The 115,343-nt window shown below is 43.9% G+C and carries 101 protein-coding genes and 2 tRNA genes (2 of these 103 only partly in view); 42 read left to right on the top strand and 61 right to left on the bottom strand.

The genetic code is table 11. The annotated features are described in order from the left end of the window. A protein-coding gene (gene clcA / locus ATB74_RS04395) for a H(+)/Cl(-) exchange transporter ClcA (RefSeq protein ID WP_060981214.1) crosses the window boundary here: on the top strand, positions 1–757 show its 3' portion. 650 nt of this gene lie to the left of the window's left edge; 757 of the gene's 1,407 nt are visible here — the last part of the coding sequence; its start codon lies beyond the left edge, outside the window; its stop codon occupies positions 755–757. A gap of 239 nt (positions 758–996) precedes the next feature. Then, complete coding sequence (locus tag ATB74_RS04390) at positions 997–1,944, top strand: TDT family transporter (protein WP_061017733.1); 948 nt, start codon at positions 997–999, stop codon at positions 1,942–1,944. A 154-nt stretch (positions 1,945–2,098) separates the two neighbouring features. On the opposite strand, the gene ATB74_RS04385 is transcribed toward ATB74_RS04390, so the two are convergent. From ATB74_RS04385 to hmpA, 7 genes are all read right to left on the bottom strand, one after another. Next, positions 2,099–2,914, bottom strand: coding sequence for a phosphodiesterase (locus tag ATB74_RS04385; RefSeq protein WP_061016801.1), 816 nt, complete (start codon positions 2,912–2,914; stop codon positions 2,099–2,101). Between the two features lie 4 nt (positions 2,915–2,918). After that, on the bottom strand, positions 2,919–4,001 hold the full coding sequence (locus tag ATB74_RS04380) for an ABC transporter ATP-binding protein (RefSeq protein ID WP_061016799.1): 1,083 nt from the start codon (positions 3,999–4,001) through the stop codon (positions 2,919–2,921). Positions 4,002–4,014: 13 nt separating this feature from the next. Beyond that, the gene (locus ATB74_RS04375; protein ID WP_061016797.1) at positions 4,015–4,803 is read right to left on the bottom strand and encodes an ABC transporter permease; all 789 of its coding nucleotides are present in this window, start codon (positions 4,801–4,803) and stop codon (positions 4,015–4,017) included. A 2-nt stretch (positions 4,804–4,805) separates the two neighbouring features. Further along, positions 4,806–5,618 (bottom strand): ABC transporter permease, encoded by an 813-nt coding sequence (locus ATB74_RS04370; RefSeq protein WP_061017731.1) that lies wholly within the window; start codon positions 5,616–5,618, stop codon positions 4,806–4,808. 48 nt (positions 5,619–5,666) lie between these two features. Then, entirely contained in the window at positions 5,667–6,704 is a 1,038-nt protein-coding gene (locus tag ATB74_RS04365) for an ABC transporter substrate-binding protein (protein ID WP_061016795.1), read from the bottom strand. 23 nt (positions 6,705–6,727) lie between these two features. Next, positions 6,728–7,741, bottom strand: coding sequence for a substrate-binding domain-containing protein (locus ATB74_RS04360; RefSeq protein ID WP_061016794.1), 1,014 nt, complete (start codon positions 7,739–7,741; stop codon positions 6,728–6,730). Positions 7,742–8,164: 423 nt separating this feature from the next. Further along, entirely contained in the window at positions 8,165–9,361 is a 1,197-nt protein-coding gene (gene hmpA / locus ATB74_RS04355) for an NO-inducible flavohemoprotein (protein ID WP_061016793.1), read from the bottom strand. Positions 9,362–9,709: 348 nt separating this feature from the next. Between hmpA and norR the strand changes: the two genes are divergently transcribed. Both norR and ATB74_RS04345 read left to right on the top strand, forming a co-directional pair. Then, complete coding sequence (gene norR, locus ATB74_RS04350) at positions 9,710–11,302, top strand: nitric oxide reductase transcriptional regulator NorR (protein WP_060981212.1); 1,593 nt, start codon at positions 9,710–9,712, stop codon at positions 11,300–11,302. 89 nt (positions 11,303–11,391) lie between these two features. After that, on the top strand, positions 11,392–11,751 hold the full coding sequence (locus ATB74_RS04345; protein WP_060981211.1) for a glutaredoxin family protein: 360 nt from the start codon (positions 11,392–11,394) through the stop codon (positions 11,749–11,751). A 110-nt stretch (positions 11,752–11,861) separates the two neighbouring features. Here ATB74_RS04345 and ATB74_RS04340 read toward each other — a convergent pair whose 3' ends face one another. Beyond that, positions 11,862–12,497, bottom strand: coding sequence for an OmpA family protein (locus ATB74_RS04340; protein WP_061016791.1), 636 nt, complete (start codon positions 12,495–12,497; stop codon positions 11,862–11,864). A 271-nt stretch (positions 12,498–12,768) separates the two neighbouring features. On the opposite strand from ATB74_RS04340, the gene ATB74_RS04335 reads away from it, so the two are divergent. From ATB74_RS04335 to ATB74_RS04310, 6 genes are all read left to right on the top strand, one after another. Beyond that, complete coding sequence (locus tag ATB74_RS04335) at positions 12,769–13,395, top strand: thioredoxin domain-containing protein (protein ID WP_004731367.1); 627 nt, start codon at positions 12,769–12,771, stop codon at positions 13,393–13,395. Positions 13,396–13,470: 75 nt separating this feature from the next. After that, on the top strand, positions 13,471–13,944 hold the full coding sequence (locus ATB74_RS04330; protein ID WP_060981209.1) for an FKBP-type peptidyl-prolyl cis-trans isomerase: 474 nt from the start codon (positions 13,471–13,473) through the stop codon (positions 13,942–13,944). A gap of 157 nt (positions 13,945–14,101) precedes the next feature. Then, on the top strand, positions 14,102–14,695 hold the full coding sequence (locus ATB74_RS04325) for a TetR/AcrR family transcriptional regulator (protein WP_061016789.1): 594 nt from the start codon (positions 14,102–14,104) through the stop codon (positions 14,693–14,695). A 140-nt stretch (positions 14,696–14,835) separates the two neighbouring features. Further along, the gene (locus tag ATB74_RS04320) at positions 14,836–15,867 is read left to right on the top strand and encodes an NADP-dependent oxidoreductase (protein WP_061016787.1); all 1,032 of its coding nucleotides are present in this window, start codon (positions 14,836–14,838) and stop codon (positions 15,865–15,867) included. A gap of 35 nt (positions 15,868–15,902) precedes the next feature. Further along, complete coding sequence (locus tag ATB74_RS04315; RefSeq protein ID WP_061016785.1) at positions 15,903–16,523, top strand: glutathione S-transferase family protein; 621 nt, start codon at positions 15,903–15,905, stop codon at positions 16,521–16,523. A 149-nt stretch (positions 16,524–16,672) separates the two neighbouring features. After that, entirely contained in the window at positions 16,673–18,349 is a 1,677-nt protein-coding gene (locus ATB74_RS04310; RefSeq protein ID WP_061016783.1) for an RluA family pseudouridine synthase, read from the top strand. Between the two features lie 79 nt (positions 18,350–18,428). On the opposite strand, the gene ATB74_RS04305 is transcribed toward ATB74_RS04310, so the two are convergent. Further along, positions 18,429–18,809: a DoxX family protein gene (locus ATB74_RS04305; protein ID WP_061017729.1), complete on the bottom strand. Its 381-nt coding sequence runs from the start codon at positions 18,807–18,809 to the stop codon at positions 18,429–18,431. Between the two features lie 117 nt (positions 18,810–18,926). On the opposite strand from ATB74_RS04305, the gene ATB74_RS04300 reads away from it, so the two are divergent. After that, positions 18,927–19,823 (top strand): LysR family transcriptional regulator, encoded by an 897-nt coding sequence (locus ATB74_RS04300; RefSeq protein WP_061016781.1) that lies wholly within the window; start codon positions 18,927–18,929, stop codon positions 19,821–19,823. A 57-nt stretch (positions 19,824–19,880) separates the two neighbouring features. Here ATB74_RS04300 and ATB74_RS04295 read toward each other — a convergent pair whose 3' ends face one another. From ATB74_RS04295 to ATB74_RS04285, 3 genes are all read right to left on the bottom strand, one after another. After that, entirely contained in the window at positions 19,881–20,174 is a 294-nt protein-coding gene (locus tag ATB74_RS04295) for a YkgJ family cysteine cluster protein (RefSeq protein ID WP_081090056.1), read from the bottom strand. Positions 20,175–20,348: 174 nt separating this feature from the next. Next, entirely contained in the window at positions 20,349–21,533 is a 1,185-nt protein-coding gene (locus tag ATB74_RS04290) for a D-alanyl-D-alanine carboxypeptidase family protein (RefSeq protein ID WP_061016779.1), read from the bottom strand. A 178-nt stretch (positions 21,534–21,711) separates the two neighbouring features. Continuing rightward, a complete protein-coding gene (locus tag ATB74_RS04285; protein ID WP_061016776.1) occupies positions 21,712–22,299 on the bottom strand; it encodes a DUF4136 domain-containing protein in 588 nt (195 codons plus the stop codon). A gap of 268 nt (positions 22,300–22,567) precedes the next feature. Here ATB74_RS04285 and ATB74_RS04280 point away from each other — a divergent pair, with 268 nt between their 5' ends. Beyond that, on the top strand, positions 22,568–22,822 hold the full coding sequence (locus ATB74_RS04280) for a YgjV family protein (RefSeq protein WP_019821983.1): 255 nt from the start codon (positions 22,568–22,570) through the stop codon (positions 22,820–22,822). 118 nt (positions 22,823–22,940) lie between these two features. On the opposite strand, the gene ATB74_RS04275 is transcribed toward ATB74_RS04280, so the two are convergent. Further along, a complete protein-coding gene (locus ATB74_RS04275) occupies positions 22,941–24,404 on the bottom strand; it encodes a sensor domain-containing diguanylate cyclase (protein ID WP_060981721.1) in 1,464 nt (487 codons plus the stop codon). A 294-nt stretch (positions 24,405–24,698) separates the two neighbouring features. Then, positions 24,699–27,866, bottom strand: coding sequence for a chitinase C-terminal domain-containing protein (locus ATB74_RS04270; RefSeq protein ID WP_061016774.1), 3,168 nt, complete (start codon positions 27,864–27,866; stop codon positions 24,699–24,701). 450 nt (positions 27,867–28,316) lie between these two features. On the opposite strand from ATB74_RS04270, the gene ATB74_RS04265 reads away from it, so the two are divergent. After that, positions 28,317–29,903, top strand: coding sequence for a BCCT family transporter (locus ATB74_RS04265; protein WP_060981199.1), 1,587 nt, complete (start codon positions 28,317–28,319; stop codon positions 29,901–29,903). 128 nt (positions 29,904–30,031) lie between these two features. Here ATB74_RS04265 and ATB74_RS04260 read toward each other — a convergent pair whose 3' ends face one another. Next, positions 30,032–30,394: a RidA family protein gene (locus tag ATB74_RS04260; protein ID WP_060981198.1), complete on the bottom strand. Its 363-nt coding sequence runs from the start codon at positions 30,392–30,394 to the stop codon at positions 30,032–30,034. A gap of 281 nt (positions 30,395–30,675) precedes the next feature. Here ATB74_RS04260 and ATB74_RS04255 point away from each other — a divergent pair, with 281 nt between their 5' ends. Then, positions 30,676–31,122 (top strand): DUF417 family protein, encoded by a 447-nt coding sequence (locus ATB74_RS04255; protein WP_060981197.1) that lies wholly within the window; start codon positions 30,676–30,678, stop codon positions 31,120–31,122. Positions 31,123–31,197: 75 nt separating this feature from the next. Here ATB74_RS04255 and ATB74_RS04250 read toward each other — a convergent pair whose 3' ends face one another. The 5 genes from ATB74_RS04250 to ATB74_RS04235 all read right to left on the bottom strand — a co-directional run bounded on the left by ATB74_RS04250 (position 31,198) and on the right by ATB74_RS04235 (position 34,405). After that, on the bottom strand, positions 31,198–31,674 hold the full coding sequence (locus tag ATB74_RS04250; RefSeq protein WP_052878581.1) for a GNAT family N-acetyltransferase: 477 nt from the start codon (positions 31,672–31,674) through the stop codon (positions 31,198–31,200). A 76-nt stretch (positions 31,675–31,750) separates the two neighbouring features. Continuing rightward, entirely contained in the window at positions 31,751–32,215 is a 465-nt protein-coding gene (locus ATB74_RS04245; protein ID WP_061016772.1) for an acyltransferase, read from the bottom strand. 114 nt (positions 32,216–32,329) lie between these two features. Next, positions 32,330–32,479: a hypothetical protein gene (locus tag ATB74_RS24230; protein ID WP_172378923.1), complete on the bottom strand. Its 150-nt coding sequence runs from the start codon at positions 32,477–32,479 to the stop codon at positions 32,330–32,332. A gap of 94 nt (positions 32,480–32,573) precedes the next feature. Next, on the bottom strand, positions 32,574–32,930 hold the full coding sequence (locus ATB74_RS04240) for a hypothetical protein (RefSeq protein ID WP_060981194.1): 357 nt from the start codon (positions 32,928–32,930) through the stop codon (positions 32,574–32,576). Positions 32,931–33,157: 227 nt separating this feature from the next. Further along, positions 33,158–34,405, bottom strand: a complete 1,248-nt coding sequence (locus ATB74_RS04235) for a RidA family protein (RefSeq protein WP_060981193.1) — start codon at positions 34,403–34,405, stop codon at positions 33,158–33,160. A 782-nt stretch (positions 34,406–35,187) separates the two neighbouring features. Here ATB74_RS04235 and ATB74_RS04230 point away from each other — a divergent pair. After that, the gene (locus ATB74_RS04230; protein ID WP_061016770.1) at positions 35,188–35,622 is read left to right on the top strand and encodes a glycine zipper family protein; all 435 of its coding nucleotides are present in this window, start codon (positions 35,188–35,190) and stop codon (positions 35,620–35,622) included. Between the two features lie 12 nt (positions 35,623–35,634). Continuing rightward, a complete protein-coding gene (locus ATB74_RS04225) occupies positions 35,635–36,159 on the top strand; it encodes a hypothetical protein (protein WP_061016769.1) in 525 nt (174 codons plus the stop codon). A 148-nt stretch (positions 36,160–36,307) separates the two neighbouring features. Here ATB74_RS04225 and ATB74_RS04220 read toward each other — a convergent pair whose 3' ends face one another. Then, positions 36,308–37,192, bottom strand: a complete 885-nt coding sequence (locus ATB74_RS04220) for an AraC family transcriptional regulator (RefSeq protein WP_061016767.1) — start codon at positions 37,190–37,192, stop codon at positions 36,308–36,310. 194 nt (positions 37,193–37,386) lie between these two features. Here ATB74_RS04220 and ATB74_RS04215 point away from each other — a divergent pair, with 194 nt between their 5' ends. From ATB74_RS04215 to ATB74_RS04190, 6 genes are all read left to right on the top strand, one after another. Next, positions 37,387–38,535, top strand: a complete 1,149-nt coding sequence (locus ATB74_RS04215; protein ID WP_061016764.1) for an iron-containing alcohol dehydrogenase — start codon at positions 37,387–37,389, stop codon at positions 38,533–38,535. A 235-nt stretch (positions 38,536–38,770) separates the two neighbouring features. Then, complete coding sequence (locus ATB74_RS04210) at positions 38,771–39,517, top strand: amino acid ABC transporter ATP-binding protein (RefSeq protein WP_061016762.1); 747 nt, start codon at positions 38,771–38,773, stop codon at positions 39,515–39,517. Next, positions 39,517–40,314, top strand: coding sequence for an amino acid ABC transporter permease (locus ATB74_RS04205; RefSeq protein WP_029223351.1), 798 nt, complete (start codon positions 39,517–39,519; stop codon positions 40,312–40,314). The genes ATB74_RS04210 and ATB74_RS04205 overlap by 1 nt, the downstream gene beginning before the upstream one ends. A gap of 12 nt (positions 40,315–40,326) precedes the next feature. Beyond that, positions 40,327–41,136, top strand: a complete 810-nt coding sequence (locus ATB74_RS04200; protein ID WP_017093706.1) for a transporter substrate-binding domain-containing protein — start codon at positions 40,327–40,329, stop codon at positions 41,134–41,136. A 177-nt stretch (positions 41,137–41,313) separates the two neighbouring features. Further along, positions 41,314–42,240, top strand: coding sequence for an amino acid ABC transporter permease (locus ATB74_RS04195; protein WP_061016760.1), 927 nt, complete (start codon positions 41,314–41,316; stop codon positions 42,238–42,240). A gap of 192 nt (positions 42,241–42,432) precedes the next feature. Then, a complete protein-coding gene (locus tag ATB74_RS04190; protein WP_060981184.1) occupies positions 42,433–43,377 on the top strand; it encodes an ADP-ribosylglycohydrolase family protein in 945 nt (314 codons plus the stop codon). A 63-nt stretch (positions 43,378–43,440) separates the two neighbouring features. Here the strand turns inward: ATB74_RS04190 and ATB74_RS04185 are convergent, their stop codons facing one another. Further along, entirely contained in the window at positions 43,441–44,325 is an 885-nt protein-coding gene (locus ATB74_RS04185; protein WP_061016758.1) for a LysR family transcriptional regulator, read from the bottom strand. Between the two features lie 102 nt (positions 44,326–44,427). On the opposite strand from ATB74_RS04185, the gene ATB74_RS04180 reads away from it, so the two are divergent. Next, complete coding sequence (locus tag ATB74_RS04180) at positions 44,428–45,039, top strand: LysE family translocator (RefSeq protein ID WP_061016756.1); 612 nt, start codon at positions 44,428–44,430, stop codon at positions 45,037–45,039. A gap of 65 nt (positions 45,040–45,104) precedes the next feature. Here ATB74_RS04180 and ATB74_RS04175 read toward each other — a convergent pair whose 3' ends face one another. From ATB74_RS04175 to ATB74_RS04155, 5 genes are all read right to left on the bottom strand, one after another. Continuing rightward, positions 45,105–45,656 (bottom strand): hypothetical protein, encoded by a 552-nt coding sequence (locus ATB74_RS04175; protein ID WP_061016754.1) that lies wholly within the window; start codon positions 45,654–45,656, stop codon positions 45,105–45,107. Positions 45,657–45,871: 215 nt separating this feature from the next. Beyond that, positions 45,872–46,303: a GNAT family N-acetyltransferase gene (locus ATB74_RS04170; RefSeq protein WP_061017728.1), complete on the bottom strand. Its 432-nt coding sequence runs from the start codon at positions 46,301–46,303 to the stop codon at positions 45,872–45,874. A 121-nt stretch (positions 46,304–46,424) separates the two neighbouring features. Beyond that, entirely contained in the window at positions 46,425–46,919 is a 495-nt protein-coding gene (locus ATB74_RS04165; protein ID WP_061016752.1) for a GNAT family N-acetyltransferase, read from the bottom strand. 18 nt (positions 46,920–46,937) lie between these two features. Beyond that, positions 46,938–47,276, bottom strand: a complete 339-nt coding sequence (locus ATB74_RS04160) for a zinc ribbon domain-containing protein YjdM (RefSeq protein WP_061016750.1) — start codon at positions 47,274–47,276, stop codon at positions 46,938–46,940. A gap of 175 nt (positions 47,277–47,451) precedes the next feature. Then, complete coding sequence (locus ATB74_RS04155; protein WP_017081497.1) at positions 47,452–48,615, bottom strand: threonine/serine exporter family protein; 1,164 nt, start codon at positions 48,613–48,615, stop codon at positions 47,452–47,454. Positions 48,616–49,140: 525 nt separating this feature from the next. Here ATB74_RS04155 and ATB74_RS04150 point away from each other — a divergent pair. From ATB74_RS04150 to ATB74_RS04140, 3 genes are all read left to right on the top strand, one after another. Beyond that, positions 49,141–49,215, top strand: a tRNA-Gly gene (locus ATB74_RS04150). 37 nt (positions 49,216–49,252) lie between these two features. Then, positions 49,253–49,327: transfer RNA gene (locus tag ATB74_RS04145), tRNA-Gly, on the top strand. Positions 49,328–49,652: 325 nt separating this feature from the next. Beyond that, complete coding sequence (locus ATB74_RS04140; RefSeq protein ID WP_061016748.1) at positions 49,653–49,910, top strand: hypothetical protein; 258 nt, start codon at positions 49,653–49,655, stop codon at positions 49,908–49,910. 108 nt (positions 49,911–50,018) lie between these two features. On the opposite strand, the gene copI is transcribed toward ATB74_RS04140, so the two are convergent. The 5 genes from copI to ATB74_RS04115 all read right to left on the bottom strand — a co-directional run bounded on the left by copI (position 50,019) and on the right by ATB74_RS04115 (position 57,554). After that, positions 50,019–50,573 (bottom strand): copper-resistant cuproprotein CopI, encoded by a 555-nt coding sequence (gene copI, locus ATB74_RS04135; protein WP_061016746.1) that lies wholly within the window; start codon positions 50,571–50,573, stop codon positions 50,019–50,021. A gap of 111 nt (positions 50,574–50,684) precedes the next feature. Next, a complete protein-coding gene (locus tag ATB74_RS04130; protein ID WP_061016744.1) occupies positions 50,685–53,828 on the bottom strand; it encodes an efflux RND transporter permease subunit in 3,144 nt (1,047 codons plus the stop codon). After that, positions 53,825–55,552 carry an efflux RND transporter periplasmic adaptor subunit gene (locus ATB74_RS04125; protein ID WP_061016742.1) on the bottom strand — a complete coding sequence of 576 codons (1,728 nt, stop codon included), beginning with the start codon at positions 55,550–55,552 and terminating at the stop codon, positions 53,825–53,827. Before ATB74_RS04125 ends, ATB74_RS04130 begins: the two co-directional genes overlap by 4 nt. 10 nt (positions 55,553–55,562) lie before the next feature. Beyond that, positions 55,563–56,990, bottom strand: a complete 1,428-nt coding sequence (locus tag ATB74_RS04120) for a TolC family protein (RefSeq protein ID WP_061016739.1) — start codon at positions 56,988–56,990, stop codon at positions 55,563–55,565. 99 nt (positions 56,991–57,089) lie between these two features. Beyond that, a complete protein-coding gene (locus ATB74_RS04115; RefSeq protein ID WP_061016738.1) occupies positions 57,090–57,554 on the bottom strand; it encodes a hypothetical protein in 465 nt (154 codons plus the stop codon). A 253-nt stretch (positions 57,555–57,807) separates the two neighbouring features. Between ATB74_RS04115 and ATB74_RS04110 the strand changes: the two genes are divergently transcribed. Further along, positions 57,808–66,642: a VCBS domain-containing protein gene (locus ATB74_RS04110; protein ID WP_061016736.1), complete on the top strand. Its 8,835-nt coding sequence runs from the start codon at positions 57,808–57,810 to the stop codon at positions 66,640–66,642. A gap of 96 nt (positions 66,643–66,738) precedes the next feature. Here the strand turns inward: ATB74_RS04110 and ATB74_RS04105 are convergent, their stop codons facing one another. From ATB74_RS04105 to ATB74_RS04050, 12 genes are all read right to left on the bottom strand, one after another. Next, positions 66,739–68,052, bottom strand: a complete 1,314-nt coding sequence (locus tag ATB74_RS04105) for an HlyD family type I secretion periplasmic adaptor subunit (RefSeq protein WP_061016734.1) — start codon at positions 68,050–68,052, stop codon at positions 66,739–66,741. Next, entirely contained in the window at positions 68,045–70,249 is a 2,205-nt protein-coding gene (locus ATB74_RS04100) for an ABC transporter transmembrane domain-containing protein (RefSeq protein ID WP_061016732.1), read from the bottom strand. The genes ATB74_RS04105 and ATB74_RS04100 overlap by 8 nt, the downstream gene beginning before the upstream one ends. Next, positions 70,246–71,892 carry an ABC transporter transmembrane domain-containing protein gene (locus ATB74_RS04095; RefSeq protein ID WP_061016730.1) on the bottom strand — a complete coding sequence of 549 codons (1,647 nt, stop codon included), beginning with the start codon at positions 71,890–71,892 and terminating at the stop codon, positions 70,246–70,248. Before ATB74_RS04095 ends, ATB74_RS04100 begins: the two co-directional genes overlap by 4 nt. A 152-nt stretch (positions 71,893–72,044) precedes the next feature. After that, positions 72,045–72,680, bottom strand: coding sequence for a CatB-related O-acetyltransferase (locus ATB74_RS04090; protein ID WP_061016728.1), 636 nt, complete (start codon positions 72,678–72,680; stop codon positions 72,045–72,047). Positions 72,681–73,100: 420 nt separating this feature from the next. Beyond that, on the bottom strand, positions 73,101–74,213 hold the full coding sequence (locus tag ATB74_RS04085; protein WP_061016726.1) for an NADH:flavin oxidoreductase: 1,113 nt from the start codon (positions 74,211–74,213) through the stop codon (positions 73,101–73,103). Between the two features lie 239 nt (positions 74,214–74,452). Further along, on the bottom strand, positions 74,453–75,142 hold the full coding sequence (locus ATB74_RS04080) for a hypothetical protein (RefSeq protein WP_061016722.1): 690 nt from the start codon (positions 75,140–75,142) through the stop codon (positions 74,453–74,455). Beyond that, positions 75,142–76,323 (bottom strand): OmpP1/FadL family transporter, encoded by a 1,182-nt coding sequence (locus ATB74_RS04075; protein WP_061016720.1) that lies wholly within the window; start codon positions 76,321–76,323, stop codon positions 75,142–75,144. Before ATB74_RS04075 ends, ATB74_RS04080 begins: the two co-directional genes overlap by 1 nt. Before the next feature lie 93 nt (positions 76,324–76,416). Continuing rightward, positions 76,417–77,229, bottom strand: a complete 813-nt coding sequence (locus ATB74_RS04070) for a crotonase/enoyl-CoA hydratase family protein (protein ID WP_061016719.1) — start codon at positions 77,227–77,229, stop codon at positions 76,417–76,419. Positions 77,230–77,451: 222 nt separating this feature from the next. Continuing rightward, positions 77,452–79,446, bottom strand: a complete 1,995-nt coding sequence (gene fhuB, locus ATB74_RS04065; protein ID WP_061016716.1) for a Fe(3+)-hydroxamate ABC transporter permease FhuB — start codon at positions 79,444–79,446, stop codon at positions 77,452–77,454. Beyond that, the gene (locus ATB74_RS04060) at positions 79,446–80,384 is read right to left on the bottom strand and encodes an iron-siderophore ABC transporter substrate-binding protein (protein ID WP_061017725.1); all 939 of its coding nucleotides are present in this window, start codon (positions 80,382–80,384) and stop codon (positions 79,446–79,448) included. The genes fhuB and ATB74_RS04060 overlap by 1 nt, the downstream gene beginning before the upstream one ends. An 81-nt stretch (positions 80,385–80,465) precedes the next feature. After that, the gene (locus ATB74_RS04055; protein ID WP_061016714.1) at positions 80,466–82,613 is read right to left on the bottom strand and encodes a TonB-dependent siderophore receptor; all 2,148 of its coding nucleotides are present in this window, start codon (positions 82,611–82,613) and stop codon (positions 80,466–80,468) included. Positions 82,614–82,819: 206 nt separating this feature from the next. Continuing rightward, positions 82,820–83,728, bottom strand: a complete 909-nt coding sequence (locus tag ATB74_RS04050) for an AraC family transcriptional regulator (RefSeq protein ID WP_048662568.1) — start codon at positions 83,726–83,728, stop codon at positions 82,820–82,822. 219 nt (positions 83,729–83,947) lie between these two features. Between ATB74_RS04050 and ATB74_RS04045 the strand changes: the two genes are divergently transcribed. The 6 genes from ATB74_RS04045 (at position 83,948) to ATB74_RS04020 (ending at position 88,768) form a co-directional block, all read left to right on the top strand. After that, positions 83,948–84,709 (top strand): siderophore ferric iron reductase, encoded by a 762-nt coding sequence (locus tag ATB74_RS04045; RefSeq protein WP_055320167.1) that lies wholly within the window; start codon positions 83,948–83,950, stop codon positions 84,707–84,709. 76 nt (positions 84,710–84,785) lie between these two features. Further along, positions 84,786–85,571 carry an ABC transporter ATP-binding protein gene (locus ATB74_RS04040; RefSeq protein WP_055320168.1) on the top strand — a complete coding sequence of 262 codons (786 nt, stop codon included), beginning with the start codon at positions 84,786–84,788 and terminating at the stop codon, positions 85,569–85,571. Positions 85,572–85,715: 144 nt separating this feature from the next. Then, positions 85,716–86,807, top strand: a complete 1,092-nt coding sequence (locus ATB74_RS04035; RefSeq protein ID WP_061016713.1) for a PQQ-dependent sugar dehydrogenase — start codon at positions 85,716–85,718, stop codon at positions 86,805–86,807. 448 nt (positions 86,808–87,255) lie between these two features. Further along, positions 87,256–87,465, top strand: coding sequence for a cold-shock protein (locus ATB74_RS04030; protein ID WP_004737278.1), 210 nt, complete (start codon positions 87,256–87,258; stop codon positions 87,463–87,465). 117 nt (positions 87,466–87,582) lie between these two features. Next, positions 87,583–88,122, top strand: coding sequence for a YaeQ family protein (locus tag ATB74_RS04025; RefSeq protein WP_017631131.1), 540 nt, complete (start codon positions 87,583–87,585; stop codon positions 88,120–88,122). Then, positions 88,115–88,768, top strand: coding sequence for a hypothetical protein (locus ATB74_RS04020; protein WP_244267527.1), 654 nt, complete (start codon positions 88,115–88,117; stop codon positions 88,766–88,768). The genes ATB74_RS04025 and ATB74_RS04020 overlap by 8 nt, the downstream gene beginning before the upstream one ends. 441 nt (positions 88,769–89,209) lie before the next feature. Here the strand turns inward: ATB74_RS04020 and folE are convergent, their stop codons facing one another. Next, a complete protein-coding gene (gene folE, locus ATB74_RS04015; protein ID WP_017061725.1) occupies positions 89,210–89,863 on the bottom strand; it encodes a GTP cyclohydrolase I FolE in 654 nt (217 codons plus the stop codon). A gap of 216 nt (positions 89,864–90,079) precedes the next feature. Between folE and moeA the strand changes: the two genes are divergently transcribed. From moeA to ATB74_RS03980, 7 genes are all read left to right on the top strand, one after another. After that, positions 90,080–91,315, top strand: a complete 1,236-nt coding sequence (gene moeA / locus ATB74_RS04010) for a molybdopterin molybdotransferase MoeA (protein WP_061016711.1) — start codon at positions 90,080–90,082, stop codon at positions 91,313–91,315. A gap of 12 nt (positions 91,316–91,327) precedes the next feature. Continuing rightward, positions 91,328–92,077, top strand: coding sequence for a molybdopterin-synthase adenylyltransferase MoeB (gene moeB, locus ATB74_RS04005; RefSeq protein WP_061017724.1), 750 nt, complete (start codon positions 91,328–91,330; stop codon positions 92,075–92,077). A gap of 255 nt (positions 92,078–92,332) precedes the next feature. Further along, positions 92,333–94,468, top strand: coding sequence for an LruC domain-containing protein (locus tag ATB74_RS04000; RefSeq protein WP_061016709.1), 2,136 nt, complete (start codon positions 92,333–92,335; stop codon positions 94,466–94,468). Between the two features lie 11 nt (positions 94,469–94,479). Continuing rightward, on the top strand, positions 94,480–95,073 hold the full coding sequence (locus ATB74_RS03995) for a hypothetical protein (protein ID WP_060980403.1): 594 nt from the start codon (positions 94,480–94,482) through the stop codon (positions 95,071–95,073). A 231-nt stretch (positions 95,074–95,304) separates the two neighbouring features. Next, the gene (locus tag ATB74_RS03990) at positions 95,305–95,619 is read left to right on the top strand and encodes a hypothetical protein (RefSeq protein WP_060980404.1); all 315 of its coding nucleotides are present in this window, start codon (positions 95,305–95,307) and stop codon (positions 95,617–95,619) included. 53 nt (positions 95,620–95,672) lie between these two features. After that, positions 95,673–96,521 (top strand): sulfurtransferase, encoded by an 849-nt coding sequence (locus ATB74_RS03985; RefSeq protein ID WP_060980405.1) that lies wholly within the window; start codon positions 95,673–95,675, stop codon positions 96,519–96,521. 386 nt (positions 96,522–96,907) lie between these two features. Continuing rightward, on the top strand, positions 96,908–99,211 hold the full coding sequence (locus tag ATB74_RS03980) for a putative bifunctional diguanylate cyclase/phosphodiesterase (protein ID WP_061016707.1): 2,304 nt from the start codon (positions 96,908–96,910) through the stop codon (positions 99,209–99,211). A 62-nt stretch (positions 99,212–99,273) separates the two neighbouring features. Here the strand turns inward: ATB74_RS03980 and ATB74_RS03975 are convergent, their stop codons facing one another. Genes ATB74_RS03975 through ATB74_RS03965 form a run of 3 tightly spaced genes read right to left on the bottom strand, consistent with a single transcriptional unit; the run spans position 99,274 to position 102,518 of the window. Next, on the bottom strand, positions 99,274–100,434 hold the full coding sequence (locus ATB74_RS03975) for a patatin-like phospholipase family protein (RefSeq protein ID WP_060980407.1): 1,161 nt from the start codon (positions 100,432–100,434) through the stop codon (positions 99,274–99,276). Beyond that, on the bottom strand, positions 100,434–101,444 hold the full coding sequence (locus ATB74_RS03970; RefSeq protein WP_061016705.1) for a DUF2955 domain-containing protein: 1,011 nt from the start codon (positions 101,442–101,444) through the stop codon (positions 100,434–100,436). The genes ATB74_RS03975 and ATB74_RS03970 overlap by 1 nt, the downstream gene beginning before the upstream one ends. Before the next feature lie 9 nt (positions 101,445–101,453). Next, positions 101,454–102,518, bottom strand: a complete 1,065-nt coding sequence (locus tag ATB74_RS03965; RefSeq protein WP_060980409.1) for an HlyD family secretion protein — start codon at positions 102,516–102,518, stop codon at positions 101,454–101,456. A gap of 99 nt (positions 102,519–102,617) precedes the next feature. Between ATB74_RS03965 and ATB74_RS03960 the strand changes: the two genes are divergently transcribed. Next, a complete protein-coding gene (locus tag ATB74_RS03960) occupies positions 102,618–103,496 on the top strand; it encodes a LysR family transcriptional regulator (RefSeq protein ID WP_060980410.1) in 879 nt (292 codons plus the stop codon). A gap of 180 nt (positions 103,497–103,676) precedes the next feature. Here the strand turns inward: ATB74_RS03960 and ATB74_RS03955 are convergent, their stop codons facing one another. The 13 genes from ATB74_RS03955 to ATB74_RS03895 are packed head-to-tail and all read right to left on the bottom strand — an operon-like array spanning position 103,677 to position 114,863. Further along, positions 103,677–104,243, bottom strand: a complete 567-nt coding sequence (locus ATB74_RS03955) for an OmpA family protein (protein WP_061016703.1) — start codon at positions 104,241–104,243, stop codon at positions 103,677–103,679. Position 104,244: 1 nt separating this feature from the next. Beyond that, on the bottom strand, positions 104,245–105,561 hold the full coding sequence (locus ATB74_RS03950; RefSeq protein ID WP_155645051.1) for a TadE/TadG family type IV pilus assembly protein: 1,317 nt from the start codon (positions 105,559–105,561) through the stop codon (positions 104,245–104,247). Position 105,562: 1 nt separating this feature from the next. Then, on the bottom strand, positions 105,563–106,147 hold the full coding sequence (gene tadF, locus ATB74_RS03945; protein WP_061016701.1) for a tight adherence pilus pseudopilin TadF: 585 nt from the start codon (positions 106,145–106,147) through the stop codon (positions 105,563–105,565). Further along, positions 106,137–106,673, bottom strand: a complete 537-nt coding sequence (locus ATB74_RS03940; protein ID WP_061016700.1) for a TadE/TadG family type IV pilus assembly protein — start codon at positions 106,671–106,673, stop codon at positions 106,137–106,139. Before ATB74_RS03940 ends, tadF begins: the two co-directional genes overlap by 11 nt. Continuing rightward, complete coding sequence (locus ATB74_RS03935; protein ID WP_061017722.1) at positions 106,670–107,797, bottom strand: CDC27 family protein; 1,128 nt, start codon at positions 107,795–107,797, stop codon at positions 106,670–106,672. Before ATB74_RS03935 ends, ATB74_RS03940 begins: the two co-directional genes overlap by 4 nt. Further along, positions 107,797–108,663: a type II secretion system F family protein gene (locus ATB74_RS03930; protein ID WP_061016697.1), complete on the bottom strand. Its 867-nt coding sequence runs from the start codon at positions 108,661–108,663 to the stop codon at positions 107,797–107,799. Before ATB74_RS03930 ends, ATB74_RS03935 begins: the two co-directional genes overlap by 1 nt. Further along, the gene (locus ATB74_RS03925) at positions 108,663–109,577 is read right to left on the bottom strand and encodes a type II secretion system F family protein (RefSeq protein ID WP_061016695.1); all 915 of its coding nucleotides are present in this window, start codon (positions 109,575–109,577) and stop codon (positions 108,663–108,665) included. The genes ATB74_RS03930 and ATB74_RS03925 overlap by 1 nt, the downstream gene beginning before the upstream one ends. Further along, on the bottom strand, positions 109,574–110,839 hold the full coding sequence (locus ATB74_RS03920; RefSeq protein ID WP_061016693.1) for a CpaF family protein: 1,266 nt from the start codon (positions 110,837–110,839) through the stop codon (positions 109,574–109,576). Before ATB74_RS03920 ends, ATB74_RS03925 begins: the two co-directional genes overlap by 4 nt. Beyond that, positions 110,836–112,029 (bottom strand): AAA family ATPase, encoded by a 1,194-nt coding sequence (locus tag ATB74_RS03915; protein WP_060980417.1) that lies wholly within the window; start codon positions 112,027–112,029, stop codon positions 110,836–110,838. The genes ATB74_RS03920 and ATB74_RS03915 overlap by 4 nt, the downstream gene beginning before the upstream one ends. 2 nt (positions 112,030–112,031) lie before the next feature. Beyond that, positions 112,032–112,493 carry a hypothetical protein gene (locus ATB74_RS03910; RefSeq protein WP_061016691.1) on the bottom strand — a complete coding sequence of 154 codons (462 nt, stop codon included), beginning with the start codon at positions 112,491–112,493 and terminating at the stop codon, positions 112,032–112,034. Further along, on the bottom strand, positions 112,493–113,818 hold the full coding sequence (locus ATB74_RS03905; RefSeq protein WP_060980419.1) for a type II and III secretion system protein family protein: 1,326 nt from the start codon (positions 113,816–113,818) through the stop codon (positions 112,493–112,495). The genes ATB74_RS03910 and ATB74_RS03905 overlap by 1 nt, the downstream gene beginning before the upstream one ends. 1 nt (position 113,819) lies before the next feature. Next, the gene (locus tag ATB74_RS03900; protein ID WP_061016689.1) at positions 113,820–114,596 is read right to left on the bottom strand and encodes a hypothetical protein; all 777 of its coding nucleotides are present in this window, start codon (positions 114,594–114,596) and stop codon (positions 113,820–113,822) included. 54 nt (positions 114,597–114,650) lie between these two features. Then, positions 114,651–114,863 carry a Flp family type IVb pilin gene (locus ATB74_RS03895; RefSeq protein WP_048659963.1) on the bottom strand — a complete coding sequence of 71 codons (213 nt, stop codon included), beginning with the start codon at positions 114,861–114,863 and terminating at the stop codon, positions 114,651–114,653. 211 nt (positions 114,864–115,074) lie between these two features. Here ATB74_RS03895 and ATB74_RS03890 point away from each other — a divergent pair, with 211 nt between their 5' ends. Next, positions 115,075–115,343, top strand: the 5' portion of a protein-coding gene (locus ATB74_RS03890; RefSeq protein WP_060980421.1) for an A24 family peptidase. 190 nt of this gene lie beyond the right edge of the window; only the first 269 of its 459 coding nucleotides appear in the window; it begins with the start codon at positions 115,075–115,077; its stop codon lies beyond the right edge, outside the window.

The raw sequence follows: 115,343 nt of genomic DNA, 5'->3' as shown, positions 1-115,343 counted from the left end.
CATCTCAGCGATTTCAGCCAACATTGTGTTTCGTTCTATCAATGGCCAATCTGCCGTTATCACAATGCCTCAATACCAACCGCCTGAACTGGATGCATTGTGGTTGTTCTTGTTGTTAGGTGTTTTGTTCGGCCTATTTGGTGTGATTTTCAATAAACTGATTACGCTTTCACAAGACCTGTTTGTAGCGATACACAAGAATGACCGTAAACGCTACTTGATGACAGGTACCCTACTTGGCGGTTGCTTTGGCTTGTTGCTGCTCTATATACCCGAATTAACTGGTGGTGGTATTGGTATCATCCCGAATATCACTAATGGCAGCTACAGTACCAACGTATTGCTATTAATCTTCTTAGGCCGAGTGATCACTACCCTGCTTTGTTTTGGCTCAGGTGCACCAGGCGGTATCTTTGCACCAATGCTTGCGCTAGGAACACTCTTTGGTTATGCATTTGGGCTTATCGCTGCGGCATTCTTTCCTGAACTGAATATTGAGCCGGGCATGTTTGCGATTGCTGGTATGGGCGCGTTATTTGCCGCCACCGTGCGAGCACCTATCACTGGTATTCTGTTGGTTATTGAAATGACCAATAACTACTACCTCATCCTGCCGTTGATCATCACCTGCTTAGGTGCTGTAATCATTGCTCAAATGTTTGGTGGGCAGCCAATTTACAGCCAATTACTCAACCGTACGCTGAAAAATGAGAAGCTAAGACAACAAGACCTCCCTCAGCAAGAGGAAGTGCGTTAATTACAAATGACTCATGAAACAAAAGCACACATTCAACGTGCTTAATCTCCCGATTCTGTATCAAAATCAAAAAAGCAAACGTTAAACTTGGTATCATCCACTCAAAATTAGTTGAGTGCCCTCAAAATCTATTGATGGGTGACCTACACACTCTAACTAAAACAAAAAATGCAATATTCTGTAATTAACTAAGTCGGAGTAAGTCGTTGAACTGGAGAAGATTGACCCAAGTAAAAAATGTGCCGCCATCTCAGGCGTCTTTAGCACTTGGCGTTATTGGGTTAGGACAAGCTTGGGCATTATATATCCCGGGTATTGGTGAGATCATTCGCCCCTACCTCGCTTCATTCGGCGCGCTATTATTGCTGCCTGTTTTACTCCGTTATCTAACGAGCTTTAATACCTTCCTTAATGACATTCGCCACCCATTAGTGGGTAGCTTAATGGCACCAATGAGCATGGCACTTCTGATTCTGTGCGACTACTTAGCCGAGATATCGCCAGTCATCGCCTACCCAGTTTGGTTCTGTGCGCTATTACTGCACTTTACCATGATGGTGTTGTTCTTTAGCTTTCAGATCATCAACTTCAAAATGTCGAACATTGTACCGAGTTGGTTTCTGTATCCAGTGGGTTTGATCAGCAGTTCTTTAGCAGGTACACAGTTCGGGCACACCGTCTTTTCAGAAACACTTGCGGCCACTTGTATTGGTATCTATTTCCTTATGCTGCCAGTAGTGTTGTACCGCTTGGTGTTCGAAGGTAATCTTCCTCGCAGAGCAAGACCAACACTCGCTATAATGGCGGCTCCGGTTAACTTATCTTTAGCCGCTTACTTGGTTAACTTCGACAACCCAGACCCGATTCTGACAGGCGCATTGGCTGGCATTGCTATCACCATGACACTGCTAATCTACTTGTGTTATATCCGTCTAATGCGTCTGAAGTTCCAACCTTCAATTGCTGCCGTCACCTTCCCATCCGTGATCAGCGCTATTGCCATGCATCGATTAACCACGTTTTTCGGCGCGGAATACCCACAATGGTATTGGCTGCACAAGTTCGGGTTCTTTGAGCTAACCATCGCCACCATCCTAGTAATTTGGGTTGCAGGTGGTTACGTGAAAATGTACTGGCCTGAGTTTTTTGATTCCGACTACATGTCCAAGAAGGTGAAACGTTCTTAGCGTTTACTTAATAAAACGCTGTTGTTTATCTGTGCAAGCAAGACTTATCTTCTAACTCCAAGCTCCAAGCTCCAAGCTCCAAAAATAACGCCATTTGTTACTTGTAACAAATGGCGTTATTAGTTCTCGCTAAATCAACTTTCGACCGTAATGTTTAATCGATCAAAGCACCGTATTCGTCAAAGAATGGATAAGGGCCATCACTATCTTCTATATAGCTGATATGAGAAACCACGGAACTCTCAGCTATTCTCAGAAGCTGTATCGCTTTAGGTTCTAATGAAAAAGACGAATTTGCCTTTGGGTTTAGATCTAATGTGACTGAATGACTATGAGAAGGCCCTACCCAAACTGGAATTGAATTCCAAACTGCCGTAATTGGTCGATGTAGGTGGCCAGCACAAATACCCAGAATATTGCTAAAAGGCTTAATGACTTCGTAAAATTCATCAGAATTCTGCAAGTTCTGCACATCCATATGATTCAAGCCTACGGCCATCGGAGGGTGATGGATGAACAACATTATTGGCCTATCTCGATATTGCTTTAAGACCAAACTAAGCCATTCCAAAGTATCCGCAGTTAAATATCCATAGGGTTTACCAAGAACTGAAGAATCTAATCCAACAAGTACCTTGTCATGGCTATCTTCGACAAAATTACAATATTCATCATGATCAAACGAAACAAGATTCGACAACCCTTGACGCAGATTATGCCTATCATCATGGTTACCAGGAATGACATATAACGGCATTTCGAATTTCTCTAGAGCTTCGTTAATCAGTCGATACTCTTCGAGCAAACCAAAGTCACCTAAATCACCAGTAACCACGACACAATCAGGTCTCGGGCTTAAGTCGTTAATATGATTTACAGCATCATATAAACATTTTAACGTATCAACTTTCTTATAGGCCGGCTTGCCCCCCTGCTTGATGTGCAGGTCTGTCAGCTGTGCAATTAACATAGTATTACTTCTTTAAAGGAATTAGCCGCTCGGGGGCGAACGAGATAGCGACAACTTGACCAATTTGATAATCAACTCGAGCAAAACAATCAACCATCAGAGTTCTGTTTTTCTGTAAGCCCGACAACGTTACGCGCGTACGGTCGCCAAGAAATACAGTGCTAATAACGGTTGCAGATAGTGCGCTGTTTTCATTAGTTACTTGCGTTAACACAATATCTTCAGGTCTTAGCATTACACTGATATCTTTATTAGTAGATACCTGTGAGAGAACTTGATCAGACAAAGTAATCTGTTTGCCTGTATCCAACATCAGTTGTCCGTCATCCACACTCCCTTCAAGTCGGTTCATTTGACCAATGAAATCGGCAACAAAGTTGTTAACTGGCTTTAAATAGATATCTTTTGCTGAACCAATTTGCGCAATTTCTCCATGGTCTAAAACCGCAATGCGATCCCCCATAGCCATTGCCTCTTCTTGATCATGAGTGACATATACCGCTGTAATGCCGAGTTTTTTTAAGAGATTTCGGATATCACCACGTAACCTTTGTTTCAACAGAGCATCTAATGCAGATAACGGTTCATCAAGTAAAAGAACATCGGGTTCAGTGATTATTGCTCGTGCTAAAGCAACACGCTGACGCTGTCCTCCAGAAAGTTGATGGATATTTCGACTCGCATATTTTTCTAAGTCGAACATGCTAAGCATCTCTTTTAGCTTTCTGGTTATCTCAGACGGAGCGACTCCACGAACCTTAAGCCCATAAGCAATGTTTTCGCTAACATTCATATTAGGGAATAGAGCATAAGACTGAAACACCATCCCAACTTTACGCTGTTCGATAGGCAAGCAAGTAACATCATGCTCACCAAACACAATCGTGCCGCCATTTTCATCAGCAAACTCTAGGCCTGCAATCATACGCAATGTAGTTGTTTTGCCGCACCCTGACGGACCAAGCAAAACTAAGATTTCACCCGCCTCAATTTTGAGATTTGTCGGCTTTAACGCCAAAGTTCCATCTGGGAATGTCTTCGTAATATTATTTAGCGAAATTTCCACGCCATTTTGTTGTTCTAACATATTGATTTTGATCTTAATTATTTGTCACTGGTTTCTTGTTCAACGCTTGAGCCAAGACCAATAGAGGGAGAATTAAACAAAGGAAAATAAGTGTGTACGCTGAACTTATTTCAAGTCGCATAGAAGCATATGAATCAGCAAGTCCAACGGGCAGCGTTTTCGTCAATGGCGTGTGTAGCATCCATGTCAGGTTAAACTCGCCAATAGACAAAGTGAGTGTCATCAACATGCCTGCAACAATGCCAGCCTTGCAGTTGGGAACAATCACATCAAAAAATCGCTGCCAAAAAGTTGCTCCAAGACTTGCAGCGCCTTCCTCAAGAACGCGGAAGTTAATACTCTGCAAAATTGACAGGACAGACTTAACCATGAAAGGCAGTGTGAAAATCACATGACCAACGAGGATAAACATCCAACTTGAACGGAAGTCAGTGAATCCTCCATACGCCAGAATCAAACCTAGCGAAATTGCCATCCCCGGAATTGCAATGGGCAGTGTAAGCAGCTCATCAAAAATAGAAGCCCATCGACTTTTACTCTTCGCAAGTACGTAAGCACAAGGTACGCCTATGACAACGTTGATTAACGTGGTTGCAATGGCTATTTGTAGGGTTAACCAAATCGTATCTGAATACAGTGCCCATACTTGTTCAACCCAACGAAATGTAAACCCACTTTTAACACCGACAAAATAGTTATTTGTAAGACCAGCGACTACCGACATAAACACCGGCACAATCAAGAATGCACATACCGTCAATGTGAAAAACAGCTGCATGTAAAAGTATTTGTCTTTTTTCATTATTATCCCCCCATCGCTGCAGATGCGTTGCCATGACGCTTAGCCAACGCCAAACAAAACCACGTCACTAGGCCGAGAATCAAACTCAGTGCAGCTGCCATTGCGAAATTAGCGTTGAGCGTAAATTCGGTATATATCGTCATAGGAAGAACGTTGATATTGGTCGCCAACGTAAACGCGGTACCAAATGCGCCCATAGATGTAGCAAAACAAATCGAACCCGAAGAAATTAGGCCCGGGGTTAACGCCGGAAGTGTCACATCTTTAAAGATCTGCCAACGATTTGCACCCAGGGATCGACCGGCTTCAAGTAAATTATGATCAAGCTTTTCCGCCGTTCCCATTACGGTCAATACAACCCGTGGAATAGAAAAATATAGATAACCCAAAAACAGCCCAGCCATCGTATAAGCAAACATCCAACGCTCGCCCGTCAACATCAATCCAAGCTGAGCGAAAAGCCCCTGCCGCCCTGAAAGCATGATGACAAAAAAACCAATAACAACACCTGGAAAAGCCAGTGGGAAGCTCAGCATAGCGACCAAGACCTGCTTACCTTTAAAGTCATAACGAGTCAAAAACAACCCTGAGATAGTCGCTATCGCTAAACTAACCAGTGTTACTAAAACAGACAGTCCAACTGTCGAAATCAAACTTTTTAAATAGATAGGTCTAGTTAAAATATGCCAGTAACTTATAGCGCCGCCATCCATTAGCGAAACCTTGATTAACTGCACGACTGGCAATAGAAAAAATGCACAGCTCACGGTGATGGCTGGCAAAATCAGAAATAAGGAAATACGATCATTTTTCATAGAGATATTGGCGGGTGTAACCCCGCCATCCAACATTTTGATAGGCTATTAGTTCACTTCTCGAATATACATATCCGCAAATGTAGATTGATTTTCAGACATTCTTGCGAAATCAACAGAACCTACTCGTTCGTACTCTGAAGCTGGGAGGAACTTACTTTGCGCCTCTTCGCTCATCACACCATCAATTACCGGGCGTAAGTAGGCTTCTGCCCATAACTGCTGGCCTTTTTCAGACAATACAAAGTCTAAAATCTTCTGAGCATTCTCTGAATTCGGAGCATTCTTCACTTTACTCATTACATAAGGAACAGCGATCGAGCCTTCCTTAGGAATAACAAAGGCTGCATTAGTAAAGTCGTTGTATTTTGCGCGATACGCATTGAAGTCATAATCGATTAAAATAGGGATCTCTCCAGAAATCACACGGGCATAAGAAGTTTGTCGAGGTACTATTGGACGATTCTTCGCTAACTGCTGAAAATACTTAATAGCTGGTTTGAAATTATCAATATCGCCCCCCATAGCTTCATTAACCGCTACAGCACTTGCGTAACCAACAAAAGCACTCGTTGGATCTAAATACCCAACCATGCCTCTATAATCAGGCTTTAACAGATCTTCCCAACTCGTCGGCACCTCTGCGCCATCAAGAGCATCAACATTCACAAAAAAGCCAATCGTTCCTGAGTGAATAGCAAACCAGTTCCCGTCAGGATCTTTCATACCTTCTGGAATCTGGTCCCAATTTTTAGGCTTATATGTATCAACAACGCCTTGTTCTGTTGCGTTAATACCAAAAGAAACACCGTAATAGACCACATCTGCAACTGGGCTATTCTTCTCTGCAACCAACTGAGATAAAGACTGGCCTGAGTTCTTATTATCCATAGGAACTCGGATACCCAACTCTTTATTAATTAACTGAAGTTGGCCTCCCCAGTTAGCCCATTCCGGTGGACAGTTGTAACAAATCGCATCCGACGCCTGCGCTTGAAAAGTGATGCCAACAAAACCAAGAATTAAGCTCGCTAATTTTCTAGTTTTTGATGACTTTTTAACTCGTAGTAATTGATGTGGTGCCATTATGTTCTCCAACGAATTTTCCATTAATTAAATTGGGTTATAACGGGAACCGCACCAAGCGATCCCTTCATTTGTAATTCATACTTCAACGCAAATTCGAACCGCTCGATTGAGCCTGCTTTTGCGTTAAACAAAATATCGACGGCCATTTTCCCCATATCGATATGAGGAACAGCCACAGTAGCCAAATTCGGACTCACTAATTGCCCAAGCCCCATACCATCAAAACCCACAACTGAAACGTCTTGTGGGATTCGTCTACCTGTACCCTTCAACGCATTTATTGTTTTCAGCGCGAGCAAATCATTGCTGCAAAACCAAACCGTAGGACCACACTCACCACTTAGTAACCTCATCTCAGAGTCAGTGAACGGGACAAGCTTGTTTTGGTCGACTTCAAGAAGCTGGCTTAATTCAACACCTTTCTCGTAGAGACCTTGTTTGAACCCTTCATAACGTTTTTTTGCACGGTCGGATGAGGCAAAGTGCCCTGTAATCATTCCTATTTTGATATGGCCATATTCTAGAATTTTTTGCGCAACATCCTTACCGGCCTGATAGTTATCAACGTAGACACAAGGTTCGTTTTCAACAGATTGGTTGTGAAGCAAACAGTAAGGAAACTTAAAACTGCGGAGTAATTCGAGTGCAGCATTATCAGACACATCGGCTATCGTTAGGATCACACCTTCCACTCTTTGACGGATCAGATCGATAGCGGCTTGTTGTTCTTGTTCACTGTTATATTGAGTGTCCAACACTATAGTCGAGTAGCCAAAATGCCGTGCGCGCTGCTGAATACCTGCAACAACTTCTGAAAATACGGGATTCAATAAACTCGGAATCAATACGCCAATCGTTGGGTTTTTATTTAACTCAAGAGCATGCGACTTCCTATCTATTCGATAACCTGTCGTATCGATGACGCGCTCGATCTTTTGAGCTGTAGCTGAAGCCACAGATCCGGGAGTGTTAACGAATCGAGAGACTGTCGCAGGGGAGACTCCCGCGAGAACTGCCACATCCTTGATATTCACTCGTTATCCCTACTTATCCCGTTAATTGATGAACGCAAGACTAGATGACGGGTATGACAGTTTTATTAATGAAACCAGGCAATATCTACACTTTTAGCCAATGTTAAAAGCACTTTCAAAACAAATAGCGACACTTTGATTCATGAAACAAATTTGTTTCACTCAATAACAAGGATTTTCTAATGATTTGTTTCTAGTGAAAAAAGTCATTTATAAAAGATGTAGGTCAATAAGATCAGCGTAAGACGATTCGACTAAATAGAATTGGGGATTTCGACGACTCAATCTAAATCGCATATTGCACAGCCATGACGAATACTATTTGAAGGGACGAAAACCAAAAAAGGCCTCACAATGTGAGACCTTTTGAGTAGGCAAGGTTTTTAATAGATCAGGCGAGTGTAATAGAACTCTCGAGAACTATTAGAAGTTAGCGTGAGGGCCGAATACTTCGTAGTGAACGCGTGAACGGTCAACTTTCAATGCATCTAGCTGCTCTACGATGTTCTTCATGAAACCAACAGGACCACAGATGTAGAAATCGCTCTCTTCAAAGCCTTTAGTAGCAGAGATAGACGCTAGATCCATTTGGCCTTGATGCGTGTTTTCACATGCAGATTCGTCTTTGTTCATGTACCACGTTTTCGCTTCCCAACCTTTGTCGGCAACAATATCTTTAACACGAGTCGTGAAAGAGTGTTGGCCTACGTTCTCACAAGCGTGAAGGTAAAGTACTGGCTCGTTTTTATCTTCCGTGTTTAGGAACTCAAGCATAGACTGCATTGGCGTGACACCAACACCTGCAGAGATAAGCGTTACTGGCTTGCTGCGCTCTTGATACATGAAGTCACCTGCTGGTGCGTATAGGCTAACTTCATCACCAATAGCAACCGTATCGTGTAGGTGGTTAGATACAACGCCTTGTGTCTCTTGGCCTTGTCCTTCACGTTTAACAGAAATACGGTATTGCTTGCCGTTTGGCTTATCAGACAGTGAGTATTGACGAATCTCACTGTATTGAGAGCCTTCCGGTTTTACTTCAATGCCGATGTATTGACCTGGTGTGTAATCCAGAACTTCACCGCCGTCTTTTGGCTGTAAGATGAAGCTTGTTACTAGCGCTGACTCTTCGATTTTGTCTGCAATCACAAACGCACGCGCTGCTTCCCAACCACCAACAGCTTGCTTACGCTGTAGGTAAAGTTCAGCTTCACGATCGATGAATACTTGAGCTAAGAATAGGTAAGCGGCTGTCCATGCTTCTTCCACTTCTGGAGTAAACGCGTCAGCAGCTAGTTCACGTAATGTTTCAATCAGGTGTAAACCAACAATTTGGTAGTGCTCTGGTTGAATGTTAAAGCTTGTGTGTTTCTGAGCAATACGTTCAACGGCTGTTGTTAACGCTGCTAGATTTTCAATGTTCTTTGCATATGCCGCGATAGCTTCAAACAGTGCTACGCCTTGGCGACCTGTTCTTTGGTGAGTCATATTGAAGATATCTTTCAACTCAGGGTTATGCGTGAACATACGTTGATAAAAATGCTGAGTTAAAGCTGGGCCTGCGCTTTCTAAAAGAGGAATCGTCGATTTGATGATGTTGATATGTAGATTGTTTAGCATTGATTTACTCCGAACACATAGCCTTTTGACCTTTCGTGTCAAATTGACTAGTTTATTTAAAGATGACTTTATACCAATTCTTTCTCAGTGAGCTCTTTGGCTACTATTTTTATGAGAATTACGTGGACTGATAAATTCGCATTAATTGATTCAAATCAATGATAGGTCAGTTATTCAGTCATATAGACAACACGTAATGGACACACTGCACAAACGGTGCCAACATGCGAAAGCTAGCTGTGTCTAGCATCCTTTCAAAAATCCACTTCAAAATTTAGTCAAAAAGACCTTTTTTTTGTGTCATAAAGACTCTACCATGTATAAAAATACAAACAGTATGAGCCTTTTATGCAAGATATTTCAGCATCCACTCTCATGGAAATGACCATTGGTTTAGCCAGCGGTGTAAACGATCAAGACCGTTTTAATCGCCTAATCGATGCCATTCGTAAAACCATAACGTGTGATTGCGTTGCGCTTTTAAGCCTTCAAGGCGACACGCTAGTACCCATCGCAATGCAAGGGCTCAGTCGAGATACATTCGGGCGCCGCTTTATCATTTCGGAACACCCGCGCTTTGATGAGATTTGCGCATCGCGCTCTCCTGTTCGTTTTGATGCTGATAGCCCATTGCCAGATCCTTTCGATGGCTTACTGATCGACCACGACGGCGATTTACCGATGCACGCCTGCATGGGTTTACCTCTGCTGTTTGGTGACAAATTGTTAGGAGTGCTAACCCTAGACAGCCTAAAACCTGATGTCTTTGCGAATATTCCAGCGCGTAACCTTGAGGTGCTGGCAGCTATTGCAGCGTCAACCATGCAGATGGCACTGACCTTCTCGCAACTTGAACATCAAGCAAAACAGTCAAAGCAATTACTGGAAGAATTGAACGTAGAAGCGTGGGAACGTGACGGCGGCGAGTTGATTGGTAACAGTGATACCATGGTCGCACTCAAGAACGACATCGCGGTTGTCGCACCGTCTGAGTTTAATATCCTGATTCATGGGGATACTGGTGTTGGTAAAGAGCTCGTGGCTCGTACCCTGCATCATCAATCTCAACGGAAGCGCAATCCGCTGGTCTACGTTAACTGTGCTGCTATTCCTGAGAACTTGGTAGAGAGTGAACTGTTTGGTCACGTTCGTGGTGCGTTTACTGGCGCAGACAAAAACCGCTTAGGTAAGTTTGCTCTAGCCGATGGTGGCACACTGTTCTTAGATGAAATTGGCGAATTACCCTTAGCTGCGCAAAGTAAGTTACTGCGTGCGCTGCAAAACAACGAAATCCAACCTGTTGGCCAAGACAATATCCAAACCATTGATGTTCGTGTTCTGGCTGCAACCAACCGAGACTTAAAGCAAGAAGTTGAAGACGGTCGATTCAGAGCCGATTTATACCATCGACTGAGTGTGTACCCTATCGCGGTGCCTGCACTGAAAGATCGTGGTGACGACATCAGCCTATTAGCTGGTTTCTTCTTAGAACAAGCGCGTCGTAAGCTTGGTATCAACCAAGTTAAGTTCCGCTCTGACGTTCTTTCTTTCCTAAACCGTTATGGTTGGCCAGGCAACGTTCGTGAACTTGAGCACGTGATCAGTCGTTCAGCATTGAAAGCATTGGCGCGTAGCACCAATAAAAACCTCGTGACAATCACTAAAGAAGATTGTGGTCCACTCGACCAAGATCAGCCGATTGCAACTACACAGGTGAAGAACACGCCATTATCAACACCAACGATTGACCTTTCTGCAGGGTTACGTGGTGCAACGGACGATTTTCAGCGCAGTATCATTACTGAGGTATTGGAAGATGCCAACTTTAACTGGGCACAAGCAGGACGAGTTCTGAAAACAGACCGAGCAAACCTGACTCGACTTTCTAAGCGTTTAGGGCTAAATGTGGCTAAGTCTCACACGATCGAACGGACAAAATAGATATTAGCGGTTTGTTGCGAGCATCTGACAAAACTTGTGTATATAATGCTGCAAATTGTAACGCTAATTTTAAATATGTAGAGAGAGTTATGAAGTTTATCCGTTGGTTCTTAGGTCGTGTCATCTTGTTATTGAACTTTGTTTTCAGCCCACGTGGTGTGAAGCGTTCTCAAGAAGAGCAAAGCAAAGTGAATGAGCAAGCAAAAACGCACACGTTATACCAATTCGAAGCATGCCCATTTTGTGTGAAAGTGCGCCGCGCGATGAAACGTCAGTCGGTTCAATTTGAACTTCGTGATGCAAAAAACAACGAGCAACACCGTGCAGAACTTGAAGTTGGCGGCGGTCGTGTGAAAGTGCCTTGTCTACGTATCGAAAAAGACGGCAAAACTGAGTGGATGTACGAATCTTCAGATATCGTGACTTACTTAGAAAAGCAGTTTGCATAAGCAATAAAACTACAAAAGCCAGATACAAAAAATCCCTCGAATGTGAGGGATTTTTTATGTCTGTTATCTAGCGCTAGTCGTTTTCAAATTAGGAGTGAAAGCTCAAATGACTACTTCGCGACAATCAGCATCAGCTCCACACGGCGGTTACACGCCTTGCCTTGCGCAGAGGTGTTTGTACAAGCTGGTACATACTCGCCAAAGCCTCGTGTATAAATGGAGCGGCTTGATACGTAGTTGCTCTCTAATCGAGCCTTCACTTCTTTTGCACGCTGCTCTGATAGCGGATCGTTGATACGATCTGTGCCCGTATTATCGGTGTGACCTTCAATCACCACATCAATATCTTGGCGCTGAGCAAGGTAGCTGCCTAACGTATCTAGCCATTGGTTATAAGCTGGTTCAGGGAATGCTGAACCTGTTTTAAAGTTCACTTGCTGCTCAAGCTTTACCATCACATGGTTACCCGGCAACACTTCAAAATCGATACGGTTTTGTCTTAGAAAGACTTCCAGTGGATCGTTAGTCGATACGCCACGTCCGTAGTTGGTAGTGATGGTGCTTTGTTGATGGGTGCTGCTCTGAATCGAGTATCCACGATTACTTGCTACATGAGTCGTTTGAACCACACCCCATTCAGGATGCATCAAGTCGTAATCGGTTTGCGGTGCAGTTTCTAGCATATCATCGCCCAACATGCCCGTTGGTAATGTCGTTTCACACCCTGCCAAAGCTATGCTTAACATTATCGCTAAATATCTCATTACTTCACCAACCACTCATGCAGATAAACCATTCACTAATGTCTATATCGGCACCGAGGGAAAAACTTTAGACGAAAACTTTATATCAAAAGAAAACAGATCCAAAAAAAGTGCTGTTGATCACAGTTAACCGTCAACTAGCCTGTCTTCATCCGCTAGTTCCAACTGTTTGCATTTATTTACCTTATAATTGTTTTCCAATTCGTACTAAATAGTTAGAATCTCAGGACTTCTCAACGCTAGAGCAAACATTATGTTTAAACCTTTTACTAAATTCATCACAGCACTCGCTGCCGTACTTATTATCGCGGGTTGTAGCGAAACAGACGAGCCGCAAAAAGGCGTTCAATACGAAGCGCTTCCAACTGCTCTAACAGAATTTAACTTGTCCCCGATCACTGAAATCTTCTCTCTTAACTGTGGTCACTGCCGTCAAATGGAAAGTGCAATTCCAGAGATTGAGTCTCTAACAGACCAAACTATTGGCAAGATGCACGTGACGTTCAACGAAAGCGCTCAAATCAGCGCAATGATCTACTACACAGCAGTGATGCAGCTTGATGCTACACCTGACCACGCGTTCATGGACGACTTATTTGGTGCAGTTCAAATGGGTGCAGATGCAACACCAGAGCAACGTCAACAAGCACTAGAGACAGCGTTTACTTCTCGTGGTTTGGTTAGCCCATACCAGTTGAACAAAGAACAGCAAGTTGCTCTTTTCGACTACGTTAAAAAAGCAGAAGAGATCTCAGTAAAAGGTCAGATCAACTCAGTACCAACCTTTATCATCAACGGTAAATACCAAGTACTAACAGCTGGTCACCAAGACGTTGCTGGTATCGCAAAAACGATCAACTACCTTTTGACTCAACCATAATCGCGGCTTTGCCGGCGGATTAACACATTCTGCATTAACTACGAAATTCAGCACTCAATATAAATAGGTTTTACTATGTCTAAATTTGTCATCCCGGTCATTGTCTTTCTTTTGGCGGGTTTCATGATTTACCGTACTTGGACGAATCATAAGTCTGGCGGAGAAAACTTCGAGCAAGGCCAGCAGTTCTTACTCGAGAACGGCACTAAAGAAGGCGTGATTACGACTGAAAGCGGCCTTCAATACCTTGTTCTTGAGGAAGGTACAGGCACAGAGCACCCAACTAAGAACAGCAAAGTAACGGTTCACTACCACGGTACGCTGATCGATGGCACTGTTTTCGACAGCTCTGTTGAGCGTGGCGAGCCAATCTCATTCGCTCTTAAGCAAGTAATCAAAGGCTGGCAAGAAGGTTTGACTTACATGGTTGAAGGCCAAAAAGTTCGTCTATTCATTCCAAGCACTCTAGCTTACGGTAAAGGCGGTTCAGGCCCTATCCCACCATCATCGACTCTGATTTTTGATGTAGAGCTCATCTCTATCAAATAATCGAAGGCGACCGATTTAAGCCCCAACATACGCGCTATGTTGGGGCTTTTTTATATTTGAACATTTGAAGCCACTTTAGCTACTTTAGCTACGGCCGAATATACCCTTGAAAACCGACCACTAGACGACTGGTCTAATTTAACTTATAGTACCGACCATGAACGAAAAAACGAATGACACACGCCTACATGTTTTAGATGTTGGCTATCAACTAATAGTAAACAATGGCTTTAACGGCGTTGGACTATCGCAATTGCTTAAAGAAGCGGACGTGCCGAAAGGATCGTTTTACCACTACTTTAAATCTAAAGAGCAATTTGGCGAGGCGTTGATTCAACACTATTTTGAAAACTACATCACTAAGATTGAAGCAATTTTAGTACACGGTGAAGGCAATCATTATCAGCGAATCTTGAGCTATTTCTCGCTATGGGCGAAGACCGAAAACGGTACCTGTAATGCTCATAAATGCTTGGTCGTTAAACTCAGCGCGGAAGTTTCTGATCTCTCTGATCCTATGCGCCAAGCGCTATTAAAAGGTGCTGAGAAAGTGACGAATACCATCGAACAGTGCATTGTCGGCGGTATTGCAGATGGCTCTATAAAGGTTGAAGACAGCCAAGAAGCAGCTCAGAACCTATACTCTATGTGGTTAGGTGCAAGCTTATTAAGCAAACTGAGCCAGAGCTCCCATAGCTTACAGTCGGCTTTGAGCCTTACTGAACGAATTTTAAAAGGTGAAAGCCAATAACGCGCAGCGCGTTTGATTGGCTTTAACTTAAAAGAAATCACCCGCCCTCTTATCAATTTGATGACGGCGGGATTTTTAGACAACAAGACTAGACGACTGGTCTAATTCTAAATATATAAAACATAAATTAAGGATATCCAATGACTCAACAAGACAATCGCCGCATCGTATTGGCATCTCGCCCAGTTGGCGCACCGACTCAAGACAACTTCCGTTTAGAGACAGTAGCTGCGCCAAGTATCAAAGACGGCGAGATGTTACTTCGCTCAGTTTACCTTTCACTAGACCCATACATGCGTGGTCGTATGAGCGATGCTAAATCTTACGCAGACCCCGTTGCGATTGATGAAGTGATGGTTGGCGCAACCGTATGTCAGGTTGAAGAATCAAACCACGCTGATTACGAAATTGGCGAATGGGTTTTGGCTTACACAGGTTGGCAAGATCTTGGTGTGTCTAACGGTGAAGGCCTAATCAAACTCGGCAAAGAACCAACGCACCCTTCTTACGCGCTTGGCATCATGGGTATGCCTGGTTTTACCGCTTACATGGGCTTGCTTGATATCGGCCAACCTAAAGAAGGCGACACGCTAGTCGTTGCGGCAGCAACAGGTGCTGTAGGCGCAACCGTTGGACAAATCGGCAAACTAAAAGGCTGTCGTGTTATCGGCGTTGCAGGCGGTCAAGAGAAGTGCCAATACGCGAAAGATGTACTTGGCTTTGATGAATGTATCGACCACAAAGCTGACGACTTCGCGGAGCAGTTGGCTAAAGCGTGTGACAACGGCATCGACGTTTACTTTGAAAACGTTGGTGGCAAGGTATTCGATGCAGTAATGCCTCTGCTTAACACAGGTGCTCGTATTCCTGTGTGTGGTCTTATCTCTCAATACAATGCGACTTCACTGCCTGAAGGCCCAGATCGTATGTCTAGCCTGATGGGTATGCTGCTGGTTAAACGAATTAAGATGCAAGGTTTCATCATCTTTGATGACTATGCACACCGCTACAACGAGTTTGCTGTTCAAATGACAGAATGGCTATCTCAAGGCAAGATGCACTATCGTGAGCACCTGGTTGAAGGTTTAGAGAATGCGCCGCAAGCATTCATGGGCCTATTAGAAGGTCAGAACTTCGGTAAGCTCGTTATCAAAACGAACGAAGCTAAATAAATTCAATAAATTGAACCCGTTAACTAGGTAGAATCATGATTACATTGCATCACCTGAATAAATCACGCTCAAAGCGTATCATCTGGCTGTTGGAAGAGCTTGGGGTAGATTACCAAATCAAACCATACCAAAGAGACAGTGTCACTTTTCTTGCGCCACCAGAACTTAAATCCATTCACCCATTGGGTAAATCTCCTGTCATTGAAGACGATGGCGTCGTGATCACTGAATCTGGTGCGATCACGGAATACCTAATCGACAAATACGGTCAGGGTAAGTTCGCACCTACACGCGGCACCACAGACTACGTGGAATATTCGCAATGGCTTCACTTCGCTGAGAGTTCAGGTATTTTACCAATGTTGCTTAAGATCTTTGTGATGAAAGACGGCTGTGAAACTAACTTCCTAGGCGGTTATGCAGACGATGAAAACCAAAAGATCTTAACTTACGTGAATAGTGCACTTGAAGGTAAAACCTACTTGGTTGCAGACACACTAACAGGTGCAGACTTTATGATGTCGTTCATCGTAGAAATCGTTGGTAACTTTGGTGCAACTGCGCTTTACCCGAACATTGCTAAATACGGTGAGCTTTTAACGAGCCACCCTGCTTACCAAAAAGCAGAGCAAGTAGAGCTAGAACACTCGAACTGATCGAGTTTCACTCAAACGCGTGCTTTCTAGGGTAATACAAGAAACTAAATGAAGCCAAAGCCGATTTATCTTCTGCTGTGGCTTCTCATTTGTCTTCATTTCGACAACAATACCGAACTCTAACTGAACAGCCATAGAGTTTGATCTTAATGCCAGCAAACCTCGCTCAATACACACCTCTGCACCTAGCAAACACGAATGTAGATTTAGCGCTACCGACTCGCTTTACGTTCCCGTATTACTATACGCCGCACCCTGTGTGTGAATTAGCTATGCTGCAACTTCAGCAGTCACTTGTCGAATATGGTATTAATGAAACCTCGCAAGGTAATCTCTACGCAGTGCTTCTTGTTCAGAACCCAACTACACAAGAATTAGGCTACCTTTCTGCATTTTCAGGCTTGCAGTTAGATCCGGCTTTGGTCTCTCAGTTAAACAACATTCACTTTGTTCCACCAGCCTTCGATTCAAAACAGTTTCAATCTCAAAATAGTGCGAACCTTGCTCGCCAAATGCAACTAGCGAATGACATAAAGAAGCTACAACAGTCGCACAACCTAGATGCATTATTGGCTGAGCTTGAAGAGTTAAAAATCAAATCAGCTCAAGCTATCGATACCTTTCAGTTAGCAATGGCCGCGAACAAAGCTCAGCGTAACGAACTCAGAGAGCAAGCAAACCAAGAAAAAGCATTAGGGAATCAAGAGTCAGCGACGAATTTGCTCAAACAACTGGGCAATCAAAGTAGCCAAGAGAAACGTGACCTAAAAGCACTCCGTATTGAGTGGAAACAGAAGATCGCAGAGCGACAATCACAAGTTGATTTGATTGAAAGTGAACTGAAAAACCGTAAGCAAGATCACCAAGCAATTTCAGAACAGTTGGAAACGCAACGTCTCTCTCACTATCGCTTTATCAATCAAGCCAAGCAATCTAAGAATTTACTCGAGTTGCTCGATGGCAAAGACGCACTTGAAGGCTCTGGTGACTGCTGCCTACCTAAGTTGCTTAACTTTGCGTTTGAACACGGGTTTAAGCCGTTAGCATTATCTGAGTTTTGGTGGGGATTACCGCCTACAGATATCATTCGACAACACGCAAACCTCTACCCTGTTTGCCAGAGTAAAAGCTTTGAGATCCTCGAGCTTCAGCTGAGTGGTATTGAATTAGAAGATAACCCACTTATCGTGAACCCTGCTGTAGGTAAGTCTTTTAATATTGTTTATGAAGACGATGAGATCGTCGTCGTCAATAAACCTGAGGAGTTTCTCTCAGTTCCCGGCAAGTTTATCGAAGACTCGGTTTATACACGCATTAAAGCGCTTTACCCGAATGCGACAGGGCCTTTGATTATCCATAGATTGGACATGTCGACGTCAGGCTTATTGATCTTGGCGCTGACGGCGGAGTCAAACAAGCACATCCAAAAGCAGTTCATCGATAGAACGGTCGAAAAGCGTTACACCGCACTACTTGATGGTGAAATAAATGGCGAATCTGGTGACATCAGCCTTCCTTTGCGCGGCGACATAACAGACCGACCAAGACAACTGGTTTGCCATCAACACGGCCGAAATGCAGAGACCCATTGGCAAGCGGTGAGCACTCATAATGGCAAAACCAAAGTTCACTTGTACCCTAAAACCGGGCGAACCCACCAGCTGCGAGTGCACTGTGCTTCTCCACTAGGGCTTGGTGTACCTATTCGTGGTGACGACTTATACGGATACAAACGCGAACGGTTACACCTGCACGCTGGCTACCTAAAGTTGATTCACCCGACAACAGGTGAATGGATGGAGTTCGAAGTGCCTTCTGAGTTCTAAATGGTTTCGGTTTAGTAGGGCTTCGTGCCCTACTCTTATTTTCTTTAGCTCTCATCTCTATCGCTGCAGACAAATAAACTTAGTACGATGCAATGACCAAGAAGCCAGAACCCAACAGTGTCACCATCGCGGGAATACCATCCTTCCACGTATCGAATCTCAAATGAAAGTAAATCGCCCCTAGTGAAGTACTTGCTAATATCAAACCTCCCATCAGTCGCGTATGTTCAGGTACTAAACCAACCAAAGCACAGAGCAACAATACAGCTCCAGTAAACTCAACCATGCCAACTAGAAACATGATCACTCGGTTTAATCCATAGCTTTTAAAAAAGCCAAGTTGGATTTCAAACACTTTACGCTGCCAAGCAAGTGTCTTGATTGAGCTTGCCAATAAAAAGAACACCACCAGTAATACACTCACCACTGTAATCATATTGTCACCTTTCTTAAGAGTTATTAACGTCAATGGGATTATTTAATCATTCATAAATCGAACGATAAATGCTAACTTTATGATAGTTAAGATTCCAATTTGGAATGATTAGGTTTAGATAGCAGACATAAGGCAAGTAGAATGGATAAAATTGAGTGTATTCGTATCTTCGTGGAAACTGCGCAGCTGAACAGTTTTACTGCTACTGCCAATAAACTCGACATGACACAAAGTGCCATCAGTAAAAAGATTGCGTGGTTAGAAAGTGATTTGGGAATGACGTTGTTTCAGCGAAACAGTCGCAAAATATCCCTAACCCATGCTGGCAAAGACTACCTGACTTATTGTGTCCGCTTCCTAGAAGAAATGTCCGCAATAGAAAGTCAGCTCAAGCGAGAAACCGAGTCCGTAGAAGGTGAATTGAAAATATCTGCTCCAAGTGCCTTTTCAACCATGTTACTCAGTGAACCGCTTCAAGCATTCATTGAACAACATCCGGGGATACGGATTAATCTCAGCGTTGACGGCCACATCGTTAATCTCAATGAACACAATATTGATGTCGCCATCCGCGCATCACAGCTTAAAGACTCAGGGCTAAAAGCACGCTTGTTGTTTAATAACAAAGTTCACTACTTCGCATCACCTGAATACCTAGAGAAACACGGAGCACCGCAACAGCCACAAGAACTGAGCAAACACCAATGCTTAACCTACTCACTGATGACGCCTGCGAATGAATGGCGTTTTACCGACCAGAGCCACAAAGCCAGCAGTATTAAAGTAAATCAAATATTCACTTCAGACAGCCCAGAGATGCTGCTTAAAATGGCTCATCAAGGTTTAGGTATTGTCGCTTTGCCGAATTGGATGGGTAAAGAGTTTGTAGAGAAAGGGGAATTAATACGGTTGTTGGAAGATTGGAGTAATGACCAGTTACCAATGTACGCGGTGTATCATGCGAGCGACTATTTGCCCCAAAGAATCCGAGTGTTTATCGATTTTCTTGCAGAGCATTTGAGCTCAAGGAATAGTTAAAGCTCTACGAACAGCTAGAGCTCAACTGATATCAATATCGATAGCTAAAATAAAGTCTTAGCCCATTACATCCTTGCGCTGATCAACGCATTCATAAGAGCCCATTTCGAACTCACGACAGATCCATGGTCGGTTTTCGTAGATAGTACACATCAGTGTTTCTCTATCTACCGCAGAACACCAGCCGTCATCTAAGCGCTTCATAGTTTCACCGCCCCATTCGTCGTAAGCGATGTGCTCTTCAGGTACGCCCGTATCTGTGATGATCATAACCTCTAAACGACAACAGCATGCCTGACAATTGGCACAGGTTACTTCGGGTTCGGTTACGTTCTTTATCTCTATCGTCATAAGTGACTACACTGCTAAATTTGGCGTATAGTAATCGAAACCGCCCGCTACGGCTAATAAAGATGGTACGAAGCGGTGTTTTCATTGATGTAAAAATAACAATGGGCGCTGCGATTCACTCACAACGCCCATATATTTCTACTTTTCATTGCGACTTATCGCCACAAGCTCTATTTAGAATAGGCTCGCGAAGAACAACTTAACATAGTCCATTAAACGTTTGAACAAACCGCCCTGTTCAACCGCTTCCAGCGCAATTAACGGCTGGGTTTGTACATCTTCACCATCAACGGTGTAATGAACCACCCCTAAAGTTTGACCTTCTGCAATTGGCGCTTTCAGTTCAGAGTTAAGCTCGATAGATGCAGTCAGCTTTTTACTGTCTGACTTAGGCAGCGTAATAAACGTGTCTTCTGCAACACCTAACTTCAATGTGTCTTGATCACCAAACCACACCTTCTCTTCAGCCACTTGATCGCCGCCTTGGTGCGGGTTTAGTGTATCGAAGAACCGGAAACCATAGCTCAACAACTGCTTGCTGTCTGACTCACGGCTCTTAACACTTGATGCGCCCATCACAACTGCGATAAGTCTCATCTCACCTTGTGTCGCTGAACTCGCTAAACTGTAGCCTGCGCCAGATGTGTAGCCCGTTTTCATACCATCAACCGTTAAGCTTCTATCACGCAACAAGCCATTACGGTTGTGTTGTGTAATGCCGTTGTAACTGAAAGAGCGTTCGCTGTATAAACCATACACATCCGGTAAATCACGAATAATGGCACGACCGAGTAGCGCAATATCATAAGGAGTCGAATAGAGATCATCAGCGTCTAAACCATGTGCATTGGCAAAATGGGTATTTTCTAGCTTCAGAGATGTAGCCCAAGAGTTCATAAGATCGACGAATGCATCTTGTGAACCTGCCACGTGTTCTGCGATCGCAACGCTTGCATCGTTACCTGATTGAATAATCAAACCTCGATAAAGGTCCATCATGGCTACATCAGTGTTTACTTCGATAAACATTTTTGAAGAGTCAGGGAAGTTCTTCGCCCATGCGTTTTCGCTGATTCGTACTTGATCGTCAGCAGAGATGTTGCCTCGCTTCATCTCTTGTCCAGCCACATAGCTGGTCATCAACTTGGTCAGACTCGCTGGGTTTAACTTAGTGTGTGCGTTTTTTTCTACCAGCACATCACCAGAATTAAAATCAATTAACACATAGCCTTTTGCGCCTAGGCTAGGCGGGCTTGGTACAATAGAAGGTGCTGCGATAGCTGCATTACTGACCATCGCTGCGTTACTTACAATGAATAAACTTAATAGAGGGAGAGAGTATTTGGAGAACAGTTTCATTGAATCAAACCTAAGTTAACGTTTTGTGCAGTATAGACAAATGCTAGCAAAAGAAGCGCGAACTTTACGTTGCTTTACGTATTTGTACCGTTCGTTACAAATAAAAAAGCAGAATCTGCGATCTGACCATTTTTCCAACAGATAATATTGACTCAATGAATGTATATATCACTTAATTCTAGCGTTCGGGCATACGTCTAAATAGCATATCTATAAAGCCAGTAATTCGCTGTTTGCTTTCGCTTGGCTCTAAGTCAGGCTGGATACCAGACTGAGCTAGAGCTTGCCACAATACGACTTCAGATTCAGGAACGAAAAAGGCAATGTACAAAGAGCCTTTCTCGGCTACCTTCCCTTCACCATCATAAAATGGTACACCAGTAGATAACTTAATCGCATCGAAGATCGATTCATCGTTTAATTCAGACTCTTCCGCCAACCCAAAGCCGACAACAACATCACCGACACCATCCTGTTTTAACTGATAGCCTTTACTAGAGAGTTGTTCTTGAATCGCGTCACGCACCAGATCAGTAACCACGGTTTCATCGTATTTTCGTGAAAGGTAAACCTGTTCTGACTCAGGGTGCCATGAATACGTCAGTACTCCGTGTTTCATGAACTCAAAATCACCGCTCGTGACCACGCCGTAATTGTGTGTTGGAGGTACTTCTTGCGTGGTACACGCGGTCAGTCCAATCGCTATTAAAGCCAACAACGCTACTTTTCTTATGCCTTTTGTTGTACAAATGGATCGCTTTATCATTCGTGACTCCCTTACCCATATAATAATAACTATCAATTCAACCTCCAACATAAATAGTAATTATGTTAATAGAAAGGTCATTAAACGTTTGCGTAATCGCTAACCTTCACTTCTGTCCATTTTGGGGGTTTTATCACAAAAACAGAGTTGGTATAGTTTACCCCGTTAAACAAAACCAGACCATTCGAGGCACGGAGCTTCCTCAATCATCTCATGAAGAGAAGAATTGGTACCGACAAAGTATCGGCAAATTTAAGAGGGTCAAACAATGGAATTCAATATGGTTGAAATTTTAGGTTACGCTGCGTCTATTATGGTCGCAATTTCATTAACAATGAAAGATATCGTTCGTCTGCGTGTCCTTAACTTTGTTGGCTGTACACTCTTTACAGCATACGGCGTTATGATTGACGCATGGCCAGTTGTCGCGACCAACGGTTTCATCGCTTGTGTAAACATCTACTTCCTTGCAAAAATGCAAAAGGAAAAAAAAACGGAAGCGATGAAAGCAGCGAAAGCTTAAATTAGCGATTAGCATTTCAAATAATTCTGAAAAAGCCCAAATAGAGCGATCTATTTGGGCTTTTTTGTGGCTGTCGTTCTTCATAGGCTTCCTTCTGCACATCAATTCTTTTGACACATTAAGTGTAAGCAACGCGATATTCGTTCTCTCGATATAACTGAGTGTTATTACGCCCACTTTCCTTTGCTTGGTAAAGCGCTTTATCGGCTTTATCGATAGCCATTTCAATATCAGTTAGCGCTTGAGCATGGCAACAGCCAGCACTGACTGTCACAGGAGACACCAAACCTTGAAGCTGCTCGATACACAGTCTTAATGCCTCAGCCAATTCGAATAGTTCACGTTCTTCACAATCAAAGGTCATCAGAATAAACTCTTCACCGCCATAGCGTGCTATCAAACGACGACGATTAATAAATCTCTTGAGTGATTTCGCTACCGCACAGATAACCCTGTCGCCTTGAGCATGACCAAATTGATCATTAACCAATTTAAAATTGTCGATATCAAGCAAAATAACGCCAACATTTGTTAACGGATAAGGCGAGCAGTCCGATATTTTGAGCTTTATCTGCTCAATGAAGCTTCGTCGACTAGGCAGCCCAGTTAGATAATCGAGACTAGCAACATCCAAGATTTTGAGGTGACGATGCCGCAAGTAAAGCACTAACACGACAATAATGCTTAGCAAACTCACGACCAAAGCCATCAAGCTCACAAAAAGCAAGCTGTGATTCCTATTGAGCTCTTGTTCCAAGATACCTGCAGAAATGACCCAATTCAGATAGGGGTAAAACTTATAGAAGACGTTTTTATTAGTCGTGCCGTTATCACTGGAAATCGAGTAGCTAAAGTGACCTTCAGGCTTGGTTGTGATTCGATCAATAAGAAGTTCAGAAGAGTATCCGATTATGGCTTTCCATGATTTGCGCTGAGAATCAGGATGAAGCACCAAGTTGCCCTGAAGATCAATAATGTACACATACCCACTATCACCAAACGCGTACTTTCTCAGTTTGTCTTTTAGGCCTTCAATATCGACCAAATACATCAGCTCTTCTTTATAGGTCGTAGCAACCAAAGTATTGCCACTTGGTAGCCTCATCGAATAGGCGACTTTTGCACGCCGACTTATTTCATGAGGATTGGCGTGAAAGTATTCGATCATACCAAAGTCAATACTAAGCTGCTTTTGGATATGGGTAAGATGCCCACGCTCCTTACCTTGCAAGAAAGGATGATATAGGTGAATGCCTTGAGGTGACATCAAATAGATGTAGCCCGATTGCCCAATGAGCAATTCACTGGCAATTTGGCTTACTTGTTCAATTTCTTGTTCTGGCGTGACATGCAATACACGGGAAGCAATAGTATCGGTAATTCCTTTGAGATATGTCTTTATCGCCTCATTGACTGTGGTGTCGACAATATCGTAACTCGCATTCACAATCGTACGAAAAAAAAGCTGGTTGGATTCGAGTAATGACTTTTCAGTTCGATTGAATTGAATGGCAGAAAGAATCATCGACACAATGGCGAGCGCAACGGAAAAGCGAAGAATATATTTACGTCTGACTTTCAAGATCACCCCGTGGATTTATAATTTTAGGTAACACTACGATCTTTTTATATACAGCTTGTTTTATATCATAGATTTATATTTTACTGAACGAGCGTCGATATTTCGAACGGTTTATATGTGCAATCTGTGACTTATAGCAAAAACGCCGAACTAGATTCAGTTCGGCGTTTTAATTCTACGTTTAAGCTGTTTATTCAATTCATACTAAAAGTCTGATAAATAGACCTAAAAGCATTCACATTTATTGCCTATCAATTCAATCTATTGTCTATAAATAAATTGTTGAGCATTAAATTAAGAACAAACTTGAGTCCAACTACCATCGCTACCCGGTTCAGAACTTGTCCACCAGTTTGCTTGGTAAATACTACCGTTATGAACCACTTGATCGCCTGTGTTTGCATGGCTTGGATTACCCGCCCAATCTTTCTGAGGTAAATCAGGGTAAACCGCTAAGCCCGCAGTATCACAAGTACCAGGATTTGTACCGCCATCACCAGGGTTGCCACCACCAGTGCTGATATCACCTAATGGTAGATCCGGTTGCTCGAAGCTAAACGCGTAATCAACACCACCGACGTTCACTGCGTAGTTAGCAGGACCTGAGATTGGCAAGTAATACACCATATCTAACTCATACACGCCACCAGCAGGAAGCTCTTCCCATGTCGGCAAAGTAAACGCCACTCGGTGCATGGTTCCATCTAACCCACCGATGTTATCCGCACGAGTATGACCCGAAGCAATCACCGTTAAACCGCCACCCGATTGATCTTTCGCGTTATCAGGTGCAGATACTGGAATATCGAATTGGAACTCAGTTCCACCTGGAAGTGCTTGCCCTGTATTGTTCGTGAACGTGATCTTAGGGTTGATTGGGTAGTTTTGGTCCCCGACCTTGAAGCCACCCACCGATACCGCGATATCTAGCGCTTCTGTTGGGATAGCGCCAGTCGCAACCTTGTTCCCGTATGGCGTCGCTGACTTAAACTTATCGTAGATAGCTTTCGTCATTGTGTTACCCATGTGGAACTCACCGTTACCGCTATTACACGCTTGTTCGGTTGTATCGATTGAAGTTCGGTTGCCATTTGCATCGAGTACATAACAGTTGTAATCCCCTGCTAGTTCCCAGAACATGATGCCACCGATCTCTTTGTCGATAACGTAGTCAGCTTTTACGTCGATAGACTGTTTATCTTCCGTTGAAAGGAATACGCCCTTCTCTGCATTCCACAGCCAAGGGGCAACTGCCACACTGTCGTAGTTACGCGTGTAAGTTCCCGTTAGAACATCTGAAGGATCATTCACAGGATCAAGCTTGTAAGCTTCTGCATATGAGCCCCAAATGCCTTTTTCTAGGTTCTTCGCGTGCCACATTGGGTTTGAACCCGCGCCCATCTCGTTGCCTTTCGGATCGGTATCGTGCCACATGTTGTCGATACCAATAGCGCCATGACCACAGTTGTTCTTCTCGCCTTCGCCTGTGCCCGCCGCACATTCAGATTGATTTGGTAGCGCAGCTCGACCCCAAAGACCATTTTCGCCACCAGTTACACCTTGCCAACCACGCGTGTAGTAAGGCACACCGATGTTAATACGACCTGCTGGCATTGAACCACGGAAGTAATGGTAAGCCCAATCCGTGTTCAAATAACCGATACCGCCGTAAGCCGCAGTGCCGTAAACATTCCACTGTGCTAACTCAGAATCTTTACCTGTATCAAACAAGGCAGCGTTATGACCGACGTGATCGTTCCACGCACCGTGAAGATCGTAAGACATGATGTTCACGTAATCGAGGTACTTGGTTACATCGAATGTTTCCATACCGCGCAATAGGTAACCAGAAGAAGGAGCCGCGATAGTTAACATGTAGTGATTGCCATCTTGCGCAGAGGCAGCATCAAGCTTCTCACGCAACACTTTCATCAACACTTGGTACGAAGCCCATAGGTACTGACGACGTGGTTCCATAAAGTCTTTATCATATGGATTACCTGCGCCCGCCATTGACGTTGGGTATTCGTAATCGATATCTAGACCATCGAACTGGTATTTACGAAGCATTTCAACCGCTGAAGTTGCGAATGTTTCGATGCCTTGATGGTTGATAGAGCCATCAGCATTGGTCGTCATAGTGTAGAAACCACCGTCAGCAACTCGGCTGCCATCGGTCGCGAAGTGACCACCAGTTTCCGCCCAACCACCGATTGAGATTAGCGTTTTCACGCCATGTTTTTTCTTCGCTGTCGCTAACGCACCAAAGTGACCTTTAAAGCCCAATGCAGGATCAACTTCAACGCCTGGCCACTCTTTGCCAACCGCTGCGTTTTCAGGATCATTCACATCACCAACATTTACTTTGCCATCTGAGCCGATGCTCACAAAAGCGTAGTTAATGTGTGTCAGTTGTTCCCAAGGGATGTCATTTACTAAGTAAGCGGCTTGTGGGTCATCCCCTGCACGCCAACTTGTGAAGTAACCAATGACACGACGTGGGTGATCCGCACCCATTTTCTCACGACCTTCATCATCGTAAATCGTACAGTAAGGAACATCGACACCTTGAGTTTGATACAAGCCATCAGGACGACATGTGCTCACTGTTGGAGCGCCGTTCACAGTCAACGATGCCAACGCAGAATCTGCAGTCGCACCTTGGTCGTCTGTTGCTTTCGCGTAAACCGCTAAAGAACCCGCTTGAGTCGTTGTGTAATCTAACGTGTAAGGGCTCGTTGCTGCTGTACCCACAAGAGCTCCCGCTACGTAGAAATCAACCTTATCGACTGTGCCATCGTTGTCTGCTGCCGTTGCTGTAAAGGTCACAACACTACCAACATCCACAGACGTCGCTGAAAGTGCTACTGATACTGTCGGCGCTTCATTACCTGGTTGTGCTGAATCAACAGAAACGGAAACCGCGCTTGCAACACTTGCGGCACCTTCATTGTCTGTTGCAACAACAGAAACCTGATGGTTGCCAGACGTTGCAGCCCAAGCTGCTTCAAATGGTGCCGCTGTCACAACCGCGACCGAAGAACCATCAACAAAGAATTCTACTGAAGTAACACTACCATCAGCATCCAGTGCTGTTGCGCTTAAGACAACATTGTCGCCTTCAACAATCACATCTGATGCAGTTGGCGCTGTTAACGAAGTCGTTGGTGCTTCATTTGGTGTACCACCGCCTCCATTGCCACTACACACATCTAGCTTTTTCCACTGTGCATAGTCACCTTCAAATTGGCTCGGATTGTTGTTTTGATTCCAGTAATTTGCTGAGTACGCGCTGCCGTCATGTGAAACCTGATCACCACCGGTGTACACCGTGGCAGAGTCCCACGTTTCTAACGTTGAACAATCAACAGCCGCATAACTGTTGAACGCCATTAAGCATGACGCGGTGAGTGTACTGAGTGTAAAAACCTTCTTGGCCACTCTTCCTTGATTTAGGTGCATGTTAGCTATCCCTTAAGTTGTTGTTTCAAGATGTTTAATTTAAATGGGACTTTCCTCGCCACTTAAATCTCTTCGCAAAACAACTGTAGGTAACAGCGCCAATTTAACACCTAAAATATTCAGTATTTATAAAATGACTCGCATTAATTTGTTTATAGCATGCAATGAGTCGACACTTATTTTGCACCAACAACTAATATTAATTTATTTCGGAAAGCTAAAAAATAATGTCTCAAAAGTCAGAAATGTGACTCAGCGTTGAGAAAAAATTCGCATTAAAACTAACCAAAAAGTAGAGATTTATAGATGATTTGGGTTTCTTTTGGGAATTCGCCCACTTTTTGGTAACAAATGTGTTAGTATCTGCGGCTTTTTTGACGAACCTCACATTTCCATGCAAATGTGGGAGAAATACATAGGCTTGAAAGAGCCAAATATAGCGAAGAAATAATGTCCAACTTGACGCAAGTCGCCAACGAAAACATCAACGCAGAATCTACTTCTATCGATTTCAACAAAGCTCAATCTTTGGGTGAAAAACTGGAACTCGGAAACCCAGTATTTTGGCTTAGTGGCAGTTTTTTAACCCTCTTTGTCATCCTCGCTTTCACCAACACCTCCGTGTTGTCCGAACTTGTTAACATCGGCTTTAGTTACTCAACTAAATGGTTCGGTGCTTTCTGGCAAGTCCTACTACTTCTCAACTTCATTATCGGCTTAGTGCTTGCACTAGGGCGCACAGGTCACGTTCGTTTAGGAACGCTTGCCCTCCCTGAAATGACCACCTTTAAATGGATGTCTATCGTCCTATGTACGCTGCTAGCCGGCGGTGGTGTGTTCTGGGCAGCGGCAGAACCTATTGCTCACTTTGTTTCGGCTCCGCCACTGTATGGCAACGCTGATCCACAAGCGATGGCGTTTAACGCCCTATCACAATCTTTCATGCACTGGGGTTTCCTTGCATGGGCAATCTTAGGTGGTTTGTCTTCTATCGTGTTAATGCACCTGCATTACGACAAAGGCCTTCCTCTTAAGCCTCGTACTCTGCTTTACCCAGTACTAGGCGACAAAGCAATTAATAGCTGGATTGGTAACGTAGTCGACGCATGCAGCATCGTCGCTGTAGCCGCGGGTACTATCGGCCCTATTGGTTTCCTTGGCCTACAAATCAGCTACGCTCTGAGCGAACTGTTTGGTATTTCAGACAGCTTTGCGACTCAAAGTGTTGTTATTATCTTTGCCATCGCTATGTACACGCTTTCTGCTTTGAGTGGCGTGAATAAAGGTATCCAACTGGTCAGCCGTTACAACATCATCTTGTCTGTGTGTCTAATCGGCTACATCCTCCTTGTTGGCCCAACGAGCTTCATCGTTGATGGCTACCTGCAGGGTATGGGCGAAATGGTTGATAACTTCATCCCAATGGCGCTATACCGCCAAGATACAGCGTGGCTAGGTGGCTGGACGGTGTTCTTCTGGGGTTGGTTCTTAGGTTATGGCCCAATGATGGCTATCTTCATTGCTCGTATCTCACGTGGCCGTACTATTCGCCAAATGATCGTTTCTATTAGCATCGTTGCACCGCTTGTAACGTGTTTCTGGTTCAGCATCGTTGGTGGTAGTGGTTTAGCGTTTGAATTAGAGAACCCAGGTGTGATTTCTAGTGCGTTCGAAGGCTTCAACCTTCCTGCTGTGCTACTGGCAATTACCGCTCAACTGCCGTTCCCGACTCTGATTGCGATTCTGTTCCTGATTCTGACGACCACGTTCATCGTGACGACAGGTGACTCAATGACTTACACCATCAGTGTGGTAATGACAGGCACAACAGAACCAAACGCAGCAGTACGTACCTTCTGGGGGATCATCATGGGTGCGGTAGCTATCGCGCTTATCTCAATGGGCTCTGGTGGTATTTCTGCACTGCAGTCGTTTATTGTGATTACTGCGGTTCCGGTATCATTTATCTTGCTGCCATGCTTATGGCACGCACCGAAGATCGCGAAGCAGATGGCAAGAGATCAAGGTCTCGCTTAATACCTAATCCGATTTAGTTTCGGATAGCGTAGAACACTAAAAAGCCACTCAAGTGATTCACCTGAGTGGCTTTGTTTTATCTGTTCGTTACTTGTATCGACAAAGCTTATTTCTACCGATAGTTCGGCTTATTGAAACTTTTCACCCGCAGCAACCATGAATGACATTTCAACCAATAGCTCAGGATTAGCAAGTTCTGCTTTCACGCATGCTCGGCTTGGCGCGCAACCTTCAGGGAACCACGCTTCCCAAACTTCATTCAGTGCATCAAAGTTAGCGAAATCCGTTAGGTAAATAGTCACTGACAATACGCGAGATTTATCACTGTCTACCAAACTCATCATTTCTTCAGCTTGATCAAAAATTTGCTGAACCTGACTCTTAATTCCTGCCGTTGTATCCGTCTCTGGTACTTCAACAAAGCTTGCAATACCGTTAAACACCGTCACATCAGACCAACGTTTGGTCGGGTTAATTCTATGAATTTTCACTGGTTATACTCTTCTTATAATTAGGGTGAACATCAGCGTAATCTAATCCAAAACATGAATATTGAAAACAAAAATTGGAAAGCTCGCTGTACCTTTTGAACAGCACTATCGCCTGCCCACTCCTTAGGTTCTCAACATCACTAGCCTTTAAGTTCCTATCAAGACAATAAGTCGTCACCTGTAAAATCTCTAGATAAATCTATTAAGTATTATTCACAACACGAAATTTAATCTGAACTCTTGCGGTCATATTCAGGGATTTTATTAAATGGAGTACTTTTATGCATGTTCAAACCTATGATTTAAAGCAAAGCAACATCGGATACAACCTAGGCGTGATTGGCGTAGCATTAGTGTTAGCTTGGATTGGAATTTACAAGTTTACGCCTACTGAAGCGATGCTTATAGAACCGCTAATCGCAAATCATCCTGCAATGAACTGGCTTTACAGTCTGTTCTCGGTACAAGCTGTGTCTAACATGGTGGGTGGCGCGGAGATCATTGTCGCGATTGGACTGATCGTTGGCTTTAAGAAACCGACAGTTGCCTTCTACTCAGGCATTGCAGCAGCGGCTATCTTTGTTGTGACACTCAGTTTCCTTATTACAACGCCAAACGCTTGGAAAATATCAGATGGTATCTTAGTCACTAACTTCTTCCTCGTGAAAGACATCCTGTTTTTGGCTATCGCGATTAGCGTAATCGAACGTAATAAACCTCAGAAGTAACCGTAACGTAAACCTTTAAATAAAAAGGCTCGAAGCTGGCTAGAAGGACGCTGCCAGCTTCTGATGTATAAGGTTTTACTTGGTAATACCATCGTGATTAAAGCACTGTCTCGTTACTAAGCCCCATTTTTCGTCCTGATACTGGTCTTCAACGTAGTTGCCTGAAGTGTAGTCATTGACCACCTCTCTCCAGAATTTAACTGCATGCTCTGCACCTAGTACTTGCTTGATCTCCCAACTGCCCTTTAGATGTTCAAACAGTTCAGAAATAAACTGTTTTCCTACTTTATTTTTTCGAAAATAAGGCACTACATAGAAGTCGCAAATCTCAAACTCGTTTGGCGCTTTGGTTTCAATGGCGGTTAACGCGGCAGGAACTCCATCAATGTAGAGTAAGTAACCCGTAACGGTATCACCAAGCGTCGGGTAAATCTCAAACAAGCCGTACTCGTCTGGTTTATCTCCAATGATCTTTGAAAACTCGGCCGCATACCCCTGATACAAATTCGCGTATACCTGTTGATTACCGCTATAGACGGTCACAATGTTCATAAGCAACTCTCTTTCTAACAATCACTATTGATGCCATATATTATGAATCATCAACAGCTAGTTTGTCTCTTTCAACCTATGATAAGTCCCTTAACTTCTTAGCCGGATTACCTGCGTAAATACCTTTTTCGGTGATGTCTTTCGTCACTACACTTCCCGCGCCAATCACCGCCCCTTCACAAATGCTGATAGACAACACTGTCGCATTGGAACCAATGGTAACGTTATTTGCGATAACAGTGCGTCCCCAATTGTCTGGGTTTGGATCTGGTTTGCCCTCTTTGAACAAGTCATTCGCAAACATCACGCCGTGGCCAACAAAGCAGTCACTGCCAATAGTCACATACTCGCAAATAAAAGTATGAGATTGAATCTTAGTTCTTGCGCCTATCACGGTGTGCTCTTGAACCTCAACAAAGGGGCCAACGAATACATCATCTTTAAGCTCACAGCCATAAACGTTACTTGGCTCGATGATAGTGACATTCTCGCCACAGGTAATATCAGTAATCTGTGCCTTTAACACTCTTGGACTTGCCATATTTCCTCTCAACATTAGCGTCATAACTCAACCTAAGCGATTGTGTCGTAAGTATTTAAGTACAAGCAAGTCGGAATAGAGAGAGTCGGCTATGGATCAAAGATTCTGCATAAATTAAAACAGTGCTACCAACACAACTGACAACAACACCCCGCCAATAAAACTCGGGGCGTGGAAAGGCCGAGATCGAGATTTAACGTACTCTTTCTGAAGGTCTTCTTGGTAAGTTTTAACGGCAAGTTCTTTTACGTAGTTATTTTGCATAATAAGCTCCTTCTCATTGGGTCAGAGAAGCTTAAGACTTGAAGTTATGTTGAGGTAAAGCAAAAAATCAGATTAATTGAACACTTTATTTTTGTTACTCAAGAATCACCCTAAAAATATCGTTGTTCACGCCACCCACATCCACTAACTCTCCAGTTTTCATATGAAGTGACGTGGTTAGTTGTCGAGTCGAGCGTGGTTCTTTCGTTTCTCGAATCACTAACATATCGACAAGATAGCCTGAGTCTTGCTTTGATATTGAGCCTGAAAACGTAACGCTTTCAACCCTATCGGCTAGGACTGAATTGAATGTTTTATCCTCTAAAACACCCGCGGAGATGGATGTATCACCATAAAATAGCGTGATGGTTGTTGGATCAGGTACCAATTCTTGATTGGACGAACACCCTATTAGGATAAGGCACAGCAGTAAAATGGCTCGAAATTGCATAAACTGGTTTTCTTTTTTACGTTAAGCGTCTGTTTTTCATATTAAAACACTTCGAACCAATAAACGCCATAAGTTGGCAGAAGCCTGTTTTGAGTGATTTGTGGAGAGAAGCTTAATGGAAGGGCTACGTATTGAGATGGGTTCATTAATCAGAGAATCGGCTCTAGCTCCTTGTTCAGAAGCTAAAGCCGACATTAGATCGAGATCATCGAATTGGATTCAGTGAATTAAGCAACAACGTCTTGGGGAGGCGTCCCTTCACAATTAGAAACGACAGCATCAATTTGTACTAAAGCATTCATTGGGATTTCTGAAACCCCTACTACAGTTCTTGCAGGTAGCTCAGCATTAAAGAATGTTGTGTAAATTTCGTTTACCGCATCAATATCTGAAATATCCTTAAGTTGAATATTAATTTTCACCGTATCGTCCATGCTATGGTCAACACTTTCAATTATCGCCTTAATATTATTTAAACATTGTTCAGCTTGTTCTTTTACCCCACCAGCAACAATTTCATTTGTTTTCGGGTCTAAAGGTAATTGTCCTGAAATATGATTGTAGTGAGAGAAAGCCACAGTGTGCGAATAAGGCATAAATGGTGCAGTATCGGTATTATTGGCTTCTATTACCAGTAAACGAGTGTCTTCAGGTAATTGTGGTGGTGTTCCGTCCCCATGTGAAATTGACGTATCGATTTGAACTAAAGCACCCATTGGTAATTCAGCTGCGTTAACAACGGTACGAGCAGGAACGTAGCTTGGGAAGAATTTAGCACATACTTCATTTACCGCTTCCGCGTCTGCTATATTTTTTAGGTAGATAGTCGTTTTAACGACATCATTCATTACATGGCCGATGCTTTCTAGAATAGCTTTAATGTTTGATAAACATTGCGCTGTTTGCTGTTCGATACCACCTTCAACCAATTCACCTGTGGTTACATCTATAGGTAACTGAGCTGAAAGGTTATTGTAGTGAGAAAAAGCCGCTGTTTGTGTCGATACAGAACTTTGAGGCGCATTGTCCGTATTTCTAGATACCTTAATTAACGCACAAGGTGCTTGTGGTTTGGTACCTTCACCGTTAGAAATGAGAGCATCCATTTGAATTAACGCATCACTGTGTGGCAGTGCAGCTACACCCACAACAGTACGTGTAGGCAGGCTGTTGTGGAAAAAGCTTTTGTAAACTTCATCAATAGTATCGATATCAGAAATATTCTTAACGAAAACATTAATCTTCACGACATCATCCATAACATGATCGATACTTTCAACAATCGATTTAATATTATTCAAGCATTGTGTTGCTTGGTCTTTAATATCACCAATTACTATTTCACCCGTTTTAGGGTCAACCGGAAGTTGAGCAGAAAAGTTATTATAATGAGAAAAAGCGACCGTTTGTGTAGATACAGAATTAATTGGTGCATTTTCAGTGTTTCTTGAAATTTTAATGATATCGCTACTCATCGGTATTATCCTTTTAATAAAATAGGTATACGTATTTATATTTAACAATCGTATTGGAAAGAATGATTAAAGTAGCGCCATGTTAAGTGAATTATTTTAAGGTGAACGTGATATCCATCAGACTCTTACCTGACTATAAATCAGTGAGTTATAGAATAATTAGTCATCAAACGACTAATTATCCGCAAATAAGATGGCGAACCGAGTAATAAATCCCCTTTATCTTTTGATATATTCAACAATCATGAATACTCACTCAGATAAAGATATAGATAACTTTTAAAATTTAGAAAACATTTGATAGGTTGTTCACATTAAAGCCCTGAAAAATCACTTACTAGATGAATTGTGAAGAACACACTCTTAAATTTGTGCATAAACTATTAGCCCAGATAAGTAATTATTTTAGAGCCATTTTATTATATAAATACATTAATAATATATTCTACAATCGAATACCAGAACACTAATATCACCCATCATTAGATACATTTACTCATCTTGCTTAACAAGGGGTTGTGATCGTTCAAACTCTCTCTTTTTACATTAAACCTCTCTCATAACCACTCAAAACGGCCAATCCATAAATGAACCATGATATGCATAAGACAAATAACTCTTATGTTTCAAGGTCATTATCCAACATGTGCCAGCCAAGATAGTATGCCCCCAACATGAAGACCACCTATAGCTTCATTAAGTCTAAATCTATTTGTCGACCTAGAAGAGAGTTCAATATCAATGATTAAACTAATTAGTTTAATCAACTTGAGGATTAGAAAGTGAACAAAAGAACGAAACTGTTAGGCCTGTGCTTAGCTATAACCTCCCTCTCAGCCCTTGCTGGTGGTGGCTACATCACAGACCCAACAACTCACATTTCATTCAATTACGACAACGTGACTCTTGAGGTTGCTCAGAAAGAACTCGCAACGTGTCAAGGTGTTGCTGAATCAACACTGACAGCCCCCACAGAAACCAAGAAAGGAAGCGGCGTAAAAGGCGCTGCTAAAGGGGCGACCGCTGGCGCTGCTGTTGGCGCTATTTCTGGTGGCTCAGGCTCTGACGCTGCCAAGACTGGCGCGGCGATTGGTGTGGTCTCCGGTAGAGTTAGCGGCCGAAGAGCCGGGGCTCAGGCTGAAGAAGATAACAAAGCCATGTATGCGACAGTGTTAAGAAACTGCATGATTGATAAGAAATACAACGCCCTGAACTAAGGAGATTCGGCAATGACAAAGTTCATTAAAACAAGAATGTTAGCTGCTCTATTAGCGGGATTTTCCGCTCCCTCTATGGCTGATATTGCGTTCGGCTTGGGGTATCAGGAGGGAGATAAACTCTCCTCTCAGTACATTGACCTAATGTTTCGCGGTGACATATTGGAGATTGGCGGTGAGTACCAGCACAGAAAGCGTGATGACAAGCTAGAAGACTACGACCAAGACGCGATCAGTGACGGCATGGCATTTTTAAAGGTCGGCGCTGGTTACAGCTTCCCGCTAAAACGCATCACAGTTCGCCCTTATTATAATTTTGGCATAGGTGGCGCTCAGGTCAGCGACGAAGTTGATGACGCGGCCAACCCTGACGCAACCTATTTCAACGCCCTCGGTGTATCTACTAAATGGAAATTTGCAGAGCTAAAAATGGAGTGGAGAAACTACCAAGTGGACAGCGGCGAGTCAGAGGGTGAGGAGCTGCCTTATGACATTGATGAGGACACGTTTAACGTGTCTATTGGTATGGCTTTCTAGCGATTGATTTTTATAGGGCTAAACTAAACAAACTCGTTGTAGCGGTGAGGTCTTTGGCTTCAATGTTTACTATCAGGAAATGATATTAACTCGTATCCAAGTGCAGTGAAGCCTTCTACTTCCTCTCGTCAGCCTACAATATAAAGAACTAAACCGCTCTTGGGGTTGTGTTGAAATGACGCTTAAATTCGCGACTGAATTGGGATGGGCTGGAGTAACCAACTCGACGAGCAGCGTCACTAATACGGAGGCCTTCTAGCTGAATCAGCTCTTTGGCTTTATTAAGTCTAACCTTCTTCAAATATTGCAGCGGAGACTCAAACGTCACATTACGGAATGCATTGTGAAAAGCAGACACACTCATGTTGGCTTCGTCAGCAAGCGACTGAACAGTAATGGTTTGATCATATTCTTCATGCACTTTGGACAGCGCTTTAGCGACACGTGCGTAATGACCATCATGATGAGCCAAATCAAACAGTACGCGACCTTCAGAGCCTGTTAATGCTCGGTAAACTATTTCCGTCACCATCGCATCACCCAGTATGTTAGCTTCAATATCACAATGTAATGTCTTCGCTAACCTAGTGAAACTCTCTAGCATTGCCGTTTCCATTGGCGTCGATTCTAAGCCGCTCGAATTCTGTTTGTGCTTGTTGCAGTAGCTCTCTAGAAAGCCTTGGTCTTCGAGCTTTTTGACTAAGCTATGCAAGCGTTGAGAATCGATGCTAATCGACAAACCAAGCAATGGTTCACCATTAACAGGCAAGGCTTCGCACTCTAACGGCATTGGTACGCCTACCACAAGATAATCACCCGCAGCGTAAGTTACTGGCCTTTCGCCAATGTAGATGTTCTTTTTGCCCTGCCCTAGCATGATAATACCCGACTGGTAAGTGAATGGCTGACGCTGATTCCCACCACTGCTTCTATACAACCACACGCCTTCAATCTCTGTTTCTCTGATCCCTTCAAGATCATCCCAACCTTTGTGTTCTACATAAGACTGTAATAACTGCGCGAGTGTTTTCATAAGTGGCGACTTTCCATTCCTAGTGCTAAGAGTAAGTAAGCTAAAGCAGAGAAAGAATATCAACTTTGTAGAAATAGGCAATTTATTTGGAGGATCAGCTCTTCATCACCCTAGATTACTGTACTAATATGCAAGATATAGAAATTGAGCAATCAACTAAAATAACAAATTGAGCTTTACACAAGGAATCTATAATGCAATTCACTTATGTTAACCCTACAGTTATCCACTTCGGACAAGGCCAAATCAGCGCTATCAGCCAAGCGGTTGATACTTCAAAGAAAGTACTGGTCATCTACGGTGGCGGTTCAATCAAGAGCAACGGTGTTTACGACCAAGTTGTAGAGTCTTTAAAAAATCACTCTTGGATTGAGTTCTCTGGCGTTGAAGCAAACCCAACCAAAGAGACGCTAGACAAAGCCGCCGCGCTTGTTAAAGAAGAAAACGTAGAGTTCATTATCGCTGTTGGCGGTGGTTCGGTAATCGACGGTTCTAAGTACGTTGCTGCAGCGGCTAAATACGACGGTGACGGTTGGGATATCCTAGCGGGCAAACATCAAGTAACTGAAGCAACTCCTATTGGTGCAGTACTGACGCTTCCTGCAACAGGTTCTGAATCTAACATGGGCGCAGTAATCACTCGTACAGCGACTCAAGAAAAACTGGCATTCATGAACCCTGCAGTACAGCCTAAGTTTGCAGTTATGGACCCAGACGTAATGAAATCGCTACCTGAGCGCCAACTGATCAACGGTTTAGTTGATGCTTGGGTACACGTGTGTGAGCAATACATCACAATGCCAACAGACGCAATGGTTCAAGACGGTTACGCTGAAACACTGCTTAAGAACCTACTTGTACTGGGTAAGCAATACGACGAGCGTGACAACGACGCATGGCGTGCAAACCTAATGTGGACAGCAAACCAAGCGCTTAACGGCCTGATTGGTACAGGTGTTCCTCAAGATTGGGCAACACACATGATTGGCCACGAGTTCACAGCACTATGGCACGTAGACCACGCACGCTCACTTGCGATTGTTCAACCTTCACTACTTCGCAACCAAATCGAAGCGAAGCGTGGCAAACTAGAGCAAATGGGTCGTAACGTGTTTGGCCTAGAAGCGGGTGCTGACTTAGCTGAGCGCACTATCGATGCAATCGAAGCCTTCTACCACAGCCTAGACGTTGCAACTATATTCGATGGCTTCGAATCAACAAAAACGGCTGCCATCGACAATGTCGTTTCTCAACTAGAGTCACACGGCTACCTACAACTCGGTGAAAACCAAGCTATTACGCTGGAAAAAACACGCGAGATTCTAGAGTCTGCGATTCAATAACGGTCAAAGTTACAGCAAGGAAATCAGGTTTTTCATGAAAATCGCCATAACCTAAAATTTATGCCGCGAAAACTGAACCAAATTCTTTGCCCTAGCGTATATCCACAAGCAGCGTCCAAATCAGGCGCTGCTTTTTAATTTGCCCTACAAGATGCTATTAAATTCTCATAAGTCCTTAATTTTATGTGCATTCAGATTTCTATATTGGTAAGGTAAACCTGTCTCTTTACTAGGTATGAACAACGATTTGAACAATCTCAAGGAAATGGTTAAGTTTAAGTCACTTAACAAGCGGTATGGTGATTTTCATGCCCTAAAGGATATCGATTTAAATATTGAACAAGGAGAAATCGTGGTGATTTGCGGGCCATCAGGTTCGGGTAAATCAACTTTAATCCGTTGTATCAATCAGCTAGAACCGTTCGAAAGTGGAGAGCTTTCCGTACTAGAACAAGTACTACCGAGTAAGTTCAACACACCAGGTCAAGTCGGAATGGTGTTTCAGCACTTTCATTTATTCCCCCATCTTACCGTGCTTGAGAACTTAACTCTGTCTCCAATACGTACGCTGAAAAAAAACAAACAAGAAGCCGAGAAGATAGCAATGCACTATCTCGAGCGTGTGCACATTGCAGAACAAGCCAACAAATACCCAGTGCAACTTTCTGGCGGTCAGCAACAACGCGTGGCTATCGCCCGCTCTCTTTGCATGAAGCCCGAACTGCTGTTGTTTGATGAGCCAACATCTGCGCTTGATCCGGAGATGATCAACGAAGTGCTCGACGTGATGGTTGAACTGGCGAGCGAAGGTATCACCATGGTGTGTGTGACCCACGAGATGGGCTTTGCGAAACAAGTGGCCGACCGCGTTATCTTCATGGATGAAGGGCAAATTGTGGAATCCAATACGCCTCAAGCGCTTTTTGAAAACCCACAACATGAACGTACTCAAGCGTTCCTAAATCAGATCCTGACTTATTGATGTTGATTCGAATTATTAAACCCGCCCTATCCGCTTTGGTACAAATTATTGTGCTCGTGGCTGCGGTTGTCTGGATCCTCGATTCTGGCGCACAAACCATGGGATACAGCTGGCAATGGGAGCGCGTGCCGGACTATATTGCTTTCTATGAAGATGGTGAATGGTGGCCAGCAGAGCTGGTTGAAGGGCTACTGGTTACCATCAATATCTCTTTGATTTCGTTGGTCGCTACGTTGATCATCGGTTTGACGACAGCGCTATTGAGAAACTCAAACTCTGTAGTTGGACGCACCTTAGCCACCAGCTATGTTGAACTGATTCGTAACACGCCGTTATTGGTACAGATTTATTTACTCTATTTTGTATTTGGCCCCGTATTAGGGCTGGATCGATTTAGCACTGCCGTTTTAGCCTTGGCACTTTTCCAAGGTGCTTACACCGCCGAGATATTTCGTGCCGGTTTAAATGGCATTGCGAGAGGACAATTTGAAGCAGCTCAATCCCTGGGCTTATCAAAGACCTATACTTACTGGGATGTGATTCTTCCTCAGGTGGTGCAACGCACCTTGCCACCTTTGACCAATGAAGTGATCTCTCTAATTAAAAACTCTTCGATTGTGAGTGTCATGGCTATTTTCGACCTGACAACCGAAGCCAGAAACATTGTTTCTGAAACCGCGATGCCATTTGAGATTTGGTTCTCTGTGGCGATCATTTATCTTGCTCTTACACTTTCACTTTCTGCCGTTGCTGCTTGGCTTGAGCATAAGCTCGGAGCTAACTGGCGAACACAATAAGGATTTATCAGCATGAAGCTATTTAAAACCGCGATTACAGCCCTACTTGCGCTTGCCGTAAGTTTGCCTGCACTTGCTTCTGAAACGCCTAACCTCGATAAAATCAACGAACGTGGCTCACTGCGCGTTGGTATGTCGACATTTGTTCCTTGGGCGATGCGTAACAAACAAGGCGATCTCGTTGGCTTCGAAATCGACGTGGCGAAACGCCTTGCCGAAGATTCTGGTTGGAAAGTCGAATTTGTACCAACGGCATGGGACGGTATTATCCCTTCTCTATTGTCGAAGAAGTTTGATGTGATCATCGGCGGTATGTCTATTACTGAAGCGCGAGCTAAAAGCGTGCTGTTCACTGAACCATACTCGCACTCTGGTGTTCAATTGGCTGCTAACAAAGAGCTAGCGGAAGGTTTTACTCAAATCTCTGATTTTGATTCTCGCCGAGTGAAAATTGCTGCTCGTCGTGGTGCGTTCACAGTTCAAGTGGCTCGTGAAACCTTCCCTAAAGCGAAAGTTCTACAGTTCGATGACGATGCTCAAGCATTCCAAGAAGTGTTAAACGGCAACGCGCACGCAGTTATCGCGTCTAGCCCGAAACCAGAACACGAAGCGATTAAAAACGCAGATACGCTATTTATTCCATTTGAAGAGCGTCTATCCAAAGGTAACGAAGCATTTGCAGTTCGCCTAGGTGAAACCGACAAGGCAGAATTCTTCAACGAATGGATCAAAGCACGTACTGAAGACGGTTGGTTGAAAGAGCGTTACGAGTACTGGTTCTCTACTTTAGATTGGCAAGACCAGATTGCTCAAGGTCAGTAATCTGAAGTTGAGCTCATCTTTTAATATGAGCTAATCTGTCGAATCTAAATCAAGGCAGTGCACTGTTTGCACTGCCTTCTCATCGACGATTTAAGTAGCCTTTTTAAGTCGCTTTATTTGATTCGTTTTAGCTCCAAGCAACAACCCCATAATAATTAGTGTTTAAACAGGAATGACGTGAGTAGTACTAACGCATTATCAACGCCCAAGCCCAATCTTCACATGAAGCCTTGGTATCAACGACTTAATCTTTTGGATGGCGTGTTACTCGCTGTCATTTGTGTTTTTGCAGGTTGGCTTTATTATCGTTCTGCTGTTGGTATTAACTATCAGTGGCGCTGGGAAGATGCGTTTACCCTGATTTTCATTCCGCCTTCTCAGGGCAGTGTCCCCTATTTTTTCCAAGGCTTGATCGCAACGCTGCGCTTGAGTGTTTGGAGCATGGTGTTAGCTCTCTCTTTCGGGACAATACTCGGTGTAGCAAGGCACTCTAAAATCACTTTCTTCAGAACGCCTGCACTGATTTTTATCCAGCTGGTTCGAAATATTCCGCCACTGGTATTTGTCTTCATATTCTATTTCTTCGTTTCTAACCAACTGATTCCATTGCTTGGTTTAGAAGGTATCTTGCGTGAACACAACGGCGATATTAACGCTGCTCAAGCCTTTCTCTTTGGTCCCGCTAACCTTTGGGAAAACTTAGCGTCTGGTGTTATCTGTATTGGTTTACTCTCTTCTGCTTACATCGCAGAAGTAATTCGAGCAGGCTTAGAAAGTATTCCAAAAGGTCAATGGGAAGCGGCTGATTCACTCGGCTTATCTGCGTTGTCTAAATATCGATTTGTAGTTGGCCCACAAGTATTAACTGCCATTACTCCGCCATTAGCTGGCCAAGCAATCTCCTTGGTTAAAGACACGTCGATTGTGTCTCTAATTTCGATCCAAGAGATGACTTTTGTTGGTACTGAGATGGCAAACTCCTCGGGGTTGATCTTCGAGATTTGGCTCATTGTCGGCTTCGTATATTTTGCTTTATGCTTCGCGCTTTCGCGTCTGTTCAAAGTGATTGAGCAACGTTCTAGTGCCTACCTTAACCATCAGTAACGTCATTAATCAAAAGCACCGACTCGCCCGACCATTCATCCTCTATATCAATTCCACCTGATTGGTTTAAGTTATTGACCAATCAGGATTAATCCCTTGATATTTCTTCTTCAAAACACAGCAAAATGCTCGTCTAAAAACTATACTTAAAGTATCGAACTACGTTGATTCTTCCCAAGGACACCACTCAACATGGACAATCATAAAGAAAGAGCTTTTTACGCCGTTGTGGGCGCATTGGTTGGAGACGCCGCTTCAATGGGGCTGCACTGGCTGTATGACCAAGAGCGGATCTTACATGTAGCTGGTTTTGAGCCAGAATTTCGCTCACCAAACCAGTTCGATTATCAAGACAAAGGCTACTTTGCACATCAAGGAAAAACCGCAGGCGAGCAATCACAATACGGTGCCCAACTATTGGCGATGGTCGACAGCTTAGTCGACAACCAAAAATACGATGAAGCTAGCTACATCAAACACTTCCGCTTCTGGTTTGATTTCGGTGGTAGTTGGCGAGGCTACATTGATAAAGCGACTCGCATGAGCTTGTTGAACATCCATCAATTGGAATTGACAAACGCCCCGATTACAGCGTGTGGCGCGGATGATACTCAATTGCCTTCTGTTTCAAAGATCATCCCTTTGGTCGCGTGTACTTACACCTCTCACACCTTACCCGCGATGGTAGAGAGTGCGGTGCGAGTGACCAATAACAACGACAAAGCCGTGGAATGGGCACAAGCCATCACCTTATTGGTTCAAGCGGCAATTCAAGGCAACTCGCCACTGCAGTCGGTAGAAATGGTGCGACAAACTTGTAGCAAATTTATACACGATCAAATCGACGAAGCACTGGCTGATCCGGATCTTTCGATTACAGATGCCGCGAAGAAGTTCGGATTACATTGTGAATTGAGTGCTGCGTTCCCACTACTGATTCGCATCATCGCGGGTGCTCAGAGTTATAAACAAGGCATTCGCGATAATATCTTAAGTGGCGGTGATAGCTGCGGTCGTGCGATTGTGATTGGCGCAGTATTAGCGGCGTGTTTCTACGAAGAAGATGGCGCGATTCCAACAGAATGGCTGAACCAAATCGAACTCAATGGTGGCGTGCTGTCTTTGCCTATTGAGTGATTCCCACAATAACGAACTAGAGTCTGACATAAGACAAGCAAACCTCTAGGTCGGATGTCGTTCCTATAAAGTTGGAACACACTGCGATAACTCACTCTTCAGCCAAACAACAAACGGGCTTTCTGGCTCATCATGGTTGCTATCTTGTGTGAGCAGTATGTACTGGTGACCTGAAGGCACAAAGCCAAACGGCGCGATCAAGTTACCTCTTTCAATATCGTCGGCTACAAGTGGATAAGACCCTAGAGCGGCTCCTAGCCCATCAACGGCCGCTTGAAAGCAAAAATAGAAGTGTGCAAAGGTCTGGTTTGAACTAGCTTGCGACACCATTCGGCTATCAAATTCACTACCTTTGGTGATGGATGCCCAGTGGCTCCAAGCGTTTGGTCGCGTGCTGCTGTGCAGTAATTTCGCATCGGCTAACTTGTCTTTAACTTGTTGCCAATAATCAGGCGAGAATACAGGGCCAACCCATTCTTCGACTAACGGAATCTGTTTGTAGTACTCGGTTACGTTAAAGTCGTCTCGGCGAATTGCCATATCTAATCCAGTTTCACCTAATGTCACAGGCCCACCCGCCGTAGACAAGCGAACATCAATTCCGGATTCGTTATAGAAATCACCGAGTCGAGGCATTAACCAACGCATGGTTAATGTTGGCTCGCACGACACCTCAAGTGCATGGTTGTTAAGTTGGTTGAGCTTTTTAACGCCAGTATCCAGAGCCTGAAACGCTTGCTCTGTGTAACCTTTAAGTAACTCACCCTCTTTGGTGAGACACACATTCCTGCCCTGTTTGTAGAACAAAACTTGGGATAAGTGATTCTCCAATACCTTGATCTGCTTACTCACAGCGCCATGGGTGATATTGAGTTTATCCGCCGCTTCACTGTAACTGCTCGAATGCGCTGCTACATGGAAAATATGAAATGCTTTCAAATGTCTCATGTGTGATTTTTTCTCACAGATAGGTGGAATTCATTTCGATTATAGGCAGCAAACAAAAACCATACAATGCTAGCTCATCAAATATAAAGAGTTGGAGTCATTATGGAGTGGTTAAGCCTAGCAGTATTAGGACTATTAATTGTTATAAGCCCAGGCGCGGATTTTGTTTTAGTTTTGAAAAACAGTATCAATCAAGGACGACAAGCAGGAATTTGGACTGCAATAGGTGTGAGTTTAGCGATTTGTGTTCACATCAGTTATTCAATGCTCGGTATCAGTTACTTAATTTCACAGAACGAACAGCTTTTCGACATCATTCGATATGCAGGTGCTGCTTACCTTGTTTACCTAGGAATAAAAGGAATCCTGAGCGCAGACAACAAACTTGCACCGATGGAAGATACGAAGCAAAGCACCAGTGTTTGGCGCTATTTAGCCCAGGGCTTTTTGTGTAACGTGCTCAACCCAAAAACCATGTTGTTCTTCTTGAGCATCTTCACTCAAGTCATCTCACCTGATGCAGAGAACCAGCATGTCGCACTCGGCTATGGACTTTATATAATTGTTCTTCACGGATTATGGTTTGGAGTTGTCGCCATGCTTTTCACTTCGAAGACGTTGCAAAAGCACTTATTGAGAGCTAAGAAAAGGCTCAATCAAGCGTGTGGGGTTGGATTGCTGACATTTGGGGCATTGTTGGCGATAAAGTTATAAGTGAGTCACTCAAACGCGGTGGGAAATAACTCAATGGCGCATTGTGCCATTGAGTTTCAACATAATTAGATATTGGGAGTTCGTACACTCCAACCTTCACTAATAATGTCACTTTGCACAACCAACCCCTCAAGATAAATAGAAACATCTTCTCTTGATTCTACTGTGAAATAGAACTCTTTTTCTGTTTCTTGAGCAGCAAAAATAAGATCATTGCTTAAGGTCAACGTATTCGGCATTACTGTATATTTACTCGAAATTTCTATAGAGTGATAGCGCTTAAACCCATCAATCACAATTCCTCTTGGAACGTTACAACGAGCTTCTTTAACTACGTAGTCACCAGGCTTGATATTGTCAAACAACACGTATTCCAAATCTTCATAGACGGACATTCTTAACGTCTCAGGTTCTTGAGCGAGCCCATCGCCTAATTTTTCATACATTAGAAGGGAGAAAGTATCACATGGAAAAGTACTACTTACTTTGATTATCTTAGTCGCAATGCCAATTGCCCCCTTTCCATTAGGTGTCGATAAAGCATTAGTAGCAGTATTGGGTAGCGTGACACATCCCGATAAACTAGCCACTAAAGCTAGTGGTAAAAAAAATCTCATACAGAGCCTTTATTGTTATAGGCAGAATCATCTGGCGACCCTATCATTAAAAGCTCAACCGAAAAATACAGATTCATAAAATATTGATATAGTTGGCATTATTTTATAATTCAACTGACAATTCTCTTATTTACACGATCTCTGTTAGCAAATTAAGACAACTAGCTGATAGAGATACAGGCTAAAAGGAATGAGTTCATCTCTATTATTACTAACTATTTACGCCACATATAAACAAACTGATCGTTTTGCGAAGTGATTTCAAAGCCAAACCTAAGATACAGCTCCCCAACTCGATTGCCTTGTAGGTAACAAAGCTCAACGGGCTTATTGAGGCTGTCAGCCTTAGTTAAGCAATCTTTCAATACTTGGCTGCCAATGCCCATGCCATGATATTCAGGCAGTAAAAAGAATCGGCAAAAATAGAAGTGGTCACCTTTGTCTTGCAGTAACACACTACCAATTTCTTTGCCCTGATATTCAATGATTTCAGGCTTTTCTTCTGCCCACTCTTCGGCGTGTATATCTCGTTGAACTTGCTCATCCCAGCCAAAAACAGCCTTGATTGGCTCAAATTCAGCCGCCTTTTTTAGCTCGAACAGAAATTCATAATCTGATGACTGAGCGGGTCTTGTCGAATACTTCAAAATATCTCCAACAATAATCGATGAACTATAACCAAAGAAACCACCATAAATAATGGTTTCATCCATTAAAAAATCGTTTACAGAAAGCAGGCGTGCCTAGATAAATGCCGTACTTTAGTGTTCATTTTGGGTCTAGCTGATAACGCAACACTTTTTGCTCATCTTGCTCTGAATAAAAAGTATTTAAGAACTGGCCGCCGCACTTCTCAATCACTTTTTGCGAAGCAACATTGTTGCAGTCACAGGTAATAATAGTGCTTTCCGTCAGTACATGACGTTGAACCCAATACAACATATAACTTGCGACACCCCGTCTTCTCACTTGTGGCAAAGTCTCGTAGCCGATATGTCCTATGACATCGTGAATGTACGGACTGGTGCCATGACGAACTCTTATGACACCAAGGATTTGACCAGAGCCGATACAAAAATAGGTAGAAGCGGGCGTCCACCCTTCTGGCAACCCCTCACCTTTTGAATAAGCAATTCGTCTTTCTAAATAGGCATCACTGCTATCAGGAATGCCTGTGTAAATATCTAATCCATCTTCAGTACAGGCATTCACATAGTGATAAAAGGCAGTTGAGTGCGATATATCGGCTTTGACTAAATCCATATAGTTTTGAAGTCCCGATTACTGCTTCTTAACGTACTTCGCTGTAACCAGCATTTCACCGCCACCATCAAGCTTGCAATCTAACTGGTGATCTTTGCCTTCATTGATACGTCGAATCACGGCTTTTGTGCCGATTTTCAATACGCTAGAACTGCCTTTTACTTTTAGATCTTTAATGAAAGTTACTTTGTCACCAATCTCTAGTACAGCACCGTTAACGTCCTTAACACGCGCGGCTTCTCTTTCTAGACGCTCTTCTTCTGGGTTCCATTCGTAGGCACACTCAGGGCAGATTAAGTGATTTTGGTCTTGATAGACATATTCAGATTGGCATTGCGGGCAAGGAGGTAAAGACATACGTTAATACTTCATTTAAATAGAATTTGTTCCATTTTAATGACTCTTGTTAAGCTTAGCGAGCATAAATCTAACCAATTTTCGGTAGCGTAATTTAACGGAAAAAAGAACAGTACCTATAAACAAACACAGCCGCTAAGCTGTGTTTGTTTATAGGCTTGAGAATCGGAATGGCTTAACGTTCGACTTTTGGTGAGTAAATGGAGTAAGCGGTGATTTGCCCCGCTACGATTGCAGAGAACATAAATAACGCAGACAAACCAATACTCGGAATAGGCAAAATCGATTGTTCAAACACCGACTGGCTGGCACTCACTAATACTCGGCTACCCGGAACCAAGATGATGATCCCTTGCACGATATAAATAGAGCCCGTGAGTTCCATCTTCTTGGCAATCCAAGTTCCGTACAAAGTAATAAGAACCGTGGTTACCCAAGTGCCTACAACCCAACCACTATCAAAACCTAGATAGAACGGCCCCCACATGCCGAGAACCGCAACTGGCAAGCCCAGCAAGATATCTTTAGGGCGTGCATTGAACATCACACCGATAGATACAGAGATCAGCACCAAGCCAAATATGTGCATCCACATCGGTACCGCATTGGTATAGTCGATGGAGACCGCTTGTCCCCATATGGCTTCACCAATATTAAGACCCATAATAATCCCAACAAACAGCTTAATCAGGGTTAAGGCGCTCTGCCCTAGCAAGCTGGTACCAGAGACTAGATCATTAAACGCCAAACATTCTAGTGCGTTGGCTATGGATAATCCGGGGACGAACAAGACTATCGAGGCGATACACAATGCCCACACCGGAATCGGCAACCCTGTGCTTGCCAAAAATGCCACAAAGATACCCGTTAGCAGTGCCGAAATGAATTCAACCGCAATAGCACGACGTGAATGAAGAACTTGCTGGCATACCCAAACCATCAAACCCAGCAACGCAGAAAAGCCAACCGCTTCTAACGTACTACCCACCAGCATCAAATACGCAGGAGGAATCCCCATATTAGCAAGTGCAGTTACAAATTTAGAGTAACCGACAGGCTCTGGTACAGGTTCACTACTCGGTTGGTTAATACGAATGATCGTATTGGCCAATAAACTCAGGTTAATTGAGGCAGGTTTTAGACGCTTAAGAATAACGGCGTTGTTATCATCTGGAAATTGATAGTTAATCGCAGTTGGCGTTGCTTGGATCATCACGTCAACACCATGCTTTTTTGCATAGAATTGAGTGTATTTCTCTAGCTTGTAAGGAGCACAGCCACTGCGGTGAAGAGTATCACCAATTTCAACAATTTTGTTAATTCGGAACTGAGAAGGCATGAGTATTTTAGGGGAGACAAAATGTGCGGCAAATGTACCAAACGATAGACGGAATGACGAGGATTTTGCGTGAATTATCAACTGAATCCGTTACTTTTTTCCTCGAACGCTTAGAAGCACCTATAGTTCTACTCATTTGGGATTAGTTTACTGAATGTTTTGACCGGCTGATAAGTTAAATTTATGCATTCAGATTGTTATTGACGAACGGTAAAATACGAGTAAAAATCAGTTTATGTTAACATCCCAAATTCCTTAATTTTCATGAGATTTATGACAGCCAAACACCACTAAAACAGGTTTATAAATTAAAGCAGATCTATCACAAAAAGCAGCACGACATTTACTATTATTTCTCGCCCTCCTTTTAACGAGATTTTAGTCACATTTTATTCACTCTGAAAACGCCGAACATGATGGAAAAACTAGCGGAGTGGTGGTTATGCGAGCACTTAGAATAAAAATGAAAGAAAAAGGTTTCGTTTTCAGTTAGATGTGGCATTATCAAACTCGTTAAGACGATGTGCGTGCATCGTATAATGGCTATTACCTCAGCCTTCCAAGCTGATGATGCGGGTTCGATTCCCGCTGCACGCTCCAGTCTCTTAATACCTCAGTCTTACTCATAAGACAGTGTGCGTGCATCGTATAATGGCTATTACCTCAGCCTTCCAAGCTGATGATGCGGGTTCGATTCCCGCTGCACGCTCCAACTTCTCCTTAAGCTCCATGACGTGCTTTCTTTCAGTGATACCCTATTCAAAAACTTTCTACGTTTGCTAAGTCCATAGTCATTAAATCTATACTGATTAAACTTATTTTTTTTAAACTTGGATTGACGAATCAACGCTAATTGATCACCCAAAGCTATTAACTCCTTAAATCGCTTTGTATTTCTGACACCTATCCAAATCACACATTGCAGTTCAGTTTTTAATGATTTTCAAAATTGTTCCAATTTAATAATCTTGGTCAATATCTGCAAAAATCATTGTGGTAATGTGCGCGCATTAGCAACAACCTATAAATAATAAAAAATGTTTAAAAGCAATGAGTTAACGATTAACATCGAAACGATTAATGTCGCGCTAGCAAAAGTTGAGAATGCCAATAAAATTCAGCTAGATATATTGAAAGGTTATGTGAACAGCGAACCAGAACATGCCGTGCTTGCGTTTCGTTCTTTGAATGAAGTGGAATCGATCGACGACAAACTTAAGAAGATCATGTCAGAGCTACCGCACCTCAGTAGCGAAGCTCACCACCTACTGGAAACATCGATCCTATTACAGTAGTGGCCAAGAAAGATAAGTCTCAACTAGCGCGATGAGCTAAGACTTATCTTTTAGCTTTCTGTTTTTAGTACTTTTCCAGCAGCTATTTCTAGCTCTATTAGATAATGCCTAAAGCGTTATCGACTTCGCCATGCCCGCTTCCGCATGTCCTGGAATATTGCAGGCAAATTCGACTTGATTATCACCGTGGAAATGCCAAAGCATCTGTTTCGCTTTGCCCGGCTTAACCGTAACTGTGCTACCAGAGTCATGAGCGTAATTACCCATATTTTTCATCATTTCACGATGCTCTAATTGCTCTGAAGCAGAACCAATCGAGAATTCGTGATCAATCTTGCCTGTATTCATCACCACAAACTGCACCACGTCGTTCGGCTCAATATCGACCTTGTTCTTAAATGTGATTTTCATATCGTCATTTAGCAGAACATGAACCACTTTATCCGGTTTTGCGCCTGTCGCGGGCATACCCACTTCAGACATGCCTTCCATATTCATCATCGAATGATCCATCTTTCCATCCTTCATCATGCTGTGATCCATATTTGAATGGTCCATCTCTCCATTTTTCATCATCGAGTGGTCCATATTTGAATGATCCATTTCAGCAAAAGCCGTTGCAGTAGTTAATGTCAGTGCAATCGCAATAAGTGTCTTTTTCATGATCGTTCCTTAGATTAATTCAGTTATTTATTTGTTTGTTAGTTTCACATATTCATGTTGTACGCCCTTACCCACTCTGTTTTTGGTCAGTAAGGGCTAATAATCAGTACGTTATTTGTTTGTCTCGTTTTGGCTATGCGTAATCTCACGCTGTTTCCAGAGCTTAAAGATTGCAGGCAACACCAGTAAGGTAAGCATCAGTGCAGACGCCATTCCGCCTATCATCGGTGCTGCAATTCGCTGCATCACTTCAGAGCCCGTTCCTTCGCCATACATAATTGGAATGAGGCCAATAATCACCGTAAGTACTGTCATCATCACTGGGCGGACACGTAGCCCTGCCCCTTCACGAATGGCATCAGTGAGATCGGCTTGTTGAAGTGTTTTCTGGCTCTGTTCGGCATCGAGCTTTTTGAAGTGCCACGCTTGGTTGAGGTAAACCAACATGATCACACCTATCTCAACCGCAACACCGGCAAGGGCGATGAAGCCAACACCCACCGCAATGGAGAAGTTGTAATTGAGGATATGCATCAGCCATAGGCCACCAACCATTGCGAGTGGTAATGTCAGCATGATCATCATCACCTCACCGACACGGCGGAAGCTGAGGTAGAGCAACAACATGATGATGGCTATAGTGATTGGCACAACGACACTCAAACGCTCCTTCGCGCGCTCCATGTATTCGTATTGACCAGACCATGCCAGTGAATAACCCGCAGGTAAGACGATTTGATCTGTAACGACCTTTTGCGCCTCTGCCACATAAGAACCAAGGTCGCGCCCTTCGATGTCGACGAACACCCAACCATTAGGACGCGCATTCTCTGTCTTGATCATTGGTGGACCATCTTCATATCGGATATCCGCGACATCAGACAAAGCAATACGAGCACCGTTTGGGGTTACTAACGGTAGGTTCTGCAACTTGACGACAGAATCACGATAGCTTTGTGGATAACGGACATTGATAGGATAACGTTCAAGCCCTTCAACGGTTTCGCCTACGTTCATGCCACCAACCGCAGTGGAGATGACCTGTTGCACTTCTTTGATGCTTAACCCGTAACGAGCAGCAGAGCGGCGTTTGATGTCTATCGTCACATAACGACCACCAGCCACACGTTCGGCATACACAGAAGCCGTTCCGCTAACACCATTTAAGATAGGTTCAAGCTGAGAACCAATATCTTCAATAACGCTCAGCTCAGCGCCAGCGATTTTGATACCGATTGGGGTTTTTATGCCGGTCGCTAGCATGTCGATACGAGTTTTGATTGGCATAACCCATGCGTTGGTCAAACCCGGGAATTGAATCAGATCATCAAACTCTTTACGCAGAGACTCCGTGGTGACACCGTCACGCCACTGATCTCGCGGTTTAAGCTGAATCACGGTTTCAATCATGGTTAACGGTGCAGGATCGGTTGCTGTCTCTGCTCGACCAATTTTGCCCCACGTGGTTTCGACTTCTGGAATGGTTTTGATGAGCTTGTTGGTTTGTTGCAACAACTCACGCGCCTTACCTATCGAGATCCCTGGATAAGTAGTCGGCATGTACATCAAATCCCCTTCGTCCAAAGGAGGGATGAACTCGCTGCCAAGCTTACTGGTTGGGTAATAAGCAGACGCCATTAAGCCAAGTGCGATAACAATCATCACCTTGGGATACTTTAGGCTGAGGTTTAGAAGCGGTTTATACATCGCCACTAAGCTGCGGTTTACTGGGTTTTTGTGTTCAGGTAGCACGTTGCCGCGAATGAAGTAACCCATCAGCACAGGAACAAGCGTGATAGCCAAACCGGCTGCGGCGGCCATTGCATACGTCTTGGTAAACGCAAGTGGCGAGAACATCTTGCCCTCTTGCCCTTCTAGCGCGAATACAGGCACAAAGCTCAAGGTAATGATAATCAGAGAGAAGAACAGCGGTGCGCCAACTTCTTCTGCTGCCTTACCAATCACTTGCCAACGGTTTTTGTCAGTGAGCGGAGTCCGTTCAATGTGTTTATGAACGTTCTCTATCATCACGATGGCACCATCCACCATGGCACCTATCGCAATAGCGATACCACCAAGGGACATGATGTTGGCGTTAATGCCCTGCCAATGCATAACAATGAATGCACCTAAGATACCAACAGGTAGACTTAACGCGATAACCAGTGATGAACGAATATGGAACAAGAACAGCGCGCACACCACGGCGACAACGATGAACTCCTCAGCCAATTTCTTCCATAAGTTTTCAACGGCTGAATCAATCAAAGTAGAACGGTCATAAGTCGCGACAATCTCGACACCATCAGGTAAGCCAGCTTGCAGTACAGCAAGCTTGGTTTTAACCGAGTCGATCACTTCACTGGCATTTTCCCCAAAGCGCATCACAATAACGCCACCGACCGCTTCGCCCTCACCGTTGAGTTCAGAGATACCACGACGCATTTGCGGGCCAAGGTTAATGTCTGCAATGTCACCTAATAGCAGCGGAGTACCCTTGTCTGTCACTTTTAACGGCAGAGATTGAATATCTTCGATGCTTGTCAGGTAACCCGTTGTACGAACCATATGTTCGGCTTCGGCAATCTCGACGACAGACGCACCGGTTTCTTGATTACCATCTTGGATTGCCTTGTTGACCTGTTGAAGTGTTAGGTCATAAGCACGTAATTTGGCAGGATCAATCTGTACTTGGTACTGCTTCACCATGCCGCCAACGGTCGCCACTTCAGACACGCCTTCTACAGTTTGCAATTCATACTTCAAGAACCAATCTTGCAAACTACGAAGTTCAGCTAAGTCGTGCTGACCGGTTTCGTCTTGCAACACGTAGCTGTAAACCCAGCCCACACCGGTTGCATCTGGCCCTAGTGTTGGCTTGGCACTTGACGGCAAGTTAGGTGCAACTTGGCTTAAGTACTCCAACACTCGTGAACGCGCCCAGTACATATCGGTATCGTCATTGAAGATGATATAGACATAGGAATCACCAAAGAACGAATAGCCACGGACGGTTTCAGCACCCGGTACAGCTAACATCGCAGTGGTGAGCGGATACGTTACTTGGTCTTCAACCACTTGCGGCGCTTGACCCGGATAACTGGTTTTGATGATCACCTGAACATCAGACAGATCAGGAATGGCATCAACGGGCGTGTTTTTAACGCTGTATAACCCACCAAATACGATGGCGACAGTGGCAACCAGCACTAAGAAGCGGTTGCTAATAGACCAGCGAATGATTGCATTGATCATAGTTCGCCCTCACCTGCTTCTAAAGATTTGAGCACATAATCTGAACCCTGCTTCGCCACTAGAAACCGAATGGTTTGACCCTCAGCAAACTCAGATAAATCAAGGTCATCACTGGCTTGGAAATTCATTTCACCCGCTTTCCAATCCCACTCTGGTACTGGCTTGTGGTTTACTGTGATCATGCCGAAACCTGGCATTAGCATAGTGATGTCGCCCTTCACCCACACTTCACCCGCCATCTGATGCTCGCTGACCTTGTAATCAACGATTTCGTATTGGCCTGATTCCGTTTTTATCATCTCAAAATCAATCGCCTTACCTCGTTGCACGTCGCTCATGTCCAAACCTTCCGCAAAGGTGAAATTCATCACCATGCCCGGCCAATCCCATTCTGGAACAGGTTGATGGTTAATCGTCACCATGCGACTGCCTTGCATAACATCGGAAATCTCACCGTTTGCCCATACGGTTTCAGCTTCTTCCTCAACACCATTGATGCGTGACAGATCAGCAGATTGGCTCGATTCAGAATCCAACATGAAGTGCGCAGAAGTGACAATGTTCTCACCTTGCTCTAGCCCTTGAAGCACCTCAATTTTTTCGCCAGCTTCACGACCAACCTCAATACGAGCAGAACGATACTTGCCAGAACCTTCTGACATCACCACCCGAGTCATACCACCGGAGTGAATCACCGAAGATCTTGGGATAGTCAGAACGGCTTCATCACTGATGGGTTTCAACGCAATATTGGCAAACATGTTCGGCTTAAGCTCGCCATTTGGATTGGAGAACTTCAAACGAACACGCAAGGTTCGAGTTTTCGGGTCAAGAATCGGATATACGTAATCCACATTGCCTTGCCACTCTTTGCCCGGAATCGCATCAAGTGTCATCTCTGCGTTGCTACCCGATGAGATCCAGTGTGCTTGGCGCTCAAACACTTCGGCATCGACCCAAACTTCATCTAATGGCCCTGCACTGATGACTGCTTGAGCAGGTGAAAGATAACCACCCTCACGAATATTGAGGCTAGCAATAACGCCATCTGCAGGTGCTTTGATTTCAATGGTTTGTGAAGCTTTACCCTGTCGAGTAATCGAGCGAATCTGTGCTTTATCAACGCCCAGGGTCACCAAGCGTTCAGTCGATCCTTTTATCAATCCTTTGCGGCCCGTTTTGTACGCACTCAGCAGCTCTTCTTGTGCCTTAACCAGCTCTGGAGAGTAAAGCGTGAAGAGTACATCACCTTTATTCACTTTCTCACCAACCGCATTGATATACAGCTTCTCCACCCAGCCCGCAGCGCGAACGTTGGTTTGCCACAGTGTACTTTCATCGAACGCCACGTAACCGACGGTTTCAATACGTGGCGACAAAGCTTCCAACCCTACCTTCGCCGTTTTAACGCCGAGGTTGTTTTCCACAGAGGCGTCGATAAACACAGTTCCTGCTTTGTCTGAACCGCCAGTTAAGTCATCGGCATAAACCGGAACCAAATCCATACCCATTGGCGATTTGCCCGGCTTGTCACGCTGATAATTTGGATCCATCGGTGCAACCCAATAAAGTGGGTCATCACTTGAACTAGCTGCTGAACTTATCCCGCTAGAAGCAGTCATAGCCGACATATCGTGAGTTGAATTAAAGAGAAAGTGATTTGCACCAAAACCTAATGCACCACCGACCAATAAAGCGATTGTTGCTACTTTTACTGATTTCATTGTCTGTTCCTTATTGATGGTTTGTCGCGGTAAGTTGTGGTTGTTCAACTTGATAATCAAAGCCACTAACGAGTGACGCGAGCTTGCTGTTCACGATGTTGAGATCGGTAAGCAAACGCTGTTGTTCTAGCTTTAGAGCAAGCTCGTCTGCCGTTGCAGAGATCACATCATTAAATTGTGCGGTGTTGTTTTGATAGCCTCTTTCAACTGCACTGATCCGTGCCGTCGTCTGAGGTAATAAGGAATTTTGGTAACGCTCTAAACGTTGGGTTAGGTTCGCCTTATCCACCAATAACGCATTCACTTGCGCGTTCATTTGGGAAAGTAATGTGTCTTTTTGGGATTTAGCCGCACCAACTTGATACTGAGCCGCAGACAGGTTCTTGTCTTGTCGGTTGCCCGTAAATAGAGGGATGTCGACCGTTAGATAAGCACTCACAAGATCAGACGCTGGTTCGCCCGCCATGTTGTTTGCTTGTCGATGGGCATACATCACTTCCACACCAAACTGAGGTGTGTAAGCTTGTTCTGCCAATTCAACTAGTGTCTGATTAGACGAGATGGTCGCATCCGTTATCTTAACGAGCGGATGGTCCATCAACAGTTGATAGTGCTTGGTTGCATCGATATTGGTCGCTAATTTGCTTTCCAACAACGACCAATCGATTTGGTTAGTTGCATTCAGTGTGCCCTGAGAATCAAGAATCTGAGAGCCTAACCAATCAGATCCCAACCATTCAGAAAGCTGAGAGATTAAGCGGCGCTGAACTTGCTGGTTTGCCTGAAGTTTCTCATCAAGCTTGCTCACTTGAAGCTGAGCATTAAGCAGATCTTGCGCTTCACTTTTACCAATCGAGTAATTAGTTTGTACATAATTTTCAAGCTCAACCAACAAACGACGATTTTGACGAATCACCGACTCAGCCTTTTGCTGATAATCTAACTCAAGCCAAAGCTGCGTCATGCTATTCGCAACCGTCAATTCTCTTGCTTGCACCTGCAAAGCTAAAGCATCTGCCTGTTGGCCTGCCTTTTTCTGTTGGAGGTTAAGCGTATCGCCACGCTCAAACTGCTGCATCAGTCCTACCGATATATTGGTCATCGGGTCTTCATCGAATTGAAAGCTATCGACAGGCAAACCGCCAAATCCGACTTTCAATTTCGGGTCCATTAAGGTCGCGCTGGCAATACCCGTTTCTCGCATCGCTTGAGACTGAGCAAAGTACTGTTTGCGATTTCCATCTTGGCTTAACGCGATCTCAATCAGTGTATTGAGTTGCTGCGTCGAGCTTAGTTGGTCCTGTGCTGAAATATGTTGAGCATTTGAAGCTGACGCCGTGGTAGCCGCGAGCGTAGCACTTGAAAACAAGGCCATAGGCAAGGCAGCAGCAACCACTAAGCTCGTGTTCATGACAAACACAGAGGTTGTTGGTTTCATATTCACAATGAATGTCCATATCTAGCGCTAATTAGCGCATAAAAAAGAATGGCTTATCAGATTTATCTAACTGATAGAGCTGTATTTTTAGATATAGATTTATGCGGAAGGTGGGCGTAGCAAAGATTGTGCACGAGTCACTTTTTGACCGATAGTGACAGATTGAAAACGAGCTAGTGAAGAGACAAATGGATTAGCGGCTTGAACAGCCTGAATTGGATAAGAAGTTGCAGAACATACTGAGGCACAACAACCGGCACTCGAACAATGGTTACCCATCATCTGACTGCCGTCTTCGCTCATTGAAGACATATCGCATTGAGCCATCAAATCATGGGCACTCATAGTAGAGTGTTCGGCGTGTACTTCTTGACTCATCACATGGCATCCCGACATTGAGTCATTAGCCGAAGTATCGCTGTGGTAACAAGCCGATTTACCCGAACTCATTTCCATCATCATAATGTCAGTCATCATGGCTGATGAGCTTGAAGCATAGCTAGACATCAACATCGCGATGATGCTGAAAACAGTAATCCAAGTTGTTCGGAGTGTGTTTGTCATAGCTAACCTTTAAATTTATAAGACGACTATAAAGGTTGCCCTTAGGGTAAGGTCAAGCTTGTTAAGCGTTATCCTTAACTCATTGATGAAATTTTTAACTGATTGACCAAGGATTATTCAACACGCCTTACACTAAAGTGAGAGAGTCGTTTGATTTAAGGAAATTTTCTTTAAATATTATCCGATTACCTCGCGAAATCTCTATCTGTGTATTTTACTTAAGAAAGTGCAACCAAGATTCACGGATGAGAAAATGGCTAAAAACAACAACGTCGAAACACATAAGAAAAATACAAAAATAGAGAATGAAAAAAGCAGCGAGCTAAAGCCAAAAGAAAGAACAAAAAAGAAGAAGCTCAGACTGCATTCACACCTAAGGGTTAACATCCCACTCTTCCAGTCTCTCATGATGATCTTACCCTCATTGGCTAAGCACGCTGAAGCTACCGAGGAGTCAGGTGATACTCCCCATGACAAAGATTTAACAACGACAAATAGTGTTGCAGATGAAACCATCGTCGATAAACACGTAGGTGCAACTCCCTTAGAAGCTGCTCATCCAAACACTCAAACAAATGAGAGCCAAGAAAGCCCTAATACCAATGAAAGTCAGGTCCCTCACGGGGCAAACACGCATTTAGTTCCTTCTCATCACCTATCGACGCTTTCACACCCGCAAGTTCATTACATACCTTCAGTCTCCATGCCAACCATTTCAGCAGGAGGTAACGGTCAGCCTAGTCATTCAAACACGCCTCCTACACCAACTACACCCGTCACTTTTATTCCAGAAGTGATCAAGGGGACGTACGGAGAGCTTCATGTCGATGTAAACGGCCAATACACGTTCGTTCTAAACCCCAACTCACCTCAATACATCTTGCTGAATCAACACCAACAAGGTACTGATCACTTTGCGTTACACCTATCTAATGGTGCGAGCATCGTTGTTCAGATACCGGTAACGGGTAAACAAGATTTGCCAAGTATTTCTGGTGATTTAACTGGGGTCGTTACCGAAGATCACAATATCGATTCACAAGGTTTACTCCATGCGAATGGTAAAATTGACGTCGTTGACCCTGACCAAAATGAAAGTTCAGTAACACCAGAAGTTATCTCAGGTAAATATGGCTCATTAACCATAGACGCGAATGGACACTGGCAGTATCAAGTAGACAACTCGCTTTCTAACGTTCAAGCGTTAACCGGAGCGACTTCATTACATGAAAGCTTCACGATCCACACTAAAGATGGTACCCCACAAACCATAGATATGACGATTGGTGGTAACGATGACAATGCGGTTATCACTGGTGTAGACGCGGGCTCGGTCATAGAGGATCTAACAACTCAAGTACAAGGACAACTTTCAGTAACAGACCCAGACCTTGGAGAAGACCATTTTCAAGCGTCTCAAGTTAATGGTCATTTGGGGACATTAACCATCACTAAGGATGGAGCTTGGACCTACGATCTAGACAACTATAGCCCCTACGTGCAAAAGCTTACCCAAGGTTCGACTGCAACAGACATTATAACGGTTCATTCCGCCGATGGTACCGCACACCAAATCGTCGTTACTATAAATGGCACCAATGATTCAGCTTTGATCACCAATAGCACTGGGGGTTCACCAAATTCATTTTTCGCTATTGGAAAAAGTACCCAATCGAATCAAGTTATTGAAGATCATAAGCTCACGGTTTCAGGTCAATTGAGCGTAAGTGACATCGATGCAAAAGAGGCGCATTTCTCTGATACCGACCTGCAGGGAACACTAGGTACTTTTCACCTCAAAGACAATGGCTCTTGGACCTATGATCTAGATAATAAAAACCCACAAGTCCAAGCTCTTGGTAAAGGTTCTTTAACAACAGACATCATAACTATTCATTCTGCCGACGGCACACCCCATCAAGTTTCTATTATCATAAACGGTACGAACGACAGAGCGGTTATTGGTGGCTCAAGTTCAGGTGCTGTGACTGAAGAAACTCAGCTGCAAACATCCGGTACATTGACGATTAGTGATGTCGATACGGGTGAAGCGCATTTCTCCAATAGCAATGTGCAGGGCACGTTTGGTACGCTGCACTTAACGGATTCTGGTTCGTGGACGTACGATTTGGATAATACCAACCCTAAAGTTCAAGCATTAGGCCAAGGGAAAACCGCGACCGATACCATCACGGTTCATTCTGCTGATGGCACACCACATCAAGTGACGATTACGGTAAATGGCACTAACGACAAAGCAATTATTGGTGGAACAAGCTCAGGAGCTGTCACCGAAGAATTTCAGCTTCAAACCTCTGGTACGTTGACTGTCACTGATATCGATACAGGCGAAGCACATTTCTCCAATAGCAACATTATTGGAACTTTAGGCACATTACACTTAACAGATAATGGTTCGTGGACCTATGATCTAGATAACTCAAACCCGACCGTTCAAGCACTTGGGCAAGGTCAGCAAGTAAAAGATATTATTACTGTTCAGTCAGCCGATGGAACACCCCACCAAATTGCAATAGTGGTAAACGGTAAAAACGATGCAGCTGTCATTACGGGGACAACCACAGGTGCGGTAACAGAAGATCGTATCAATGGTATGCAATGGTTGTTAACCGATGGGAAAATGCATGTCTCCGATAGCGATTCTGGAGAGGCTAAGTTTGATCCGGTGATACATGCGCATAATTATGCGGGCATTGGCTATACATCCATACTTGGTGCAGAGGTAATTGTAACTCCAGATGGCGATTGGCATTACCAACTGGATAATAATATTCAGCAGGTTCAATCTTTAGGGCAAGGTCAGTCCTATGTCGATAAAGTCACAGTGCATACCGTCGATGGCACAACGCAAGAATTACAAATCACCATTACTGGGACAAACGATAATCCAACGGTCACAGGTTCTAGGGTATTACCCGCAGGTTCCGAAGATCAAACATTGCATATCACTCAAACTCAGCTCCTAGCTGGTGCGAGTGATATTGATAAGAACGATGCTAGCACTTTGTACGTTGATGCTGTTACCGCTGATCACGGCACGGTTACGCATAATACCGATGGTTCCTTTACTTTCCATCCGGACAAAGATTACAACGGCCAAGTCCACTTCACTTATGATGTAAAAGACGCTCATGGTGGTTCAGCACAAGCAACGGCATCGACAATGCTTACTGCAACATCAGATTCAGCCATTATTAGTGAGGTATCGACTGATCATGTCACTGAAGATGGTCCTCACAGCAGACACAATGCAGGAGTAACAACCGAACTCGCAAATGGGCGGCTACAAGTTGTGGATCCTGATAGTGGTGAGGATAAATTCCAATACAGCCAGTTTGGTGAAACGGCCATTCACGACCCGTTTGGTGGCATGTTACGGATTGATAGCATGGGCAATTGGGGATACAGCGTTAATAACGCGAATTTGCAGCACCTTGCCGAGGGGCAAACTAAAACCGTTGTCTACCGTGTACATAGCTATGATGGAACGGCTTACGAGTTACACATTAATGTAGTCGGCACCAACGATGCACCAACCGTTACTCAAGTCGCGCTGAGCAACGGTACTGAAGATACCCATTACCAAATGCAAGCCAGTCAATTTGGATTCAGTGATATCGACACTGGCGATACGCTACATTCCATAGCAATCACAGATCTACCACTAGCAACACAAGGGAAGTTTGTGCTTGATGGACATGATGTTACATCGGGACAACAGATCCCTACAGCTGACATTAGTAAGCTTCAGTTCGTTCCTGCGCAAGATTTTAATGGCGATGTTCAGTTTAAATATACTGTTAACGATGGACATACCGACTCTAAAGAGGCTACCAACACACTTCACATTGATGCTGTGGGAGATGTGGCAGTTATAACAGGTGTTGATATTGGCGATGTCCATGAAGGACATGGCTATACTGCACCAGATGGCAGTATGTCCGTTGGCAGTGTTGATGATCGTTCACCTGACTATATGCACGGAAATATCGGGAAGTTGTGGAACGATGAAATCCATACCGATGGCCACCTATCGATAGTGGATGCTGATGCAGGTGAAAGCCAGGCCCAAACAGGCACTTATTACGGCACTCATGGTCGTGTCATACTTCAAACTAACGGAGATTGGAGTTACTTTGCCTCCATCGGCCAAGATGCAACCGGCAGAGCTATTGATCATCTGGGCAAAGGGGAATCACTAACCGATACTGTCACCGTTAAATCTGCAGATGGTACCACACACGATATCGTTATCACCATTCATGGCGATAACGACCGTCCGTATTGCTCTGGTGAGGTGCAACTCAACAGCGGTAAAGAAGACCTCGCGCAAACCATCACTGCATCTGAACTTTTGGCAAACACCATAGATGTAGATACCAATGACATAGGCAAACTGACGATTACGAATCTTCATGCCGATCATGGGTCTGTTCTAGATAACCATGACGGCACTTACACTTTTACCCCAAGCAAAGACTATAACGGTCAGGTTCATTTCACTTATGATGTGCAAGATGCACATGGCGGTGTTACTGCTACGGGCGCAACGTTGCAACTTGTTGCGGTATCAGATGCTGCCCAAATTATTGCAGCTGGTGTGACTTTAAAAGAAGATCATGTTCTCAGTGGCACTACTTCTCTGCATTCAGAAGGGCAGTTTCATGTTATCGACCCTGATGGCCCTTCCGAGTCTCAATTTGCCATGGCTCCGGGACAGATAACGTCTTTCTATAAAGGCTCATTCGGTGGTGACTTACAAATAAACTCCAACGGAAATTATTTCTATAACATTGATAATAGTACCGTTGATCATCTAAGAGATGGTGAGCATGTAACAGACCGATTTACAATAAAAAGCGTTGACGGTACAACGAAGGAAATTGAATTTGTGATTCAAGGTACGAGTGATACACCGACGATTGCCCGCTCTAGTTTACACGAGTTTTCCTTTGAAGATGGAAGCGTTCTACATGGCAGTCTCTATGGACTCGATCCCGATAAAGGTGATAAACAAACTTTAACGTATGAAGCGTTAGGGAGTGCCGCTGGATTTCATTTAGATCCAGATGGTAGTTACACCTTCGACCCATCTAATTCGGCATACCAACACGCTTCATTAACTTATGGGAGTGATTTACAAATCTATGTCCCAGTCAAAGTTACGGACAGTGAGGGCTTGTCGAGTGTTCACAATATGCGCTTTACTGTTATGCCCACCAACGATGTGCCAATTGTAACCAGCTCTGTTTCCCTAAGCTCAGGCACTGAAGATCATTCCGTCGTACTGCATAGCCGCGAGTTGTTGGCTCATGCCAGTGATGTCGATGATTATGACCGATTGCATATATCCAATCTTCACGCAGACCATGGTTCGATTGCTGATAAGCATGATGGGACATTTACCTTCACGCCTGATAGCAATTATAATGGTGCCGTTAAGTTTAGCTACGATGTGACGGATAACCATGGCGCATCGACGCATACCAGTGCCTCTATGACGCTGGCTGCTGTGGAAGACAAAACTGAGTTTATTGGCGCTAACCACGGGGTTGCTACAGAAGACATCCGCACCCCAATGAGTACAAATGTTTCGCTATTAGATGCCGTTGATTGGCAGGCATTGCAGATTACCGATGTTGACAGTCCCAATACACAAGTCACGGTCGAATTTGCGGGTAAACAATACACATGGGATTTAGGAGCTGATCTCGACGTTACAACACCCTATGGTAAATTCCAATTCCACACCATAACCAGTGGGCCCCATCAAGGTGAGCATTCTTGGAGTTATATTGGCGACAATAATAATGTTCACGTGCAAGAATTAAAGCATGGTGAATCATTAACTGAATCAATAAAGCTAATAGCAACCGACGGTACTGAATTTCCTATTACGGTTAAGGTTAACGGCACAGAGGATGGGGTCGTAATCGATTCCAAATCAGAACTTGGTCATGTCGTAGAAAATGCCCAAACAGGTGCTTCAGTTTCCGGCAATGTGGTCGCACACGATGTTGATCTCCACGATACGGTGAGTTGGACACAAACACCAACCGGTGGCGTCAACGGTCAATATGGCACGTTCCACCTAAGTGCAGACGGACAATGGCATTATGACGTTGATCAGAGTAAAGCGACAAAATTAGGAGATGGTGACGAGTATTGGGAACACTTTACAGTTGAGGCAGTATCTACTGATGGTAGCCATGTCTCGAAAAGCGTATCGGTTATTGTGCATGGCAATAATGATGCTCCGACTGTATTACGTGGTGAGGTAACTTTACCTGCAGGTAAAGAAGATACTTCAATCCATATTACACAAGCTCAATTAGTCGCCAATGCTATCGATATAGATGCCAATGATAGAGGCTGGTTACACGTTCAAAACTTAACCGCTGACCACGGTAGCTTAGTATCAAATTCAGATGGTAGTTTTACCTTTAACCCCGCCCCTAATTACAACGGAACGGTCCACTTTACTTACGATGTTGCCGATAGACACGGTGGTATTACTCATACTGGTGCGAACACAACACTTGCTGCCGTCAATGATGCTGCTGTTTTTAGTGGTGTCGATACGGGAAGTGTTACTGAAGATCACAACGTCCACGCTTCTGTACAAGGAAACTATTCTTATAAGCTTGAGACAAGTGGGACATTAACGGCGACAGATACGGATACCGGTGAGTCAGGCTTCGATTTTAGAACATTGATAACAGCTTCAACTCATCCTGAATGGGCACCTTACCAATCAAAACTGGGAGGACAGCTGGAAATAGATCAACATGGCAACTGGAACTATTACATTGATAACCGCAAACCTGAAGTTCAGGGCTTAGGTGCAGGTGAGACTCTAACTGACACCGTCACTATCCAATCTAAAGACGGGACTCCACATGTCATTACAGTCACAATTCAAGGCACCAACGATGCTCCAATTCTCGGTGTCAACCAAACATCATCGACTACGGGTACATTAACAAAGACTGATATGGATGTGACTGACTCTCATACCTTCTCTGTCGTCAATACTACGGGTCAATTCGGTTCATTATCGGTCGACCCAAACACTGGTGACTACGTCTACACACCCAATACGTCTATCACAGGGATGAGTTATAACTCTGCCACCAACACCTATCATGGTGTCGATGTATTCGAAGTGAAAGTTAACGACGGCCATACTGAGGATTCGAAATTCATCACCTTTGATGCCTCGGGACATATCACTATGTCACCAACGGGTGGCCTAGTCATATCTACCACAGTACCTCAACAACCTACGGTTACAACGACACTACCAACCTTGCTAATGGTCAACAACGTAGCGCCAACGAACTCGGTGACATTGGATTTAGCATCGACGAGTGACTCGGGTTCGTCGAACACTGACAACCTTACCAACGACACTACCCCAACGATTACCGGGCACACTGATATTCCGTATTCGCAAGTGACCGTTTACGATGGTTCCACACCCGTTGGACACGCGCTGTCTGATGCATCTGGACAATATAGTGTTGCAGTAAGCAACTTATCGGACGGCGATCATAATCTAATCGCCAAAGCGTTGGCTCCTTCGTCAGTGCTACCGGCTACCTCTTCGCTTCTTTCCGTCCATATAGATACGCAAGTACACGTCGGCATTCAAACAGACCCGATTACCGCCGACAATGTGATTAATGCTCAAGAATCTAACAGCTCCATTGACATCACCGGATCCGTTTCTGGCGATTTTAATGCAGGCGACATTGTGACTTTATATGTAAATGGGACACAGCATACAGGCATGGTCGATGCAAAAGGACACTATTCAATTGCCGTACCTGGCAGTGAGCTCATAGCTGATACTGATCAAAAAATAGAGGCATCAATAGCGGTAACAGATAGCGCAGGTAACAGCGCTCAAGCCACTGCAGATGTTACTTACCAAATCGATACACAGGTTAGCGTTCCTACGATTACCTTTGAAAACGCTGGGGCAGACAACTTATACAGCAAAGCTGAAATCGCCCGAGGACAAGCAAACACGATCACTGCAACCGTTACGCCTCCTGGTGATGCCAAAATCGGAGAGCATCTTGTCGTTAACGGACAAGATCATGTATTAGATGCTCATACTCTGCAGCATGGAATACAAATTGAAGTTCATCCCGGTTCTAATGTACAAGCAACAATGACTGACGAACACGGTAATACCGCAGGTAGCCAAGGTTTTGCTGCAAGCGCTATACCTGAACCGATCGTTGTCAGGCCACCATCAGGAAGTCACCAAGTGTCTGGCACGCTTGGGGTTCCTCCACTGTTGCCATCTTTAACTCCGGTACCAACAGCACAAAGCGGTTGGCGAATCCATTTACCTAACGGACAGTACGTCACTAGTCATCATGGCCAATACGGGACATTAACTATTGATCCTCAGACTGGTCATTTACATTATCAAGAGCAAGCCCAAGTACACACGGGTCCTCATGGCAGCGCTTCAGGCATCGGTCAACATGAAGATAAATTTGAAGTGGCGCTGCAAGGGACAAATCAAGATGAAGTAGTCGCCCACGTGAACGTCCAGATACTCAGTCATGGGCCAGGGCATAGTGGCAAGCTTACTATTGGAACGGAAGTGGTTGATATGACGATCACACCTGTTGTCCATGCATCTCACCCAGCTCCCCCACCACCGCCTCCTGTTCAACATGACGAGCCAGACATAGCTTCGCAAGCCGACTTTACCGTCACTCTAAGCGATGATAGTAATCTGGATTTAACCCAGCAGACCCATCAAGAACCCGATCAGAAAACCAACCACCATGGTGCAGCCGCTTATCTGGATGCATTGGGCATTAAACCCGATGCAACATCGACAACGGTTCTCGATCAACCTGCGGATATGGATATCGTACTTGCACAAGTCGACCAACCAGATGCAGCCACACACGACCAAGCGCACTTGGATATGTCAGACGCGCTGGAACACCATGATGCAAACATCAACCATAACCAAGATGATGAACACCACCATCACAACGACGTAGACGGGCTGCCGGACATTGATCCAAACAGTTAAGCGATAACGAGACCAAACAGAAGGGAGCACATAATGTGCTCCCTTTTTATTATTTGCTGTGGTTATTCGTTTACTCTCAGCGACTCTTTATAACGATTACCTTTCACCAAATGCGACACTGACATTGGTGTAAATCGGTTTCCAAAGGTACTGGAACACAGACTTCTCACCCGTAGTGATGTCAACTTCACCCGTCATACCTGGCAAAATAGAAAAGCTTTCTGGGTTATCGCGAAAATATGGCGTATCAACCGAGACGACTACTTCATAGTAAATCTCGCCTCGCTCGCTTTGACTGGTGGTCGGTGAAATACTCTCAACCGCCCCTTTTAGCGCCCCAAAGCGGCTGTAATCAAACGCATCAATCTTGATTCGAGTCGGCTGCCCTACACTCACAAAACCAATATCTCTTGGCGACAAACGAGCTTTAAAATCGGCTTTCCCACCAACAGGAACGATTTCAACCACCGTGCCACCTGGCTGAATAACACCACCGTTTTGCGTGCTTGGCAGGCTTTGCACCAAGCCTTGTAGCGGTGACACCAACATGGTGTTGGTCAATTTAGCTTGGCTTGAACGAACTCTAGCATTCAATGCTGATAAGTCAGATACGGCTTTAGAACGATCGTCGCTGACTTTCGCCTTCGCCTCTGCTAAAAGCTGTTCAATTTTTTGCTCTGTGCGGTCTGCTTGCTTGATTAACACCGCTTTCTTACCACGAGCTTCTTCGATTTTCTGTTCGATACTGGCCAGCTTTTGTCGCATTTCAAGCACACGTAAACGTGAAATATTGCCCGCTTTATAACCCTTCTCTAGTATGTTCAGCTCTTGCTTGGTCGCATTCAGCTCTTTCTCGTAGCTAGGCAGTGACTTATCTACACTACGAAGCTGCTCTGCAATCTGCTCGCTCTCTTTCTCAAGCACCACACGCTTTTGGAAGTAGAGGGCTTTTTGCGCGTTCAGCTGCGCTTTTTGTTGGCTAACGATCTCTGGGTAATCGACTTCAAACTCAGCAAGGTTTGGCTCACGTTGTTCTAGCAGAGCATTCATACGTTCTACACTGGCTAGAAGCGTCACTTGTTGAGATTTCAATTCTTCAAGAGCGGTACGTTGGAAGGTCGCATCAAACTCAACAAGCGGCTGACCTTTCTCGACCAACTGACCTTCTTTAACGAGAATTTGCTTTAATTTACCGCCAATCGCGCTTTGTAATACTTGCTTCTCGCCTTCTGGAATGACTGCGCCTTTGGCTTTAGCAATTTCATCAACTTGGGTGACGACAGACCAAGTGGCAAAAGCGATAACACACAAAGCAACTGACCACGTCGCAAATGCCAATGTTCGAGCCGTATTTTGTGATTCAACAAGTTCACCGTAGCGCTTGCCCTTCTCGATAGGTTGTTTAGCCATTAGCGACTCCTTGCTTAGACTCTGATTGTTCTTGTGGGGCTGCGTCTTGCTGAGCAGCCGGATCTTGTTCTTGAGAAGTTTGAGGCTCCGAACGCTGTTCCTGCTCCGAACGCTGTTCCTGCTCCGAAGACTGCTTCGGCTCTAATGGACCGGCATAAACCACTGCACCTTCATTTAATACCACCACTTTATCGGCAAGCTTGATTAAATCCGGATCGTGGGACGTGTAGATCACTGTTGCTTTTCCTTTTTTCGACTGCACAAACTCACCAAATATACGCTTAGCGTTTGGATGAGCATCAGGCACAGGGTTATCCATTAAGAACATTGGGTAGTCATAAACCAACGCTTTTGCATCAATAAGGATTTGCGCGACGCTACCAGACAACATGTCAAAAAGGCTATCCGGCTGAATACTACTGATGGAGGTGTCTAGCCCACCTGACAATGTCTCGAACCAACGCTTTCCGCCGACCATTTCAATCGCAGAGATCATCTTCTGGTCTTCGACTTTGTGACCGTCGTTTAGCCACTCTCGAATACTCAGCGTGAGCAAATCAGGATATGCGGCTCGAATGAAACACCAGTGGCGATAAAGCTGCGGATCGTATTGAACGAGGTTAACGCCTTCAAGCTCGACCATGCCATTTTGGATAGGCTGCAAGCCAGACAGCACTTCGATCAATGTTGATTTACCGCTCCCAGAAGGGCCGGTAATCGCGACAATTTCACCGGTTTCAATATCAAAACTGACCCCATTCAAGGCCGGGCGACTCTGTTTAGGATAGCGCAGTGTCACTTGGTCTAATTTCAAGTTAGGCGCTACCACAGGTAACGGGTGATGCTGGTAACTGAATTCACGCTCGGACGGCTGAGACAAGATACGGTTCACTTGCAATTTGGATTGATTAAAGCTGTTAAAACGCATCGCGCTGTTTGCCAATACCTGAGCAGGCCCCGTTACCTTAGATATCAACATCATTGAAGCAATCAAGCCACCCGGGGTCATCACTTGTTCAAAAATAAGCCCTATCCCTAGTCCCATCACAGCTAATGTCGAACCAACCCCAATGAAATAGTAAATCGAGGTGTAACGACTCTGGAGAACCGATTGATTAAAAGTCACAGTAGACGCAAGAAGATTGGCCTTTTTGAAGCGTTGAATCCAGTGCTCTGAGAATCCAGCACTGCGAATAAAAGCGAGTTTGGATGACAGCTCATTGGTCATGTTTTGACGATTCGTACCTGCCACTGTCGATTGCATCGAGCGCTTACTGCTAGAGCGTATCGAGCGTTTTGCTAGCAAGTAATAAAGGATTAAAGAGACGGCTGGAACCAGTACTAACCACCCACCTAACACACCGATCGCAAGTACAAAAATGAGAATGAATGGCAGATCAAACAGCGCATTACCGAGTGGTCCTGATAGCACACCTGAAATGCGCTCCGACAACATCACTTGGTTTTGCTGACTAGAAGAGGCTGTTTGCTGATTTTGAGCATAGCTATTTCGAAGCAGACGCTGCACGAGGGATTGAGATATCTCACGACTCACCCGGTTTGAAACTGAAGCAAACACTCGGCTGCGCAATGTTCTTAACCAACCCATCATCACAAACAACAAAGCCGCGCCAATGGCGATACCTTGCAGCTCATGTCCTGCATCACCACCAATCACATGGTCATAAATCGACATCGTGATGAAGGGGACGGCAAGTGCAAACAAGTTGGTGATAAAACTGACCAACAACAATTTAGGAATGATGGGACGAAACGCATGTAACCTTTCGCCAACCCAATCAGGAGAAGCCTTCTCTAGTGGTGGACCTTCGATAACGATGCAAAACTGAGGGACATCGGTGATGTCGTCATTGGCATTAAAGGCAACAAATTGTTTGGATTCTAAATGACCAGAAACCAGCTCATTTTCACCAAGCACCAGTAAAACCAATTTATGCTCACCAACTTCATCTAGGTTGGCAACCAAGCGATAGGGCAATGCAAGCCTATCGAACAAGGCAAACATATCGTCGATTGATTCAATCCCATTTTCATCGACCCATTGATGTGCGAACAACTGGATATTCGCATTCACTTCCAACTGCTTAAGGACAGAAAGGCTTTCATTTTCTAAATGGTTCATCACCTCTTTTCGACCATTCGTATCTGCATGATTGCTAGCATCTAAACGATTCATACGATAGCCTCCTGGTTGTTCTCGCTGTCGACCGCAATAGTTCGACTTTCCACTGTAATGATTCGATTAGCCAATTCGCGAAGTTTAGAATGATAGCTCACCATCAGTATCGTCCGTCCTGCCGTCACTTCTTCTTCCAGCACCTTAACAAGGTTACCGAGAGCATTGAGATCGAGTGACGAATCCGGTCTTTCTATCATAATAACGGGCTTGCCACTCGCCAATTGAGCCGCAATATTGAGCATTTTAATATTGCCCATACTCAACAAAGAAGCACTTGTATGGCCAATTTGTGTCTCTAGTCCATCGGGTAATCGAGTGATTTCCTTGGTTAAACCCAAACGCTTAGCATAGTCACTGGCACTTTGCGTTTTCTCAGGGTCAAAGCCACACAAGTTATCAAGAATGGTCCCCGACACCAGTTGTCCTTTAACGCCACAGTAGGCTGCAATGTTGGTTACCGATGCGATTGAAACGGCAGCTCCGTTAATGAAGCACTCCCCCGCTTTTAGATCATCAATCCCTGCTATCGAAGACAGTAAGTGACTATTGGTATGGCGATCTTCACTCTCTAACAACACTAGTTCGCCTTTATTTAACGTCACATCTGCATGAGCGAGTTCACCGTATCTTTCAACGGTCGCTTGCTTGATTTCCAACACCTCAAAGTCAAATAAGTAGCTCTCAGCTTGCTCAGAATCTGAAGATTCCGATAATGATAAGTCACTCAATTTTTCTATTGCCTGATTGGCACTGTGTATTGAATTAAGCTTGATTCTAACCCCAACCAGAGCACTCAAAGGCGCAACCGCTCTGCCAGATAAGATAGAACATGCCGCCAAGCCACCAGTGGTTAACTGGCCATCCAACACCCATAAACTCCCCGTAATCACCAGTAAAACTGACGTCGCTAATGCTGCAAGCTGAATACACTCTTGAGCGAAGGCATTCTGTTCCTCTTCTCTCGCTTTAGACTGAGAACGAACATTATTGAGGGATTTGAACTGATTGAAGATTCGAGACTCAACGGCCTGACGTTTGATTCCCTGTATGGTTTGGCTCAGCAAAATCAAAAACGCTTTTCGCTCCTGCTCATCTTGGGAAGCTTCTTCACTTAGGCTTTTAACGCGAATCGAAGATAACCAGACAATTCCGAGAGTAATCAGCCAAACTGCCAAAGGTATTGCCACTAGCTCACCGCCGATATAAGCCACCAACCCTAAAAATATCAATGCAAAAGGTAAATCGATAAAGCCAGAGATTATTCCACCAGAATACCAATCCTTAACTTTGGATACCGACCCTAACCCCTCTTCGACACCACCCACACCGAGCTTACGAAGGTGGCCTGATGATGCAGTCGTCACCCTTTCAACCAAGGTTTGATAAGTGGCTTTTTCTGTATTGCTAGCCGCCGCAGACAAAAGCCAAGTGCGGACAAAACGTATGAGTGCTTCCATGGCTACGGCTAGTGTCGCCCCCGCTAAAAGCAGTGTGGCCGTACCATAGCTTTGATTGGGAAGAATGCGATCGTAGATCTGGAGAACCGTTAATGGAACGGCTAATGACAAAAGGTTAATAAGTAAAGAAGGCAGTAAGACTTTTCTTACTACCCCATTATTTTTTACTGACGTTACAGGCATACACAATCCTTATCCATGCTTATGAAATAAGATTGGTACACCATATTGGGTATTGCAAGGTAACGAACTGATTTAACGTGTTTTTCAATATAAATATGACACAGGTCTTTTTACACAAATCTGTGGCTATATCTGTACCTTAAAAACACTCCTTACAAACCATTGTCGTAATCCGTTATCGCCTGCTTTAACTTTGAAAAGTCTGAGTTACATAAATACGGTTTCAGTGCTTCAAACTTCTCTTCTGGCCAATCGTATATCTTCATTGAAATGAGCTCATCAATAACGGACTCATCAAAACGGTGTTTAACCACTTTGGCAGGAGAACCACCGACAATGCTGTAGGGAGCGACGTCTTTAGTCACCACACTATTCGCAGCAACCACAGCACCTTCGCCAATCGTCACGCCGGGCATCACCATCGCTCGCATACCTAACCACACCCCATCTTCAATGTGAGTATCGCCTTTGCCAATGTAGGCGTCGTCGATGACATCCATAAATGGATACAATGAAAACCAATCAACTCTGTGTGTATGGTTACCGCCCATTAAAATCACAACCTCTGCGCCAATACAGACATAATCACCGATATAGAGTTCGTCGATGTCCCATCTAGGCTCCCACTGGCGACTGACTTCATCGCCGTGTAAATAGCGCACAACCGATTGTTCAAAGCCATTATCCCAGCAATCACTGTAATAACTGTGTTGACCTTTTACGTGAATATTGGGGTTGGTTACGACTTCATGTAGCAACTCGAATTTGGACCAATGCTTCTTTTGCATTTTTACCTCTGAATGATCTATTTAGTTTTATTCGTTTCAATATCAAAATGTTCGACGCTACAAATCCAAGGTGTACAAACTAATGCCCTATAAACACAGGGTTTACTGGGATGAATAATGAGTATCACGCTTAAATCATAGCAAAGTCGCTAAAACTAAAGAGTCGTCAGTGGATTCGAGGTTGCTTAAGAAGAGGAAGTAATTTCAAAGTTTGCTCAGCTTGTTATCGATAACTTGGTTGGATAATTTACAGGTGTAGTGTATCTGTTTAATCGCACCAATTTGACAGTCAGATGTGATTATTAAGGTTTCAAATTTCGTTTCATAGAATACGGAATGAATAGAGCCCGCGCGATTACACAGGCTCAAACATAGGCTCGGCTATAAATTTCGGCTCACGCTTGGAGCTTGGTTCAGCGATTACATACGAGCAAGCTGTACTTTCCTGTCTTTATTCACCACACAGAAGTTACCGCGCTTAGCACGACACTTAGAGCATCGTTCGCATTCAACAGGGCTTCTATCCCCTTCCTTCCAACGCTTAACTAAATGCGGTTCAGACAGCAGCGGTCTTGAAAGCGCGAAGTATTCAATGCCTGTGTTGTTTGCAATCGCTTCGATAGCATCAAAATCCGTCAGACCACCAACCGTGATAACTGGGATATTAACGTCTTGGCTGATCGCGTGACCATACTCATGGAAATAGCCTTCAGCTTGAATGGTAAAACCATCGTGCGATTCGCCAATCATAGTGTCTGCTTTACCATGAATATTACCTGATACGACAATGCCATCCACACCCACTTGTTCAAGCTTTTTACAGACAATGCGTGTTTCGTCGAAGGTAACGCCACCTTCAAAAAACTCCGAAGCTGTAAGCTTAACTAAGATAGGGAAATCATCACCCACCAGCTTACGCGTCGCGGTATAGATCTCTAACAAGAATCTCATGCGGTTTTCTAAGCTACCGCCGTATTCATCTTCACGTTGGTTGTAGTAAGGGCTTAAGAACTGATTAATCAGGTAAGTGTGAGCGGCATGAATTTCAACGCCATCAAAACCTGACTTCTGTGCTCTCAAAGATGCTTGAGCAAAGGCGTCAACAATGTAGTCGATTTCCTCTTTGGTCATCGCTTTGCCTAGTGTTTGAGTTCCTTTTTCTGGAACCTCACTTGGTGCGTAGATCACTCGTTCGCCAAGATCATGCGTGGTTTTGGTACCACCATAAGCCAATTGCATCACGATTTTAGAGTCGTTATCGTGCACCAGTTGAGTCAGCTTTTGATACTCTTCAATGAATGAGTCGTTATACATACCCATCATGCCCGCATTCGGCTTTTCTTCTTCGACGATGTTCGCGTAACCCGTCACGATCAGGCCGACTTCACCTTGAGCCAACTCTTCATAGATAGCGTACAGTTTATCTGTCATATGGCCATCTTCGGTGGCCATATTTTCCCACGTTGCACTTCTCATGAAGCGGTTCTTTAGTGTCATCTTGCCAAGGCGGGTTTCTGTAAACAAAGTACTCAAATCTAATCCTCACTCAATCGTGTTACGCAATTGCCCCATCTAGGGAGCACTGATTGACGCGGATACTACAGAGAATATGACAGGCAAAACTTAATCTAGATTAAGAGAGCGGCACTCTCATATAAGAAACAGGCAACTATTACCAACAAAGAAAGGATTAGAATAGATTCTAAGAGTAGGCTCACCCAACCGGTAAGCCTACTCTCAGTTCTAATTATTTAAGACAATACGCAGAAAAGCTATTTAAACTCGTAGGTATAAGATGCGCCAACACTGTTATTTTCACCGAAATCATCCTCAGCAAAGATAGTGAAGAAGTTGAATGATTGAGCATCACTCAACTTGTAGCTAGCGCCGACGCCGGCCCAATAACCCGAATAGTCATCAGAGCCCATAGAGCCACCGCCAAAACCAATCAGTGACCACTCGTCAGTAATTGGTTTTAGTCCAAACGCACCAATATAGCCACCGTGTATGGAACTAGGCATCAGCACATAGTCGGAACCAACGTTATCATCATCGAACACTGCCACTTCACCATCATTATAACTGTAACCAGCCATCGGGAAGATTTGCCAACCGAACGGCTCAATATCGAAATAACTCAGTGGTATAAATGTACCAATACTGTAGTTGTTCTTGTAAGCATCGTTATCATACTCAGAGCGGCTAAAGTTGAAGTTCACGATACCCATCGGCAACAGCCATGAACCACCTACTCGCCACTCTTCACCATCTGCATTGACACGAGCATTGATCATTCGTGCTTCATCTAGCCCAATAGACCCAGAAAACTGCAAATCTTCGTTATAAGCAACGCCAGCTTTAGTTACGATTTTAGTCGGGTCGTCAGGGTGCTTCTCTTCAGCAAAAGCATCCGTTGAGCCCAGTATGACGGCAGTAACAATTAATAGATTACGTAAGGTCATTAGAAGGTCGCACTAACACCAATAAAGTGGATGCGGCCATCGAAAGAACCGTTGAGCAGTTTACGTCCAGCAGGTCCATCACGATTCATATCGACTGAACCTAAATCTGCATATTCATAGAACATGTCAATCAAGATGTCATCCCAATAGGTTGAAGCGCCTACCGAGTAGCGGTACTGTTCGCCTACAGGAAGGTCAACCCATTGCATTGAAGGATCATCTTGCGGAGAAGTCTCATAAGAGAAGCCGGCTTTTAAACGCCAGTCAGAATTAAGTTGGTAGTCAGCACCAACAGCAAATTTCCAAACGTCATCCCAATCACGTTTGATCGGAATTCCATCTCTATCAATTGCTCCAAAATCCAATACCGTTTCGTCCCACGCACTCCAGCGATGGAACTGAATACTCGCCAATAGGTCAAGTTGTTTGTTCAATGCGTAGCTAGCACTGACGTCGATGATTTCAGGTAAAGCAATATCTGTCGATAACGAATTCAAAACGTTAGCACCTAACTTACCGTTTACATCATTGTTGAATTCATGCTCGAGTTTAGAACGGTAGCTAGCACCTAACTTGAGTTTATCTGTAGGCGTGTACATTACGCCAAGGTTATAACCGTATGCCCAGTCAGTATCTTGTTTAGCAGTAAGCATTGACGTTGTTTGTTGGAATGCAGCCCAACTGAATTGCACACCTGCGCCTACTGACCACTGTTCATTTAACTGGTAGCTCAGTGACGGATTCACTTGCATCGCAGTAAGCGTAATATCTTGAAGTAAAAGATGACCTGCCCATTCACTACCGTAATCTAGGCTAGAACCGCCAACAGCGCCAAGAGCAATACCAAGGTGTAATTTGTCTGTGACTTGATGAGCATGGAACGCACCAAATGAAGGCATGACTGAATGAGCTTTACCATCTGGGTTACCATCGTTGTCTTGGTATTTCATCTCAAGATCAAACGCCATGGTATTAATGGTCGTTTTGCTTTCGCCCATGTGGGACATAGTAGCAGGGTTGGTCCACATCGCCGCAGCCGAACGAGTATAAACACCGTCACCAGCTCCAGTAGTACCAGCGTTGGCAACGACAGCTTCTTGCAAAAACAGGCCACTTGCAAATGCATTTAAGCTAGTAAAAATTGCAGTGGCAGCTAGAGAGTAAGTAAAAGTTTTGTTCATCAGATTGCTCATTTAGCCTTAGACATTAAATTGCTCTAAGGTTACCGCAAAGCCCCATAAACAAATGGAATATCCGTTATTCCTGTACAAACGCTATTTGAACGTTCTCGCGACGTATGAACGTTGCTTGTCTCGATGAGTTTCACGTTGAGCAGCAATGGCTCTATTCTTTCCAAACCCTACCTTTATCTGATACCAGGTCTCATAAAATACGGCCATGCCAGGGCTTGACCACCAAGTCTTGTTGTAGAGTTTCTTATTAGCAGCGACAACATCTGGCGACCGATTCGCGCACTCAAGCGCCAACGCATAGGCTTCAGCGTAAGGGTCTTCAGCAATCTTGGTCACCAATCCATAGTCTTTCGCGGTTACGCAGTCGATCACTTTAGCGGTCATCGCCATTTCTAAGGTGTGATCTTTACGCATTAATTCACGAAATGCGATGGCGCCTCCCATATCAGGAATCAGACCCCACTTAGCCTCTAGTATTGAGAAGTTGGCGTCCGGACTAGCGATCCTAAAATCACCACCACTGACCAATTGCAGGCCACCTCCCCAACAGCGACCATGAATCGCAAAAATGACTGGGCATGGAATATCTCGCCAACCAAGTGAAAAGCGTTGTGCAGCGTTAGGCAATATCGGGAGCCATTTAAACAAGAGCTTCATCGCCCCAGACTTACTGGTTAAAAGCGACTTAACATCAAGCCCTGAACAAAAATCAGATCCCTCGCCCTTCACTATTACGGCACGAATCTCGGTGTTCTTTTTCAGCTGGGTCACCATTTTATTCACGCCTTGGAACATTGCCATATCAATAGCATTGAGCTTATCGGGGCGATTCAACACAACCGTGGCAATTTGGTTTTCATCGATGGAACAAGTAATACGATCGAGGTTTGGCATGGTGGCTACCTTATCAGTGGTCAGACCTTTAGATTATACATTTTATTAACATATGCCAAACTTGCACATTAAGAAGCGAGACCTGTGTTGCTTAACGATTCTCCCTTACATAAACGACATCAACAAAAAAGCAGTGATGGATCGCTCCATTCACTGCTTTTTATTCGTAGCTTTGGTTGCCAATAGCTTTGATTAGCAATGGCTTTAGGTCATGAGCAGAAGCTATGTTGTTCGAGATTTCAGTAACAAGAAAATGAAATAACTGCCACCAATAATGGAAACTAACGTACCTGCCGCAAGTTGCGCAGGGAACACCACCACTTGCCCTAACCAATCAGCAAATAACATCAATGCCGCACCAATCAAAAACGATAAGATGATCTGTTCACGAACCAAGCGAGCACCAACCATCGCCGCGATATGTGGAGCCAATAGACCAACAAAGGCGACCGGCCCCATAGTGGTTGTGACCATCGAACATAACACCGCGACAATACACAACAGAGCCACGTAAGCGATGTTGGTGTTCAGCCCTCTAGCACTCGCAAACTGACGGCCAGTTGCAATTAACGTCACCCAACGACTCAACAGTAAAGCAACACCAATACAAACGGTGATCACGATAGCCATGCTCGTTGCAGCATCAGGTTCAACACGATACGTAGAGCCAGCTAACCAAGCCAATAAGGTGTATTTCCCCTCACCGACTCGTGTTAAGGAAAATTGTACTAAAGCTTCCAACACTGCGGTCAGCGAGATACCGGTCAGAATTAGGATAGACGGAGCAAACTGATGCTTTTTACCAAGGAACAGCAACAAACAAAGTGCAATCGCACTGCCCAAAAACGCTACCCAAGGGATTAGTGAGTGAATTGAGTATCCCATAAACAAGCTACTGAAAATCAGTGCTAACACCGCACCTGCCGATACACCAAGAATACCCGGGCTTGCAAGTGGGTTGTAAACGAGCCTTTGTAAAATCACCCCTGCCACTGCCAAACCGCCACCAGAAAATATTGCAGTTAACATTCTAGGCCAACGAATAGACCATTCAAACGCATCCGGGATAATGAAGTAACCCATATCTGCAGAAGGTTGTAACAATGTGCTTAATGCCAGTAACCCGAAGATCATTCCGCCCAACAAGAAATAAGCCAAAGGTGAAATAGACTTTTGCCCTTTAGGCATAGAGAAGAATAGCTGATCTTGGGCTGACATCTGCTTACGAGCAATAATGATCAAAGCTGGAGCACCAATCACCGCGGTTGCCGTGCCTGTTGGAATCATATCCAAAGACCATTGCGCCAAGAAGATTGCCAAGCTGTCGGTCACACAAAGCAACAGTGCACCTAACACGCAGCTTGCAATGAGTTCAGATTTCGCCTTTAAAAAGCCCAAATGTCTCGCGATATTTGGCGCAATCAAACCAATAAAGCTGATCACACCCACCGAGGTAATCGACACGGCAACCAACCAAACGCCAATTGCCATTAGTACAAAGAAGGTCGTGCCGATGTTAAGACCACGTGCAGCAGCCCCTTCTGTACCAATCGAAAGCAAAGTCAGAACTCTTGGAGCCAACAGGAAAATAGCAAAGATTGGCAGTAACTTAGGCATCAGCCAAAGCACTTGTTCCCAACCGTTCTGTCCGAGATCACCCGCTCCCCAAACAAACAAGTTTTGCGCATATTGGTCATTAAGCAAAATAATCGCAGTTGCGAATGCGCCTAACAGCAAGTTAACTGCCATACCCGCCAAAACAATCGGTAAACCGCTCATATTTTTAATGCCAACAATGGAGACAATCAGCCCCATTGCAAGCAGCGCCCCGATTAGTGCGAACCAAACCGAATATTGAGCGACCAACATTGGCGCGACCACATTCAGAATGACCAGACCAAGCCATGCACCAGACGATGTACCGAGTGTAAGCGGAGACATCATGCGGTTCTGCGTTAACTGTTGGAACAAACTACCTATGGTGCCGAGTGTTCCACCAACCAGAATCGCCATCACTAAACGAGGTAAGTTGACATAGACTAATGCCATCAACTCGAATGAATCATCGACCATTTTATTAAATGTAACGATGTCACTGATCTGTGAGACTTGCTGAAACAACTCACCGATAGGGCCAAATTCAGACTGGCCTAACCATAAATGAATAAGGGCGGCGATAAATAGTACCGCCCCCATCATCAAACCACTGGATTTCATTACTGCTCCGCTAGCGTCAACAACGATTGCGCCATCGCTTCTGCGTTATACAAAATCGACATAGCACCGCCGTAGCTCCAACTTGCTGCTACAGGGCTAAATTGACCATTGCGAACGAAAGGCATGCTCTTCCAAACCGGAGAACGATCTAACTTGTCTTGATATGGGAAAGGTTCAAAGTAAAGCGCAATGCCACCCTTAACCTTCTTAAGCTCGGTCATACGCTTTTGACTGATGCCCCATTGACTCGCAGGAAGATCCATCGTATTTTCAAAGCCGAGCTGCTCAAGCGCATATTGTGGAATCGAGTTGTTACCGTATATGTAAACCGAAGTCGTGCTCGCAAAACGGAAAGAGGTCACTTTCGGCTTGTCGCCCGGATACGCTTTATCTAGTTCAGCTTTTAAAACCTCAAGACGCTCATCCATCGCAGCCAGTTTGTTGTTCGCTTGCTCTTCTTTACCAAGCAATTGGCCTATCTTCTTGAAGTTATCGATAGCCGCCGCCACATTGCTGTGCTGTTCACTGTACGTTTGGTAGTAAAGTACTGGCGCGATTTCTGAAAGTCGCTCCTGAAGATCTTTCTGAGGTGAAGCGATAAGAATCACATCTGGGTTTAGCTTCTTCAAAACAGAAAAGTTAGGTTCAGTTCTAGTACCAATATCCGCCACACCTTCTGGAATGACAGGTTCAACAACCCAATCGGTGTATCCTGCAATATCTGGCACCGCGACTGGCGTTACGCCTAATTCGACCACTTGCTCTGCAATATCCCAGTTAAGCGCAGCCACTCTAACAGGTTGAGCTTCAAGGGTTTTAATCCCCTCGCTGTCTTCTACTTGAAAGTTGGCCCACGCTTGAGCTGATAACAACAAGCTCAATGAGACAATGAACGAACTCACTTTAGGAAAACGAGAAGTAAAATAATTGGCTTTCATATAATCACTGTCACTTTTTAAGTGTTTATTTAACGACAAAAGCAGCCCCACAAGCTGCTTAGATTTATGCATTCAAATGAATTAGAACTCGTAGTTCACGCTTAGCTCTACAGACTGCTCTGCGCCAAACCAACAGTTCGATTGGTCGTAGCAGGTGTAGTACTCTTCATTCAACAGGTTATTCACTAGCAAGTTAGCTGTTGCACCAGATAGCGTATCGCTTGCTGCACCCAAATCATAACCCACCGACAAATCAACAACCGTGTAAGACGGAACTTTACCTTGAGTGTTCGTCGCATCCATCTCCATTTCACCCATGTAACGAGCACCAGCACTGAAGCGAGTCCCTGATAACGCACCACCATAGACATAGTAGTTGCTCCATAGGTTAGCCGTGTGTGTCGGTACATAGATAGGTGTCGTGCCTTCTAGATCTGGGTTAGCATCTTCCGTCACTTCCATATCAACATACGTGTAGCTCGCATTAACATCCCAATCTTCCGTTACAAACCATCGGCCTTCGACTTCCACACCTTGAGAGCGTACTTCACCTAATTGGATCTTAGAGCGATAAGTCGGATCTGATGGATCTGCTGCAATTGAGTCTTTCTTAGTAATATGGAAATAGGAAGCCGTAACCTGTTGCGACATATCTGGAGACAAGTATTTAATACCCAGCTCGACCTGTTCACCTAGCTGAGGTTTTAAAGAGTTGCCATTAATATCAGTACCTGCAGCTGGCTCAAAGCTCGTCGCGTAACTTACAAACGGAGAAATACCATTATCTAGCTCATACAAGGCACCTACACGATAAGAGAACTGGTTATGTTCAGCTTCTTCTTTTCCATCATAAGTTGGGTAAGAGCTATTTTTATCATCGCTCGCCTTGAACATGTCGTAACGACCACCAGCAAGTAGAACAAGCGCGTCGTAGCGTACTTGGTCTTGGAAATATAGTCCTAGCTGCTCGGTCGTAATGTCGTGAGATTCACGGTAGTTCTCTTGAAGCTGGCTTTTATCCAAAAGGTCATTGTTCGGGTTGTAAGCATCAAACCCATAGAAGCCCGCATTCGCAGTGAATTCTTTGTACAGAGAATCACCTGTTAGCTTTAGGTAGTCGACACCGAATAGTAAATTATGCTCTAAGCCACTAATTTCTAGGCGACCTGAAACTTGGTTATCGAGAATAAAGCTCTGTGAATCCTCATCCGTACTGTAAGCATTTCGAATTAAACTGCCTGTCGCAGGATTGAAATTAGTCGCAGTGTGGTAAGTATTCTCCTGGTACAGAGATGCATCGGTATAGCGGGCGTTCTGAAGAAAAGTCCAATTATCGTTGATTTGATGATTAATCTTATAGCCTAACATCAAGACTTCACGTTCAAAGGTACTCCAGCTCTTGTCGCCCATGGAGACAGATGGATCACTTGCCTTCAGCACTTCAAGCGGCATTGCGGAGTTAGTACCCATTGACGGATCATTTTGATAGTAAAGGTTGAAGTTAATAAGTGTTCTATCAGAGACCTGCCAATCTAGTGAAGGAGCAATCACATAGCGCTCTTCTTCGGCGTGATCGACTTGGCTGTCTTGTTTACGAGCGAGTGCTACCAAGCGGTAAGAAAAGTCACTGTCCCCCAATTGACCTGTTGTATCAATTGACGCTTCCATAAGATTTCTTGAGCCAGTAGATACTCCTACTTTTGTAGCCCCGTCTTCTTGCGGCGTCTTTGCAATCATGTTGACCATACCACCCGGTGGCATAGCTCCATACAACACAGACGTAGGGCCTTTAAACACTTCAACTTGCTGAATCGCAATAGGGTCTATTTGAGGTTGTAAGTTCCAACCAGTAAGGAACGGAAGTACCAAACCATCGTAGTAGCTTTGGTTATTACTAAAGCCACGAATCGAGAACGTATCGTACATCGTTACTGATGCGCCCTTCTGCTCGGTTACAACACCCGGCGCGTATCTAAGCGCTTGGTTGAGGGACTTCACACCTCGTTGCTCTAACTGTTCTTCATCAATAACGGTAATACCTTGAGGCGTTTCTTCTGGCTCAAGTGCCGACTTAGTCGCGGTATTACGATAGGCTTTACCCATAATCGTAACAGTTTCTACATTCGAATCTGCTGCTGTAGCTGTCTCTTCCGCCAAGGCTTGCGCTGAAAATGCAGTGAGCAACGCTACTGCTAGTGATGAATACTTAAAACGAGTGTGAGTGGTCATGATTCCCTCGGTACCAATGCTTAATATAAATAATAATAAATCTCATTTGCATTGTATGTATCTATGAATGGGATAATTAACAATTTGGTGCAAACTCACAAAGAACTTGGCCTATTTTCAATGGAATCAGGTCAATTGCTGATTAAAAGCACAATTTACCTTATCAGTAGCAAGGCTTTGCTAGGAAGGGAATGACGAGGATATGACTACGATTTAATAATAGGAACCCAATACTCCATCTCAGCGTCAGAGGCGTGAGCTTGATAGCCAAATGGGTACACTTCGAGTTCATAGCCATCGACACCGCGATAACCCGAACTCGGTAACCAATTAAGAACAAACCAACTCAAGGTATATCGCAGGTTCTCTATAGGCCCGCAATGCTTCACCACGGCATAGGTTTGCTTGGGGATAGTCAGCACTTTTAACTTTTCAGAAATTAGACTTGGTAGTTGCGGAATTGAAACTTCGTCATCAAGCTCGACACCTGCCCAATAATGAATGTTAGTCCCGTCGAAGCATGACTGAGTGAGATCGATAACACCAATAAACTGCAGTGCGTTGTCATCGGGCAAACTCACCTCACTTTCCAAGCGTGACCATAACTGAGGGACTTTTTGTGCAAAATCTTGCGTCAGCGAAAACAAGCCGCTGATTTCTGATGTTATGCCTTTAACAAGGAAAGACTCTCTTTCGTCAATACGAACTTCAACAAAACTCAGAGCGCCTTTTTCTTCTGCGCTGACAGTTTCAGACACTTGTATCGGCTTTCTTAGCCCTACTCTTTTGCCCGCTTTTCTATATTGGCTTGGGCTTGCCCCAAACATCTGTTTAAACGAACGACTAAAGCTAATCTCTGAATTGAACCCAAGACCAAGTGCAACATCAATGACACGCTCTTTCCCATCAAGCAACTCTTCAGCCGCCTGACTTAACTTTAGTTCTCTCACATAGTTGGCCACAGTAAGCCCTGTTTCCGCTTGAAACACTCTTTGCAGCTGCCAGCGAGACCAACAGCTCTGTTTCGCAATATCTTCTAGCGATAGTGCCGAACTAAGGTTCGCATGGATATAAGCCAATACGCGGCTGATGCGGTCAAATGCAGGAGTGTTCATAGTCACGCTTTTATAATCTCGATAGTGGTAACAATTAAGTCTATACAGGAATACTTTTTAACATTTAAAGCGACTTTTATCACTTAATAATGGCCAAGGCGCATTCAATTTATAAATTTTTCAAACCAAGAGTTCTCTGAAGAGATGCACCATTTTGTATGGTTATCGTCAATGAGGTTCGCTATGATAACGCAACTGATTCTCATTTAATGGTTTAAAATGCTTTCCCAGCTGCACAATATTGCCACTCGTCGCAGAGCCCCCTCCCTGCACCAGAAAATCTTCGCTTACTCAAAACAAATAACGCCTTATCTAAGTGGAAGTTATGGCTCTCTGAGCAGCAAAAGCATCGCAATGACAAACGATAAAAGCCATATCGAGATCAAACGCGTTTACGATGGCTTAGCGGAAAATCATTCTGAAGCAGGAAAAGCGTATTGGTTGACGCGAACTTGGGATCTAGTTTGCTGGCAGCCTATCTATGTGACCTTCGTATCTATCTACGGCCTTCACTCATTGCCAGATATCAAGAATATCGGTCAGTTTAGGTACAAAGAGTTTGTGACAGGGTATCGCTTCTTCAATGGTGACCATCAACACGGTTCACCTGAGGAGTTGATACCTAAAGCTGGCGAAGCCATACTTGCACTCACTGAGTTTTATCGCAGCCAAATAAGTGAATGGACACGCATCCGCCCTGGTTTTACTAACCATTTGCTGGCGGATCTACTGTTAGGCAGTTTGATCAAATTGCAGCAGCATGAACCGAGCCTGACCAACGACTACATCACAGCACAAGCTAAGCTTTGGTTAGAAGCATGCCAATTACCTGAAAGTCACTTAGACAGCCTCAAGGTCGATGCCGATTCAGGAATGCTTAAACTGATTAGAGTCAGCTGTTGCTTAGTTTACAAATGCGATTCGGGAAAGTATTGCGAAGATTGCCCTAGACACCCTGACAACAAAAAACTGGCTCAATAACACCCTCTATTTTTAAAGACCAATAAAGTATGTTTGATTTCATTAAGCGTTTTATTGGTCTAAACATAGGACTGACATGTTTCAGCTTTCAAACATCAAAATTGTTCGTGATGAACGAACCATTCTCTCAATTGAAGACCTTGCGATTCCGACCAATGAACTGACTGTCGTTCTTGGCCATAATGGTTCAGGTAAATCTACACTCGTTAATTTGCTATCAGGGCAGATGTCACCGGATCATGGTAGCGTTGAACTGGACGGCACTTCTCTTTCTTCACTAAAAAGCAAAGACTTAGCCAAGAAGATTGCGTATTTGCCACAAAAGCTCCCTGCTTCTGCTGGCTTAACGGTGGAAGAGCTGGTTCGTTTAGGGCGTTTCCCATGGAGAGGCGCGTTAGGTCGTTGGAATTCAGAAGATAAGTCGATCATCCGACAAGCAATGGAAAGAACCGGTGTTACTGAATTCTCACAAGCATTAGCGGATGACTTATCTGGTGGTGAACGTCAACGAGCGTGGGTCTCTATGTTGCTGGCTCAACAGTCACCGGTATTGATCCTTGATGAACCGACTTCTGCATTGGATGTTCATCACCAATTCCAACTGATGAGTTTATTGTCTGAACTGAACAAAAATGAAAACGTTGGCGTTATCGTGATTCTGCACGACTTGAACCTTGCACTGCGCTACGCGACGCACATCGTTGCTCTGAAGAAAGGTCAGATTGCATTTGAAGGCAGCGCCGATAAGTTACTCGATGAACAGGCTTTGTCTGCACTGTATGAATCCCCTATCCGACTGATCGATCATCCAGCTCCAGCTAAGACAGCAGCAAGCGAAAAGGTCGCCGTTGTCTGCGAGTAACCCGAAGAATCAAAGTTAAGTGAATGAGGTACTCATTCTTTGGATAACTCACCAGCATAACGAGTGAAAACAGAGTAAATGTTTCCTTAAACTTAAATCAACACAAGCTACACTAATACCACCTCATGAAATCAAGAGACTTCAATGAACACTTATCACCGCATTCTATGCTCTGCTTTGGCACTTGTTGTGTCCGGTCCTATTGCCTCAGCGGCGGCCTTCGCCTGGCAAGCCGAGAAGATCACCGACGGACTCGTGATCCCTTGGGGACTGGCTTATGTCAACGATAAGTCCATGTTAGTCACAGAGAAAGCAGGCGTCATTAAACATGTCGATTTAAAAACAGGCGATCAAAACACACTGTTCAGGCTGCCCAATGTATGGGCGAAAGGCCAAGGTGGATTATTGGATATCGCACTCTCCCCTTTTGAAAACGGAAAGTTTTACGTCACTTACAGTAAAGACGTCGATGGTGAAGGCGTAACGACACTGGCTTCTGCTAATTACAGCAATAATGAAGTCACCAATTGGACAGACGTGTTTGTGTCAAAATCTAGAACAGACACAGGGCGTCACTTTGGTAGCCGTATCACCTTTGATGAGAGCCACCTTTACTTTTCAATTGGTGATCGCGGTGATCGAGACAACGGCCAAAACACCATGACTCACGCTGGCTCAATATTGCGATTAAATGCCGATGGAAGCACACCAAGCGATAACCCCTTCACAGATAACGACAAGATTCTCGACGAGATTTGGAGTTATGGTCATCGCAACCCACAAGGGCTTTTCTATGATTTCCCAACTCAAAAGCTTTGGTCGATTGAACATGGGCCACGTGGTGGTGATGAAATCAACCTAATAAAAGCAGGTGCTAACTACGGGTGGCCAGTCACATCACACGGAAAAGAGTATTGGGGCCCTATCAGCGTTGGCGAGTCTAAAACCAAAGATGGCATTGAAGCGCCTAAAAAAGTCTATGTTCCTTCAATCGCACCGGGGAGCTTGATCGTCTACCAAGGTGACAAATATCCAGATTTGAAAGGAAAGCTACTGGCTGGCGCGCTTAAACTTACTCATATCAATATTGTGACAGTCAATAAACAAGGTGAGGTAATCGAAGAAGAACGCATTTTAGAAGATTTAGGCGAGAGGATAAGAGACATCGAAACTTCACCAAATGGTGACATCTTCTTCAGCACTGATAATGGCAACCTTTACCGCTTGAAAAAGTAGTCTAGACATCGTTCACGTAAAGACATTTCCCTTACAACGAAATCTATAGATATAAGCCGTAAAAAGTGGGCTCAAGACCCAATTAGCGGCTTTTAATTTGCAAAAATGAATGCGCCAAAACAGTGCAATTACTCCAAATTCGTCATCAATTTCGACCACCTTTTTCACAAAAACGACAACAAATCACCATACAACTGTAACTACATGATATTTAAGGAATGCAAAGTTTGACTACCCCCAAGTTTCTGAAACCTTTCACTATGGATTCGATTGACTATCCCCTGATTTAATTTAGACTTCATCTCGGCTAGAAAGAAAGTTCTTTGTATATAAACATTTCGTTGGATTACTAGTAACCCCGTTGTGTTGTACGCAATAGCAATAAACTTTTCCACGCTATCAGTGCCACAATTGGCTCAAAATAAAAATTTAATTTTAGGATATCATCATGTCTAACACAGTTACTGGTACAGTAAAATGGTTCAACGAAACTAAAGGCTTCGGCTTCATTCAACAAGAAAACGGTCCAGACGTATTCGCACACTTCTCAGCTATCACAGGCGAAGGCTTCAAAACTCTTGCTGAAGGACAAAAAGTTGAGTTCGTAGTATCTCAAGGTCAAAAAGGCCCACAAGCTGACAGCATCAAAGTACTTTAATTTAGTATTTTAAAGCTTTCTAAAAATAGCCAGCCTCTGCTGGCTATTTTTTTACCCGCTATTCAGAGATTTAAGGTAATATTCCCCTTCACTATTTCTACCTAAGACACCCTCTCAATGGCTCTTAAACCCACAATCTACAAGTTTCGTATCTCTTTAACCGATATGAATCGCGACTATTACGACTCTTTTAATCTAACGGTTGCACAACACCCTTCTGAAACGGAACAGCGAATGATGGCTCGAATCATGGCTTTCTGTATCAATGCATCACCTGAACTTGAGTTCACTAAAGGGTTGTCTAGCATTGAAGAACCCGATTTATGGCAGAAGTCGTTAGATGATCAAATCCTAGAGTGGGTTGATGTGGGCGAACCCGATCCAGAACGCGTTAAGAAGGCAACTCGCCTATCTAAATCAGTGCGTGTATTCAGCTTCAACACTAAATCGAACGTTTGGTGGGAACAGAACAAAGGTAAATTCGGTTACCTAAAAGCTCAAATCGTTCGTCTAGACAACGATGGTATTGAGCAGCTAGCAGCAATGACGCAACGTACGATGGATCTTTCAGTGATGCTGACAGGCAACTCTGCTTTCGTTAACAGCGACACGCAATCTGCGGAAGTAACGTGGGAAGAGCTACAGAGTAATGACTGAGCGTCCAACCCCGAATAGTTCGCAGACAGAAGCTAGCCAGCTAGAAGAAGCCAAGCAGCAAGCCGACGCGCAGCAAGACATCAAAGCGAAACAACAAGCTAGAACCAAACTTCACCAGTGTTTAAAAGAAGCAGGTTTAGATTCAGTAAAAGCGCTCTCGACAGGCTACGAGAAAGAGCTGTCGTCATTTATTGATGAAAACCACGCTTTGTTTAAACACGCCTGCGAAAACAAGCCGGACAACTCTGCACGTCAGACGTTGCTTGGCTTGCTAACCAAGGTACATATCGATGCAAGCTATCGCTTTGAAAGCAATAAAGAAGCGAATGAAGCGATGCAAAATGTATTCGATAACACAGTAGGCACTGAGCACTGCGACAAGTTTCAAAACTCTAACGCTCAACAGTTAAAATTAGTGACTCATTTGTGGTTGTTCATTCAAGGACGACTCGGTATGGATTACAGCCTAGCCAATGATCATGCAGCTGTAGCCGCTACACTGTTGTCTCGCTTATTACGAAGCTCAGACGATGAGATCCGAGTGGAGTTCATGGCGAGCTTCTATGATGGCTTGAACATCTACCAAGCAGAGAACAAACCGTCAGGTATTGTTCACCACTTAAAGCGTTTGTTTAACCTTTCTTAAGCATTCCCACTAGCGATCAACTCTAGTTACGCTCTATATTTTTATAGAGCGTACTTATTCTACTTAGCCGCCAGAGATTCCCTATTACGTTCGTTCCTCACTTTAGGGAATGACGGACTCGTGTTACTGAGATTCAACGTTTCGGTTTGCCTAGACAGGAACAGGAACAAAAACCGCTTTAGGTGAAATACTATTGAGCTAATTCCCCCACACTCTTCGTCATCCTCGAGAAGGAGGAATGACTGAATCAGAGATCTCATATCAAGTCAGAAACCACACAGTTCAACAGATTCCCTACTCGCTCATTATTCACTCTAGGAAATGACGACATTCGTAGTCATTACAGGCGTAAAAAAGCCCCGCAGAAAGCGAGGCTTAGAATATTTTCAACGAACATCAATTTACAGAGGCTAAATCGCGTTCATCCAATAACGAAACGTATTAACGTAGGCCGTGTAAGAATTCGTGGCGCGTTGCTGGGTTTGATCTGAAGATACCACCCAATGCGGTTGTCGTCGTTTCGCTAGTTGCGTCCATAACACCGCGAGATTTCACGCAGTAGTGAACCGCGTCCATGGTTACAGCAACGTCATCGGTTTCGAGTAGCGTTTGCAATGCAACAAGGATCTGCTGAGTCATGCGCTCTTGAACTTGTGGGCGCTGAGCAAAGAATCGAACAATACGGTTGATCTTTGAAAGACCAATAATCTTTCCTCGCGGGATATAAGCTACAGCAGTCTTACCATCGATGGTTACAAGGTGATGTTCACAAGTACTGGTCACGGTAATATCTTTTACACGTACCATCTCACGAACGCCCATCTTGTTTTCAATTACGGTGATTTTAGGGAAATTGGCGTAATCCAGACCTGAGAAAATCTCGTCCACGTACATTTTAGCAATACGTTGCGGTGTTTCTTCCAGGCTATCATCCGTAAGATCAAGTTCAAGGAGAGTGAGAATCTCACGCATATGGTGTTCGATTCGTTCCTTTTTCTCTTCTCGGCTAACCTGATTAGGACTCATTGGTGTCTCTAATCCGCGGCTTGCTAGCGCATCTTTAACCAACTTCGCTGATTCGCTAAGACCTGACATTGAACTTCCTCTTTTAGTACCCCTTCTGGATGGCAAACAAGGATACTCGGAATTTTGAATAAATACACCCATATTTTAAGGGAGGTCATTATTTACGGGGCTTAAACTGTGCTAAAGTGGCTGCAATTTCGTTGGTGAACCATCATGATTTGATAATTATTGAATCCCTATTGCCAACCACCAAATCAAAATAATAACGATCAAAGGATTTCAATTATGGGCTGTTGCGACGCTCCGGGCTTGATGCCAATTGAAGAAGCACTAAATAAGCTGCTATCACCAATTAAACCTATTCAAACGACCTTATCACTGCCATTGGCAGAAGCATTGGGTTACGTACTTGCTGAAGATATTCTATCCCCTATTTTTGTACCTCCTTTTGATAACTCAGCAATGGACGGCTATGCACTGCGCTTAGCAGACCTAGAGAACGGTAAAGTGCTGCCTTTAGCGGGTAAGTCCTTTGCAGGTCAACCTTTTGAAGGTGAATGGCCAGCAAACACATGTATTCGTATCATGACAGGCGCAAAGATCCCGGAAGGGTGCGATGCGGTCATCATGCAAGAAAATACGGCTGAAACTGACGCTGGCATTGAGATTCAACAAGACGACATCAAGCTGAACAATAACATTCGCCCTACTGGTGACGACATCAAACAAGGCGATATCGTTCTTAGCCGCGGCGAACGTTTAACACCTCGTGACATTCCAATGATTGCTTCGCTCGGTGTGAGCCATGTAACTGTGACACACAAGCCTAAAGTCGCTTTCTTCTCTACTGGCGATGAGCTCAAGCCATTAGGCCAGCCTCTTGAAGACGGTCAGATCTACGACAGCAACCGCTACGGCATTAAACCGCTGATTGAAGCGTTTGGTTGTGAAGCGATTGACCTGGGTATCATCCCTGATTGCCCTGCAACGCTTAAAGAAACCTTCGAAAAAGCTCAAGAACTTGCAGATGTTGTCGTGACTTCTGGCGGTGTGAGTGTTGGTGAAGCGGATTACACCAAAGATATTTTGGAAGAGCTCGGCCAAATCGGCTTTTGGAAGCTAGCAATCAAGCCAGGTAAACCGTTCGCATTCGGTGAATTGGATAACGCGTGGTTCTGTGGCTTACCGGGTAACCCAGTGTCGGCGATGATGACCATGTACGTTTTAGTTCAGCCCATGCTGGCTAAATTGGCTGGTCACACAGCATGGACAGCACCAGAGTCGATTCCTGCTATCACTAAGTCTGCATTCAAAAAAGGCCCAGGCCGTACTGATTACCAACGTGGCATCTACTCGATCGAAAACGGTCAGTTTGTAGTAGAAACAACAGGTAATCAAAGCTCCGGCGCTTTCCGCTCAATGAGCTTAGCAAACTGCTTTGTGGTCCTAGAGCGTGAACGTGGCCGCGTTGAAGTCGGTGAAACGGTTCAGATTCAACTGTTTAACTCGACGCTTTACTAACGAGGCTTGATGATGGAAATACTGTCTGACGCAGAGATGCTTCGCTACAACCGCCAAATCATTCTTAAACAGTTTGATTTTGAAGGCCAAGAAGCGCTGAAACGGAGCTCAATCTTAGTACTGGGTGCCGGCGGCTTAGGCTGTGCCTCTGCTCAATACCTTGCGACGGCGGGCATTGGTAAGCTGACATTGATCGACGATGATATTGTCGAGCTTTCAAACTTGCAGCGCCAAGTGCTTCACACCGATGCTGATATTGGTAAGAAGAAGGTCGATTCTGCCGCTGAATCGTTACAGGTCCTGAACCCTCACCTGACGATTGAAACTGTCGATCACAGGCTTGATGACCAAACACTTGGCAAGTTGATTGAAGCACACTCTCTTGTTCTTGATGCCAGTGACAACGTTGAAACACGCAATCAATTGAACCGCTTATGTTACGCGTCAAAAACGCCACTCGTATCAGGTGCAGCGATTCGTATGGAAGGTCAGATCAGCGTATTCACTTATCAAGATGAAAACGCACCTTGCTACCAGTGCTTGAGCGCTCTATTCGGCAACGCTGCTCTAAGCTGTGTTGAAGCCGGTGTGATGGCACCTGTTGTTGGCATGGTGGGCGCGGCACAGGCTTTGGAAGCGATTAAAGTTATCGCTCAATTTGGACAACCAAAGCAAGGCAAACTTTTGATTCTCGATGCCATGTCGCATAGCTGGCGTGAAATGAATTTAATGAAGATGCCTAATTGTTCGGTGTGTGGATAGGCTGAATCCTATCCCCTCTTATCGAAAATCTAAGCCTTGACTAGATGTCAGGGCTTTTTTAGGTCTCGACAATAGCTTCTCAAATCGCTTTATCAATTTGAAATACTCTATGAGTAATTAGTTTCATTTGAATTCTCATTTTGAGAATACAATGAGAACCTCAGCAATTCAAAATATAAACATTAAAAATCAACAACTTAAAAATGGCACGTAACTTGTAAAAGTATCTAGACCTTCCATGACAAGGATGTAGATATGAGAATTACAACGTTAAGTTTGCTATTAAGTGCGCCCCTAGTCGCCAACGCAGCCCCATTTGATACCTGCCCGAGTAAGGCTTACTTGTTTCAGTCCAAACCCGTTGAGGTTTGGGGTGTCAATCTAGTAACTGGTTCAACTACCCTTCTCGAAGACGACACGGGTATGAATGCCAATATCAATGGTGTCGGTTTCGACTTTCAAGACAGATATATATACGGCTACGACACCACTAATAAACGCCTAGTTCGCCTTGGTCAAGATTTCCAAGCAGAAGTAATCAATACCAGTGGCTTACCAACCGATCACACCTTTTATGTTGGTGATGTCTACAACCATGTGTACTACTTATATCGTACAGGAAAAGGGTTATTCACCGTTGACCTATCGCCTTTAGATGCCGATCCAAATGCGACTGTTACCGTTAACAAAATTGTAGGCAGCCCAGCAACCGTAAAATTGACTGATTTCGCCTTCCATCCAAGTGATGGCTCTTTATATGGTATCGATAATAACTCTGGTGGCTTATACAGCTTCAACCCTACAACTGGTGCCGAAACCTACATCGGCGACACCGGCGAGTTAGGTACGTTCGGTGCTGGCTATTTTGATGTCAATGGCTACTACTACGTATCTCGAAACCAAGACGGTAAAATTTACCGTATCAACCTGTCTCCAGACAACGCTGCCAATATCGCGGCAGGTATTGTTCCAGCCGTTGAATTTGTTTCGAATGGCCCAGCTTCTGGTCAAAACGATGGTGCTCGTTGTGCTAATGCACCTGTTGTTGATGAAGACTCAAACATCGACTTCGGTGATGCTCCAGACAGCTACCTAACGTTACTGGCGAGCAATGGTCCTCGACATGAGCTTGATGGCATCACTTGGTTGGGTACAACACCACCAGATGCTGACTTGGATGGTTACGTTACACCGCAATCTGATGAAAGTGTTGGCATTGATGATGAGTGGGCAAACGGTGGTATCGGTTTTGTTACTGCGCTTGAAGCCGGGCTTGATTCAAAAGTGGTGATTGAAGCTTCAACAACCGGTTACCTTTCGGCTTGGATCGACTGGAACCAAGACGGTAGCTTCGATGGTGCGAACGAACAAGTATTTACAGATTACCTGTTAGATGCCGGTGAAAATGAGTTATTCCTAAATGTCGACATTAACGCACTTACTGGTAGCACATGGGCTCGATTCAGATTCAGTCAACAAACCAACTTAAGCTACTTCGGCGGTTCAACCTCAGGTGAGGTAGTGGATATTCAAGTTGATGTATTGAATGATGGTGCCACTGCACGCTATTTCCCAAGTGCTTCTGGTTACGCCACCCTCGCATACGAAGATAATTGGCCTTACAAAGCCGATTACGACATGAATGACGCCGTTCTTTTCTATCGTATAACCGAGATTATTAAAGAAGGTAAGGTCGTTAAATCTACTATCGACGGACGCTTAGCTGCTGTCGGGGCATCGTACAGAAACGGGTTTGCAGTTCGACTTCCTAACCTAGACCCGAGCTTAGTTAGCAGCGGAAACTCTTACATGAAGCACAATGGAGTGTTCACTGATTTAGACTTAGAAGAAGGGCGTAGCGAGGCAATATTTGTTATTGCTAACGACCTTACAGAGAAAGTCAGTACCGGTTGTACCTTCTACCGTACGAGTAACGGATGTAAGAATGACGAACAGTTCTCCTTCCAAATAGGTATTACTTTAGCTGGCGACGGAGTGAGTACTGTCAGTTGGACTGACATGCCTTATGACCCATTCATCTTTGCAACACCTGGACATTATCACGGTGAAAACCTACCTCTACATCCAGGACGCAGCTGGGAGGTTCATTTACCAGACCAAGCGCCAACCGAGGCCTTTGATACCACAAACCTCTTTGAGGCAGGATTAGGCGTCGATGACAGCAACCCAGCAACAGGAAAATATTTTAAAACGACAGAGAATCATCCATGGGCACTGATAATAACTTCAGACGATGAATGGGAATGGCCTCTAGAGTATGTGGATATTGTGACTGCTTACCCAGAGTTCAAACAATACGCGGAATCGGGTGGTGATACGAACCAAACATGGTACCAGTCACCTGCAGACAACCAACGCTATGAACCTTAAGGAGAGACGTTATGACTATTTACACTAAACAATATCGAGACAATCATTGCGTTGATTCAAGTCGCAATCTCTCTAAGGAAGAAAGTATGTCTGTACAAAGCACTTGGAACATGAAGAAATCACTAGCTGTTATTTTAGCTGCAACGCCACTGGTATTAGTCGGTTGTGGGGGCGGTGGTGGAGGTGGCGGCAGTGCATCGACACCATCACCAGCAACTCCAGTAGTAACGACACCAACTCCTTCGCCAGCACCAGCGACAAGTGCTGTAGCTACGCCATCCTATACAATGAATGACTTGGTGGTACCTGACGGGTTTGACTACAGCTCTGTTGAGCAGTTTGATCTCGACATCGACATCAGCAGCATTTCGACAGACCGTTCTTTTGTGACTATTTATAGCCGTTTTAGCACAAGAGCCGATTCAACCTTGAAGCCGGACTACTCCAGTAAAGTCATTGCGGGCCCATTAGACAATGGAGTATTCGCATCAAACTTTACTGCACCAGTGAATCACGACTCACTCTTGATAGAGATTTGGTTTTACGATGGTCAACCGCCACTGCAACAAGTGGTCTCCAGCGGGGAGTCTCAGATAGTTTGGTAGTTAGTGGCTAATCATCTGGTAGCAAGTTGTTTAATAGCAAGTAGCTTGTCGCTAGCGAGCTCTAAGACGAAACAGATTCAGAATTGATTCTTTGTAAGTAGAAAGTGAGCAGAAATGCTCACTTTTTTATTTTCATCGAATAGCGGTTAGTTCAGCTTTCTTAGCCAGCAGCATTCACTTTACCGCCAATCTCACTTATATTTTCAATATAACCTTCAAAGACTTACTCTCATGAAACAGTTTAAAATAGGTCTATTTATATTGATATGCGGTGTGGGTGTGTTATTGGCCCTCACCTATTTCCCGCTAACATCTGAGACAGGGCAACGCATTCAAGCCAAGGTGATTTCGAACACGCTTACTCAATCCTTAGATGGGCACAGGCGTTACCTTACGGTTCAGACAAAAGATAATGACGTATTTCGGATCTCTATTGCTCCAACCACAGACTGCCCTATTGATTCTGTGGTTGCGCTTGATACATTAATCAATCAAATAACCGGACAAAGCAGTTATCAGTTCATCCACTGTCGATCCGCACAGTAGCCATCGATGTAACAACTGTATTCGCTAAAACAACAAGAATGGATATAACAATAATGAATCAGCCACTCATCTCACCAGAACAACTTCAACAACGTTTGCTAGCAGAAGACAATATCATCATCCTCGACGCCAGTATCGAGTTTCAAATTCCGAGTGAGTCAGAAAAGATCAAAGGACAAGTGATTCCTGGAGCGATTCGTTTTGACTACGATAAAGACTTTTGTAACAAGCACACTTTGCTCCCTCACATGTTTCCGACCGAGAAACACTTCAACACACGTGCACAAGAAATCGGGATCAACCAAGACAGTACGATTGTGGTGTACGATAACTCCGGAACCTTCGCTTCGCCCCGTGCGTGGTGGATGTTTATGGCAATGGGACACAACAACGTACACATTTTAGACGGTGGCTTGCCAGCATGGATAGACGCAGGCTATGCAACAGAGACTGACTATCGAACCGAAGTGCAAACAGGCAATTTCGAAGGCAATATTCAAGAAAACTATTTTGTTAGTGCTCAGCAGATCGAAAGTTACTCAACTGACAAGAGCGCAAGCATTGTAGACGCTCGTTCTCAAGCTCGTTTTGACTCAGAAGTTCCGGAGCCACGCGAAGGCCTGCGCAGTGGTCACATCCCAAACTCAGTTTGCTTACCGTTCGCTCAAGTATTAAATGATGGCAAATTAAGAACTCAAGATGAATTAGTTGAGATCTTTTCAACCTTAGATCTCCCCCCTTCTCAACCAATGTTCTTTAGCTGTGGTTCAGGTGTGACAGCTTGCATCATTTTATTAGCCGCTAGACTGGCTGGTTATTCAGGTAAAATGGGCGTTTACGATGGTTCATGGACGGAATGGGGTGCTAACGACAAACTGCCTATCGCCGTGACTAAAAAGTAATTCAACTTCGCTTACTGCCACTGTTAGAATATACTGCGCATGCATAAAGAGCTTACTGATAATGATGACCTCACATCTCATGAAGTAAGCCTTTGTGCCGCAGTTAACACTATGTTCGCTTGAGGCCAAGACTCGATTAACGCTGTTTGATTGGTAATCCACATCAACTTGCTAACCATAATTTGTGATTAATCATAAACTAATCGTTATCAAAATTATGAATACTAACATTTCACTCAAGAATCTCTGCTCATAGTCGTTACACTATTTAATCATTAATACTTTCATTTTGGATATTTGTATCCTTCGTTGCATGAATCACGCTGACGACCCAATAGTTTGTCACTTGCTCTCTGTTAATAGTAGTAACCAACAAAAGGCATCTCATGGCTCTATTTAAGAAAAATATCTGGTCGCTGTACGCTCTGATCGTGCTGCTTACCGTGATACTTTTCGCCGTGTTGGGCGTAACCAAATGGCAAGCAAACAGAGCAGACTTCATTGAGCAACAACTTATCCAGGTCGAGCTCTTTTCCAGTTCGGTAAGCTCTCTGTTAACCAGTCAGGAAGCATTGCTTGAAGTGGTTGGGCACCAATTGGCTCAACAGTCTGACTTTACCCGTACAGCTTCTATTCAGATTCGACCAATATTAGATAAGCTACTTGATACTCACCCAGCAATTGCTGCATTTGGATTACTTAATCCTCAAGGCGACTATCTTGCAATCAGTTCGAACCTACAACTGTCTGATCAATATAACTTGCTGAATTACCCGCATACTAGAGACTCATTTCTTGAAGCTATGTCTAGTGAAAAAATGGTCTTGGGGCGAACTTATTTCCAAGAATCACTTAACAGCTTAGTGATCCCGTTAAGAAAGTCGATTTCAATCGATGGCAAGAACATCGACGCAGTTATGACTGCGGGGTTGCGTTTAGACAGTACGATCGTATTTGAAAGCAATGCACACGCAGGTAGCTACAACACGTTAACCCTGCTCAGAACAGACAACTATCGTCAGTTCTTTTCTAGCGATATCGAATCACTTGAGGCCTATTTGAACCCTGTTCCTAACGACCTGATGAAACGCATTAGCAAAAGCTTTTCAGAACAAGTGAACATCAGCGTCAAAGAGGCAAAAACGGGCAAAGGCACCTACTCTTTCAGTATTGATGACGACACATATCACTCACTCGTTAGCGCGAAATACATTCCAGACTACAAGCTTTGGGTTGTCGGCCGCACAGACCTATCGCACGTCGATGGCCTATTCATCAAAGAGTTCGGAATTCTTTTTGTTGCTTTTGTTTTTCTTCAGTTTGGTTTCTACTTTTTAGTAAAGTCGATTGCCAAAAACGAGCAACGTACTCGAAGCCAACTCATTTACCAAGCGAATCATGACCCATTAACCTCCCTACCCAATCGTTTATACATGCGTAAAAACATTGGTCAATGGATTGAAGATGAGTCTAAGCAATTCTCTCTATTGTTTATCGATATCGATAACTTTAAATGCGTCAATGATACCCACGGGCACGACTTTGGTGACAAAGTACTTAAACAGATCGCCTTGCGTTTGATGAGATTCCGCTCTCGAGTCAGCCTGCTGGTACGCGAATCCAGTGATGAGTTTTTATTCTTAACACCTTTATCGAATGAAGCTGAAATTAAACGGCTCGCCAAGCGAATTATTGAAGTGCTTTCCCAACCTTATGAAGTCGAAAGCGCTCAGTTTTTGTTGGGTTGCAGCATTGGCGTCGCGCGGTTCCCTGAACACGGACAAGATTTAGATAGCCTGTTACGCTCTGCCGACATTTCCATGTACAAAGCGAAGCAACAGCAAAACTCGTACAGTATTTTCACTACGCAAATGCAAGATGCCCACCTCTACAGAATGAAAGTAGAACAAAGGCTACGTATCGCTATCGAGAAACAAACGCTGTTCATGGTATTTCAGCCACTGGTTCGCGCCAATGAAAGTATTCACGGTGTAGAAGCTCTTGTTCGTTGGGTTGATGACGAACTAGGCTTCGTTCCACCTGATGTCTTTATACCGGTGGCTGAAAGCACCGGTTTGATGCAAAAGCTCGGTACTTTTATTATTGAATCCAGCGTTATGCAGATAGCTCATTTGCACCGAACAACCGAACAAAAGATCGGGCTTTCAATCAACATCTCTGTTCGTCAATTTTCTCATAGCTCTTTCTCTGAGCACTTGTTTGCCACACTTGAGAAATATCAGTTCTCTGAAAGTTGCCTAACATTAGAGATCACCGAAAGCCTGTTTATCGAAGATGTCGATATAGTGAAGCCGATTTTCGAGGCTCTACACCAAAAGAATATCAAGATATCTTTAGATGACTTTGGTACAGGCTACTCATCACTGAGTATGTTAAAAGTACTCCCTATTGATGAACTGAAGATCGACAAGAGCTTTATTGAAAATATTGCTGTCGATCAGCAATCACTAACGATGGTGCAAAACATCATCGCAATCGGTAAGAACTTTGGCATGGTGGTATTGGCTGAAGGCGTAGAATCAAACGAACATTTCGCGATTCTAAAGGCCTGTGGATGTGATTTGATGCAAGGCTATTACTTCTCTCGCCCTATTCCTTATGATGAGTTGTACGAATTTTTATCTCCAACTTCAGTCAAGGAAGTAGAACTGACAGAACCCGAAAGTTAACAGATAAGAAGAGATATTTGCATCTATGCTTTCCCAAAAACAGAGATGAATTTAAGGCTCACTTAATCTGGATTCGGTAAGCTTTGACTCCATAAGTCACTCTCTATCTTTTTTTGATATCCATACGCAAACAGCTTTTGCATATACTCTAGGCTAAACGAGTTAAGGTTATCTTTCGAAAAATCATCGTCTATGTAAGCAAGATGAAAGCCAATCTGATTTCGCTCACTGTAATTATAGATATGTTCTATATCACCAATACTTTGCCGGCGAATCAAGATCGATAAAGCACGGTAAGAGACTGACGCTAAACCATTTTCCACTTCTTCGAATTCTGGCTTCAGGAAACCATTACGTATGACGTAGATGTTCCTTTTTACGTCTCTTGACGTTGACGCCAAAGGTGTTTGAAAACCTTGAGGAATGAGAAACACTTGTCGTGACACGCCACCATCTACATGCAACTCATCTAGCGTTCCTCCTTCATAAGGCAGCACAATTCGAGTCGCGGGAAACAGGCCTGGTACAGCACTACTCGCGATAATAATATCTTGGATCAAATATCGTGCTTCAGGCGTACCGATCTGCGCTATTTTTCCAATGTCCCAAATTGCCATTTTTTGATTATCTAAACTGGTTGTTGCTATCAGCAATAACCGCCCTTTACTTCTCTCAAGTGCAAGCTGATTAAGCATAGTGACATCGACAGCGTGACGCACTTTGCGTTCAAAGCCACTCACATCCACCATTGAGTGACGAAAAGGTAACTTAAAAATCGAGTTACGCTTAAACATCTCTTCAGCTGTCGTTCTCGTATAGTAGTACTCTAGTGCTTGATCGTAATCACTTCCTAAAAAGGCAAACACCGACACAATTGCACCGGTTGAAACTCCCGTGACCACGTCGAACTCCGGTCGAGTACCGCTTTTGGTCCATGCATTCAAAACACCAGCAGAGAAAGCTCCATCAAACCCGCCCCCAGACAAAGCAAGATGATTCACCTGTCCAGACAGGTTGCTGTACTCAACTAATGAATCTATCGCGTTATCAATATCGTAATTATCAGCAGAGTTGACAGACTCATCCCAAAATCTCAACCCAGGAGTATTAAGGGGATTTATCTGCTCAGACTTTAAGGAGATGTTTCGCTCAGGGGTTTGTGCGCACCCAGACGTGACGAGTATCAGTAACAGCGTAATAACTACCGCATAACGTGGCGTCATTATCGTTTCTCTTTCAAGCTTGGGGAGTTATCTAACGCTTTATATTCAAGTATTTCTTGCATCAACAAAATAAACAAAGCGCTAACGACAACTGCAATAAAAATTGAACTAAACCTATATAAAATAGAAAAAATAGCGTCTTGCTCACTTGGGGTTAAAGCCGTCGTCAAAGGTACCGTTAATGAAGCCATCCCGGCAGAGGCAAGGGCAGATTTTAATTTACCTTGTGTGTGCCAATAACAGAATGGCCCCATAGCAATTGTGAATAATAACCAATACAAAATTGCATTTTCGTACCATGGTCCAAGAATCAATTGCACAGCCAAGCCTGTAATACAGCCCAGCGCTGTACCAATCACTCTCACTTTGGCCATTTGCACTGCACCTGAACAAGTTAAAGGTGCCAAAATTACAAGTATTGATGCGTATGCAGCCGATGAGTCATAAAGATCAACAACTTGAAATACGATAAAAGACAGCATCACGACAACCCAAATAACCATGATTTGCGTTGCATCGTACTGAATAGGCAGTGCTGTTTCTTCTGGCTGTTGGTTCTTGTCTGTCGCGTCCGGGAATAACCAATGTGCCATAGAGCAGATCACAATATTCATAAAGCAATACACGCCAATCGTGATTGATATTTCTTCTATATCGATAAAGTCGTAACTACTTAGATGCAATAAAATAGATATCGCAATCAATCCCATATAGCCGATAATAAAGGTTTGTTTCTTTGTCATCGCAATACATTTAAAGAGAAATACTCCCGCTACAGCGATCAACAAAGCAAAGGGGTAACTTCCGAAAGCTCCCCATAGTAAATTAGCCTGGATTATTGACCAAAGTGCACTAGCCGCAATGATCAACAACAGAGGTAGGTTCAAGCTATCACTTAGGCTAAGTACAAAAAGGGGCAGCAGGATCGCCAAAAAGCCCAGTTCCCAGCCCATACTCATACTTATGGCTAAACCGAATGAACAACCAAACCATATTCGAAACGTCTTCATCGCGACCGCCTAATAGATGAAATGAAACCAGCTAACCAAACGGATACGCATCTTAGCGACAAGCCCCCAAAAGCGATTATCGTTTGAGTACAAGGCTAACGTCGCTCTAGAACCAACAAATAGTGGGCTCGGCAACACACCGTCACTCTGTAGATTGATTCTTGTTCGTTGTGCATCGCGTACCCAACGGTTATTCCCTTCAATTTGAGTTAACGTACCGTTTGGGGTTTGGTGAGCGGAAGCAACACCTAAATCTCGACTCGCGACACGATAGTCAAATATCTGTCCGGGATGAGCATCAAACGTAACAAGCGCTCGATAGCTTTCTTGAACATGCGCCACAGACTTTTCTCTAAAATCAGCCGCGACCCACATAGAACCATCAGATATTAATGTAATCAACGGCATATTGGCTGTCGCCATTGCTCCAACTTCTAAACGTAAGTTAGTAACGACACCATCGCTTTGTGAACGCACTGTGGTATTCATTAAATCAAGCTGTGCTTGCTTAACTCTATTTTCAGCCAGCAATACATCAGTTGTTGGCTGACCCGCTTCTCCTAAACGAGCGACCAAAGTGCTAAGGTTATGCTTTTCAATCTCAAGTACCGAGCTTGCAACTTGGTACTGTTTAAAAACATTGTCTAGATATGATGCCGACACTGCTTGATTTTTGGCAAGCTCGGCAATTCGGAGATAGTCTGTTTCTGCATTTTTATAACTGGCTTCGGCCCTAGATATGCTCGCTATCGCCATCTTTTTCTGAGCATATAAAGAACGTTCTTGTTCTTTTGCCGCTTTCAATGACAACTCAGCTTGCTCCAGCGCTATTTGGTATCGACTCGAGTCCAGTTCGAATAGCACGTCGCCCTTTTCAACCACTTCATTGTTCTCAACGAATACTCGTATGACTCGACTTGTCACCTCTGGCGCTATCTGCACAACTTGTCCATAAACACGTCCTTCAGTTGTGAAAGGGGCTCGACGATCCGCGATAATTAAATACACAAATAAGACAACAAATACGCTACCCAAAATTTTCATGGTGCGCTTAAATACTTGCTTTTGCTGCATGCTACATCCTCACCGAACAGATTTTTGTGCAATTATAGTCATAATGAAATCTATCTGGTATGCTCACAAAGAGCCCACACTTGAGCTAAAAATAGGACAATGAAAGCAAGTTTTGACGATATCAGACTATTTTCCCAAGTCGTACTTCATGGAGGGATCAGTGCTGCAGCTAAGGCAAATAATATGCAGCGCTCAAAGGTCAGCCGTCGCTTAAAAACGTTAGAATCCTCTCTAGGTACAGAGCTCTTGATTCGTACCACGCGGAATATTGAACTAACTGGGGCTGGGAAACACTTGTACGAATTGGTGGCTAAGCAGGTTTATCACATTGAACAGGGAGTCGAAGCGTTGCAGGAAAGTCAGCGGGATTTCAATGGCCTATTGCGCCTAGCCATTCCGTCAGCTTTAATGAGTTCTAGTATTTTTAATTCCACTATCGAAGACTATTCAGCACAGTTTCCCAATGTGCAAATCGAAATTGAAAATTACCAAGATTCCGTGGACTTAAAGCGCCAGGGGCTTGATCTACAGATACTGCCTAATACCGTCGAGATCATCGACGATAGTTATGTTCAGTTTAGCTTGCTACATTATGGCTCAAGGCTCATCGCGACCAAACAGTACCTTGATAGTCACCCCTTCTGCGAAAGCTTAAATGACTTAAAGCTCCATCGTATTTTGTCCAATAGATACAGCGCTGACTTTCTTGATAAGTCCATTCAAATCCATTTAAAGTCCGACGATCTAAACCTTTTACTCAAGTTAGCGTTACAACACCGAGGGATTGCCTTTCTTCCAGATATCTATCTAACGCGATCAGGGGATGAATCCAACCTAGTACATGTTTTGCCAGAGGTTGATTTCCCTAAATTAAGTTTGACCATGATCTACCCTTCCGCGAATTCGTTATCGAAAAAGACTCGCTCATTCATCGATCTGTTTAAGCAAAATTTGGAGCAAAGTTTTTCACCAGAATAATTACTAAACCGACAGTACAAAGCGCAAATTTATGAGGTGTTTACATATAAAATAGCCAACTATTTAACCGAAAAGGGAGCCTAAGTTGGCTCCCTTTTTTACTCTATAAATGATCTATTTATACACCACTTAACAGAGCCGCCCAAAAAATAAAAACACATACAATAACAACAAAACCCATTATGACTTAACGGTGATGACAACTCTTCGGTTACAACCCGTCACCTTGTTGTCCGCCACCTTACAAATGGGTGCGCTTTCGCCATACGCATATTCAACGATGCGACTTCCTTGGTGAAGATCTTTCTTCAAGTAGCTCGCCACTTGTCCGGCACGGCGAGATGACAGGGTTTTGTTGTAGCCTTTACTGCCTACACTATCTGCGTGACCCTCTATATAAATCTTGGACTTATCACTGACTAAGCTCAGGTATTGTCCTAGTACTTGTTTATGGCTTTCATCCAATTGGTACACATTAGTTGAATAATTAAGCACCAGGGATTGCGTCGCTTTATCATAGAAACACACATCGTCTTGAGCCGCGACTTGGATCACCTCACTCTCTTTATTAAGCAGCTCATTCTGCGGTCTTTCATCACGCTCTAACAATTTACCCGTTACTTGAGTCGTCACAATATGAGAAGAGACTAACGTGGTCGATGTTATGTATTCATCGACATTGCCCAAGCAATTCGCATAGCCAACTGGAGAGAGCAGCATCATAGAAATAATCACTAGGTATCTCATGTTAATCCTTAAGTTTTCCTGTTTCTTCATTAATCAAATTCAAAATATACTTGTACACATCTTCACCATCTTTGGCGTGATAAATGTTTTTCTTGCCGAAGCAGTCTCCAAAGCCATCACTTGCTTGTACGCGGTAATTAATACCAATAACCCCCATTGTTACTTTTGTTTTCTCAGCTTCAGTTGGTGCATTGCTTTGGAAACGATTCCGTTTCGCTGAAATGGTTGAGCGCAGCTTTTTACACAACCCCTGATCCACTAATTTCTGTAAATAGGTCTCGTCGCTGTCACTACCATCGGATAACACAATGAACACCTGTTCAGGGTTAAGGTTGGTCGCTTTATTGGCTTCCTGTGCCGCAGCAATGATTCCATTCCAAGAAGAGGTGCCTCCACCAGCTTTCAACTGAGTGCTCATTAACTGAGCTCGAAAATTGTCATAATCCTCAGTCAATGGAATATCGTAAAACTTGTAGTAATCATCAAAATCATTGTTTCGCTTATAAAGTCGCTCTACTTCATATCGACTCATTCCATACGATGGTTCGATGATCTCGTCATACAAGATTGGTTTATCAAACATTCGTCTCACTGTTGTCCCGGGAGAGTTTCGAGCGTAGTCATAAGCGTATTTCTTTCTCCATGCGCCCCGATAGCCATAAGCGTTAAGCCTCACTATCTCATCGTCTTGTTTCACATGAAGAGGGTTGTACCCAAGCAAAGCGACTCTGCTTTTTTCTTCGGTATTAAACTCTTCAATGTCATCAACGACTCGCTTAATGGTTTCTTTCACGACATCTAACTTCATTTTGCCGTTCTTCCACGAGTTGCCCATAGATCCACTGAAGTCACCAATAAAGTAGACGTCTACTGGCTGAGGAAGATATTTGCGCGTCACAGCTCGGCCACTGACTGAAAATTCAGGCTTTAAATTCACGTCTTCGTATGCAATCCAAGACGTGTATTTGGCCGTTGCGCTCACCACAAAGTCGCTAAACGGTGCAAGCTCACCACTTGCTTGTACACAACCATCTTTGTACTCACATTTACTGGTATACACCGCTACATCGACATCATCTGTATTATCGACAACATAACGATCAACTAAGTAGCGTGCATACTTAACGTTGTTCTCTTCATCCTCTCTAGGGCTTGCGATAAGCGCTAGGCTCGCTACCTCTGCCGCTTCCAGTAACCTGGTATGCGCAAGCATCTGTTGCGACATCTGCATCGAAAACGCCATAAAAATAACCATCATTGGTAACAGGCCGACGAACAGAATACCCGCTACTCCCTTATTTCTTTTTATTGAACGCATCTTAAACCCTCGCAAATGAATAAGAAGAGCTCACAAGACGGAAGACCTCACCGTTCGCGATACCAATCAGGTTTGTTGGGATCTCGTAGCACAATGAAACCTGATACATGGGTAATCTGCGCCCTCTGGAAGTGACGGGAAGCATTTCAATCGCTTTTTCTTTGGTGATATCGCTCATATCAGGAAAATCACAACCCTGTATGTTTCCTTTGGTTAGTGTCTTTTGAACCCTTCGGTAGTTCACTTTACTTCCAGAAACGGCAGTCTCTTCGAGCCTTATCTCATCAATGCGCATTCCGAATTTGGTTTTGTCAAAGTTCGGAATCATCCGCTTCATCGAAGCCGACGCAATTGCAAAGGCGTTGTGTTCTGTTTTCCTGCAATCACCTGCGCAAATGTCCATGTTGGCGTTAAATAACTGCTTCCGCTCTGCGAAAATCGTGGTCATTGAATATGTGGCTCTGTCCAATTGGCCTTTCTTGTTAATCGCTAGCATGTGGTTCACTACAACTAAGAAAATGCCAGAAGCAAAGACAAGCACCATCGCCAGTTCAACCGCAAACGATCCTTTTTGTTTAACTTGCACAACCTGCCCCCTGACCAATTTTGAAAGAGCATCTTTCATACTCTTGGATCGTAATAACTTCGCGCTTTATCGGCATATCAGGGAACCAAATAGACACAATGGGATCGTAAGTGTATTCCAAAGCGTAAACTGCAAGTGCCATGTCTTCTGGTTCATCTTTCTTATCTGGGCACTTGTCTGCAGAGGCATAAGTGTCAGTGCATTTCAGAAAACCTTCGTAGTCTCGGAAATAGTTCACATGAATGATGACGCTGCCCTCTTTAACGACGTTACTCCATAATGCTCCACCGGCTTTGTTCAACTCATCTTTGATCATTTGCCCGTAGTTAATGGATTGACTACTACTCGAGTCACCCGCTTTTTTGGTTCGCATCACTGCCGTCGTTAATGCGTGGTCAGTCATACTCATTGAAAACGTCAAAATGCAGATCTCAACCCAGCCAAAGACAATCGCGAGGAAAATCGGAATACCCATAGCGACTTCAACCGTCAATGCACCCTTTTGCTTTCGTTTAAACGATCTCATAAACGGACATACCTTTTCTTGGTGTAATCAACAACAAATGCTCCTTTGATATCAATGCTATTGAGAAACGCCTTGGCTTCATCCAGATCATTGAAATCACCTATGCAGTAACGCTTCCACAGCCCATGTGTATAGGAATAGACAGAGCCATAGTTTGTTTTCAAATAATTCAAAAAGTCTGAAGGAATCGCAGTGTACGTTGCCAAAACTTGTACGCGATAAATAGGCTTTGCGTTTGGTTTAAGTTTTCTAGGATCAAGTACCGAACCGTCCACACTGTGTTTAGACGCTTGAAAGTCTTTGGTAGCATCAAGCTTGCTCACACGTGATGTTGGGGCAACAAAGCCACCTGAATTAGCTTGAGAGCCAATAAACTGTTGTTCCATCTCTATTGTTGACTGTGTCACGGTCTTGTTCCCTCCGCTTTTAGATATTGACCTCATTAGCGCCTTGAGTTGCTTACGCGCTTGTTCATCACTATTTGAATGTTTCAAAACCTCGAGTGCGATATCTGGCCTTTGAGATTTAACTGAAGAAAGAATCAAGTTAGAGCTCACTCTTTGATCATTCGGATTCGAAAGATATAGGTCATATAAAATGTCCGTCGCACCTAAATAATCAGCCTGCATTATTTTCACCACGGCAATGTTATTACCGGCCTCTCTATCAGATGCACCTTGTTTACGACTCTCTTCAAAGTGTTCGATGGCTTGGACAAACTGCTTCTGCTGAGCCAGAATTTTTCCGGTTAAAAGTTGATACTCATATTCGGTACCACCTTCGTCACGGTATTTATTTAGTTCTTCTAGCGCGCGTTCAAAGTTCTTTTTCTGATAGTAAATACGAGCATTAGTTAGTATGTATTCCGGGTCATCAAGGTTGCTCTCGCTATAGGTATTGCGATATAGCTCCGCCGACTTGATATCCTTTAGGTCTAAATACAGGTTAACGAGTTTTACTTTATATATAGGGTCAGACTGTATGTTTGCTTTGTAGAACTCGATAAGTTTCTGCGAATCGCCGGCCCCTATGAGTAGTTGTTCTTTGGTCTCAAGTTGATTATTCACGGTTGTACAACCAGAGAGTAAAGCGAAGAGCACAGTGATAAATAAATACTTTTTAATCACATCAACATCCTTAAAATACCTGGGGCAGCAATGAGAACAACAATAGGAACCATGATAAAAGCGATCAGAGGGATGGACATTTTTGCCCCCATCTTCCCAATTCTTTCTTCCAGATCCATCATGTTCAATTCTCTAATATCGGTCGCTAGCATTGCCAATACAGGGCCTACAGATGAACCAAACTGCAAGCTCTGCACCATGGTCATCACAAAGCTTTGCGATTCACTGGTTGGTACAAGGTCGTAAAACTCCTCTAGCGCCTTTTCCAAGCCAACAAGACGTGAGCGTTCCACCGTAACTCGAACGACGTGGGCAAGGTTGCTATCGACCGAATGAAGTTCCTTAGCTAAGTATTCCAGGCTCGATTCGATAGTCATCCCGGTATGAACACACACATTCATCAGGTCGAGTAAAAAAGGCAATCTCGAACTAATGTGTTTGATATTGGCTTTACCCCGAGCAGACACATAAGTATCGGGCGCAATAACAAACGCTAATAACGCGCCCAATAAATACAACAAAGAAAACAGTACTTCGGTTTCTCCGCTATAAAAATCAAAGCCAATAAGAATCAAGCAGATACTAAAAGGAATGATTTTAAGTAGGTAATAAGCATCAGCGAGAAAGTCACTATAAAAACCCGCGGCCACTAACTTGCGTTTAGTTTCATCTTTATTAAAACTGATTCGAGATAATATCGATTTAAATAAGTCGGTTCGTTTCTTCTCTTCGCGTGTCGAACCAATGATCTTTCGGGTTTCAATATTTGCTCTGGTGTTGTCCCAAAATCGCAAGCAGTACGTGGCAAGCACCATTGAAACTATAAATATCGCCCCCCAAATACCCAGGGTTTTCATGTCCATTAGTTAACACCTCGCAATATCAGCCAAATGCAAAAGAACCCGAGCAACTCACTTACTAGAACGTAATAAAAAATCGGCTGACCAGCTTCTTCGAACATAACGAAGCTGTAGTTCTCTGGGCTAGTGAACTTTAAAATGATCAGGAATATTACCGGTAAGCAGGCAATAATTTTTGCCGATGCGCGCGCTTCAGAGGTCAACGCATTCTTTTTCTTCTCTACCGCCCTCGAATCAAACATGAGTCGGTTAATTTTGTTGATCACATCTTTTAGCTGACCACCTCGTGCTAGGTTGATACGGATTGTTGAAGCGAAGAAAAAATATTCTAAATAAGGGAATGTATTGCTGCTTCGTTCCAGTACGTCATCAGGGGCCTCACCTATCAGTAGGCGCTCGGCCATAAATTTGAACTCTTTCCCTACCTCGTTATCAAGTTGCTTACCAACATATTCAAATGCATGGATAATACTTTGCCCAGAAGATATCGCCCCACTCAAAATGTTTAAGGCATCAGGAAAGTTGGTTTTAAACCGGTCCATCTGTCTCTGCTTGAGCTTGTTATAAAAAACGAAGAACAAAACGGGCTCAGCGATCATCAGGCAAACAAGGTAATCCTGTCTTAAGAAGAACTCATTGATGGCATACACCGCTGACGCAGAAACACAGACAAACAAAATAAGCTTCAGCGACATATTAGGCTGAAATACCTTGACTATCTTCTTGTAGCTTTTCCGGAATCTGGCTTTGTAGCTCTCTTCAAACTGCTGAGAATCAATAACAGATCGAACGCCCTTTACCCCTTCGAATTCAGCCTCCATCTCGATCAAGCTACTCAACTTTTTGTTTTGACGAGATCGATGAATAAGGAAGTAGATCAGCAACGCGCTCCATGACGCAATCAGAATGAATGTCATGAGAAGATCTCCCTGACCGCTTGCTCTAGCCCGAAAAACTTAGCACGTTCATAAATGACAGAGCGGGTAGATAAGCCAGGCGTTCTAAACTCACCGACCATTTTCCCATCTTTAAAATCGGAGCTCGCCTCGTAACGAAAAATATCTTCCATCACTACGCTATCCCCTTCCATGCCGATAATTTCCGAAATATACATCACCTTACGGCTGCCATCATGAAGACGCTTTACCTGAACAATCAGGTCTACTGCACTCACGATGGTTCTGCGTATTGCAGATATCGGCAGGCTCGCGGTTGCCATCATCACCATGCTTTCAGTACGAGCAATCGCATCGCGTGGCGTATTGGCGTGCAATGTCGACATCGACCCATCATGGCCGGTATTCATTGCTTGAAGCATCTCGAACGCTTCTCCGCCACGACACTCACCCACAATGATTCTGTCTGGGCGCATACGAAGAGCGTTGATCACGAGATCGCGCGCAGTAATTTCTCCCGTACCTTCAACACTGGCTTGTCGAGTTTCAAGCCTAACGATATGCGGTTTTTGAAGCTGCAATTCGGCAGCATCTTCTATGGTAACGATACGTTCGCCTTCACCGATGAAACCAGATAACGCATTGAGTAGCGTTGTTTTACCTGAACCTGTACCACCAGAGATCAATATGTTGCATTTACAGTGGCTAGCAATCGACAAAAGCTTTGCCATCTCAACAGACATAGCACCAAACTCTGCAAGGTTCTCGAGCTTAATTTTCTGCTCTTTGAACTTACGAATAGAAATGGAAGTACCATCAATCGCCAGCGGAGGTATTACGATGTTGACACGGCTGCCATCCATTAAACGTGCGTCACAAAGTGGCTTAGATTCATCAATACGACGCCCTACGTTAGAGGCGATCCGCTTAGCTATAGTGTTTAACTGCTTTTCGTTAACAAATTGAATCGGCGACTGTTCTACCTTGCCATTGATTTCAATGAAAATATCCGAAGGCCCATTGATCATAATATCCGAGATGTCATCGTTATCGACCAAGGCTTGCAGTGGTCCCAAGCCTTTCAGTTCATCAAGCAGTGCCTTAACCAAATCAACCCGTTTCAAGGAGCTAACTTGCAACTGCTTCTTATCGATCAAGATATTCACAGAGTCTTTAAGCTGCTCTTCGAGCTCTTGATTACTGATTTCGACGAGTGTCGCCGCATCCAACGCATCGAAAATTTCATCGCGAAGTTGAATGTAGATTTCTTTTAATTGATTCATTTTCTAAACAAACTAAAGCGTGATTTAGGTTTAATTTTCTTACCCGTCAATGTCGCGACCATACTCAGCACAGCGGACGAGGACTTGGATTTAAGCAACTCATTGATACCTTGCTGGACCACCATCTTCTCGAGCGACGGTTCATACATGAAGTCAATGCTGTCTTTGGCTTTGATCCGCTCTTTAGCGCTAGCAAGCGTCACCATAAAGTCCTTTGCTGGCCTATTTAAATTGAAAATGATTTGGTGTTCGGATTTACCTATCTTTTTCTTCAAAGAGTTATAGGAGCGCAATGAAGACACCGACGGTTCACAAACAATAAAGATGCGATGGTACTTATCTGACAATTCCTGATCGTGCATTTCTTCGTAACAAGACAGCGGCGCTGAATCGATAATAAAGTTATATTGATCAATCAGTTGATTAGAAAGGTTGTAAAGCGTCGACGCGTGATCAGAGAGACAAGCGACGTTCTTCTCTAACACCAAATAATCAAGCTTGTCTTTCACCGGATGTACGTAGGTCTTGGCGATGGCACTGTCGATATCAATTTGATTCAAATCGATACTGTTGTGTTTTGCTTTTAAACCTTTCACACCGATATAAATGTCGCTATTCAAAGCCCCTGAGTCATGATCGACCAAAAGCGTTTTTAAATTCGCTTGTTCAGCCAAAGAGTGAGCCAAGACTGAACTAACACACGAAACACCAATTCCACCCTTTGTTCCGAGTACTAAAATACGCTTAGCTACACGCGTTTTTTTAACGGTGCTTTCCCCCTCTTGCGTCGACTTAATTGCCGCAAGTAACGCATCAAGTTCAGAATCCCACAGCACATATGTCGCACCTAAAGCGTGCACTTGGTTACGCAGCTTTATCGAGTCAACATCACATAGAACGAGTAAAGAGATGTTCACATCCAGTCGAACCGAAATCTCAGAGACTTGCTCTATTACGTTTGGTGCACTGCGAAGGTCCAATACAACATGGTTCAACTTGATGTTTGACTGATTCCAAGCGCCGTCCAAATCAATATCGGTCACTTCAAGAGGTTTGGGAAAGCCTTCGATTGCGTAAAGATCTTGGATCGATTCAGTTAACGTGCTGTCGTCAGAAACAACCAAGTCTGTCGCTTGAACCGACGATTTCATTTTCGACGACGAGTTACGAAATAAAATATCTAAGTCCATCGCTACTTCGCCTTTTTGATTGGGTTAACCAAACTAATGTTACGGTTGTGCTCAACACTACAGCCAAATTGGTAATCTTCACGTTTCGAAAACACCATCACGCCACAGTCACTGCTTTTAATGCGAACGTATCGCCCTATGATCAGGATATTTTTCTGCTGATCGTCAGCGGCAAGTTCGACTTTGTATCTGTCTTTGGCAATCGACTCCGATTTAAACCTGTCTCGAAACTTAGCCACGAACTCACTCGCATCTGGTTTGTATTTGACGTAGAACGTTGACTTAGGCTCTCTTGCATTCAGCTCTCGAATAAAAGCCACAGAGCGTGACATTGAATCTTCGCTCCCCGTCGTATCAAACTCGAAGCGTTCTTCTAGTTGCTCAATAACACTGGTGTTCGTGCTATCAACATGTGTACAAGCTGAGGCAAGCAGTGCTAGTAGAGTAATAGCGATCCATTTCATCAGTTGAACCCTCCTTGGTTAATTGTGTTTTCTAGCTCTGGCTCATCAAGTTCAGAAAGGTCGATTCTCAGGAGTCGTTCAAGGTCGCTGGTACGCCTAAAGCTCGGCAGCTTGACCTGCTCTTGCTCAACTGGATCGACTAAATTAACCGTAGCGACGATAATGAGTTCAGTTTTAGAGCGGTTAGTAGAGGTGTGACTAAACAGTGCACCCAAGATTGGGATGTCACCCAAAATTGGAATCTTGGTTAACGATTCGCGCTCTTCTGATGTCAGTAATCCAGCGAGTACAAAGCTTTGGCCATCTTTCAAATGGACCGTGGTTTGGGCTCTTCTGGTGCGTAACGAAGGCACGGAAATAAGCCCTGTTGTGGTCTTGTTTGATTCATCAATTGAGCTCACTTCAGGTATCAAGGTTAAGCGGATGTTCTCTGTATCCGTGACCTTCGCCACCATCGCCAATTTAACACCATACTCTTTATAGGAGATGGTAATGCCGTCTTCGTCTCGCACCGCGATTGGGATTTCACCACCCGCTAGGAAGCTAGCCTGTTCGCCAGAAATAACGGATAGATTTGGCTCTGCCAGTACGCGCCCAATCTTGTCATCACCGCTCGCAGAAATAACAGCAACAATATCTTGAGCAGTAAAGTCGAGCAGCTTATTAACAAAAGTACCTGGCTCACCGCTGTCACTATAAGTCACACCCAACTCGGTTAAAAATGAACTCGAGACTTCCGCTACCGTTAGTTTTACGTTGATCTGCTCGGTAGTAAGCACTTTCAAGTTATTAATCACTTGGTCGTAGTTGTATTGTGCAGTGTACTCTAGTTCGTCTAGCGCTTCGCCGTCTGCATCTTTGAGTTCGTAAGCGGCACGACGACGTTCTTTATTAAGCATTTCACCAACAAGGCGATTAATCTTCTGTTTAATCTCTTCGCTGCCAACAATGCCATCGAGTACCACTTGATCACCGACATTGGAAACCACTACGTTTTCATCAGGGAATCGCGCGATTAGCGTCTGCTTTAGTAGCCTTAAGCTTTGATTCACCACCAATTCAGCATTGTAAATTTCGTTTCCGCCACGATCATAAACAATCACTGAGGTAGTGCCTTGGCCAACGCCATAAACGACAACCTTGTTTTCATCAATAATTTTATAGTCAGCGATCTCTTGGTTCGCTACAAATACTGTCGATATCTGTCTCTTTAAATTAATGGTCTTCGCCGCACCTTGATCTAAGTTCATTAATTCAGATGCGAGCAATGGGCAAGAGAGAATTGCAGACAATAGCAAGGCTATATGTTGTTTGTTTAAATTCATGTTAGTCCTTACCACGTAGTTCTCTGACACCAAACTGTGTTTCTAATAAGTCACTACTGCGAATAGATAAATAACGGTTTTCAATTTCTGAAGGAATGATATTTACATCCCCAATTTTTTGAGCCATTTCGAGTTTCAATACACTGCGCATATTTAGAGCGATAACTAAGCTGTATTTTTTATCTTCAGCATCTTGTGAGTCGGTATCTGCGCTACCTTTAATCACCTGTAATACTCGCGCTCCACTAATAATGACTCGACTGACCAAATCACCGATGTCTCCATATCCACTCTCTACGAGGTTTGATTTTGAAGATGTAGTAGAAACAAAGCTCACTTTATCGCCAGGAGTGAGAGTCGATGTTTGTACAACCCCAATGCCTGTTACTTCATAAAAATAAGGTAATTCACCATCATTAAGCGACAGATACATATAATCTCGGTCGCCCGGGTTTGAAATCATCTCTTGTGTTAAATAAGTACCTTCCCTGATGTCTTCTTTAAAAAGAGCCCCAGGTTGAACAACGATGTCTTTTTCTAAGGTATAGTAATAGCCGTCTAAGTCCGATATATGGACAAACTTCTTCTCGTAAAAATTGGGAGTCAAGGGCTGAGAGCGTTTGATCTCTTTTTGAGCGACTAAAATGCTCACTTTGGGTTCTTCTTTTTTCTGGACTTGTTGTGGCTCTTCGTCCAATGAAATATAGTTGCTGTTGATATATATCAATGTTGAAAAAATAGAGAAAGCGATAAGAAGGAGAATGATAATTCTGTTCATATTAAGCCTAAAATAGGGGCCAAAGCCCCTTAATATATTATTCTTAGTGGCCGTTTATTTGCCTGTAGTCGCAGTAGTCAAGTTGGTTGTAACCTTGGTCAAGGCACCAGTAATTGCATTTTTAAGCGCATCAGTTTGAAATGCAGCAAGTACTAAAGCTGACATTACAACAGCAATAATTGCATATTCCACCGCAGTAACACCGCGAATATCATCTTCGAACTTCATTTTTAGTTCAGCTAGTTTTGCTAAAGTTTGGTAGTACATAGTAATCCTCTAAAAGTATATCGACCATTGGTCTTATTGAAATTGCGAAATGAAAGTTACCGGATTGGAAAATATACATCCAATTAATAGTTATTATGATCGCATAACAGAATCTTATTTAAGAAATAGATAAACTATTTTTATGACTTCATAATAATTTTTAATTACAATTTTATTGATATAAGACACAATCATAGATACCCTTTTATTTATGAATATAGAAATAATCAATTACTCATTTTTAATCGCTCTAAATCTCTCAATATTTTCTTGTGTATGCATTTTTGATTGGAAACACAGAAAAATACCAAACAACTTAAATAAAATTGCATTGGTAGTTAACCTAGTTGTAGCCTTATTAAACGGTTATTTGGCTTCATCTCTGCCGATCTCTATTGTGTGTTTCGTTGTTGGAGTTTTACTTTGGTACCTCAAGGTAATCGGTGCTGGCGATGTTAAGTTACTGACAGCATTGGTCGT

It is taken from the genome of Vibrio splendidus (assembly GCF_001557875.1).
Classification (GTDB): domain Bacteria; phylum Pseudomonadota; class Gammaproteobacteria; order Enterobacterales; family Vibrionaceae; genus Vibrio; species Vibrio splendidus_F.
The sequence above is the reverse complement of the archived record's forward strand: the minus strand, read 5'-3'. Positions and strand labels throughout refer to the sequence as shown.

Coding starts and splice junctions, on each gene's coding strand:
- ATB74_RS04385 (WP_061016801.1), bottom strand. CDS start 2,914: ATGTTAATTGCACAGCTGACAGACCTGCACATCAAGCAGGGGGGCAAG.
- ATB74_RS04380 (WP_061016799.1), bottom strand. CDS start 4,001: ATGTTAGAACAACAAAATGGCGTGGAAATTTCGCTAAATAATATTACG.
- ATB74_RS04375 (WP_061016797.1), bottom strand. CDS start 4,803: ATGAAAAAAGACAAATACTTTTACATGCAGCTGTTTTTCACATTGACG.
- ATB74_RS04370 (WP_061017731.1), bottom strand. CDS start 5,618: ATGAAAAATGATCGTATTTCCTTATTTCTGATTTTGCCAGCCATCACC.
- ATB74_RS04365 (WP_061016795.1), bottom strand. CDS start 6,704: ATGGCACCACATCAATTACTACGAGTTAAAAAGTCATCAAAAACTAGA.
- hmpA (WP_061016793.1), bottom strand. CDS start 9,361: ATGCTAAACAATCTACATATCAACATCATCAAATCGACGATTCCTCTT.
- norR (WP_060981212.1), top strand. CDS start 9,710: ATGCAAGATATTTCAGCATCCACTCTCATGGAAATGACCATTGGTTTA.
- ATB74_RS04345 (WP_060981211.1), top strand. CDS start 11,392: ATGAAGTTTATCCGTTGGTTCTTAGGTCGTGTCATCTTGTTATTGAAC.
- ATB74_RS04340 (WP_061016791.1), bottom strand. CDS start 12,497: ATGTTAAGCATAGCTTTGGCAGGGTGTGAAACGACATTACCAACGGGC.
- ATB74_RS04335 (WP_004731367.1), top strand. CDS start 12,769: ATGTTTAAACCTTTTACTAAATTCATCACAGCACTCGCTGCCGTACTT.
- ATB74_RS04330 (WP_060981209.1), top strand. CDS start 13,471: ATGTCTAAATTTGTCATCCCGGTCATTGTCTTTCTTTTGGCGGGTTTC.
- ATB74_RS04325 (WP_061016789.1), top strand. CDS start 14,102: ATGAACGAAAAAACGAATGACACACGCCTACATGTTTTAGATGTTGGC.
- ATB74_RS04320 (WP_061016787.1), top strand. CDS start 14,836: ATGACTCAACAAGACAATCGCCGCATCGTATTGGCATCTCGCCCAGTT.
- ATB74_RS04315 (WP_061016785.1), top strand. CDS start 15,903: ATGATTACATTGCATCACCTGAATAAATCACGCTCAAAGCGTATCATC.
- ATB74_RS04310 (WP_061016783.1), top strand. CDS start 16,673: ATGCCAGCAAACCTCGCTCAATACACACCTCTGCACCTAGCAAACACG.
- ATB74_RS04300 (WP_061016781.1), top strand. CDS start 18,927: ATGGATAAAATTGAGTGTATTCGTATCTTCGTGGAAACTGCGCAGCTG.
- ATB74_RS04295 (WP_081090056.1), bottom strand. CDS start 20,174: ATGACGATAGAGATAAAGAACGTAACCGAACCCGAAGTAACCTGTGCC.
- ATB74_RS04290 (WP_061016779.1), bottom strand. CDS start 21,533: ATGAAACTGTTCTCCAAATACTCTCTCCCTCTATTAAGTTTATTCATT.
- ATB74_RS04285 (WP_061016776.1), bottom strand. CDS start 22,299: ATGATAAAGCGATCCATTTGTACAACAAAAGGCATAAGAAAAGTAGCG.
- ATB74_RS04280 (WP_019821983.1), top strand. CDS start 22,568: ATGGAATTCAATATGGTTGAAATTTTAGGTTACGCTGCGTCTATTATG.
- ATB74_RS04270 (WP_061016774.1), bottom strand. CDS start 27,866: ATGCACCTAAATCAAGGAAGAGTGGCCAAGAAGGTTTTTACACTCAGT.
- ATB74_RS04265 (WP_060981199.1), top strand. CDS start 28,317: ATGTCCAACTTGACGCAAGTCGCCAACGAAAACATCAACGCAGAATCT.
- ATB74_RS04255 (WP_060981197.1), top strand. CDS start 30,676: ATGCATGTTCAAACCTATGATTTAAAGCAAAGCAACATCGGATACAAC.
- ATB74_RS04250 (WP_052878581.1), bottom strand. CDS start 31,674: ATGAACATTGTGACCGTCTATAGCGGTAATCAACAGGTATACGCGAAT.
- ATB74_RS04245 (WP_061016772.1), bottom strand. CDS start 32,215: ATGGCAAGTCCAAGAGTGTTAAAGGCACAGATTACTGATATTACCTGT.
- ATB74_RS24230 (WP_172378923.1), bottom strand. CDS start 32,479: ATGCAAAATAACTACGTAAAAGAACTTGCCGTTAAAACTTACCAAGAA.
- ATB74_RS04240 (WP_060981194.1), bottom strand. CDS start 32,930: ATGCAATTTCGAGCCATTTTACTGCTGTGCCTTATCCTAATAGGGTGT.
- ATB74_RS04235 (WP_060981193.1), bottom strand. CDS start 34,405: ATGAGTAGCGATATCATTAAAATTTCAAGAAACACTGAAAATGCACCA.
- ATB74_RS04225 (WP_061016769.1), top strand. CDS start 35,635: ATGACAAAGTTCATTAAAACAAGAATGTTAGCTGCTCTATTAGCGGGA.
- ATB74_RS04220 (WP_061016767.1), bottom strand. CDS start 37,192: ATGAAAACACTCGCGCAGTTATTACAGTCTTATGTAGAACACAAAGGT.
- ATB74_RS04215 (WP_061016764.1), top strand. CDS start 37,387: ATGCAATTCACTTATGTTAACCCTACAGTTATCCACTTCGGACAAGGC.
- ATB74_RS04210 (WP_061016762.1), top strand. CDS start 38,771: ATGAACAACGATTTGAACAATCTCAAGGAAATGGTTAAGTTTAAGTCA.
- ATB74_RS04205 (WP_029223351.1), top strand. CDS start 39,517: ATGTTGATTCGAATTATTAAACCCGCCCTATCCGCTTTGGTACAAATT.
- ATB74_RS04200 (WP_017093706.1), top strand. CDS start 40,327: ATGAAGCTATTTAAAACCGCGATTACAGCCCTACTTGCGCTTGCCGTA.
- ATB74_RS04190 (WP_060981184.1), top strand. CDS start 42,433: ATGGACAATCATAAAGAAAGAGCTTTTTACGCCGTTGTGGGCGCATTG.
- ATB74_RS04185 (WP_061016758.1), bottom strand. CDS start 44,325: ATGAGACATTTGAAAGCATTTCATATTTTCCATGTAGCAGCGCATTCG.
- ATB74_RS04180 (WP_061016756.1), top strand. CDS start 44,428: ATGGAGTGGTTAAGCCTAGCAGTATTAGGACTATTAATTGTTATAAGC.
- ATB74_RS04175 (WP_061016754.1), bottom strand. CDS start 45,656: ATGAGATTTTTTTTACCACTAGCTTTAGTGGCTAGTTTATCGGGATGT.
- ATB74_RS04165 (WP_061016752.1), bottom strand. CDS start 46,919: ATGGATTTAGTCAAAGCCGATATATCGCACTCAACTGCCTTTTATCAC.
- ATB74_RS04160 (WP_061016750.1), bottom strand. CDS start 47,276: ATGTCTTTACCTCCTTGCCCGCAATGCCAATCTGAATATGTCTATCAA.
- ATB74_RS04155 (WP_017081497.1), bottom strand. CDS start 48,615: ATGCCTTCTCAGTTCCGAATTAACAAAATTGTTGAAATTGGTGATACT.
- ATB74_RS04140 (WP_061016748.1), top strand. CDS start 49,653: ATGTTTAAAAGCAATGAGTTAACGATTAACATCGAAACGATTAATGTC.
- copI (WP_061016746.1), bottom strand. CDS start 50,573: ATGAAAAAGACACTTATTGCGATTGCACTGACATTAACTACTGCAACG.
- ATB74_RS04130 (WP_061016744.1), bottom strand. CDS start 53,828: ATGATCAATGCAATCATTCGCTGGTCTATTAGCAACCGCTTCTTAGTG.
- ATB74_RS04125 (WP_061016742.1), bottom strand. CDS start 55,552: ATGAAATCAGTAAAAGTAGCAACAATCGCTTTATTGGTCGGTGGTGCA.
- ATB74_RS04120 (WP_061016739.1), bottom strand. CDS start 56,990: ATGAAACCAACAACCTCTGTGTTTGTCATGAACACGAGCTTAGTGGTT.
- ATB74_RS04115 (WP_061016738.1), bottom strand. CDS start 57,554: ATGACAAACACACTCCGAACAACTTGGATTACTGTTTTCAGCATCATC.
- ATB74_RS04110 (WP_061016736.1), top strand. CDS start 57,808: ATGGCTAAAAACAACAACGTCGAAACACATAAGAAAAATACAAAAATA.
- ATB74_RS04105 (WP_061016734.1), bottom strand. CDS start 68,052: ATGGCTAAACAACCTATCGAGAAGGGCAAGCGCTACGGTGAACTTGTT.
- ATB74_RS04100 (WP_061016732.1), bottom strand. CDS start 70,249: ATGAATCGTTTAGATGCTAGCAATCATGCAGATACGAATGGTCGAAAA.
- ATB74_RS04095 (WP_061016730.1), bottom strand. CDS start 71,892: ATGCCTGTAACGTCAGTAAAAAATAATGGGGTAGTAAGAAAAGTCTTA.
- ATB74_RS04090 (WP_061016728.1), bottom strand. CDS start 72,680: ATGCAAAAGAAGCATTGGTCCAAATTCGAGTTGCTACATGAAGTCGTA.
- ATB74_RS04080 (WP_061016722.1), bottom strand. CDS start 75,142: ATGACCTTACGTAATCTATTAATTGTTACTGCCGTCATACTGGGCTCA.
- ATB74_RS04075 (WP_061016720.1), bottom strand. CDS start 76,323: ATGAACAAAACTTTTACTTACTCTCTAGCTGCCACTGCAATTTTTACT.
- ATB74_RS04070 (WP_061016719.1), bottom strand. CDS start 77,229: ATGCCAAACCTCGATCGTATTACTTGTTCCATCGATGAAAACCAAATT.
- fhuB (WP_061016716.1), bottom strand. CDS start 79,446: ATGAAATCCAGTGGTTTGATGATGGGGGCGGTACTATTTATCGCCGCC.
- ATB74_RS04060 (WP_061017725.1), bottom strand. CDS start 80,384: ATGAAAGCCAATTATTTTACTTCTCGTTTTCCTAAAGTGAGTTCGTTC.
- ATB74_RS04055 (WP_061016714.1), bottom strand. CDS start 82,613: ATGACCACTCACACTCGTTTTAAGTATTCATCACTAGCAGTAGCGTTG.
- ATB74_RS04050 (WP_048662568.1), bottom strand. CDS start 83,728: ATGAACACTCCTGCATTTGACCGCATCAGCCGCGTATTGGCTTATATC.
- ATB74_RS04045 (WP_055320167.1), top strand. CDS start 83,948: ATGCTTTCCCAGCTGCACAATATTGCCACTCGTCGCAGAGCCCCCTCC.
- ATB74_RS04040 (WP_055320168.1), top strand. CDS start 84,786: ATGTTTCAGCTTTCAAACATCAAAATTGTTCGTGATGAACGAACCATT.
- ATB74_RS04035 (WP_061016713.1), top strand. CDS start 85,716: ATGAACACTTATCACCGCATTCTATGCTCTGCTTTGGCACTTGTTGTG.
- ATB74_RS04030 (WP_004737278.1), top strand. CDS start 87,256: ATGTCTAACACAGTTACTGGTACAGTAAAATGGTTCAACGAAACTAAA.
- ATB74_RS04025 (WP_017631131.1), top strand. CDS start 87,583: ATGGCTCTTAAACCCACAATCTACAAGTTTCGTATCTCTTTAACCGAT.
- ATB74_RS04020 (WP_244267527.1), top strand. CDS start 88,115: ATGACTGAGCGTCCAACCCCGAATAGTTCGCAGACAGAAGCTAGCCAG.
- folE (WP_017061725.1), bottom strand. CDS start 89,863: ATGTCAGGTCTTAGCGAATCAGCGAAGTTGGTTAAAGATGCGCTAGCA.
- moeA (WP_061016711.1), top strand. CDS start 90,080: ATGGGCTGTTGCGACGCTCCGGGCTTGATGCCAATTGAAGAAGCACTA.
- moeB (WP_061017724.1), top strand. CDS start 91,328: ATGGAAATACTGTCTGACGCAGAGATGCTTCGCTACAACCGCCAAATC.
- ATB74_RS04000 (WP_061016709.1), top strand. CDS start 92,333: ATGAGAATTACAACGTTAAGTTTGCTATTAAGTGCGCCCCTAGTCGCC.
- ATB74_RS03995 (WP_060980403.1), top strand. CDS start 94,480: ATGACTATTTACACTAAACAATATCGAGACAATCATTGCGTTGATTCA.
- ATB74_RS03990 (WP_060980404.1), top strand. CDS start 95,305: ATGAAACAGTTTAAAATAGGTCTATTTATATTGATATGCGGTGTGGGT.
- ATB74_RS03985 (WP_060980405.1), top strand. CDS start 95,673: ATGAATCAGCCACTCATCTCACCAGAACAACTTCAACAACGTTTGCTA.
- ATB74_RS03980 (WP_061016707.1), top strand. CDS start 96,908: ATGGCTCTATTTAAGAAAAATATCTGGTCGCTGTACGCTCTGATCGTG.
- ATB74_RS03975 (WP_060980407.1), bottom strand. CDS start 100,434: ATGACGCCACGTTATGCGGTAGTTATTACGCTGTTACTGATACTCGTC.
- ATB74_RS03970 (WP_061016705.1), bottom strand. CDS start 101,444: ATGAAGACGTTTCGAATATGGTTTGGTTGTTCATTCGGTTTAGCCATA.
- ATB74_RS03965 (WP_060980409.1), bottom strand. CDS start 102,518: ATGCAGCAAAAGCAAGTATTTAAGCGCACCATGAAAATTTTGGGTAGC.
- ATB74_RS03960 (WP_060980410.1), top strand. CDS start 102,618: ATGAAAGCAAGTTTTGACGATATCAGACTATTTTCCCAAGTCGTACTT.
- ATB74_RS03955 (WP_061016703.1), bottom strand. CDS start 104,243: ATGAGATACCTAGTGATTATTTCTATGATGCTGCTCTCTCCAGTTGGC.
- ATB74_RS03950 (WP_155645051.1), bottom strand. CDS start 105,561: ATGCGTTCAATAAAAAGAAATAAGGGAGTAGCGGGTATTCTGTTCGTC.
- ATB74_RS03940 (WP_061016700.1), bottom strand. CDS start 106,673: ATGAGATCGTTTAAACGAAAGCAAAAGGGTGCATTGACGGTTGAAGTC.
- ATB74_RS03930 (WP_061016697.1), bottom strand. CDS start 108,663: ATGGACATGAAAACCCTGGGTATTTGGGGGGCGATATTTATAGTTTCA.
- ATB74_RS03925 (WP_061016695.1), bottom strand. CDS start 109,577: ATGACATTCATTCTGATTGCGTCATGGAGCGCGTTGCTGATCTACTTC.
- ATB74_RS03920 (WP_061016693.1), bottom strand. CDS start 110,839: ATGAATCAATTAAAAGAAATCTACATTCAACTTCGCGATGAAATTTTC.
- ATB74_RS03915 (WP_060980417.1), bottom strand. CDS start 112,029: ATGGACTTAGATATTTTATTTCGTAACTCGTCGTCGAAAATGAAATCG.
- ATB74_RS03910 (WP_061016691.1), bottom strand. CDS start 112,493: ATGAAATGGATCGCTATTACTCTACTAGCACTGCTTGCCTCAGCTTGT.
- ATB74_RS03905 (WP_060980419.1), bottom strand. CDS start 113,818: ATGAATTTAAACAAACAACATATAGCCTTGCTATTGTCTGCAATTCTC.
- ATB74_RS03900 (WP_061016689.1), bottom strand. CDS start 114,596: ATGAACAGAATTATCATTCTCCTTCTTATCGCTTTCTCTATTTTTTCA.
- ATB74_RS03895 (WP_048659963.1), bottom strand. CDS start 114,863: ATGTACTACCAAACTTTAGCAAAACTAGCTGAACTAAAAATGAAGTTC.